Origin of the sequence: Streptomyces sp. Ag109_G2-15, assembly GCF_900215565.1 — a bacterium.
GTDB lineage: Bacteria > Actinomycetota > Actinomycetes > Streptomycetales > Streptomycetaceae > Streptomyces > Streptomyces diastatochromogenes.
In genome coordinates this window covers 3830724-3943879 of record NZ_OCNI01000001.1, presented here as the reverse complement: position 1 = coordinate 3943879, position 113156 = coordinate 3830724, and the positions used below count along the sequence as shown (strand labels likewise).

General features: G+C 71.3%; 103 protein-coding genes, 2 tRNA genes and 1 riboswitch (2 of these 106 cut by a window edge). Of the genes, 44 read left to right on the top strand and 61 right to left on the bottom strand.

Annotation, left to right across the window (positions count from 1 at the left end; all coding sequences use genetic code 11):
* Positions 1 to 319: the 3' portion of a GtrA family protein gene (locus CRP49_RS17720; protein WP_094216570.1), read on the top strand. It extends 185 nt beyond the left edge of the window; 319 of the gene's 504 nt are visible here — the last part of the coding sequence; the start codon falls outside the window, past its left edge; the stop codon is at positions 317 to 319.
* Between the two features lie 16 nt (positions 320 to 335).
* Here CRP49_RS17720 and CRP49_RS17715 read toward each other — a convergent pair whose 3' ends face one another.
* Both CRP49_RS17715 and CRP49_RS17710 read right to left on the bottom strand, forming a co-directional pair.
* Positions 336 to 1607 carry an ATP-binding protein gene (locus CRP49_RS17715; RefSeq protein ID WP_097254245.1) on the bottom strand — a complete coding sequence of 424 codons (1272 nt, stop codon included), beginning with the start codon at positions 1605 to 1607 and terminating at the stop codon, positions 336 to 338.
* Between the two features lie 41 nt (positions 1608 to 1648).
* Positions 1649 to 2326 (bottom strand): response regulator transcription factor, encoded by a 678-nt coding sequence (locus CRP49_RS17710; RefSeq protein ID WP_020940464.1) that lies wholly within the window; start codon positions 2324 to 2326, stop codon positions 1649 to 1651.
* A 493-nt stretch (positions 2327 to 2819) separates the two neighbouring features.
* Between CRP49_RS17710 and CRP49_RS17705 the strand changes: the two genes are divergently transcribed.
* Positions 2820 to 4325, top strand: coding sequence for an oligopeptide:H+ symporter (locus CRP49_RS17705; protein WP_097254244.1), 1506 nt, complete (start codon positions 2820 to 2822; stop codon positions 4323 to 4325).
* A gap of 71 nt (positions 4326 to 4396) precedes the next feature.
* Here CRP49_RS17705 and CRP49_RS17700 read toward each other — a convergent pair whose 3' ends face one another.
* The 6 genes from CRP49_RS17700 to CRP49_RS17675 all read right to left on the bottom strand — a co-directional run bounded on the left by CRP49_RS17700 (position 4397) and on the right by CRP49_RS17675 (position 9637).
* Entirely contained in the window at positions 4397 to 5659 is a 1263-nt protein-coding gene (locus CRP49_RS17700; protein ID WP_097254243.1) for a hypothetical protein, read from the bottom strand.
* 2 nt (positions 5660 to 5661) lie between these two features.
* Positions 5662 to 6735: a hypothetical protein gene (locus CRP49_RS17695; protein WP_097254242.1), complete on the bottom strand. Its 1074-nt coding sequence runs from the start codon at positions 6733 to 6735 to the stop codon at positions 5662 to 5664.
* The gene (locus CRP49_RS17690) at positions 6732 to 7577 is read right to left on the bottom strand and encodes a hypothetical protein (RefSeq protein ID WP_097257420.1); all 846 of its coding nucleotides are present in this window, start codon (positions 7575 to 7577) and stop codon (positions 6732 to 6734) included. The genes CRP49_RS17695 and CRP49_RS17690 overlap by 4 nt, the downstream gene beginning before the upstream one ends.
* 47 nt (positions 7578 to 7624) lie before the next feature.
* Positions 7625 to 8311 carry an LPXTG cell wall anchor domain-containing protein gene (locus CRP49_RS17685; protein WP_097254241.1) on the bottom strand — a complete coding sequence of 229 codons (687 nt, stop codon included), beginning with the start codon at positions 8309 to 8311 and terminating at the stop codon, positions 7625 to 7627.
* A 165-nt stretch (positions 8312 to 8476) separates the two neighbouring features.
* Positions 8477 to 9037, bottom strand: a complete 561-nt coding sequence (locus CRP49_RS17680; protein WP_097254240.1) for an ATP-binding protein — start codon at positions 9035 to 9037, stop codon at positions 8477 to 8479.
* Positions 9038 to 9259: 222 nt separating this feature from the next.
* Complete coding sequence (locus CRP49_RS17675) at positions 9260 to 9637, bottom strand: STAS domain-containing protein (protein ID WP_094216577.1); 378 nt, start codon at positions 9635 to 9637, stop codon at positions 9260 to 9262.
* 247 nt (positions 9638 to 9884) lie between these two features.
* Between CRP49_RS17675 and CRP49_RS17670 the strand changes: the two genes are divergently transcribed.
* On the top strand, positions 9885 to 10790 hold the full coding sequence (locus CRP49_RS17670; RefSeq protein WP_097254239.1) for a SigB/SigF/SigG family RNA polymerase sigma factor: 906 nt from the start codon (positions 9885 to 9887) through the stop codon (positions 10788 to 10790).
* A 207-nt stretch (positions 10791 to 10997) separates the two neighbouring features.
* The gene (locus tag CRP49_RS17665) at positions 10998 to 12530 is read left to right on the top strand and encodes an RICIN domain-containing protein (RefSeq protein WP_097254238.1); all 1533 of its coding nucleotides are present in this window, start codon (positions 10998 to 11000) and stop codon (positions 12528 to 12530) included.
* 21 nt (positions 12531 to 12551) lie between these two features.
* Here CRP49_RS17665 and hutI read toward each other — a convergent pair whose 3' ends face one another.
* Genes hutI through hutU form a run of 4 tightly spaced genes read right to left on the bottom strand, consistent with a single transcriptional unit; the run spans position 12552 to position 18011 of the window.
* Positions 12552 to 13727 (bottom strand): imidazolonepropionase, encoded by a 1176-nt coding sequence (hutI, locus tag CRP49_RS17660; protein ID WP_097254237.1) that lies wholly within the window; start codon positions 13725 to 13727, stop codon positions 12552 to 12554.
* Between the two features lie 47 nt (positions 13728 to 13774).
* Positions 13775 to 15136 carry a formimidoylglutamate deiminase gene (locus tag CRP49_RS17655; RefSeq protein ID WP_097254236.1) on the bottom strand — a complete coding sequence of 454 codons (1362 nt, stop codon included), beginning with the start codon at positions 15134 to 15136 and terminating at the stop codon, positions 13775 to 13777.
* Positions 15133 to 16350 (bottom strand): allantoate amidohydrolase, encoded by a 1218-nt coding sequence (locus CRP49_RS17650; protein ID WP_097254235.1) that lies wholly within the window; start codon positions 16348 to 16350, stop codon positions 15133 to 15135. Before CRP49_RS17650 ends, CRP49_RS17655 begins: the two co-directional genes overlap by 4 nt.
* Positions 16347 to 18011 carry a urocanate hydratase gene (hutU, locus tag CRP49_RS17645; RefSeq protein ID WP_094216583.1) on the bottom strand — a complete coding sequence of 555 codons (1665 nt, stop codon included), beginning with the start codon at positions 18009 to 18011 and terminating at the stop codon, positions 16347 to 16349. Before hutU ends, CRP49_RS17650 begins: the two co-directional genes overlap by 4 nt.
* Before the next feature lie 44 nt (positions 18012 to 18055).
* Here hutU and CRP49_RS17640 point away from each other — a divergent pair, with 44 nt between their 5' ends.
* The 5 genes from CRP49_RS17640 to CRP49_RS17620 all read left to right on the top strand — a co-directional run bounded on the left by CRP49_RS17640 (position 18056) and on the right by CRP49_RS17620 (position 21830).
* Positions 18056 to 19534, top strand: coding sequence for a diaminopimelate decarboxylase (locus CRP49_RS17640; RefSeq protein ID WP_373560393.1), 1479 nt, complete (start codon positions 18056 to 18058; stop codon positions 19532 to 19534).
* Positions 19535 to 19713: 179 nt separating this feature from the next.
* Complete coding sequence (locus CRP49_RS17635; protein ID WP_097254233.1) at positions 19714 to 20103, top strand: hypothetical protein; 390 nt, start codon at positions 19714 to 19716, stop codon at positions 20101 to 20103.
* Positions 20100 to 20918, top strand: a complete 819-nt coding sequence (locus tag CRP49_RS17630; RefSeq protein WP_097254232.1) for a hypothetical protein — start codon at positions 20100 to 20102, stop codon at positions 20916 to 20918. Before CRP49_RS17635 ends, CRP49_RS17630 begins: the two co-directional genes overlap by 4 nt.
* A 31-nt stretch (positions 20919 to 20949) precedes the next feature.
* Complete coding sequence (locus CRP49_RS17625; protein ID WP_097254231.1) at positions 20950 to 21444, top strand: roadblock/LC7 domain-containing protein; 495 nt, start codon at positions 20950 to 20952, stop codon at positions 21442 to 21444.
* Between the two features lie 11 nt (positions 21445 to 21455).
* Entirely contained in the window at positions 21456 to 21830 is a 375-nt protein-coding gene (locus CRP49_RS17620) for a hypothetical protein (RefSeq protein WP_097254230.1), read from the top strand.
* Here CRP49_RS17620 and CRP49_RS17615 read toward each other — a convergent pair.
* From CRP49_RS17615 to CRP49_RS17605, 3 genes are all read right to left on the bottom strand, one after another.
* Positions 21827 to 22411: a hypothetical protein gene (locus tag CRP49_RS17615; RefSeq protein ID WP_179851658.1), complete on the bottom strand. Its 585-nt coding sequence runs from the start codon at positions 22409 to 22411 to the stop codon at positions 21827 to 21829. The two genes, CRP49_RS17620 and CRP49_RS17615, sit on opposite strands and share 4 nt — an antisense overlap.
* Before the next feature lie 82 nt (positions 22412 to 22493).
* Positions 22494 to 23426, bottom strand: a complete 933-nt coding sequence (locus CRP49_RS17610; RefSeq protein ID WP_373560354.1) for a MurR/RpiR family transcriptional regulator — start codon at positions 23424 to 23426, stop codon at positions 22494 to 22496.
* Positions 23423 to 24931, bottom strand: coding sequence for an aromatic amino acid ammonia-lyase (locus CRP49_RS17605; protein WP_097254229.1), 1509 nt, complete (start codon positions 24929 to 24931; stop codon positions 23423 to 23425). The genes CRP49_RS17610 and CRP49_RS17605 overlap by 4 nt, the downstream gene beginning before the upstream one ends.
* A 141-nt stretch (positions 24932 to 25072) precedes the next feature.
* Here CRP49_RS17605 and CRP49_RS17600 point away from each other — a divergent pair, with 141 nt between their 5' ends.
* The 7 genes from CRP49_RS17600 (at position 25073) to CRP49_RS17570 (ending at position 31394) form a co-directional block, all read left to right on the top strand.
* Positions 25073 to 26107, top strand: a complete 1035-nt coding sequence (locus CRP49_RS17600; RefSeq protein WP_097254228.1) for an ABC transporter ATP-binding protein — start codon at positions 25073 to 25075, stop codon at positions 26105 to 26107.
* Entirely contained in the window at positions 26104 to 26745 is a 642-nt protein-coding gene (locus CRP49_RS17595; protein WP_094216591.1) for an ABC transporter permease, read from the top strand. Before CRP49_RS17600 ends, CRP49_RS17595 begins: the two co-directional genes overlap by 4 nt.
* Position 26746: 1 nt before the next feature.
* Positions 26747 to 27445, top strand: coding sequence for an ABC transporter permease (locus tag CRP49_RS17590; protein WP_097254227.1), 699 nt, complete (start codon positions 26747 to 26749; stop codon positions 27443 to 27445).
* Positions 27446 to 27455: 10 nt separating this feature from the next.
* Entirely contained in the window at positions 27456 to 28388 is a 933-nt protein-coding gene (locus CRP49_RS17585) for an ABC transporter substrate-binding protein (RefSeq protein WP_097254226.1), read from the top strand.
* Between the two features lie 151 nt (positions 28389 to 28539).
* Complete coding sequence (locus CRP49_RS17580; protein WP_097254225.1) at positions 28540 to 29214, top strand: carbonic anhydrase; 675 nt, start codon at positions 28540 to 28542, stop codon at positions 29212 to 29214.
* A gap of 133 nt (positions 29215 to 29347) precedes the next feature.
* Positions 29348 to 30964, top strand: a complete 1617-nt coding sequence (locus CRP49_RS17575) for a SulP family inorganic anion transporter (protein WP_097254224.1) — start codon at positions 29348 to 29350, stop codon at positions 30962 to 30964.
* A gap of 10 nt (positions 30965 to 30974) precedes the next feature.
* Positions 30975 to 31394: a hypothetical protein gene (locus CRP49_RS17570; RefSeq protein ID WP_097257417.1), complete on the top strand. Its 420-nt coding sequence runs from the start codon at positions 30975 to 30977 to the stop codon at positions 31392 to 31394.
* A 4-nt stretch (positions 31395 to 31398) separates the two neighbouring features.
* Here the strand turns inward: CRP49_RS17570 and CRP49_RS17565 are convergent, their stop codons facing one another.
* Positions 31399 to 32160: an SDR family oxidoreductase gene (locus tag CRP49_RS17565; RefSeq protein ID WP_097254223.1), complete on the bottom strand. Its 762-nt coding sequence runs from the start codon at positions 32158 to 32160 to the stop codon at positions 31399 to 31401.
* 146 nt (positions 32161 to 32306) lie between these two features.
* On the opposite strand from CRP49_RS17565, the gene CRP49_RS17560 reads away from it, so the two are divergent.
* Positions 32307 to 33152, top strand: coding sequence for a helix-turn-helix transcriptional regulator (locus CRP49_RS17560; RefSeq protein WP_097254222.1), 846 nt, complete (start codon positions 32307 to 32309; stop codon positions 33150 to 33152).
* Between the two features lie 327 nt (positions 33153 to 33479).
* Here CRP49_RS17560 and CRP49_RS17555 read toward each other — a convergent pair whose 3' ends face one another.
* On the bottom strand, positions 33480 to 34871 hold the full coding sequence (locus CRP49_RS17555; protein ID WP_094216598.1) for a cystathionine beta-synthase: 1392 nt from the start codon (positions 34869 to 34871) through the stop codon (positions 33480 to 33482).
* Between the two features lie 160 nt (positions 34872 to 35031).
* On the opposite strand from CRP49_RS17555, the gene CRP49_RS17550 reads away from it, so the two are divergent.
* From CRP49_RS17550 to CRP49_RS17540, 3 genes are all read left to right on the top strand, one after another.
* Positions 35032 to 36051 (top strand): SGNH/GDSL hydrolase family protein, encoded by a 1020-nt coding sequence (locus tag CRP49_RS17550; RefSeq protein ID WP_179851657.1) that lies wholly within the window; start codon positions 35032 to 35034, stop codon positions 36049 to 36051.
* A 174-nt stretch (positions 36052 to 36225) separates the two neighbouring features.
* Complete coding sequence (locus CRP49_RS17545; protein WP_097254220.1) at positions 36226 to 37446, top strand: acetyl-CoA C-acetyltransferase; 1221 nt, start codon at positions 36226 to 36228, stop codon at positions 37444 to 37446.
* A gap of 298 nt (positions 37447 to 37744) precedes the next feature.
* Positions 37745 to 38527 carry a hypothetical protein gene (locus CRP49_RS17540; protein WP_179851903.1) on the top strand — a complete coding sequence of 261 codons (783 nt, stop codon included), beginning with the start codon at positions 37745 to 37747 and terminating at the stop codon, positions 38525 to 38527.
* Positions 38528 to 38529: 2 nt separating this feature from the next.
* Here CRP49_RS17540 and CRP49_RS17535 read toward each other — a convergent pair whose 3' ends face one another.
* Positions 38530 to 38841, bottom strand: coding sequence for a hypothetical protein (locus tag CRP49_RS17535; RefSeq protein WP_167444148.1), 312 nt, complete (start codon positions 38839 to 38841; stop codon positions 38530 to 38532).
* Positions 38842 to 38940: 99 nt separating this feature from the next.
* Between CRP49_RS17535 and CRP49_RS17530 the strand changes: the two genes are divergently transcribed.
* The gene (locus CRP49_RS17530; RefSeq protein WP_020940491.1) at positions 38941 to 39171 is read left to right on the top strand and encodes a DUF4287 domain-containing protein; all 231 of its coding nucleotides are present in this window, start codon (positions 38941 to 38943) and stop codon (positions 39169 to 39171) included.
* Between the two features lie 58 nt (positions 39172 to 39229).
* Here the strand turns inward: CRP49_RS17530 and CRP49_RS17525 are convergent, their stop codons facing one another.
* The 3 genes from CRP49_RS17525 to CRP49_RS17515 all read right to left on the bottom strand — a co-directional run bounded on the left by CRP49_RS17525 (position 39230) and on the right by CRP49_RS17515 (position 41656).
* Positions 39230 to 40090 (bottom strand): Bax inhibitor-1/YccA family protein, encoded by an 861-nt coding sequence (locus CRP49_RS17525; protein WP_097254218.1) that lies wholly within the window; start codon positions 40088 to 40090, stop codon positions 39230 to 39232.
* A gap of 147 nt (positions 40091 to 40237) precedes the next feature.
* A complete protein-coding gene (locus CRP49_RS17520; RefSeq protein ID WP_097254217.1) occupies positions 40238 to 41413 on the bottom strand; it encodes a 4-hydroxybenzoate 3-monooxygenase in 1176 nt (391 codons plus the stop codon).
* Between the two features lie 159 nt (positions 41414 to 41572).
* Positions 41573 to 41656: transfer RNA gene (locus CRP49_RS17515), tRNA-Leu, on the bottom strand.
* A gap of 392 nt (positions 41657 to 42048) precedes the next feature.
* On the opposite strand from CRP49_RS17515, the gene CRP49_RS17510 reads away from it, so the two are divergent.
* On the top strand, positions 42049 to 42819 hold the full coding sequence (locus CRP49_RS17510; RefSeq protein WP_094216604.1) for an ABC transporter ATP-binding protein: 771 nt from the start codon (positions 42049 to 42051) through the stop codon (positions 42817 to 42819).
* Entirely contained in the window at positions 42819 to 45347 is a 2529-nt protein-coding gene (locus tag CRP49_RS17505; protein ID WP_097254216.1) for an ABC transporter permease, read from the top strand. The genes CRP49_RS17510 and CRP49_RS17505 overlap by 1 nt, the downstream gene beginning before the upstream one ends.
* A gap of 53 nt (positions 45348 to 45400) precedes the next feature.
* On the opposite strand, the gene CRP49_RS17500 is transcribed toward CRP49_RS17505, so the two are convergent.
* Entirely contained in the window at positions 45401 to 46690 is a 1290-nt protein-coding gene (locus CRP49_RS17500) for a cyclopropane-fatty-acyl-phospholipid synthase family protein (RefSeq protein WP_097254215.1), read from the bottom strand.
* A gap of 262 nt (positions 46691 to 46952) precedes the next feature.
* On the opposite strand from CRP49_RS17500, the gene CRP49_RS17495 reads away from it, so the two are divergent.
* Positions 46953 to 47573 carry a hypothetical protein gene (locus CRP49_RS17495; RefSeq protein WP_097254214.1) on the top strand — a complete coding sequence of 207 codons (621 nt, stop codon included), beginning with the start codon at positions 46953 to 46955 and terminating at the stop codon, positions 47571 to 47573.
* A 31-nt stretch (positions 47574 to 47604) separates the two neighbouring features.
* On the opposite strand, the gene CRP49_RS17490 is transcribed toward CRP49_RS17495, so the two are convergent.
* The 16 genes from CRP49_RS17490 to CRP49_RS17415 form a co-directional block, all read right to left on the bottom strand.
* Entirely contained in the window at positions 47605 to 48258 is a 654-nt protein-coding gene (locus CRP49_RS17490) for a hypothetical protein (protein ID WP_097254213.1), read from the bottom strand.
* Between the two features lie 309 nt (positions 48259 to 48567).
* The gene (locus CRP49_RS17485) at positions 48568 to 49944 is read right to left on the bottom strand and encodes an NAD(P)/FAD-dependent oxidoreductase (protein WP_097254212.1); all 1377 of its coding nucleotides are present in this window, start codon (positions 49942 to 49944) and stop codon (positions 48568 to 48570) included.
* A gap of 444 nt (positions 49945 to 50388) precedes the next feature.
* Positions 50389 to 51330 carry a Ppx/GppA phosphatase family protein gene (locus CRP49_RS17480; protein ID WP_097254211.1) on the bottom strand — a complete coding sequence of 314 codons (942 nt, stop codon included), beginning with the start codon at positions 51328 to 51330 and terminating at the stop codon, positions 50389 to 50391.
* A complete protein-coding gene (locus CRP49_RS17475; protein ID WP_097254210.1) occupies positions 51327 to 51932 on the bottom strand; it encodes a DUF501 domain-containing protein in 606 nt (201 codons plus the stop codon). Before CRP49_RS17475 ends, CRP49_RS17480 begins: the two co-directional genes overlap by 4 nt.
* Before the next feature lie 46 nt (positions 51933 to 51978).
* Positions 51979 to 52455 (bottom strand): septum formation initiator family protein, encoded by a 477-nt coding sequence (locus CRP49_RS17470; RefSeq protein ID WP_094216613.1) that lies wholly within the window; start codon positions 52453 to 52455, stop codon positions 51979 to 51981.
* A gap of 101 nt (positions 52456 to 52556) precedes the next feature.
* Positions 52557 to 53843 carry a phosphopyruvate hydratase gene (gene eno, locus CRP49_RS17465; RefSeq protein ID WP_097254209.1) on the bottom strand — a complete coding sequence of 429 codons (1287 nt, stop codon included), beginning with the start codon at positions 53841 to 53843 and terminating at the stop codon, positions 52557 to 52559.
* A 380-nt stretch (positions 53844 to 54223) separates the two neighbouring features.
* Positions 54224 to 54913: a transglycosylase family protein gene (locus CRP49_RS17460; RefSeq protein ID WP_097254208.1), complete on the bottom strand. Its 690-nt coding sequence runs from the start codon at positions 54911 to 54913 to the stop codon at positions 54224 to 54226.
* A gap of 4 nt (positions 54914 to 54917) precedes the next feature.
* Positions 54918 to 55086, bottom strand: a riboswitch (cyclic di-AMP (ydaO/yuaA leader).
* 182 nt (positions 55087 to 55268) lie between these two features.
* Entirely contained in the window at positions 55269 to 56309 is a 1041-nt protein-coding gene (locus tag CRP49_RS17455) for a transglycosylase family protein (RefSeq protein ID WP_097254207.1), read from the bottom strand.
* A gap of 169 nt (positions 56310 to 56478) precedes the next feature.
* Positions 56479 to 57747 carry a cytochrome P450 gene (locus CRP49_RS17450; protein ID WP_097254206.1) on the bottom strand — a complete coding sequence of 423 codons (1269 nt, stop codon included), beginning with the start codon at positions 57745 to 57747 and terminating at the stop codon, positions 56479 to 56481.
* Positions 57744 to 59450, bottom strand: a complete 1707-nt coding sequence (locus CRP49_RS17445) for a hypothetical protein (protein ID WP_143670004.1) — start codon at positions 59448 to 59450, stop codon at positions 57744 to 57746. The genes CRP49_RS17450 and CRP49_RS17445 overlap by 4 nt, the downstream gene beginning before the upstream one ends.
* Before the next feature lie 91 nt (positions 59451 to 59541).
* Entirely contained in the window at positions 59542 to 60519 is a 978-nt protein-coding gene (locus CRP49_RS17440) for a nucleoside triphosphate pyrophosphohydrolase (protein WP_097254204.1), read from the bottom strand.
* Positions 60520 to 60683: 164 nt separating this feature from the next.
* On the bottom strand, positions 60684 to 61328 hold the full coding sequence (locus CRP49_RS17435; RefSeq protein WP_097254203.1) for a SurA N-terminal domain-containing protein: 645 nt from the start codon (positions 61326 to 61328) through the stop codon (positions 60684 to 60686).
* A gap of 198 nt (positions 61329 to 61526) precedes the next feature.
* Positions 61527 to 62354, bottom strand: a complete 828-nt coding sequence (locus tag CRP49_RS17430; RefSeq protein WP_097254202.1) for a glycoside hydrolase domain-containing protein — start codon at positions 62352 to 62354, stop codon at positions 61527 to 61529.
* 142 nt (positions 62355 to 62496) lie between these two features.
* Positions 62497 to 63990 carry a serine/threonine-protein kinase gene (locus CRP49_RS17425; protein WP_257033673.1) on the bottom strand — a complete coding sequence of 498 codons (1494 nt, stop codon included), beginning with the start codon at positions 63988 to 63990 and terminating at the stop codon, positions 62497 to 62499.
* A gap of 38 nt (positions 63991 to 64028) precedes the next feature.
* Positions 64029 to 64682, bottom strand: coding sequence for a hypothetical protein (locus tag CRP49_RS17420; protein WP_097254200.1), 654 nt, complete (start codon positions 64680 to 64682; stop codon positions 64029 to 64031).
* Between the two features lie 151 nt (positions 64683 to 64833).
* Positions 64834 to 67173: an N-6 DNA methylase gene (locus tag CRP49_RS17415; RefSeq protein WP_097254199.1), complete on the bottom strand. Its 2340-nt coding sequence runs from the start codon at positions 67171 to 67173 to the stop codon at positions 64834 to 64836.
* Between the two features lie 191 nt (positions 67174 to 67364).
* On the opposite strand from CRP49_RS17415, the gene CRP49_RS17410 reads away from it, so the two are divergent.
* Together CRP49_RS17410 and CRP49_RS17405 are read left to right on the top strand one after the other, a co-directional pair.
* Positions 67365 to 68054: a hypothetical protein gene (locus tag CRP49_RS17410; protein ID WP_097254198.1), complete on the top strand. Its 690-nt coding sequence runs from the start codon at positions 67365 to 67367 to the stop codon at positions 68052 to 68054.
* A gap of 209 nt (positions 68055 to 68263) precedes the next feature.
* Complete coding sequence (locus CRP49_RS17405; RefSeq protein WP_097254197.1) at positions 68264 to 68980, top strand: hypothetical protein; 717 nt, start codon at positions 68264 to 68266, stop codon at positions 68978 to 68980.
* A gap of 193 nt (positions 68981 to 69173) precedes the next feature.
* Here the strand turns inward: CRP49_RS17405 and CRP49_RS17400 are convergent, their stop codons facing one another.
* The 5 genes from CRP49_RS17400 to CRP49_RS17380 form a co-directional block, all read right to left on the bottom strand.
* A complete protein-coding gene (locus CRP49_RS17400; protein WP_179851656.1) occupies positions 69174 to 69917 on the bottom strand; it encodes an N-acetyltransferase in 744 nt (247 codons plus the stop codon).
* Between the two features lie 98 nt (positions 69918 to 70015).
* Positions 70016 to 70732, bottom strand: a complete 717-nt coding sequence (locus tag CRP49_RS17395; RefSeq protein WP_257033428.1) for an HNH endonuclease family protein — start codon at positions 70730 to 70732, stop codon at positions 70016 to 70018.
* A 216-nt stretch (positions 70733 to 70948) separates the two neighbouring features.
* Positions 70949 to 74506, bottom strand: coding sequence for a transcription-repair coupling factor (mfd, locus tag CRP49_RS17390; protein ID WP_097254194.1), 3558 nt, complete (start codon positions 74504 to 74506; stop codon positions 70949 to 70951).
* Between the two features lie 254 nt (positions 74507 to 74760).
* Positions 74761 to 77349, bottom strand: coding sequence for an ABC transporter permease (locus tag CRP49_RS17385; protein ID WP_097254193.1), 2589 nt, complete (start codon positions 77347 to 77349; stop codon positions 74761 to 74763).
* Positions 77346 to 78134 carry an ABC transporter ATP-binding protein gene (locus CRP49_RS17380; RefSeq protein ID WP_094216630.1) on the bottom strand — a complete coding sequence of 263 codons (789 nt, stop codon included), beginning with the start codon at positions 78132 to 78134 and terminating at the stop codon, positions 77346 to 77348. The genes CRP49_RS17385 and CRP49_RS17380 overlap by 4 nt, the downstream gene beginning before the upstream one ends.
* A gap of 445 nt (positions 78135 to 78579) precedes the next feature.
* On the opposite strand from CRP49_RS17380, the gene CRP49_RS17375 reads away from it, so the two are divergent.
* From CRP49_RS17375 to CRP49_RS17365, 3 genes are all read left to right on the top strand, one after another.
* On the top strand, positions 78580 to 80076 hold the full coding sequence (locus CRP49_RS17375) for an MFS transporter (protein WP_097254192.1): 1497 nt from the start codon (positions 78580 to 78582) through the stop codon (positions 80074 to 80076).
* 213 nt (positions 80077 to 80289) lie between these two features.
* Complete coding sequence (locus tag CRP49_RS17370) at positions 80290 to 80697, top strand: DUF485 domain-containing protein (protein ID WP_097254191.1); 408 nt, start codon at positions 80290 to 80292, stop codon at positions 80695 to 80697.
* Entirely contained in the window at positions 80694 to 82337 is a 1644-nt protein-coding gene (locus tag CRP49_RS17365; RefSeq protein WP_097254190.1) for a cation acetate symporter, read from the top strand. The genes CRP49_RS17370 and CRP49_RS17365 overlap by 4 nt, the downstream gene beginning before the upstream one ends.
* Before the next feature lie 20 nt (positions 82338 to 82357).
* Here CRP49_RS17365 and CRP49_RS17360 read toward each other — a convergent pair whose 3' ends face one another.
* From CRP49_RS17360 to CRP49_RS17335, 6 genes are all read right to left on the bottom strand, one after another.
* On the bottom strand, positions 82358 to 83245 hold the full coding sequence (locus CRP49_RS17360; RefSeq protein ID WP_257033427.1) for a cellulose-binding protein: 888 nt from the start codon (positions 83243 to 83245) through the stop codon (positions 82358 to 82360).
* 174 nt (positions 83246 to 83419) lie between these two features.
* Positions 83420 to 83737: an EthD family reductase gene (locus tag CRP49_RS17355; RefSeq protein WP_097254188.1), complete on the bottom strand. Its 318-nt coding sequence runs from the start codon at positions 83735 to 83737 to the stop codon at positions 83420 to 83422.
* Positions 83734 to 84291, bottom strand: a complete 558-nt coding sequence (locus tag CRP49_RS17350) for a dihydrofolate reductase family protein (RefSeq protein WP_097254187.1) — start codon at positions 84289 to 84291, stop codon at positions 83734 to 83736. The genes CRP49_RS17355 and CRP49_RS17350 overlap by 4 nt, the downstream gene beginning before the upstream one ends.
* Positions 84292 to 84348: 57 nt before the next feature.
* Complete coding sequence (locus CRP49_RS17345) at positions 84349 to 85335, bottom strand: RNA polymerase subunit sigma-70 (RefSeq protein WP_097254186.1); 987 nt, start codon at positions 85333 to 85335, stop codon at positions 84349 to 84351.
* A 28-nt stretch (positions 85336 to 85363) separates the two neighbouring features.
* On the bottom strand, positions 85364 to 88669 hold the full coding sequence (locus CRP49_RS17340) for an SUKH-4 family immunity protein (protein WP_097254185.1): 3306 nt from the start codon (positions 88667 to 88669) through the stop codon (positions 85364 to 85366).
* Positions 88670 to 88677: 8 nt separating this feature from the next.
* The gene (locus CRP49_RS17335) at positions 88678 to 89667 is read right to left on the bottom strand and encodes an SMI1/KNR4 family protein (protein WP_097254184.1); all 990 of its coding nucleotides are present in this window, start codon (positions 89665 to 89667) and stop codon (positions 88678 to 88680) included.
* A 264-nt stretch (positions 89668 to 89931) separates the two neighbouring features.
* Here CRP49_RS17335 and CRP49_RS17330 point away from each other — a divergent pair, with 264 nt between their 5' ends.
* A complete protein-coding gene (locus CRP49_RS17330) occupies positions 89932 to 90447 on the top strand; it encodes a YwqJ-related putative deaminase (RefSeq protein ID WP_179851654.1) in 516 nt (171 codons plus the stop codon).
* Positions 90448 to 90497: 50 nt separating this feature from the next.
* Positions 90498 to 90992 carry an SUKH-3 domain-containing protein gene (locus CRP49_RS17325; protein WP_097254182.1) on the top strand — a complete coding sequence of 165 codons (495 nt, stop codon included), beginning with the start codon at positions 90498 to 90500 and terminating at the stop codon, positions 90990 to 90992.
* 26 nt (positions 90993 to 91018) lie between these two features.
* Here the strand turns inward: CRP49_RS17325 and CRP49_RS17320 are convergent, their stop codons facing one another.
* Positions 91019 to 92329, bottom strand: coding sequence for a sensor histidine kinase (locus tag CRP49_RS17320; protein WP_097254181.1), 1311 nt, complete (start codon positions 92327 to 92329; stop codon positions 91019 to 91021).
* A 295-nt stretch (positions 92330 to 92624) separates the two neighbouring features.
* Here CRP49_RS17320 and CRP49_RS17315 point away from each other — a divergent pair.
* The 7 genes from CRP49_RS17315 to CRP49_RS17285 all read left to right on the top strand — a co-directional run bounded on the left by CRP49_RS17315 (position 92625) and on the right by CRP49_RS17285 (position 98418).
* Positions 92625 to 92696, top strand: a tRNA-Gln gene (locus tag CRP49_RS17315).
* Positions 92697 to 92820: 124 nt separating this feature from the next.
* Positions 92821 to 94269, top strand: coding sequence for a bifunctional UDP-N-acetylglucosamine diphosphorylase/glucosamine-1-phosphate N-acetyltransferase GlmU (gene glmU, locus CRP49_RS17310; protein ID WP_097254180.1), 1449 nt, complete (start codon positions 92821 to 92823; stop codon positions 94267 to 94269).
* Between the two features lie 155 nt (positions 94270 to 94424).
* Positions 94425 to 95405 carry a ribose-phosphate diphosphokinase gene (locus tag CRP49_RS17305; protein ID WP_097254179.1) on the top strand — a complete coding sequence of 327 codons (981 nt, stop codon included), beginning with the start codon at positions 94425 to 94427 and terminating at the stop codon, positions 95403 to 95405.
* A 219-nt stretch (positions 95406 to 95624) separates the two neighbouring features.
* Positions 95625 to 96218 (top strand): 50S ribosomal protein L25/general stress protein Ctc, encoded by a 594-nt coding sequence (locus CRP49_RS17300; protein ID WP_097254178.1) that lies wholly within the window; start codon positions 95625 to 95627, stop codon positions 96216 to 96218.
* 186 nt (positions 96219 to 96404) lie between these two features.
* Entirely contained in the window at positions 96405 to 97010 is a 606-nt protein-coding gene (gene pth, locus CRP49_RS17295; RefSeq protein WP_097254177.1) for an aminoacyl-tRNA hydrolase, read from the top strand.
* 52 nt (positions 97011 to 97062) lie between these two features.
* Complete coding sequence (locus CRP49_RS17290; protein ID WP_097254176.1) at positions 97063 to 97569, top strand: hypothetical protein; 507 nt, start codon at positions 97063 to 97065, stop codon at positions 97567 to 97569.
* 153 nt (positions 97570 to 97722) lie between these two features.
* Positions 97723 to 98418 (top strand): LPXTG cell wall anchor domain-containing protein, encoded by a 696-nt coding sequence (locus CRP49_RS17285; RefSeq protein ID WP_097254175.1) that lies wholly within the window; start codon positions 97723 to 97725, stop codon positions 98416 to 98418.
* Between the two features lie 82 nt (positions 98419 to 98500).
* Here CRP49_RS17285 and ppc read toward each other — a convergent pair whose 3' ends face one another.
* Complete coding sequence (gene ppc, locus CRP49_RS17280; RefSeq protein ID WP_097254174.1) at positions 98501 to 101233, bottom strand: phosphoenolpyruvate carboxylase; 2733 nt, start codon at positions 101231 to 101233, stop codon at positions 98501 to 98503.
* A 307-nt stretch (positions 101234 to 101540) separates the two neighbouring features.
* Here ppc and CRP49_RS17275 point away from each other — a divergent pair, with 307 nt between their 5' ends.
* The 4 genes from CRP49_RS17275 to CRP49_RS17260 all read left to right on the top strand — a co-directional run bounded on the left by CRP49_RS17275 (position 101541) and on the right by CRP49_RS17260 (position 103778).
* A complete protein-coding gene (locus CRP49_RS17275) occupies positions 101541 to 102548 on the top strand; it encodes a fatty acid desaturase (RefSeq protein WP_097254173.1) in 1008 nt (335 codons plus the stop codon).
* Positions 102545 to 103219 carry a TetR/AcrR family transcriptional regulator gene (locus CRP49_RS17270; protein WP_094222674.1) on the top strand — a complete coding sequence of 225 codons (675 nt, stop codon included), beginning with the start codon at positions 102545 to 102547 and terminating at the stop codon, positions 103217 to 103219. Before CRP49_RS17275 ends, CRP49_RS17270 begins: the two co-directional genes overlap by 4 nt.
* A 62-nt stretch (positions 103220 to 103281) precedes the next feature.
* Positions 103282 to 103533, top strand: coding sequence for a type II toxin-antitoxin system Phd/YefM family antitoxin (locus CRP49_RS17265; protein ID WP_097254172.1), 252 nt, complete (start codon positions 103282 to 103284; stop codon positions 103531 to 103533).
* Positions 103530 to 103778, top strand: a complete 249-nt coding sequence (locus tag CRP49_RS17260) for a type II toxin-antitoxin system RelE/ParE family toxin (protein WP_097254171.1) — start codon at positions 103530 to 103532, stop codon at positions 103776 to 103778. The genes CRP49_RS17265 and CRP49_RS17260 overlap by 4 nt, the downstream gene beginning before the upstream one ends.
* On the opposite strand, the gene CRP49_RS17255 is transcribed toward CRP49_RS17260, so the two are convergent.
* Together CRP49_RS17255 and CRP49_RS17250 are read right to left on the bottom strand one after the other, a co-directional pair.
* A complete protein-coding gene (locus CRP49_RS17255; protein WP_097254170.1) occupies positions 103753 to 104133 on the bottom strand; it encodes a VOC family protein in 381 nt (126 codons plus the stop codon). The genes CRP49_RS17260 and CRP49_RS17255 overlap by 26 nt on opposite strands.
* A 2-nt stretch (positions 104134 to 104135) precedes the next feature.
* A complete protein-coding gene (locus CRP49_RS17250; RefSeq protein WP_097254169.1) occupies positions 104136 to 104948 on the bottom strand; it encodes a trans-aconitate 2-methyltransferase in 813 nt (270 codons plus the stop codon).
* An 89-nt stretch (positions 104949 to 105037) separates the two neighbouring features.
* Between CRP49_RS17250 and tamR the strand changes: the two genes are divergently transcribed.
* Positions 105038 to 105535: a MarR family transcriptional regulator TamR gene (gene tamR, locus CRP49_RS17245; protein WP_053661755.1), complete on the top strand. Its 498-nt coding sequence runs from the start codon at positions 105038 to 105040 to the stop codon at positions 105533 to 105535.
* Here tamR and CRP49_RS17240 read toward each other — a convergent pair.
* Positions 105494 to 106261 (bottom strand): response regulator transcription factor, encoded by a 768-nt coding sequence (locus CRP49_RS17240; RefSeq protein WP_097254168.1) that lies wholly within the window; start codon positions 106259 to 106261, stop codon positions 105494 to 105496. The two genes, tamR and CRP49_RS17240, sit on opposite strands and share 42 nt — an antisense overlap.
* 262 nt (positions 106262 to 106523) lie before the next feature.
* Between CRP49_RS17240 and CRP49_RS17235 the strand changes: the two genes are divergently transcribed.
* Positions 106524 to 106979 (top strand): N-acetyltransferase, encoded by a 456-nt coding sequence (locus tag CRP49_RS17235; protein ID WP_179851653.1) that lies wholly within the window; start codon positions 106524 to 106526, stop codon positions 106977 to 106979.
* 7 nt (positions 106980 to 106986) lie between these two features.
* On the opposite strand, the gene CRP49_RS17230 is transcribed toward CRP49_RS17235, so the two are convergent.
* The 7 genes from CRP49_RS17230 to galT form a co-directional block, all read right to left on the bottom strand.
* On the bottom strand, positions 106987 to 107487 hold the full coding sequence (locus CRP49_RS17230) for a hypothetical protein (RefSeq protein WP_097254167.1): 501 nt from the start codon (positions 107485 to 107487) through the stop codon (positions 106987 to 106989).
* Entirely contained in the window at positions 107487 to 108074 is a 588-nt protein-coding gene (locus CRP49_RS17225; RefSeq protein ID WP_143670002.1) for a hypothetical protein, read from the bottom strand. Before CRP49_RS17225 ends, CRP49_RS17230 begins: the two co-directional genes overlap by 1 nt.
* A 47-nt stretch (positions 108075 to 108121) precedes the next feature.
* Positions 108122 to 110299, bottom strand: a complete 2178-nt coding sequence (locus tag CRP49_RS17220) for a hypothetical protein (protein WP_097254165.1) — start codon at positions 110297 to 110299, stop codon at positions 108122 to 108124.
* 5 nt (positions 110300 to 110304) lie between these two features.
* Positions 110305 to 110751, bottom strand: a complete 447-nt coding sequence (locus CRP49_RS17215) for a hypothetical protein (protein WP_094217396.1) — start codon at positions 110749 to 110751, stop codon at positions 110305 to 110307.
* Between the two features lie 186 nt (positions 110752 to 110937).
* The gene (gene galK / locus CRP49_RS17210) at positions 110938 to 112092 is read right to left on the bottom strand and encodes a galactokinase (protein ID WP_097254164.1); all 1155 of its coding nucleotides are present in this window, start codon (positions 112090 to 112092) and stop codon (positions 110938 to 110940) included.
* The gene (gene galE, locus CRP49_RS17205; RefSeq protein ID WP_097254163.1) at positions 112092 to 113063 is read right to left on the bottom strand and encodes a UDP-glucose 4-epimerase GalE; all 972 of its coding nucleotides are present in this window, start codon (positions 113061 to 113063) and stop codon (positions 112092 to 112094) included. The genes galK and galE overlap by 1 nt, the downstream gene beginning before the upstream one ends.
* Positions 113060 to 113156, bottom strand: partial view of a galactose-1-phosphate uridylyltransferase gene (galT, locus tag CRP49_RS17200; RefSeq protein ID WP_097254162.1) — the 3' end only. Its footprint extends 965 nt past the window's final position; 97 of the gene's 1062 nt are visible here — the last part of the coding sequence; the start codon falls outside the window, past its right edge — the gene reads right to left on this strand; it ends in the stop codon at positions 113060 to 113062. The genes galE and galT overlap by 4 nt, the downstream gene beginning before the upstream one ends.

The following is a 113156-nucleotide window of genomic DNA, read 5'->3' as shown; positions in this document are numbered from 1 at the left end:
TTTCCGTTACTGGACGTACCGGGACCGTGAGAAGAGCGGCCGCACCAAGGAACTCACGCTGTTCCTGATCTTCAGCGCGATCGGCCTGGTGATCGAGAACGGCGTGCTCTACCTGGCGACGTACGGCTTCGGCTGGGACAGCCCGCTGCAGAGCAACGTCTTCAAGTTCCTCGGCATCGGCGTCGCCACCCTGTTCCGGTTCTGGTCGTACCGCACCTGGGTGTTCCGGGCACTGCCCGCCCGGGAGACGGTGGCGAGCGCGGAATCGATCCTGGAGCAGGAGTCGAAGAGGCCCGCGCCGCAGCAGCGCGTCCCGTAGGGGCCTGCCAGGGCCGTCAGCGGACGGTCGGCTGGTCCTCGTCCGGCTTGCGGGACGGGGCCGTGCGGGACAGGAACAGGCCGAACACCGGTGGCTGGGTCTGGAGCAGCTCCAGACGTCCGCCGTCGGCCTCCGCGAGGTCGCGGGCGACGGCCAGCCCGATCCCCGTCGAGTTGCGCCCGCTGATCGTGCGCTCGAAGATCCGGGCGCCCAGGTCGCCGGGGACGCCCGGCCCCTCGTCGGTGACCTCGACCACGGCCTGGTTGCCGGTGACCCGGGTGCGCAGGGCGACCGTGCCGCCGCCGTGCATCAGCGAGTTCTCGATCAGCGCGGCCAGCACCTGCGCGACCGCGCCGGGCGTGCCGACGGCCCGCAGATGCCGCTTTCCGGAGCTGACGATGGCCCGGCCCGCGCTGCGGTAGGCGGGCCGCCACTCGGCGAGCTGCTGCTGGATGACCTCGTCCAGGTCGAAGGAGACGGCGGAGCCGGTGCGCGGGTCGCGCGAGTTGGTCAGCAGCCGCTCCACCACGTCCGTCAGCCGCTCCACCTGCGCCAGCGCGATCGTCGCCTCCTCCTTCACCGTGTCCGGGTCGTCGGTGAGGGTGATCTCCTCGAGCCGCATGGACAGCGCGGTCAGGGGCGTACGGAGCTGATGGGAGGCGTCGGCGGCGAGGCGCCGTTCCGCGGTGAGCATCCGGCCGATGCGCTCGGCGGAGGAGTCGAGCACGTCGGCGACCCGGTCCAGCTCGGGGACGCCGTAGCGCTTGTGCCGGGGGCGCGGATCGCCCGAGCCGAGGCGTTCGGCGGTCTCGGCGAGGTCGGTCAGCGGGGAGGCGAGCCGGTTGGCCTGGCGCACGGCGAGCAGTACGGCGGCGACCACCGCCAGCAGCGCCACCAGACCGATGATCAGCAGGGTCCGGCCGACCTCGCGGGTCACCGCGGAGCGGGGCTCCTCGACGGTGACCGTCTCGCCCTCCTCACCCTTCTGGGTGGAGCGGATGACGTCGCCCTCGGGCTTGGTGCCGATCTCGATCGGCGGCCGGCCCGGGACCCGGATCTCGGCGTACTGCTCCTTGCTGACCGGGTTGCGCAGGACCTCGGCGTTGACGTTCTCCGCCGCGAGGATGCGGCTGTCCACGATGCTGGCCAGCCGCACCGCCTCGGACTCCACCCGCTCCTGGGCGCTGTTGCTGATCGTCCGTGTCTCGACGATGACGAGGGACACGCCGAAGACGGCGATCACCACGAGGACTACGGCGAGGGTGGACTGGATGAGACGTCGACGCATGTTCCGTTACCTGAAGGGAGTGCTGAACCCCTGGGAGGAGTTCAGCTCTTCTCGAACCGGAAGCCCACGCCACGCACGGTGGCGATGTACCGGGGGTTCGCCGCGTCGTCACCGAGCTTCTTGCGGAGCCAGGAGATGTGCATGTCGAGGGTCTTGGTGGACGACCACCACGTCGTGTCCCAGACCTCGCGCATCAGCTGGTCCCGCGTGACGACCCGGCCGGCGTCCCGCACGAGCACGCGCAGCAGGTCGAACTCCTTTGCCGTCAGCTGGAGTTCCTCGTCGCCCATCCACGCGCGGTGCGACTCGACGTCGATCCGCACGCCGTGCGTGGCCGGCGGCTGCTGCGGCTCAGCGGCGCCGCGGCGCAGCAGGGCCCGTACCCGGGCGAGCAGTTCGGCGAGGCGGAAGGGCTTGGTGACGTAGTCGTCGGCGCCCGCGTCCAGACCGACGACGGTGTCCACCTCGTCGGCCCGCGCGGTCAGGATGAGGATCGGCACGGTGTGGCCGTCGGCGCGCAGTCGGCGGGCGACCTCCAGGCCGTCCATGCCGGGCAGGCCGAGGTCCAGCACGACCAGATCGACGCCGCCCTGCATCCCGGCGTCGAGCGCGGTGGGTCCGTCCTCACGCACCTCGACCTCGTAACCTTCCCGGCGCAGGGCGCGGGCCAGCGGCTCCGAGATGGACGCGTCGTCCTCGGCGAGCAGTACACGGGTCATGAGGTGATGGTAGACCGCCCGCGCGCAGTGCTGGAGTGTGATCGGTTCGAGGAGTTCTTACCTTCCCGAGCCCGTGGTACGAACCATTGCCTGGGAGGTGCGATCGTAGATAACGCCTTCGAAACAGGTCCCGCGGTTCCCTCGACACCTGTGATCCGCGTCTCAAGTCCTTCCATATCCGGCGCTGTCCTGCCGTATGGTGACCTGAACGCCTCTAGCACACCGGGGACCTTTGGCGGGCACTTGACGCTGAAGGTCTCTTTTGTGTGCGGGCTGACGAAGATCAGCCTTGACAGGAATGACCTCTGGCCGGGCTCCGGACGCACTGACGCGTCCAGGGCGTGGATCCCGGTGGTCGCCGTCCGCCACTCCGTGATCCGGAGCGGACTCCCCCTGGGCGTGGGGGTGGACGACCGACCCCGCCGGTGCCGGCCGCACCCCCACCGGGCGCGCAACGCTCCAGCCGCCGCGTCCCGACCAGCAAGGAACGACCATGGCGTCCAGCCTGACGAAGGACTCGGTCCGCCCGGGCACCCCCGGTTCCGAGAAGACCTTCTTCGGCCACCCCCGCGGACTGGCCACTCTCTTCATGACCGAGATGTGGGAGCGATTCTCCTACTACGGCATGAGGGCCCTGCTCCCGCTGTACCTGGTCGCCCCGGGCGGCCTGCACCTGAGCGCGGGCTCGGCGACCGCGATCTACTCGGTGTACGTGTCGCTCGTGTACCTGCTCGCCCTGCCCGGCGGCTGGTTCGCGGACCGCGTCCTCGGTCCCCGCAAGACGGTCGCCGTCTCCGGCCTGATCATCATGCTCGGCCACCTGTGCCTGGCGCTGCCGGTCGCGGCCAGCTTCTTCGTCGGCCTCGGCCTCGTCGCCATCGGCTCGGGTCTGCTGAAGGCCAACATCTCCACGATGGTCGGTCACCTCTACAAGGGTGCGGACGACCCGCGCCGTGACGGTGGCTTCACGCTCTTCTACATCGGCATCAACCTGGGCGCCTTCGCCGCGCCGCTGATCATCGGCACCGTCGGCGAGAACTACAACTGGCACCTCGGCTTCGCGCTGGCCGCGCTCGGCATGGCGCTGGGTCTGGCCCAGTACCTGCTCGGCAGCCGTCACCTGAGCGAGAAGAGCAGCGTCGTCCCCACGCCGCTGTCCGCCGAGGAGAAGTCCGCCACGCTGCGCAAGGGCCTGACCTGGCTGGCGATCGCCGCGGTCTTCTACGCCGCCGTCGGCTTCTCCGGCCACTTCACGCTGAACTGGGCGCTGATCCCGCTGACCATCATCGGTCTGATCGTGCCGATCTTCGTCATCACCCGCATCCTGCGGGACAAGGACCTGGACCGTGCCGAGCGTTCGAAGGTGTCGGCCTACGTCTGGTTCTTCGTGGCCGCCGCCGTCTTCTGGATGATCTACGACCAGGGTGGTTCGACCCTGTCGATCTTCGCCGACGGCAAGGCCGAGAACACCATCTTCGGCTGGGAGTTCCCGGTCTCCTGGTACCAGTCGGTCAACCCGGTCATGATCATGGCCCTGGCGCCGGTCTTCGCCTGGGCGTGGCTGTGGCTGAACCGGCGCGGCAAGGAGCCGAGCACGATCGTGAAGTTCGCCTCCGGTCTGGTGCTGATCGGTGCGTCGTTCTTCCTCTTCCTCGCCCCGCTGTCGATCGCCGAGGGCGGTCACAAGGCCGCGGCGATGTGGCTGGTCGCGATCTACTTCGTCCAGACGATCGGTGAGCTGACGCTGTCTCCGGTGGGTCTGTCCGTGACGACGAAGATGGCGCCGAAGAAGTACGCCTCGCAGATGATGGGCGTCTGGTTCCTCGCGGTCACCGCGGGCGACTCGATCACCGCCCTGCTGTCCAACCCGGCCATCGGCGGGGTGAACCTCGACCGGACGGGCTTCGTCACCCTGGAGGCCGTGCTCGCCGTGGTCGCCGGTGTCGCGGTGTGGATGTACCGCAAGAAGGTGAACCAGCTGATGGGCGACGTCCACTGACGTAGTCCCCGGCTCCGAGGAGGGCCACCGCACCCCTGACGGTGCGGTGGCCCTCTTCTGTTGTCCGGGACCTACCGCGTCCTGCGCTTCGGCATGAACGTGAACACCGCCGCGCCCAGCAGGATCGCCGTGCCCGCCACCAACCCCAGGGCCTTCAGGGCGCCGTGGTCGCCGGAGCCGGTCTCGGCGAGGCCGCCCGCGCCGCTGGTGCTGCTGCCGCCCGTGGACGACGAGCCTCCGGAGGTCGACGTGCCGCCCGAGGCGCCGCCCGGCTGCTGGGCGGTGTCCAGGGTGAGGGAGACCAGCGACTTTTCCGGCGTGCAGGTCGTCGTCGTACCCAGGGCCTTGACGGTGAGGACGCCCGGCGCCAGGGTCGAGGTGCCGCTCGCGCCCGGCTTGTAGGTGCCGGTGAGGTCCGGGATCTCGATCGGGTCGCCGGACTTGATGGGCTGCGCGTTCGTCGGCCCCTCCACATGCACGGTGCCCTTGTCCGCGCCGCCCAGCACCACCTCCATCGACGGCTTCACGGAGTCCTTCGGGATGTCGGCGGGGCTGTTCATCACGGACTTCTTGAACTGCACGGTGAGGTCGTAATCGCCGCCGTTCTTCTTGGCGTTGATCTGCACCGGCGAGGTCGCGTTCTTGTCGCCGATCGGCGTCTTGCAGGCGTAGGGGACCTGGACCTCCTTGCCCGGGAAGTCGGTCTGCCCCGTGCCGCCGGTCGGGGTCGCGCTCTTCGTGGGCGTGGCCGACTGCGTCGGCGACGAGCTGGACGTGCCCCCGCTCCCCGGCGTCACCTGGATCGTCGCCGCCTTCTGCACGGTCTCCTTCGGCGTGCACTTGGTGTCCGTCGACATCGCGTTGACCGTGTACGCGTCCGGCGTCAGCGTCACCTCGCCGGCCGTCGTCAGCTTCAGGGTGCCCTTCATGTCGGACAGCACCATGTCGCCGCCCTTGGGGATCGCCGGGTTCTCCCGCGGGCCCTGCATGGCGATGTCGGCGGCCTGCGCCCCGGCCGCCTTGAGCACCCCGGACGGCTGCACCGAGTTGGCGGGCAGGTCGATGATGTCCGGGTTCTTGGACGCGGCCTGGACGAACTTCCACACGATGTCGACCGTGTCGCCCACCTTGGCCGTGGCCGGCGCGGTGATCTCGACCTTCGTGGTGCCGTCGACCGGGTCGATGCCCGCGGGCGGCACGCAGTGGGTGGCGAACGACACCTCGGCCGCCTGCGCGGGCGTGGCCGCCACGCCCAGCAGCACGCCTGCCGAGCAGAGCACCAGTGCGGCGCCGACGGCGCCCGTCCTGCGGGCCGGGGTGACTCTCCTTCGCATGCTCACGTGGGTCCCTTCGTGGTGGGAGTCGTAGGACTCGTCGGGCTGTCGTCGTGCGGTGCGGAGAGCCGGCCGGCCGGGCCGCCCGGAGCGGAGTCCGGGGTGAACCACGGCAGGGTCGGAGTCGGGTCGGGCTCGGGCCCGGGAGTGCGGGAGCGGGGCGGCCCCAGCGCGGGCCGGGCGAGCCGCCGGTGGCGGACACCGCCCGGCCGGCGCGGCCGTACCCGGTCCACGACGGCCATCCCGACGCGGAAGACCGCGGCCGGGACGACCAGGCAGAGCAGGATCCAGAACAGCGTCACGCCCCAGGGGCGGCCCACGCCCCACGGCTGCTCGGCGAGGACCTTGCCGTCGTACCGGAGGGAGACGGTGTAGTCGCCGTGCGCCCCGGCCGACAGCTCCACGGGCAGCTTGATCTGCGCCTTCTTGCCGGGCGCGAGGGTGCCGCGCCACTGCTGCTCGTCCCACTGGGGCGCGAAGACGCCGTGTGCGGTGCCGACCCGGAAGACCGGGTTCTTGATCGCGGTGGAGCCGATGTTGCCCGCGGTGAAGACCAGGGTGCGGCTCGGTGGCGCCCCGAACCAGGTCAGCACGCCGCTGGAGCCGGTCAGCCGGGTGTCGGAGAGGATCGACAGCCGGCCGCCGGACGGCTCGGCGGGCAGCGGGGCGACGGGATGTCCGGCGACCTCGAGGACGGCGTCCGCCTCGGCCTTCGCGCCGGTCACCGTGGCGACGTGCACCACGCAGGGGCACGGCACGGGCGGCTCGGCGACCGGCAGCTTCTTGGCGAAGGACCCGCCGGCGTCGGTGGTGACGGCCCGGCCGTCGCCGTTGGCGCAGGAGTTGGTGCCGCCGATGACGCCCCGGGACGGGGTGGACCGGCCGCAGATCAGCATCATCAGCAGCGTGTGCGGCCGCCAGCCGCTGCCGCTGACGGTGACCGAACCGCCCGTACCCGCCTGGGACGTGGACAGCTTCACGACGGGCCCGGCCGCCGCGGCCGCGGGAACGGAGAGCGGCAGCAGGAGCAGTGCGAGTACCACCGCCAGCACGGGTGTCCGGGCCTTGCCGCTCACGTCACCGCTCCCGTCAACTCGACTTCCGTAGCCGTGTGTTCGTCGTCCTCGGCCGTACTCCTACGACGCCTGCCGCGCCGTACGGCCGGCAACGCGGCCGCCGCGACGAGTGCCCCGAGGCCAGCGGTCACCGCCCCCCAGGGCACGAACCGGGCCGAGGTGTGCGTGGTGTCGTGGGCACCGCCCGCCGCGGTCACCGTCAGCCGTACGTCGACGTCGTCCAGGGCGGGCCGGTCGGGCCACGGCTCGCTGAGGGTCCGGCGGGATGCCGGGGGCAGGTGGACCGGCAGGGTGCGCGCGGGGCGGTCCAGGACCGGGCCGAAGACGCCGTCCGCGTGCACCGCGAGTTTCGGTACGAGGGTGGTCGTACCGCGGTTGACCAGCTCGTACGTGATCCGGTCGCCGCGCACCGCGACATGTTCGACGGTCAGCGCGGACAGGGCCGGGCCGCCCACGCGCAGCCGGAGCGCGACGGCCGCCGTACGGCCGTCCGCGTCCCGGGCGGTGATCGTGCCGGAGCGGTCGCCGGGTGCGGCACCGGTCGGCACGGTCACCGTGAACGGCACCTCGGCACGGGTGCGCGCGGGGACGCGCAGGCCGGTTCGGGCGAACGCGATCCGCACGCCGGTGCCGCGCAGGTGCACGGTGAGCGGCTTGCGGCTGCGGTTGGTCACGGACACCGTGTCCTGAAGGACCGTTCCCGGGGCGCCCTCGGCGTAGAAGGAGGGGCGTCCGGCGCCGGCGGGCGCGAGGGACCAGCCTGCCGCGGCCTCCGCGTGCGGTGCGGAGGCCAGCAGCAGGAACAGGGTGAGACCGAGGACACGGGCGGCGGCGGACGGCATGGGCGGCTCCAGCGGTCGGAGGCTGCGGTTGAGCGGCGTGCGGCTGGTCAGCGGCGTGCGGCCGGGTTCCGCCGGGTCAGCCACAGCGCGCCCGCCGCGCCCGCGAGGAGAACCGTTCCGCCAAGCGTGCCGAGGGCGACGGCGGAGTCCTCGGGGCCGGTCTGCGGGAGCGGCCCGCCGGAGCCGCCCGACGAGGAGGAAGAGGAGGACGACGACGATCCGCCGGCCGCCGTCACGTCCAGCGTCAGGGACGGCTTGGGGCTGTTGGTCGGGGTGCAGGTGGTCGTCGTACCGAGCGCCTTGATGGTGAGCGTGCCCGGCGTGAAGGTGACCTTGCCGGTCTTCTCCGGGGTGTAGGTGCCGCTCAAGTCGCTGATCTTGATGGGGGTGTTGGCGGGTATCGCGGCCGCGTTGGCCGGGCCGGTGACGGGGAGGGTGCCGCGGTCGGCGCCACCGAGGTTGATGGTGGCGCTCGGCTTCATCGCGCCCTTGCCCAGCTCGACCGGGCTGGAGGAGACGCCCTTCTGCCAGGACATGGTGATCGTGTAGCGGTTGCCGCTCTTGACCCCCTTGATGTCGATGGGCGAGACGGCGCTCTTGTCGCCGATCGGCGTCTTGCAGTGGTAGTTGACGTCGACCACGTCGGCGTGGGCCGCCGGCGCGGCCAGCAGCACCGCCGAGCCGGCCAGGGCCGCGGCGGACACGAGCGCGGCGGTTCGTTGCGGGTACGACACGGTCGGTCCACCCCATTCATTCCTGACGGCATATCAGATTCGGCCGTCAAGGTACGCCCGGGGTCGTGAGGAGGGAAGACGCGGCACACGCCGGAGTTGTGTCGATCCGGCGTGTACGAGAAGGGATTCGAGTGGAGACGGGGGCCCAGGTGACCGTCGGAATACTCAGAGTGGAACGCCGAGTTCGGCCCATACCGTCTTGCCCGAGCGCCCCGGGGTGCGGACGACCCCCCAGTCCAGGCACAGCCGCTGCACGATGAACATGCCGTGGCCGCCGGGGCGGCCGGCGCGGTGCGGGGTGCGGGGGGCCGGCTGGCCGGCGCCGCGGTCGGAGACCTCCACCCGGATCACCTTGTCGTCGCAGGCGAGGAACAGCTCCTCCGGGCCCTCGGCGTGCAGGCAGGCGTTGGTGACCAGCTCGGACACGACGAGCAGCACGTCCTCGGCGGCGGCCCGCCGGTCGGCGGAGGCGGCGGGCAGCCAGCCCCACGCGTACAGCGCCTGACGGGCGAAGTCGCGCGCGAGCGGGACGACCCCGCTCTCGCCGTCCAGACGCAGCCTGCGGACCTCTCGCCCCGGAGTCTCCCGTACACCCTCGGACGGCACGGACGGCGCGGCTGCCCCCGTGGACGCGCCGTCCTCCGGCGCACCCCCCTCGGACGCCCCGGAAACGCCGCTGGGCTCCGGGCCGCGGTCGCCCGGCGAGTAAGGCCGGGTGGTGCTCATCAGCGCTTCACCTCACCGATTCACCAGTACACGATTCAAAAGCACACGGCTTAAATGCTCACACGTCACGCCCGGGCCGGTCACCGGTCCCCCGGGGACACGGCGCCCGACGGCCGACGCGTTCAGCATTCTCCTGCCCGGCCGATCCGGGGGAACACCCCCTAATGACCCGTGCCACGCGCGGACTACGCGGCCAGACACGGGACGGCCGGGGCGCGGGTCTCAGTCGGCCTCGCCGGCCAGCGCCGCCTCCAGGGAGTCATGGACGGTGAAGACCGCTCCCGCTCCCGTGATCTCGAACACCCGGGCGACCACCGGGAGCATTCCGGCCAGATGCACTCCGCCACCGGCGGCCTCGGCCTTCAGCCGGGCCCCCAGCAGCACGTTCAGGCCGGTGGAGTCACAGAACTCCAGCCGTGAGCAGTCCACCACGAGGCGTGAGAACCCTTTGCCCAGGAGGTCGTCGAGCGGCTCGCGCAGAAGATCGGCGGTGTGGTGATCCAGCTCACCCGCCGGTGTCACTACGGCGCTGGAGCCCACTTCGCGCACCTCCACCAGAAGCCGGCCCGACTGTGCACTGCCGACCATCCCGTGGTCCATGCCGTCTCTCTCCCGAGGTCGTGGCTGCTGCTGACGCCCAGGAACACTACGCCTTCCTCACACTCTCCGACACCCGAACAACCTCGCATAATCGGACAGATCGCCATAGAACGTACTTGCGATCGACTCACGGAAGCGGGTAGGGCTAGTAGGAACACATTCCTACACGCCGGCTTCGGAGGCGCCGCACACCGCAGTGCACGTACTGGCTTCGGCAGCCATATGCCGAGAACGACGGAGGACACCCATGTCACCCCGGCTCGACGAATCGCCTTCCCGCATCGCGACGTCGACACCCCCACCGGAAAAACTGGATCACCCCCTCGATCCCGTCGACCTCCACGACCCCCTCGCGGGGCTCCCGGAGATCCCCCCCTTCGACGAGGTCGACCCCGTCGACGCGCGGGCCCTGTCCAAGACCCTCTTCGAGCGGCTGACGTCGCTGGAGGAAGGCACACACGAGTACGCGTACGTCCGCAACACGCTCGTCGAACTGAACCTCGCGCTCGTCAAGTTCGCCGCCTCCCGCTTCCGCTCCCGCAGCGAGCCGATGGAGGACATCGTCCAGGTCGGCACCATCGGCCTGATCAAGGCGATCGACCGCTTCGAACTCACCCGCGGTGTGGAATTCCCCACCTTCGCGATGCCGACCATCATCGGCGAGATCAAGCGCTTCTTCCGCGACACCTCGTGGTCCGTGCGCGTACCGCGCCGACTGCAGGAGTTGCGCCTCGACCTGGCCAAGGCAGGGGACGAGCTGGCCCAGAAACTGGACCGCGCGCCCACTGTCGCGGAACTCGCCGAGCGGCTCGGCATCTCCAACGACGAGGTCGTCGAGGGCATGGCCGCCTCGAACGCGTACACCGCCTCCTCCCTGGACGCCCAGCCCGAGGAGGACGACTCCGAGGGCGCGCTCTCGGACCGCATCGGGTACGAGGACCACGGGCTGGAAGGCATCGAGTACGTCGAGTCGTTGAAGCCACTGATCGCCGAACTCCCGCCCCGGGACCGGAAGATCCTCTCCCTGCGCTTCGTCGCGGGCATGACCCAGTCGGAGATCGGCGAGGAGCTGGGCATCTCCCAGATGCACGTCTCCCGGCTGCTGTCCCGGACCCTGGTGCGGCTGCGCAAGGGGCTGACCCTGGAGGAGTGACGTCCTCGGAGTGACCTCGGAGGAGTGACCCTCCGTCACCCGTGGGAAGCGGCTCGGCCGACGGCGCCGGGCCGCTTCGCGTGTTCGGGCACCCGAACCGTTATGCGGGTTACCCGGGGAAACGTCTTTCCCGAACCGCACCCCTCCACCACGATGGGCCCCCAACTGACGAGTAGGTTTCAGGCCACGGGGGACGGAGGGTGCGGGATGGCTCAGGGCGGCGGCGACCCGGCCGAGGCGGGAGCGGAACACGCGGACGCACCGGACGCACGGCTGACGGAACTGCTGCGCGCCCCCACCCCGACGGCCTACCCGGCGCTGCAGGAGCTGCGCCGCCGGCACCACCCGGCGGTCCTCGCCTACGCCCGGCTGTGCACCGCGAGCGAGTCCGCCGCCCGCCGGCTGGCGGCGGAGGCCCTCACCACGACGGCCCGTGAGACCGCGCGCGGCCGGGAACCGAACGTCCCGCTGCGCCACCAACTCCTGCTCCTCACCGCGCAACTGGCAGCCTCCTGGGCGACCGACGAACGCTCCGCGGGGGTGGACCCGGCTTTCCTCCTGGTCCTGAACTCCAGCGGCCTGCCCGACGGCCCGACCCCTCCCCTGCTCCCGGCGTTCCAGACGCTCCCGTCCCGCACCCAGGGCCTGATCTGGTACGGCGTCGTCGAGGCGGAACCCGTGGAGCGCACCGCGGCCTTCCTCGGCCTGAGCCGCGCGGACGTGGCCCACGGCACCCAGCCGGCCCTCAAGGCCCTGGCCCAGGCCTGCCTGAGACACCGTCTGGCCGCCTCCGACGACCCGCGCTGCGCCGACTTCCGCCGGCTGATCGAGGAGGCGGTACGACAGGACGGGCCCCGCCGCAGCCCCGACCTGGACGCCCACCGGGCCCACTGCCCGTACTGCGCGGCCGCGTTCGAGGACCTGACCGCACTGCGGGACAGCCCGAGGCAGACCTTGGCGGAGGGCCTGCTGCCGTGGAACGGAACGTCGTACATACGGCCCGACGAGCCGCTCCCCGCACCGAAACCGCCTGTGGACCAGGAAAGTTGGCCACCCCGGCGGCGCTACCTGCTCGCGTCGACGGCCCTGGCCGTGGCCCTGGCCCCGCTGCTGGTGTTCCTGCTGTCCTCACCGGACGCCCCCGCCAAGCAGCCGGTGGCCGCGACGCCCACACCCCCACCGGTGACGGTGACGGCGACGGTCTCCGTGACCCCGTCGCCCTCGCCGACTCCGTCCCGCACGACCAAGTCCCCTTCCCCGACAAGGACTTCGCACCGCCCGACCAGGTCCCCACGCCCCAGCCGCACCCCGAGCCCGTCCCCCACGTTCTCGCCCCCGGGTACCGCCTACGCCCAGGTGGTGAACCTCGCGACAGGCCGCTGCCTCGACATCCGCGACGGCGACTTCTCCCAGGGCAACGACGTCATCACGGCGCCCTGTTCCTCCTCCCCCACCCAGCGCTGGCGGTTCGACACCTACCTGGGCGTCCTCCGCTCGGCCGCCGACTCCGACTTCTGCCTGGACAGCCGGGGCGCGACCGATCGTGGCGTGGGCATCTGGGGCTGCGACTCGGTCTACGGCTCCAACGGCCAGAACCTGCGCTTCACGGTCGACCCCGACGGCACGATCCGCCCGGCGATCGCCATCGAGACGGCGATGACACCGGAGGGCGGGGACGGGGTGGGGCTGGAGCCGTTGAACGGGGGGTCGGGGCAGCGGTGGCGGGCGGGGGCCGCCTGAACACGGCCACCGCCCGCTCACTCACACGACCCGCTCACCCCTGCGCCAGACCCCGCTGACCAGCGGGACGCCCGGCCGGTAGGCCAGGTGGACGTGGCTCGGGGCGTCCAGGAGCGTCAGGTCCGCGTACGCGCCCGGGACGAGCCGGCCGATGTCCGTGCGGCGCAGGGCCGCCGCGCCGCCCGCGGTGGCCGACCAGACCGCCTCGTCGGGGGTCATGCGCATGTCGCGGACGGCCAGGGCGATGCAGAAGGGGACGGAGGAGGTGAAGGACGAGCCCGGGTTGCAGTCCGTGGAGAGGGCGACCGTCACACCCGCGTCCAGGAGGCGGCGGGCGTCGGGCCACTCGGCGCGGGTGGAGAACTCGGCGCCGGGCAGCAGGGTGGCGACCGTGTTGCCGTTCGCGAGGGCGTCGACGTCCGCGTCCGTGAGGTGGGTGCAGTGGTCGGCGCTCGCCGCGTCCAGCTCGACGGCCAGCTGGACGCCGGGGCCGTAGGAGAGCTGGTTGGCGTGGACGCGGGGGTGCAGGCCCCTGGCCTTGCCCGCGGTCAGGATCGTGCGTGCCTGGTCGCCGTCGAAGGCGCCCTTCTCGCAGAAGACGTCGATCCAGCGGGCGTGCGGCGCGCAGGCGTCCAGCATCTCGCCGGTGACCAGGGCGACGTAGGCCGCCGGGTCGTCGGCGTAGTCGGGCGAGACGATGTGGGCGCCGAGGTACGTCACCTCGTCGGTGTGCCGGGCCGCGATGCGCAGGGCGCGGGCCTCGTCCTCGACGGTCAGGCCGTAGCCCGACTTCGTCTCGAAGGTCGTGGTGCCCTGGCGCAGGGCCTCGGCCAGGTAGTGGGTGAGGTTCGCCTCCAGTTCCGCGTCGGTCGCGGCACGGGTGGCCGCGACCGTGGTGCGGATGCCGCCCGCGGTGTAGGAGCGGCCGGACATCCGGGCGTTGAACTCCTGCGTGCGGTCACCGGCGAAGACCAGGTGGGAGTGGGAGTCCACGAAGCCTGGCAGCACCGCCCGGCCGCCCGCGTCGACCCGGTTGTCAGTGGCGGGTGCTTTGCTGGATTCACCGGTCCACGTGACGCGGTCGCCGTCGATGACGACGGCCGCGTCCTGGATCAGACCGAGGGCGGATCCGTCACCGAGGGAGGGGTCGTTGGTGACCAGCGTGGCGATGTTGGTGATGACGGTGCTGCTCATCATGGTGTCCTCAGGGGTGGCCGGGTGGGGTTCGGCGGGTTCGACGGTGGTCAGCCGCGCAGGGCGTCGATCGCTTCCGCCAGTGCTGACGGCACGTCCGGCACCAGGGCATGGACACCGTCTCGTACGACATGGCGGCCGCCCACGACGGTGTGGCGTACGTCTGCGGCGGACGCGGCGAATACGGCTGTCTCGGCGCCGAGTCGCGGGAGCGGCCCCGCTGTCCTGACGGAGTCCATGGCGATCGTCGTGAAGTCGGCGAGCGCACCCGCCTCCAGGCTGCCCGCGTCCTGCCAGCCCAGTGCGGCGTGGCCGTCCGCCGAAGCCGCGCGCAGCAGTGCGGCGGCGGTCCAGTGGCCCCGGGTGCGGGTGCGCAGCCGCTCGTTCAGCTCCATCGCGCGTGCCTCTTCGAGCAGGTCGATGACGGCGTGGCTGTCGGAGCCGAGGGAGAGCGGGGAGCCCGCCCGCTGCAGGGCGACGGCGGGTCCGATGCCGTCCGCCAGGTCGCGCTCGGTCGTCGGGCACATGCAGGTGCCGGTGCCGGAGCCGCCGAGCAGCGCGATGTCCTCGTCGGTGAGATGGGTGTTGTGCACCCCGGTGGTGCGCGGCCCGAGGACGCCGTGGTCGGCGAGCAGCCGGGCGGGGGTGCAGCCGTGTGCGGCCTGGCAGGCGTCGTTCTCCGCCGTCTGCTCGGACAGGTGCACATGCAGCGGGGCCCGCCGCTCCTCCGCCCACCGCGCCACGGTCGCCAACTGGCTCGCGGGCACGGCCCGTACGGAGTGAATCGCCGCCCCGATCCGCGCGTGATCCCGCTCCTTGAGAACTGCACAGCGTTCGGCCCAGGCCTCCGCGCTGCCGTCGGAGAAGCGCAGCTGGTGGATGTTGGGTTCCTCGCCGAAGCCGGAGGAGAGGTAGGCGGTGTCCAGGAGGGTGATGCGGATACCGGCGTCGGCGGCGGCCGCGATCAGCGCCTCGCCCATGGCGTTGGGGTCGGCGTAGGGGGTGCCGCCGGGGGCGTGGTGCACATAGTGGAACTCGCCGACACAGGTGATGCCGGCCAGGGCCATCTCGGCGTACACCGCGCGGGCGAGGGCGTGGTAGGTCTCCGGGGTCAGGTGGTCGGCGACGGAGTACATCACCTCGCGCCAGGTCCAGAAGGTGCCGGAGCCGACCTGGACCGTGCCGCGCAGCGCCCGGTGGAAGGCGTGCGAGTGGGCGTTGGCCAGGCCGGGGAGGGTCAGCCCGCGCAGGATCTCGGCGCCGGGCGGCGGGGTGGGTACGTCGGTGCGGACGGCGGTGATCCGGCCGCCCGAGCCCGCGGCGGAGCCGCTGATCGACACAGTCAGGGCCACGCCCGGCTCGACGTTGGTGTCGAGCCAGGCGTGCTCCAGCCAGTACGTCCGTGTGGTCACGTGCAGGCCAGCCCTTCCAGTACGTCGGCGAGCGCGCTCACCCCGGCCACGCAGTCGTCCTCGGCCGCGAACTCGGCCGGGGAGTGCGAGATGCCGGTGGGGTTGCGCACGAACAGCATGGCGGTCGGAATGCGCCCGGAGAGGATTCCGGCGTCGTGTCCGGCACCGGTCCCCAGGACGGGCACCTTCAGACCGGTGTCCTTGCCCAGGATGCGGCCGAGTTCGTCGCGGAGCGCGTGGTCGAACTCGACCACCGGGGTGAAGGACTCCCGGACCACGTCGAGGTCGATGCCGTGGGCGTCCGCGTACTCCCGTGCGGCCTTCTCGATGCCGCCGACGACCGTGTCCAGGGTCTCCTGGTCGGCGGCGCGGGAGTCGAGCCAGCCGCGCACCAGGGAGGGGATGGCGTTGACGCCGTTCGGCTCGACGGAGATCTTGCCGAAGGTGGCGACGGCACCGGCGAGTTCGGCCTCCCGGCGGGCGGCGAGCACGGTCTCGGCGTACGACAGCATCGGGTCGCGCCGGTCGACCAGCCGGGTGGTGCCGGCGTGGTTGGCCTCGCCGCGGAAGTCGAAGCGCCAGCGGCCGTGCGGCCAGATGGCACTGGCGATGCCGACCCGGTCACCGGACAGGTCCAGCGCGCGGCCCTGCTCGACGTGCAGCTCGACGAAGGCGCCGATCCGGGCCAGGCGCTCCGGGTCGGCCCCGATGCCGTCGGGGTCGTACCCGGCGGCCTCCATGGCCTTCGGGAGGCTGATCCCGTCGCCGTCGGTCAGCCGGTGGGCCTGCTCGACGGTCAGCTCCCCCGCGGTGAGCCGGGACCCGACACAGGCCAGCCCGAACCGGGCCCCTTCCTCGTCCCCGAAGTTGACGATGGCCAGGGGCTTGCTGAACCGCACTCCCCTTCCGCGCAGCTCGTCCAGGGCGGCGAAGGAGGACACGACCCCGAGCGGCCCGTCGAAGGCACCCCCGTCCGGCACCGAGTCCAGATGCGACCCCGTGACAACAGCGTCCCCGGCACCCGGATCCCCGACCCAGGCCCACTGATTCCCGTTCCGGTCGACCTCATAGGTCAGTCCTCGAGCCTCGGCCTGCTCCTTGAACCAGGCCCGGCAGTCGGAGTCGGCACCGGTCCAGGCGTAGCGGCGGTAGCCGCCGGAGGCGGAGCTGCGGCCGATCGGCAGCAGCTCCGCCCACATGCTGTGGAAGGTCACGCCTGGTCACCCTCGCGCATCGGCACCCGAACGCCACGCTCCTGCGCCACCGACTCCGCGATGTCGTACCCCGCGTCCACGTGCCGGATGACACCCATGCCGGGGTCGTTGGTGAGCACGCGCCGGATCTTCTCGCCGGCCAGCTTCGTGCCGTCGGCCACCGTGACCTGGCCGGCGTGGATGGAGCGGCCCATGCCCACGCCGCCGCCGTGGTGGATGGACACCCACGACGCGCCGGAGGCCACGTTGACCATGGCGTTCAGCAGCGGCCAGTCGGCGATCGCGTCGGAGCCGTCGAGCATGGCCTCGGTCTCGCGGTACGGGGAGGCGACGGAGCCGCAGTCCAGGTGGTCGCGGCCGATGGCCAGCGGAGCCGCCAGCTCGCCGGAGGCCACCATGTCGTTGAAGCGCTCGCCGGCCTTGTCGCGCTCGCCGTAGCCGAGCCAGCAGATGCGCGCGGGCAGGCCCTGGAAGTGGACGCGCTCACGGGCCATCTTGATCCAGCGGGCCAGGGACTCGTTCTCCGGGAACAGCTCCAGGATCGCCTTGTCGGTCTTGGCGATGTCGGCCGGGTCGCCGGACAGGGCGGCCCAGCGGAAGGGGCCCTTGCCCTCGCAGAAGAGGGGGCGGATGTAGGCCGGGACGAAGCCGGGGAAGGCGAACGCGCGGTCGTACCCGGCCAGCTGGGCCTCGCCGCGGATGGAGTTGCCGTAGTCGAAGACCTCGGCGCCGGCGTCCATGAAGCCGACCATGGCCTCGACGTGCTTGGCCATCGACTCACGGGCACGCGTCGTGAAGCCGGCCGGGTCCTTGGCGGCGGCGTCGGCCATGTCCTCGAAGGCCACGCCGACCGGCAGGTAGGACAGCGGGTCGTGGGCGGAGGTCTGGTCGGTGACGATGTCGATGGGGGCGTTCATCGCGAGCAGCTGCGGGACCAGCTCGGCCGCGTTGCCGAGGACGCCGATGGAGAGGGGCTTCCGCTGGTCCCGGGCCTCGGTGGCCAGCTGGAGCGCGTGGTCGAGGGAGTCGGCCTTGACGTCCAGGTACCGGTGCTCGATGCGGCGCTCGATGGCGCGCGGGTCGCAGTCGATACAGATGGCGACGCCGTCGTTCATGGTCACGGCGAGGGGCTGGGCGCCGCCCATGCCTCCGAGGCCGGCGGTGAGGGTGATGGTCCCGGCGAGGGTGCCGTTGAACTTCTTCGCGGCGACGGCGGCGAAGGTCTCGTAGGTGCCCTGGAGGATGCCCTGGGTGCCGATGTAGATCCAGGAGCCGGCGGTCATCTGGCCGTACATGGTCAGGCCGAGGGCCTCCAGACGGCGGAACTCCTCCCAGTTGGCCCAGTCGCCGACCAGGTTGGAGTTGGCGATGAGGACACGCGGGGCCCACTCGTGGGTCTGCATGACGCCGACCGGGCGGCCGGACTGGACCAGCATGGTCTCGTCCTGCTTGAGCGTCCTCAGCGTGCGCACCATCGCGTCGAAGGAGCGCCAGTCACGGGCGGCCTTGCCGGTGCCGCCGTAGACGACGAGCTTGTCGGGGTGCTCGGCGACCTCGGGGTCGAGGTTGTTCTGCAGCATCCGCAGGGCGGCTTCCTGCTGCCATCCCAGGGTGCTCAGTTCCGTGCCGCGCGGTGCTCGTACGGGGCGGGGTCCCGACATCGTCTGCCTCCTCCTGTTGCTACGTCTATTCACATCCTGACTTCCTGAATAGAACTAGTCAATACATCGACGGCACCCCGTCCGCGCGTCGCGGGTGTTTGGCTGGAATCACCCGAATACGCGGGCAGGGCGACAGGAGGGGAGAGGTCGTGGACCAGGACACCGACAGCGAGGCCCGGGAGCGGGCCGCCCGGCGGGACGAGGCGGTGCGCGGCGCGGTGGAGCAGGGGCTGCTGGGGCCGGACGCGGCCGTGGTGGGGCTGCTGGACGTCACCGGCATCCGGGAGTCGGCGGCGGCCCTGCGGGCGGCGTTCGACGCGGTCACGGCGCCCGGGACCCCGGTGCTGCACGCCTTCGCGGTGAAGGCGACCCCGTTGGTGCCGGTGCTGCGGCTGCTGCACGAGGAGGGCATCGGCGCGGAGGTGGCGAGCCCGGGCGAGCTGGCGCTGGCGCGGGCGGCGGGGGTCCCGCCGGACCGGACGGTGCTCGACTCGCCCGCCAAGACCCCCGCCGAGCTGCGCGAGGCGCTCGCCCTGGGCATCGCCGTCAACGCGGACAACCCGCAGGAGCTGGACCGGCTGGACGCCCTCGTGGGCTCTGCGCCGAGCCGGTCGCCGCTCGGCATCCGGGTGAACCCGCAGATCGGCGGCGGCACCATCGGGGCGACCTCGACGGCGACACAGACCTCCAAGTTCGGGGTGGCGCTGCGCGACGAGGGGGCCCGGGAGTGGGTCGTCCGGGCGTACGCCGACCGGCCGTGGCTGACCCGGCTGCACGCGCACACCGGTTCGCAGGGCATCCCGCTGCCGCTGCTGGCGCGGGGCGTGGCGGAGACGTACGCGCTCGCGGAGGAGATCAACGCGCGGATCGGACGGCCGCAGATCGACACGCTCGACATCGGCGGCGGGCTGCCGGTCGACTTCGCGGCGGAGGCGACGGCGCCGACGTACGCGCAGTACGCGCGCGTGCTGGCCGAGGAGGTGCCGGGGCTGTTCGACGGGCGGTACGGGCTGGTGACCGAGTTCGGGCGGTCGCTGCTGGCCAGGCACGGCACGGTGGTGGCACGGGTGGAGTACACCAAGACATCCGGCGGGCGGCGGATCGCGGTGACGCACGCGGGCGTGCAGGTGGCCACGCGGACCGTGTACGCGCCCGCGGCGTGGCCGCTGCGGATCGCCGCGTACGACGCCAAGGGGCGGCCGAGGTCGGGCCCGGAGGTGGTGCAGGACGTGGCGGGCCCGGCCTGCTTCTCGGGCGACCTGCTCGCCGAGGGGCGCACGCTGCCCCTGCTGGAGCAGGGCGACTACGCGGCGGCGCTGGACACGGGCGCGTACTACTTCGCCCACCACTACGCCTACAACTCCCTCGCCCGGCCGGGGATCTACGGCTTCGCGCCCAACGGCACGGGAGGCGTGGCCTTCGCGACCGTGCGGGAGCCGCAGACCGTGGCGGAGGTGGTGGCCGAGTCCGGCGGGGCGCACCCGTCCGCGCTCACCACCCTGCGCACGCCCGGGAGCCGTTGACGCACCCCGGGTGCATCTCGAACAACTGGATCAACTGCCGTGAAACAGTCGTCAGTTGACCCACACTAGTACGCCGGACGCATGTTCCACTGGAAAATGCCAAAGCGCTCACCTCTCGCGCACACGTTGCGTAGTGTCCCTGTCACTCAACCGGAGTCACAGGCGGGAGGGGAGCCACGGTGCCCGGAATCGACGAGTGCTTACTGGAAGCGATGCGGTTGCCCGGTGCCCGGGGGGCCGCCCTGGTGGACTGGACGAGCGGACTGGCTCTGGGCACCGTCGGGGACGCCCCCGGCGGTGACCACGAGACCACCGCGGCCGAGGCCGCCGAACTGGCCCGGCTGGCCGCCGAACACGGCGCCTTCGCGGCCGGGGACGGCGAGGACGGCGGCCCGCCCGTCGAGGACGTGATCGTCAGCAACCACGACAGCTACCACCTGCTGCGGTTCGTGGACACGTCCTTCGACAGCAGCGTCTTCCTGCACCTGTGGCTCGGCCGCGAGGAGGGCAACCTCGCCCTCGCCCGGATCCGGCTCGGCGAGATGGCCGCCCGGCTGGTGCTGGGATGACGATGATCGAGACGCCTCCGCCGCTGCCGGTGCGGGACAGGGCCACGGCACAGGACCGTACGGCGGGCGCGCTGTCACCGATGCTCCGGCGGCTCGCCGAGGAGCAGGCCACCGGCGTCCTCGTCCGCGAGCACGGCACCCTGCACCTCGCCGAGGGCCGGGTGGTGCACGCCGAGAGCCCGCACGCCCCCGGTCTCGACGTGCTCCTCACGGCCCACGGCACCCTGGCCACGGCCGCCTGGCAGCGGGCGGCCGGGCAGGCCGAGGGCCCGGCGGACGCGGCCCGGCTGCTGCTGGACGCCCGGCTGCTCCCCGAGGGCGCCCTGGAGCTGTGCCACCTGGACGCGCTGTACGACGCCGGGTACTTCGCGCTGTCGCCGAGCAGCACCCCGGGCCGCTTCCGCTACGCCCGGGCGCCCCGCCTCGGCCCGCTGCCCTCGGTTCCGGTCATCGCGCTGGAGCGCGAGACGCTGCGCCGCCGGCTGCTGCTGCACCGCCTGTGGCCGGACCCGGCGGCCGACAGCGCCCCGCTGATCCGCGCCGACCCGGCCGCCACGGCGCCGGTCACCCCCCGCCAGCGGGCGGTCCTGGACCGGGTGGACGGCGTCCGCTCGGCCCCGGAGATCGCCCGCAACCTGGGCAGGCAGGCGTTCCACACGCTGGTGGACGTACGCCGGCTCGCGGCGGCCGGACTGCTCAGGCCGGTACCCACGGCCCCCGCCCCGCCGCCGGTTGCCCCGGCTCCCCCGCTCACGGTCACCGACCCCGACATCGCGCTGCTGAAGAGGCTCAGGGATGCGCTGGAGGCGCTTTGAACGGCACCAACCCGCCGAGAGGAGAGAGCTGATGGTGTCCGCACACGACCTCGACGCCGTCCTGGACGAGCTGCGCCGGCTGCGGACCCGCGTGCCGCAGCTCACCGGCGCCCTCGCGGCCGGCATCGACGGTCTCGTCGTCGCCCACGACACCCCCGGTGTCGACCCGGAGGGCCTGGCGGCACTCACCGCGGCCTCGCTCGGCGTCGCCGTCCGCGTGGCCGATGCCACCGGGAACGGCGGCTTCCGGGAGCTGCTGGTGCGCGGCGAGGGCGGCTACGTCGCCACCTACGCGGCCGGCCGCACCGCCGTGCTGACCCTGCTCGCCCAGGACCGGGTCAACGTCGGCCGGCTGCACTTGGAGGGCCGCCGCGCGGCCGCCCGCGTCGGGGATGTGCTCGACGCCGCCGAAGCCGCCGCGGAAGCCGCCCGGCCGGCCACCAGGACCACACCCGCACCACGGACCAAACCCACGCGCGCGCCACGCACCACGACCGCCGAAGCGCGCACCGCAACCGACAGCTGAGAGGAACCACCATGGCCAACACCGAGACCGCGCTGAAAGAGGCGCTGACCTCCATCGAGGGCGCCACCGGCGTCGCGCTCGTCGACTACACCAGCGGCATGGCGCTCGGCACGATGGGCGGCAGCAAGAGCTTCGACCTGAACGTGGCCGCCGCCGGCAACACGGACGTCATCCGCTCCAAGATGCGCACGATGGAACACCTGGGCCTCAAGGGCGAGATCGAGGACATCCTGATCACCCTGTCGGACCAGTACCACCTGATCCGGCTGCTCAAGGGCCGCGGCGGCAACGGCCTGTTCCTCTACCTGGTCCTGGACGCGAGCCGGGCCAACCTGGCGATGGCCCGGCACCAGCTGAAGAAGATCGAGGAGGACCTGGAGGTCTAGACGAGGGCGGCGCTACGGCGGCGGGTCCCGCCCGGGGCCGCGTCGCCGGCCGCGAGGCCCGTGCCGCGCAGGCCCTTCACGGCCCGGCCCGCCGGGCTCCCGCCCCGCCGGTCGAGCCAGTCGACCCGCACCCACAGCAGGGTGCCCTCGGCCCGCTCGCGCCGCCCGAGCCAGGCGGCCTTCAGCCGCAGCCCGGTGCCGGCCCCGGCAAGCAGCATGCCCCCGGCCGCGGGCACCGCGAAGGAGCTGCCGAACGCGACGGCGAAAGCGAGCAGCAGCCACCAGCGGTGCCCCCGGCGCCAGGTCCGCACGGTCACCGCCCGGTCCTGCAGCACGTCGTACTTGCCCGCGCGGGCGGCCCCGCGGCCGAGGGCGGCGTACCGCTTGCGCCGCACCAGCGTCACGACGGCCGCGGTGATCAGGAACAGCGCGGCCCCCGCGAGCACGCCGATCCGGCGCCCGGTCAACCCGGGCACCAGGACCCCGATCCCCGCGGCGAACACCCCGAACCACCACAGCGGTGCGGCCCCGGACCGTACGACGACGGCCACCCGGGCCAGTCCCTGTCCTCCGCGCGCCACGTCGGCCTCCCGTGTCACGTTCCTGTGTTTCCGCAGGACGCTAGTGGGCGAACGTGAGACGAGTCTGAGAGCGCGCGCCAGGTCACTCCACGAAGAGTCCGCGGGCAGCCGCGTTCGCGTCGAACTCCTCCAGCCGGGCCTGGGCGTCCGGCAGGTCGTCGCAGACCGCCTCCAGCAGCACCCGCCCGAGCAGCATGGGCGCGCACGCGGTGTCGAAGGCGAGCCCGGTGCCGACGGCGGCGGGCAGCAGCAGGTCGGAGTACCTGGCTACGGGCGCGAAGGCGGAGTCGGCGACCGTGACGACGGTCAGGCCCGCCTCCTTTGCGTAGGCGAGGGTGTCGACGACCTCGCGCGGATGCCGGGGCAGCGCGAAGCACAGCAGGGCGGAGGCGCCCGCGCGGACGGCCGCGTCGATGCGGTCGTGGATCATCGTGCCGCCCTCGTTGAGCAGCCGGACGTCCGGGTGGACCTTGGCGGCGAAGTACGCGAAGCCGTACGCCTGGGAGGCGGCGGCGCGCAGCCCGAGCACGGGCAGCGGGCGGGAGGCGGCCAGCACCCGGCCGGCCCGCTGGACCGGGCGGGGGTCGGCGAGCAGCTCCGCGAGGTGCTTCAGGTTCTCGATCTCGGCCTCGACGGCCTGCTGGTACTCGTTGTAGGAGCCCGCCTCCGCGGCCGGTTCGGCGGGCACGACCTCGCGCAGGTGCTTGCGCAGCGCGGGGTAGCCGTCGAAGCCGAGGGCGACCGCGAACCGGGTCACCGAGGGCTGGCTGACCCCGGCCAGCTCGGCCAGCTCCACGCTGGACAGGAAGGGCACGTCGGCGGCCCGCCGCACCATGCTGTGCGCGATACGGCGCTGGGTGGGCGTGAGCCGGTGCCCCTCGAAGAGCGCCTGCAGCCGGGTGGCCGGGCTGTCCGTCACCCCGGACGGCACCCCGGACGGCACCCCGGACGGCACGCCGGCCGTCGCCTCCGACGGCACACCGGACGTCACGCCAGTACTCCTGTCCACGCTCATGCCGTGCTCCCCCTCCAGATGTCCGTGAACCGGTCGAGCAGATGGGCCGCAGCCGTCACGTCGTCCGTGAGCGGCCGGTCGGCCTGGTCGTCGTCGAGGACCGACTCGGCGAGCGCGAACGCCTGTCCGGCCGCGAGCCCCGGGTCGGGTCTCAGGTCGCGCTGGCGCAGCGCCCGGACGGCGGCGACGAGTTCGCAGCCGACCACCAGACGGTACGCACCGCACGCGCGCAGGGTCTGCCGCGCGGCGAGCGAGGCGAAACTCGCCTGTTCCTCGACGCCCCGGGAGAGTACAGCGTGCCCGAGCGACGCGGGGGCCGAGAAGGCCCGCAGATCGCCGAGGGCCGCTCCGGCCGCGTACTCCAGGATCATCACACCGGAGGAGGCCGGCTCGTGGTCGGCGAGGAAGGGGCGCAGCCGGGTGTAGGCGGGCTCGTTGAGCGTGGACAGGCGGGACGTGGACAGCCGGGCCACCTGGGTCAGGGCGAGCCTGAAGTGGTCCAGGGCGAGGGCGAGTTGGGCCTGGTAGAAGCCGCCGTGGTGGTAGGCGGCCAGGTCCTCGGGGGCGATCAGCGGGTTCTCGGCGGCCGCGTTGATCTCCACGGCCAGGACCTGCTCCAGGGCGTCGGCCGCGTCGTGCGCGGGGCCGTGGATCTGGGGCAGGCAGCGGAAGCCGTACGGGTCCTGGATCCGGCCCAGCGGCGGGGTCGGCCGGTCGGCGGCGCCGATCAGCTCGCGCATCCGCCGGGCCACCTCGGCGCTGCCGCGGTGCGGGCGGGCGGCGTGCACGGGGGCGGCGTAGGCCTCGTGGGAGCCGTCGACGGCGAGCAGGGACAGGGCCCCGACGACCTGGGTGGCACCGATCAGCCCGCGCAGCTCGTGCAGGGCGAGCGCGGACTGGCCGAGGGTGAGGGCGTTGCTGCTGATCAGGGCGAGGGCGTCGTTGTTGTCGAGCGGCTGCGGCTCGGGCGCCCCCGCACCCCGCCACGGGTGCTCCCCGGCCAGCGCGAGACCCACCTGGGCCAGCGCCGCGATGTCGCCGGTGCCGACGGAGCCGAACTCGTTGACGACCGGATACGCGCCCGTCTCCAGCGCCTCGCACAGGGCCGTGATCACGCCGGGTCGCAGCCCGGCACCGCCTGCCAGCAGCTGGTTGGCCCGGACGGCGAGCATCGCGCGCACCTGCCGGGCGGGGAGTTCCTCACCTATCGCGCCGGCGTGGCTGCGCAGCAGACGCAGCCCGTGTCCGACGGCGGCCTCGGTGGGCACGTCCTCGTTCCGGTTGGCGCCCACGCCGGTGGAGCGGCCGTACACGCGACCGGTGGCCGCGATCTGCCGGGCGGCGTTCCAGGACTCCTCCGCCCGCCCCAGCGCGTCGGCCGCGGGCACCGGCCGCGCCACCCCGTCGGCGAGCCGCACGACGTCCTCGACGCCGAGTCCGCCGCCGTCGAGGACCACTGCTGCGGACCGCATGGACTCCGGCGCGTCCATGATGCGAGACGACATCACGCCCAAACTCCCCTCAATCCGGACATCTGATCTTGCTCTGCGGTCATCGGTTACCTCGGATTAACACCGGACCATTGACAACCTATTCAGACACCAAGAACTCTGCATGACGTTATACAGCCGGGCAAGGGACATCTCATGATCCAGTTCGACGCGGTCCACAAGCGCTTCCCCAACGGCACGACAGCAGTCCACGATCTCTCCCTGCGGATGCCGGAGGGCGGCATCACCGTCCTGGTCGGATCCTCCGGTTGCGGCAAGACGACCACCCTGCGGATGATCAACCGGATGGTCGAGCCGACCTCCGGCACCATCCGCGTCGGCGGCAAGGACGTCACGCGGCAGGACGCGGCGGAGCTGCGCCGCTCCATCGGCTACGTCATCCAGCAGGCCGGACTCTTCCCGCACCGCACGGTGCTGGACAACATCGCCACCGTCCCGCTGCTGCTCGGCTGGAACCGCAGGAAGGCCCGGGCCCGCGCCGCGGAGCTGCTGGAGACCGTCGGCCTCGCCGCCGACGCCGGCAAGCGGTACCCGCACCAGCTCTCCGGCGGCCAGCAGCAGCGCGTCGGCGTCGCCCGCGCCCTGGCCGCCGACCCGCCCGTCCTGCTCATGGACGAGCCCTTCGGCGCGGTCGACCCGGTCGTGCGCACCCAGCTCCAGGACGAACTGCTCAGGCTCCAGAAGGAGTTGAGCAAGACCATCGTCTTCGTCACGCACGACGTCGACGAGGCCGTACGGCTCGGCGACCGGATCGCGATCTTCCGCACCGGCGGCCACCTGGTCCAGTGCGCCCCGCCCGCCGAACTCCTGGCCCGCCCCGCCGACGACTTCGTGGCCGACTTCCTCGGCGCGGAGCGCGGACTGAAGCTGCTGTCGCTGAAGACCCTCGCGGACGTCCCGCAGGGCCCGGCGCCGGAAGGCGGCACCTGGACCCTCGTACGCGACGCCCAGGGCAGGCCCCTGCACTGGGCGTCGAAGGACGCCGAACTCCCCGTACGCCCGCTCGGGGACACCGACTCCCTGCTGTCGGCCCTCAACGAGTCGGTCGCCTCCCCCACCGGCCTGGTCGCCCGCGTCGACGCCGACGGCGTCCTCACCGGCGTCTCCTCCCGGGACGACATCCACCAGCACGCCGGCCGGGCCCACACCGAAGCACGGGTGGCGGCATGACCATCGACTGGTCGTGGATAGGCGACCACACCGACGACCTCACCACCCTCACGATCTCCCACCTCCAGGCCGCGCTGACCGCCGTCTTCCTCGGCCTGCTGATCTCCCTCCCGCTCGCGGTGGTCGCCCACCGGATCCGCCCCCTGCGCGGCTTTCTGCTCGGCGCCTCGAACGTCCTGTTCACGATCCCGTCGATCGCGATCTTCGTGCTCCTGCTGCCGGTGAGCGGCCTGACCCGCACCACCACCGTGACCGGCCTGACGGTCTACACACTGGTCGTCCTGCTGCGGAACACGGTCGAGGGCCTCGACTCCGTCCCCGTGAAGGTGAAGGAGGCCGCGAAGGCGATGGGCACGCGCCCCCTGCGCACCCTGCTCACCGTGGAGATCCCGCTCGCCCTGCCCGTGATCATGGCGGGCGTGCGCATCGCCACGGTCATGTCGATCTCCCTCGTGTCCGTCGCGACCTACATCGGCGACGGCGGCCTCGGCCAGCTCTTCACCGACGGCTTCCAGCGCAACTTCCCGACCCCGGTGATCGCCGGAGTGGTCCTCACCCTCCTGCTCGCCGTCGTGGCGGACGCGGCCCTGGTCGCCCTCCAGTACGTCCTCACCCCGTGGAAGAGGCGGCGAGCCTGAGATGTACGAACTCCTCAAGAACCTCGGCCACTGGCTGGTCAGCGGCTCGCAGTGGTCCGGCTCCGACGGCATCGCCCACCGGCTCGCCGAGCATCTCCAGTACTCCCTGCTGGCCACGCTCATAGCGGCCGCCATCGGCCTTCCGCTCGGCCTGCTGATCGGCCACACCGGCAAGGGCGCGTTCGTCGCGATCAACCTCGCCTCCTTCGGCCGCGCGCTGCCGACCGTCGGCCTGGTCGTGCTGGTCTTCCTGGCCGGCGGCCTGTCGATGCTGCCGGTGTACGTCGCCCTGGTCGCCCTCGCGGTCCCCGCGATCGTCACCAACACCTACGCCGGCATGACCGCCGTGGACCCGGACGTGAAGGACGCGGCGCGCGGGCAGGGCATGCGCGACCACCAGGTCCTGTTCCAGGTCGAGCTCCCGCTGGCGCTCCCCCTGATCATGACGGGCCTGCGGCTGGCCCTGATCCAGGTCGTCGCCACGGCGACCATCGCCGCATACGTCTCCTTCGGCGGCCTCGGCCGCTACGTCTTCGACGGCCTCGCCCAGCGCGACCTCGTCCAGGTGCTCGGCGGCGCGGTGCTGGTCGCCCTGGTCGCCGTGGTCCTCGACGTGGCCCTGGCCGGCCTCCAGCGCATCCTCTTCCTCCCCCGCGCTCGACGACGCTCGCGCGGGGGGACCCCCATCCGCACCGCCTAGGGAACCCGAAATGAATCGTCGTACCGTCCTCGGCGGCCTGTTCGCGGTCGCCTCCGTCCCCGCCCTCTCCGCCTGCGCGAGCGGCATCACCTCCCTCGACGGCTCGGGTGCCTCCTCGGGCGGCGGTGGCTCCAGCAAGGGCGGAGTCACCATCGGCACCGCCAACTTCACCGAGAACCAGATCCTCGGCTACCTCTACGCGGCCGTCCTCACCGCGGCCGGCGTGAAGACCAAGGTCCGCCCCAACCTGGGCACCCGGGAGATCGTGATCCCCGCCCTCAGGAGCGGCGACATCGACCTCCTCCCCGAGTACCAGGGCGCCCTCCTCAACTACCTCGACCCGAAGGCCACGCCCACCGAGCAGGGCGCCATGCAGAACGCCCTCACCCTCGCCCTGCCGGCCGGCCTCCAGGTGCTGCCGTACGGCATGGCCGAGGACTCCGACGCCTTCGTCGTCACCCGCGAGACGGCACAGAGGTACGGCCTCGCCTCGCTCGCCGACCTGCGGAAGCAGAACGGGAAGCTGGTCATCGGGGCCGCGCCCGAGGTGAAGAAGCGCCAGGTCGGCGCGGTCGGGCTGAAGGAGGTGTACGGCGTGGACTTCAAGGAGTTCAAGTCGCTGGACTCCGACGGGCCGCTGGTCAAGGGCGCCCTGAAGAAGGGGGACGTGGACGTGGCGAACCTCTTCACCACCGACACCGACATCAAGGCCAACGACTGGGTGGTGCTGTCCGACCCCGAGCACCTGATCCCCAGCCAGCACATCGTCCCGCTCATCGCCGACCGCAAGGCCGACGACACCGTCCGCAAGGCCCTGGCCCGGCTCGGCAACGTCCTGACCACCGCCCAGCTCACCGAGCTGAACCGCCAGGTGGACAAGGACAAGAAGGACCCGGAGGACGTGGCGAACACGTACGCGAAGCAGCACGGGCTGGTGAAGTAACGGTCCTTCCGCGGCCGCCATCAAGGGGCGGTATCGCCGTGGCGATGATCTGACGACGAATCAGCCAAGTGTCGTTAAACCGACACTCAGGGTGATCGGACGGGTGCTTACGGTGAACGTGCGCTACTGGCACGACACCTGAGGAAGCGTCATGGCCTCCAACCGCAGGGCCTTCCTGACGGCCACCGCCGTCACCGCCCTGACCGCCGCCCCGGCGACGGCCGCCCCCGGTCCCCGTCCCCACCCCGCGCGCGCGGCGCACACCGCGCGCACCGCCCTCGACGAACTCCTCGCGGGAAACCGGCGCTATGCCGCCGGCCACCCCCGCCACCCGCACGACAGCCCCGGCCGGCGGCACCTGCTGGCCGCGGCACAGCACCCGTTCGCGGTGATCGTCGGCTGTATCGACTCCCGGGTGCCGCCGGAGCTGGTCTTCGACCAGGGACTCGGCGACCTGCTGTGCATAAGGACCGCCGGCCAGGTGCTGGACGAGGCCGTGCTCGGCTCCATCCAGTACGGCGTCCAGGAGCTGGAGGTCCCGCTGGTGCTGGTGCTCGGGCACGAGCGGTGCGGGGCCGTCGCCGCCACGCTGGACCATCTGCGCACGGGCACGCCGGTGCCGGGCCATCTGGAACTGCTGGTGGACGAGATCGTCCCCGCCGCCCGGCGCACCCGGGCGCTGCCCGGTGACTGGGCCGAGCACACCATGCGCGCCCACACCGCCTGGGTCCGGGACGCGATCCGCGCCGACCCGGCGTTCGGCTCCGCCCAGGTGGAGGCCGCGCGCTTCGATCTCGACTCGGGGCATGTGAGCTTGCTGCCCTGAGCCTCTCTTCCCTCGCACCCGGCACTGCCGACTGTGCCCACCTTCCCCCACTCTCGGCTTCGCTCGAGCGGGGGGACCCCCATCGCCCTGCGAAACGACCATCCACAGCGGTCTACCCCCGAAAACACCCCCCATGAATCACACCCAGGCCCTCACCCGGGCCCTCTCCGTCCTGCCCTCCCCCGCCGACCTCCGTTCCATGACCCGTGCCCCGCGCCGCGACCTGCTGTGCGGGCTGACCGTCGCCGTCGTCGCCCTGCCCCTGGCCCTCGGCTTCGGGGTCACCTCCGGACTCGGGGCCGCCGCCGGGCTGACCACGGCGGTCGTCGCCGGTGCGCTGGCCGCGCTGTTCGGCGGCAGCGCCCGCCAGGTCAGCGGCCCGACCGGCGCCATGACCGTGGTCCTCGTGCCGATCGTGCACCGCTACGGCGCCGACGGCGTCCTCACCGTCGGCCTGATGGCGGGCGTCCTGCTGCTGCTCCTCGCCTTCGCCCGGGCGGGCGCGGCGATGGCGTACGTCCCCGCGCCCGTGATCGCCGGTTTCACCCTCGGCATCGCCTGTGTGATCGCCCTCCAGCAGGTGCCCGCCGCGCTCGGCGTGCCCACGCCGCACGGCGAGCAGGTCGCCGTCGTGGCGGCGAGGGCGGCCGAGGAGTTCGGCGGCGCTCCGCACTGGCCGGCGCTGCTGCTCGCGGCCGGTGCGGCGGCGATCGTGCTGGCCGGCGCCCGCTGGCGGCCGGCCGTGCCCTTCTCCCTCGTCGCGGTGGCCGCGGTCACCGTCGCGGCCGAGGCGCTGCACCTGTCCGTCACGCGCATCGGCACCCTCCCCGCGTCCCTGCCCGCGCCCTCCCTCTCCTTCCTGGACCTCTCCCGCCTCCCCTCCCTGCTCGCCCCGGCCGCCGCGGTGGCCGCGCTGGCCGCGCTGGAGTCCCTGCTGTCGGCGTCGGTCGCCGACGGGATGCGGCCCGGCGAGCGGCACGACCCGTCCAAGGAACTGTTCGGGCAGGGCATCGCCAACCTCGCGGTCCCGCTGTTCGGCGGGGTCCCGGCGACCGGCGCCATCGCCCGCACGGCGGTCAACGTCCGCACCGGTGCCGCGTCCCGGCTGGCCGCGCTCGCGCACGCGGTGATCCTCGCCGGGATCGTCGCGGTCGCCGCCCCGCTGGTGGGCCGTATCCCGCTGGCCGCGCTGGCCGGGGTGCTGCTGGCGACGGCCGTACGCATGGTGGAGCGGGACGCGGTACGGGCGATGGCCCGGGCCACCCGCGGCGACGCACTGGTGCTGGTCCTCACCGCCGGCGCCACGCTCGCCCTGGACCTGGTGCGGGCGGTGCTGATCGGCCTCGGCGTCTCGGTGCTGCTGGCGCTGCGCGCGGCGATGCGCGGCACCCGGCTCACCCCGGCCGCCGCCGACGAACTGCCGGGCGAGGTGGGCACGGTGACCTACCGGTTCGACGGCCCGCTGCTGTTCGCCGCCGCCCACCGCTTCCGGTGCGGGCTCGCCGACGTGCACGACGGGGTCTCGGCGGTCGACCTGCGGCTGTCCGGTCTCACGGCGGTGGACGCGACCGGCGCGCTGGCGCTGAAGGAGGCGGTCGCCGAGCTGCGCGGGCGGGGCGTCGACGTCCGGATCAGCGGGGTGGACCTGGACCACCGCAGGGTGCTGGAGTCCTGCGGGGTCCTCACGTCCGCCGGCGCCGGTGCGAAGAGGGGGGTTGTCCCCAGTGCGGCCGGCATGACCGCTCCCTAGGGTGGAGCGCATGAGCGCACTGGACGCACGGGACGTCGACCTCAAGAAGGACCTGGACGCCACCGTCCGGGCACGCCGGGAACTGGGCGAGGAGTACGACTCCGCACTCGTCGAGTCCTTCCTGGAGAAGGTCGACCAGCGGATCGACGACGTGGTGGACCGCCGGGTGCGCCGGCACCTGGCCGAGCAGCGGATGGCGGACGCGCGCGGTGCCCGGCGGCCGAAGGGCGCCGGGTCCTGGGCCGAGCGCTACGGCTTCGCCGTCGTCTCACTGGTGCTGGCGATCCCGCTGTCCGCGGTCGGCGGAGTCTTCGCGGGGATGTCCGGGGTGGTGGCCACCTGGGTCGGCATCGTCGGCGTCAACGCGGCCCAGGCGGTGCGGCACAACCCGGAGATCCTCACCGGGCGCCGGGCCTCCCGGGAGGACTGAGGTTTCACGCCTGCCGGGTCGGCAGCACCATGATCTGGCGCAGGTTGACGTGCCGGGGGCGGCTGGTGGCGTAGGCGACGACGTCCGCGACCTCCGCCGGCGCGAGGCTGCCGATCGCGTCGAGCATGCCGTCCAGCTGCCCCGACAGCTCGGAGCTGTCGATGTGTGCCTTCAGCTCGGTCTCCGTGAGCCCCGGCTCCACGTTGGTGACCCGCACGTCCCGCGGCCCGAACTCGGAGCGCAGGGACTGCGAGAGGTAGGTGACGGCGGCCTTCGTGGCCCCGTACACCGCGTAGTTGGGGAAGGTGACGTGGGCGCCGATGGACGACACGTTCACCAGGTCGGCGGTGCGGCCCTCGGCGGCCGCGGCCACCAGGTCGGCGGTGAAGGCGCGGATGACCCGCAGTACGCCGGTCACGTTGGTGTCGAGCATGCGCTGCCACTCGTCGAGCCGGCCGTCGTCGACGGGGTTGGGCAGCATCACGCCGGCGTTGTTGACGACCAGGTCGACGGGACCGTAGGCCGCGTGGACCAGGTCCCGGGCGGCCTCGACGGACGCGTCGTCGGTGACGTCGGCGGCCACCACCAGCGCCTCGCCGCCCTCGGCCCGGATCTTCCCGGCGACGGTCTCCAGCCGGTCCGCGCGCCGGGCGAACAGCGCCACCCGGGCGCCCTGCGCGGCCAGTTGGCGCGCGACGGCCTCGCCGATGCCGCTGGCGGCTCCGGTGACGACGGCGGTACGGCCGGACAGGTTCTCGTACGACATGGGTGTTCCCCCTGGTGAGTGCCGGGGCGTCTCCCCGGCGGCCGACACCACCTTCGCCGGGTCCGGCGGCCGTACCCAGGGATGCGCTTTTCCTGGGTCTGCCAGTACCAGGTTGGCGGCCCGCCGCCGGGCCTACGATCGAGCCCATGAACGGGGACTGGAACGAAGGAGAAGTGGGCGACTTCCTGCGCTCGCGCCGTGCCCGCATCCGGCCCGAGGAGGTGGGGCTGCCAGCGCACGGGCGGCGCCGCGTACCGGGCCTGCGCCGCGAGGAGGTCGCACAGCTCGCGGGTGTGAGCGTGGACTACTACATCCGCCTGGAGCAGGGGCGGGGCCCGAGCGTCTCGGACGCCGTGCTGGACGCGATCGCGCGGGTGCTGCGGCTGGACGAGACCGAGCACGCCTATCTGCGCACGGTGGCCCGCCCGCGCCGGCAGCGGACGAAGCAGCGGAGCGCGCCCCAAGTGCGCCCCGGCATCCGGACGCTGCTGGACGGCATGGAACGCAGCCCGGCCTTCGTGCTGGGCCGCCGGATGGACGTGCTGGCGTGGAACGCGCTCGGCGACGCGGTCAACGGCTTCAGCCGCCTGGCACCGGGCGAGCGGAACGTCCCCCGACAGGTCTTCCTCGACCCCGCGGCCCGGGAGCTGTACCCCGAGTGGGCCGCGGTGGCCGCCCAGACCGTGGCGAACCTGCGCCTCGGCGCGGGCCGTTACGCCGACGATCCCGAGCTGTGCGCGTTGGTCGGCGAACTCTCCCTGAAGAGCGAGGACTTCCGCCGCCTGTGGGCGGACCACCAGGTCAAGGAGTGCGCGTACGGCGTGAAGAAGGTGCTCCACCCGGTGGCGGGCCTGCTGACCCTCCCGTACGAGACCCTGACGGTCCCGGACGACCCGGACCAGACGATCGTGGTGTACACACCGGAACCGGGTTCGGAGACGGCGGAGAGGCTTGCGCTGCTGGCCAGCTGGGAGACGAGTACCGCCCGCTGAAAGAAATAGCGCGGGGACCGCCGCACCCCCGTTACCGGGGGGCGGGACGACGGCGGTCCCCGCGAGGGACGCGGGCCGGGTCAGGGCCGGGCTTGCGCGTCCTAGGCGTCCATGGAGGTCCGGGAGCCGCTCCGGAGGTCCTTGGCGCCGTTCGGCGTCGGCCGGGGCGGGGAGCCGCTCCCGCCCTGCCGACACCCACTAATCTGCCTGACCCGTGTTAAGCGGGTGCTGCGCGCACGTGACACGCTCGTACCACTTCCGGAACGGCTGGATCGGCCGAGGTCACCGCAAGTTCGACGCCGCCACGGGCAGTTCACCGCAGGTTTGCTACTTGTTCCCGCCCTTGGCCAGGAAGGCCAGCAGGTCCTGCCGGCTGACCACTCCGGTCGGCTTGCCCTCGACCAGGACGATCGCCGCGTCCGCCGAACCCAGCACCGACATCAGGTCGCCGACCGGCTCGCCGGAGCCGACCTGGGGCAGCGGGGAGCACATGTGCTTCTCCAGCGGGTCGTCCAGCGAGGCCCGCTTGTTGAACAGGGCGTCCAGCAGCTCCCGCTCCACGACCGACCCGACGACCTCGGCGGCCATCACGTCCGGGTGACCGGCGCCCGGCTTGACGACCGGCATCTGCGAGACGCCGTACTCGCGCAGCACCTCGATGGCCTGACCGACCGTCTCCTCCGGGTGCATGTGCACCAGGGACGGGATGGAGCCGCCCTCCTTGTCGTTGAGGACGTCGGCGACGCGGGCGCTGGGGCCCTCGTCCTCCAGAAAGCCGTAGTCGGCCATCCACTCGTCGTTGAAGATCTTGCTGAGGTAGCCGCGCCCGCTGTCGGGCAGCAGCACGACGACGACGTCGTCCGGGCCCAGCCGCTCGGCGACCTCCAGCGCGGCCACCACGGCCATGCCACAGGAGCCGCCCACCAGCAGGCCCTCCTCCTTGGCAAGGCGCCGGGTCATCTGGAAGGAGTCCTTGTCGGACACGGCGACGATCTCGTCGGCCACGGTCCGGTCGTAGGCGGTGGGCCAGAAGTCCTCACCCACGCCCTCGACGAGGTACGGCCGCCCGGAGCCGCCGGAGTACACGGACCCCTCCGGGTCGGCGCCGATGACCTTCACCTTGCCGTCGCTGGCGTCCTTCAGGTAGCGGCCGGTGCCGGAGATGGTGCCGCCGGTGCCGACGCCCGCCACGAAGTGGGTGATCTTCCCCTCGGTCTGCTCCCACAGCTCGGGGCCGGTCGAGTGATAGTGCGAGAGCGGGTTGTTGGGGTTGGAGTACTGGTCCGGCTTCCAGGCGCCGGGCGTCTCGCGCACCAGCCGGTCGGAGACGTTGTAGTAGGAGTCCGGGTGCTCAGGAGCCACGGCGGTCGGGCAGACCACGACCTCCGCCCCGTACGCCCGCAGCACGTTGATCTTGTCGGTGCTCACCTTGTCGGGGCACACGAAGATGCACTTGTAGCCCTTCTGCTGGGCCACGATGGCGAGACCGACGCCGGTGTTGCCGCTGGTCGGCTCAACAATGGTCCCGCCCGGCTTGAGCTCGCCGCTCTGCTCGGCCGCCTCGATCATGCGCAGGGCGATGCGGTCCTTCACGGAGCCGCCCGGGTTGAAGTACTCCACCTTGGCCAGGACGGTGGCCTGGATGCCCTTGGTCACGCTGTTGAGCTTCACCAGCGGGGTGTTGCCGACGAGGCTGATCATCGAGTCGTGGAATTGCACCGTTGTCTCCGGTTGCTTGCAAAAAGAGTGGTCGTAGTGGTTCCGCCAGCCTAAGGCCCCTGAGTGACGTGGGGCGGGCGTTCACTCCTCGTTGAGATTGGCGCACGGGCTGTACGGGGCAAGGAGTGGGTGTACGGCTACGAGGAGGTGGCGGCGACGCATGACAGGCATGTCGAGGGCGAGGGTGGCCCGGCGTATCGCGGCCGGAGCGGCGTACGGCGGTGGCGGGGTCGGGCTGGTCGGGGCGGCCGCCGTCGGCCTGCTGTTGGCGGAGGTACGGCTGGCCCGGCGCCACGTGGGCAACGGCAGTGGCGGGCGGGTGCCCGTGGCCGAGGGCTTGTACGGCACCTCGTACGACGTCCCCGGTGAACCGCCCCTCAGGCTGAGCATGCTCGGCGACTCGACGGCGGCCGGGCAGGGCGTGCACCGGGCGGGACAGACCCCGGGGGCGCTGCTGGCGTCGGGATTGTCGGCGGTGGCGGAGCGCCCGGTGGAGCTGCGGAACGTGGCGTTGCCGGGGGCGCAGTCGGACGACCTGGACCGCCAGGTGGCGCTGGTGCTCTCGTCCCCTTATCCCCTCCCCGACATCTGCGTGATCATGATCGGCGCGAACGACGTCACGCACCGGATCCCGCCGACGCGCTCGGTACGGCATCTGTCGGCGGCGGTACGACGGCTGCGCACGGCCGGTGCGGAGGTGGTCGTCGGCACGTGTCCCGACCTCGGCACCATCGAGCTGGTGCAGCAGCCGCTGCGGTGGCTGGCCCGCCGGGCCTCGCGGCAGCTGGCGGCGGCGCAGACGATCGGGGTGGTGGAGCAGGGCGGGCGGACGGTGTCGCTGGGTGATCTGCTGGGCCCCGAGTTCGAGGCGAACCCCCGGGAACTGTTCGGGCCGGACAACTACCACCCCTCCGCGGAGGGGTACGCCACGGCGGCGATGGCGATACTGCCCACGGTGTGTGCGGCGCTGGGCCTGTGGCCGGCGGAGGAGGAGCGCCCCGACGTATCCCGCCGCGAAGGCTTCCTCCCGGTCGCCCGAGCTGCGGCCGAGGCCGCGGCGGAGGCAGGCACGGAGGTCACGGCGGCGATGCCTACGGGTCCGCGGGGACCGTGGGCGCTGCTCAAGCGCAGGCGCCGCCGCCGCGTCCCGGAAGCCGAGCCGGCAACCCCGTCGCCGTGACCCCTGGGGGCTCCGCCCCCAGGCGGTGACCTCAGGGCCCACCTCGTCGCGACCAAGCAAGCGCTTAGTAAATTGCGGTCAGTGTCACACCGCGACACCGGTGACCTGGACCATACGTACGGGTAACTTCCCAAGCGGCCCTGCCAAACACCTGCTACGCCCACTGGAGCCGTGATGCCCGAAGCCGTCATCGTCTCGACCGCCCGCTCCCCCATCGGCCGCGCCGGCAAGGGTTCCCTCAAGGACCTGCGCCCCGACGACCTGACCGCGACCATCATCCAGGCGGCGCTCGCCAAGGTCCCCGAGCTGGACCCGAGGGACATCGACGACCTGATGCTCGGCTGCGGCCTCCCCGGCGGCGAGCAGGGCCACAACCTCGGCCGGATCGTCGCCGTACAGATGGGCATGGACCACCTGCCGGGCTGCACGGTCACCCGTTACTGCTCCTCCTCGCTCCAGACCTCCCGCATGGCCCTGCACGCCATCAAGGCCGGCGAGGGCGACGTCTTCATCTCGGCCGGCGTCGAGACGGTGTCCCGCTTCTTCAAGGGCAGCTCCGACGGCCTCCCCGACACGCACAACCCCTTCTTCGCCGAGGCCGAGGCCCGTACCGCCGCCGTCGCCGAGCAGGAGGGCACCACGTGGCACGACCCGCGTGAGGACGGGCTGGTCCCGGACGCGTACATCTCGATGGGCCAGACCGCCGAGAACCTGGCCCGCTGGAAGGGCGTGACCCGCCAGGAGATGGACGAGTTCGGCGTCCGCTCGCAGAACCTCGCCGAAGAGGCCATCAAGAACGGCTTCTGGGAGCGCGAGATCACCCCGGTGGCCCTCCCCGACGGCACGGTGGTCAGCAAGGACGACGGCCCGCGCGCCGGCGTCACCCTGGAGGCCGTCCAGGGCCTCAAGCCGGTCTTCCGCCCGGACGGCCTGGTCACGGCCGGCAACTGCTGCCCGCTCAACGACGGCGCCGCCGCCCTCGTCATCATGAGCGACACCAAGGCCCGCGAGCTGGGCCTCACCCCGCTCGCCCGCATCGTGTCGACCGGTGTCTCCGGCCTCTCCCCGGAGATCATGGGCCTCGGCCCGGTGGAGGCCTCCCAGCAGGCCCTGCGCCGCGCCGGCCTGACCATCGACGACATCGACCTGGTCGAGATCAACGAGGCCTTCGCCGCCCAGGTGATCCCCTCCTACCGTGACCTCGGCATCGACATCGACAAGCTGAACGTCAACGGCGGCGCCATCGCCGTCGGCCACCCCTTCGGCATGACCGGCGCCCGCATCACCGGCACGCTCATCAACTCCCTGCAGTGGCACGACAAGCAGTTCGGCCTGGAGACGATGTGCGTCGGCGGCGGCCAGGGCATGGCCATGGTCATCGAGCGCCTCAGCTGACCTGATCCACCCTCGGTAGCCGAGCGGGTACGCCAAGTCAGGAATCAGCCCAGAACCCGGAAAACCCCCGGGTTCTGGGCCAATTTGTGATCCAATCTCCCCCAGGATGTGACCTATCTCCCTCGCTGGGAGTATCGCTGCAGGTCAGCGCAGGTCAGCGCGATGACAGGCGAAACCACGAGCCGAAAGTCCTGTCCGTTTCGTGACGTTACGCACTGACAGCTGCTTAGTCCGCCCTTCAAGCTGATGTAGGAAGTCGGGGGTCGACTTTGAACCTGGGAGTACGTCAGTGAGCGCCATGCCGATCGCCCTGCTGTTCACCACGGCCGCCACGGGCGCCGTGGGCGTCGCCGTCCTGCGCACCGTGCTGAAGCTGCGCCGTCAGCTCACGGAGCTGCAGTCTCAGCTCGCCGAGAACCAGGCCGCCGCACTGGGCGCGCTGCTGCCCGCCGCCCGCACCACCACCGACACGGACGAGATACGCGCGGCCGTGGCCGAGGCGCTCGCCGAGGAGCGGGAGCGGGAGTTGGCCGAGGCCCGGGCGTTCTGGGCCGCCCAGGAGGCCCGTGACGCCTCCGACGCACCGTCCCTGCTGGGCCTGGCCGACGGCGACCTGTTCCTGCCCCGGCAGACCGACTTCGTGGGCCTGGAGCCGCTGGAGCCGGTCTCCGAGCCGACCACCGAGGCCGACGAGTTCGCCGGGGACTCCCCCGAACTGGCCGCGGCCCGCCGCCGCCACCCCTCGCACCCGGACTTCGTCCCGGTGCAGTCGCCGGCCGTGAACGACCACGAGCGCACGGTGACCACGCTGGAGCAGCTGGCCGCCGACCAGGTCGAGCTGTCCGACGTCCGCCCGGGCCCGCTCGGCACCCTCGACGTCTACGTCTTCGCCGACGGCACCACCCTGTGCATGACCCCCGGCCACCGCGAGACGGCCGAACACCTGGCCGCGGCTCTCCGCGAGGGCGAGACCCCGTACCTCCTCGGCGGCTCGGGCATCTCGGGCGCCTACACCCTGACCTTCGCCTGCGGCAAGGACACGGTCTACATCCTGGCGGACCGGGTCATAGCGTCCCTCTGACGTCAGACCCCCGCCCTCTTCCGCGCCTCCTCCACCAACCCCACCGCTTCGGTGACCTGATCCTCGCTCTCCAGCACCAGAGCCAAGTCGTGCGCGGCCACCAAGATTTGGTCGGCGGCCGCGAACATCCCCGCATCCGGCATCTCCCGAGGCTCGACCCCCGGCTCCTCAACACTCTGCGTCCACCGGGCCAACTGTCTTGCCAGCGCCAGCGCCTCCGCCGCAGCACCCCGCTGGAGTCTGCTCTGCGGCGCCGCTCTCAACTTGTCGGCGAAGTGATCCACTGCTCGGGTCAAGGGCGTCGTATCAACCACGCGCCGAGCGTAACGCGCCGCACTGTTGCCAATACGCGAACGCTCAGGCACGGTGACGTGAAGGACCGGCTTACATCCCCTTTGCGTTCGGAGGCGCCGATGTCCCAGCTCTTCTCCGAGGAGACCCACCGCAATCTGCTCGCCCGCATCCCCCACTGCACCGGTCGTGAGGTTTCCGACTGGCTGCGCACCGTAGAAGAAGGCCCCGCCCTGTTCCGCTTCGAGGAGAAGGTCAGCTGGCTCCGGCACGAGTACGACCTCGCGTACGGCCACGCGAAGGCGATCGTCCACGAGTACGACCTGAGGAGGGCAGCCCGCAAGCTGCTCTGAGACGCCGAGAGGGCCCCGGGTCGGAACCCGGGGCCCTCTCGCAGAACCGGCGTGTCGGTTAGTCGTTGTTGCTGAAGATCGCCACCAGCCGCAGCATCTCCACGTAGATCCACACCAGGTTCACGGTGAGGCCGAACGCGGCGAGCCAGGACTCGTTGCGCGGGGCGCCGTAGGCGATGCCGTCCTCGATCTGCTTGAAGTCGAGGGTCAGGAAGAACGCGCCGAGCACGATGGCGATGATGCCGACGATCGCGCCGAGCGGGCCCATGCTGCGCAGGCCGCCGTTCTCGGCGACGCCGAACGCGACCAGCAGCAGGTTGACCGCCATGACGAGGACGAAGGCGATGGCGATGGCCGTGCCGATGCGGGCGTAGCGGGCGGTGACGCGGATCCAGCCGGCCTTGTAGACGAGCAGGGTCGCGCCCGCGACCGCCAGGGTGCCGAGCACCGCCTGGAAGGGGGCGCCGCTCCAGCGGCTGTTGTACATCTCGCTGATGACGCCCAGGAAGACGCCCTCGAAGGCGGCGTAGCCCAGGATGAGCGCGGGCGACGGAGTGCGCTTGAAGCTCTGCACCAGGCCCAGGACCATCGCGATGATCGCCGCGCCGAAGGCGAGGCCGTAGCTGGTCGCCGAGACGGGCAGCAACACCCAGGCGAGGACGGCGCCGACGGCGACCGTGCCGAGCGTCAGGGCCGAACGCATGACGACGTCGTCCATCGTCATCCGGTCGGTGGTGGCGGGGGCCTGCGGCGGGGCACCGTACCGCACGTCCTGCTGGGCGTACGGGTTCTGCGCGTAGGGGTTCTGCGCGTACGGGTTGCCCTGTGCGTACCCGGCCTGCGCTGCGGTGTTGAAGCCGGCGTAGCCGTTGTCGCGGCTGAACCCCCGTCGCGAGAAGACCGGGTTGCTGCTCCTCATTTCACTCCTCCATGGCCACCGTGCGTGGCCTTGGCCTCAAGAGTAATGGATTGGCAAAGGATCGACCGTAATACCTGGGGAGGATCTTTCCCTCGCTGTGCTGCGCAACACGCTAAGCGGAAGGCTCATTCCCTGCCAGGGACGAGGTCAGTCCAGAGGGAAGCCGGTGTAGGCCTCGGCGAGGTCGGTCTCGGCCGCGCGAGAGGAGGCGATCCGTTCCAGCCGGGCCAACTGGAGGCGGGCGTCGAAGTCGGTGGCGTCCGGGGCCCGGTGGAGCAGGGTCGTCATGTCGTAGGAGAACCGCTCGGCCTGCCAGACGCGGCGCAGGCAGGTCGCGGAGTAGGCGTCGAGGAGGCCGGGGGAGCCGGTCTCCCGCTCGTGGACGAGCGCCCGGACGAAGGTCATGACGTCCCCGACGGCCAGGTTCAGCCCCTTCGCGCCCGTGGGCGGCACGATGTGGGCGGCGTCGCCGGCGAGGAAGAGCCGGCCGTGGCGCATCGGCTCGTGCACGAAGGACCGCATGGGGGTGACGGACTTCTGGGTGATGGGCCCGCGTTCCAGGGTCCAGTCGTCGTCGGTCTCGAAGCGCCGCTCGAGTTCGGCCCAGATCTCGTCGTCGCTCCACTCCTCGGCCTTGGTCTCCGCGGGCACCTGGAGGTAGAGGCGGGAGATGGACGGGGAGCGCATGGACAGCAGGGCGAAGCCGCGGTCGTGGCGGGCGTAGACCAGTTCGTCGTGCGAGGGGGCGACGTCGGCGAGGATGCCGAGCCAGGCGTAGGGGTACGACCGTTCGAACGCCCGGGAGACGGCCGCCGGGAAGGCCTTCCTGGCCACGCCCCAGAAGCCGTCGCAGCCGACGACGTAGTCGCACTCCAGCACGTCCTCGCGCCCCTGGTGCCGGAAGGGGATCCGCGGCCGGTCGCCCTCCGCGCCCTCGACGGCCAGGGCCTCCGCCTCGAACAGCAGCGGGCCGCCCTCCTCCAGCTGGAGGGCGATTAGGTCCTTGCAGACCTCCGTCTGGGCGTAGACCATCACGGACCGCCCGCCGGTCAGCCCGGGGAAGTCGACGCGATGACGGCGCCGGTCGAAGCGCAGCTCGATCCCGTCGTGCCGGAGCCCCTCGCGGTCCATCCGCTGCCCGGCTCCGGCCGCGCGCAGCACGTCCACCGTGCCCTGTTCCAGGATCCCGGCGCGCTGCCGGTGCTCCACGTAGGCACGGTCGCGGCTCTCCAGGACGACCGAGTCGATACCGGCACGGTGCAGCAGCCGCGCGAGAAGCAGCCCGGCCGGGCCGGCTCCGATGATCCCGACGGTGGTACGCATCGGTCGTTCCCTTCCCTCTGACGGACAGTCTGTCTGACACCCAGTCTGTTCGTCTGGTGAAATTTCCTTCACTCAGTTACGAGCGTGAGTCTCCGACCGCGGACATGCCGCTGTCAACGGTCGTGCTGTCGTTCGAGAGGTGGGGTCGGAGGCGGAAAGTGCCCGGAGCCGGACTTGAACCGGCACGCCCGCGAAGGGGCAGCGAGGTTTAAGCTCGCCGTGTCTGCATTCCACCATCCGGGCAGGCCATGGGCTCCGCAACGAGGGTCCGAGCCTATCGGTGCGTATCCCTCGAACAGCGGAAGGGATGGCCCGATGTTGTCTTATTTTATTGACGTCTGAGGGTGCATCAGCCCACGGAACGCGCCATCCGCACTTGCCAATAGCGTGACGTGGCGTGGGCGCGCGCGTACGCGGAATGACGGAATTTCACCTACCGAACGAGGGCGGTCGTCCGGTTCTGGACACCGCGGGTCTCGGGGTCGCCCGTCCTCCCCAGGTATGACTCGGGCCTGCTCCGTCCGACCGGAGTCGCCCTTCGGAACCGGAACAGCGACTGACTACACGGGCGCCGGCGGCCGGGACGATGAATCAGTCCCCACGAACTGACGTCGTCCCGACAGGAGCACCTTCCCGTGACCACCACACCCACCGCCGGCCGGACCACGGCCGTGGCCGCCCGCGCCACGGAGCTGTCGAAGATCTATGGGCAGGGCGAGACCCGGGTGGTCGCCCTGGACCGGGTCTCCGTCGACTTCCGGCAGGCCGAGTTCACCGCGATCATGGGCCCGTCCGGTTCCGGCAAGTCCACGCTGATGCACTGCGTGGCGGGCCTGGACAGCTTCTCCTCGGGGTCCGTGCGGATCGGCGAGACCGAGCTGGGCTCCCTGAAGGACAAGCAGCTCACCAAGTTGCGCCGGGACAAGATCGGCTTCATCTTCCAGGCCTTCAACCTGCTGCCCACGCTGACCGCGCTGGAGAACATCACCCTCCCGATGGACATCGCGGGCCGGAAGGCCGACAAGGCCTGGCTGGACCAGGTCATCCAGATGGTCGGGCTCTCCGGACGGCTCAGCCACCGGCCCTCGCAGCTGTCCGGCGGCCAGCAGCAGCGGGTCGCGGTCGCCCGCGCGCTCGCCTCCAGGCCCGAGATCATCTTCGGTGACGAGCCGACCGGAAACCTCGACTCCCGCTCCGGCGCCGAGGTGCTGGGCTTCCTGCGCAACTCCGTGCGCGAGCTGGGCCAGACGGTGGTCATGGTGACCCACGACCCGGTGGCCGCGGCCTACGCGGACCGCGTGATCTTCCTCGCGGACGGGCGGATCGTGGACGAGATCTACGGCCCCACGGCCGACTCCGTGCTCGACCTGATGAAGCAGTTCGACGCGAAGGGCCGTACCAGCTGATGTTCCGCACCGCCCTGCGCAACGTACTCGCGCACAAGGCCCGGCTCCTGATGACCGTGCTCGCCGTCATGCTCGGCGTGGCGTTCGTGTCCGGGACGCTGGTCTTCACCAACACCATCTCCGACGCCTACCAGAACAGCTCCGCCAAGGGCTTCGACCAGGTCGACGTCGCCGTCACCGCCAAGTACCAGGACTCCAAGGGCAACCGGGTCGGCAAGACCCCCGAGCTGACCCAGGCGCTGCTCGACAAGGCCGCGAAGGTCCCGGGCGCCGCCTCCGCCACCGGTGTCGTCACCGGCTTCACCGCGATCGCCGACAAGGACGGCAAGCTGCTCGGCGGCGGCTGGCAGTCCGAGGGCGGCAACTACTGGGGCGCCAAGGACGCCCGCTACCCGCTGGTCAGCGGCCACGCGCCCAGCGGCAGGGACGAGGTCCTGATCGACTCCAAGACCGCCGAGCGGGCCGGCTACAAGGTCGGCGACACCGTGCGCATCTCGGTCGACGGCCCGGTGCTCACCCCGCGCGTCAGCGGCGTCTTCACCACCGACGACGGCAACGTGGCCGCGGGCGGCAGCCTCGCCCTGTTCGACACGCCGACCGCGCAGGCGCTGTTCGGCAAGAAGGGCGCGTACGACGAGATCGACGTGAAGGCGGCGACCGGAACCAGCCAGACCGCGCTCCAGGCCGCGCTGGACAAGGCGCTGCCGTCGAAGCTGGTGGAGACCAGCACCGGAAAGCAGCTCGCCGACGACCAGGCCCAGCAGATCTCCTCCTCGATGAGCGGCCTGAAGCAGGGCCTGCTGGTCTTCGCCGGCATCTCCCTGTTCGTCGGCACGTTCATCATCGCCAACACCTTCACCATGCTGGTCGCCCAGCGCACCAGGGAACTGGCCCTGATGCGGGCCGTCGGCGCCTCCCGCCGACAGGTCACCCGCTCGGTGCTGATCGAGGCGTTCGTGGTCGGCACGGTCGCCGGTGTGACCGGTCTGGTCGCCGGCATCGGCATCGGCGCGGGGCTGCGGAGCCTGCTGGGCTCCTTCGGCGCGAGCATGCCGGACGGGCCGCTGGTGGTCACGCCGGGCACCGTGGTGACCGCCCTCGCGGTCGGCGTCGTCATCACCGTGCTGGCCGCCTGGCTGCCGGGCCGCCGGGCCGCGAAGATCCCGCCGGTGGCGGCGATGAGCAGCGTGCACGCCAAGGCGACCACCAAGTCGCTGGTGCTGCGCAACACGCTCGGCGCGCTGTTCTCGGCGGCCGGTGTCGCGGTGGTCCTCGCGGCCACCTCGATGGACGGCTCCGACGGCCAGGCCCCGATGGGCATCGGCGCGGTCCTGCTCATCATCGGCGTGTTCATCCTGACCCCGCTGCTGTCCCGCCCGCTGATCGCGGCCGCCGCCCCGGTGCTGCGCGTGTTCGGTGTCTCGGGCAAGCTGGCCCGCCAGAACTCGGTGCGCAACCCGCGCCGTACGGCGGCCACGGCGTCCGCGCTGATGATCGGCCTCACCCTGATCACCGGCATGACGGTCATGGCGGGCAGCCTGCAGACGTCCATCGACAAGATGGCCAGCTCGGCGATCCGCGCCGACTACGTCGTCTCGATGGCCAACCGCAGCCCGCTCTCCCCCGGCGTGGCGAAGAAGATCGCCGCCGACCCCGACGTCACCGCGAGCAGCCCGCTGCGCAACGCCGAGTCCCGTATCGACGGCCGGACCGAGTTCCTGACCGGCGTCAACGGCTCGGTCATCGGCGAGCTGACGGACCTCAAGGTGGACGACGGCACCTTCAAGGTCGGCGGCTCCCAGGTCGTCGTGGACCAGGACCGGGCCAAGGACTACGGCTGGAAGGCCGGTTCGCGGTTCACCGTGCACTACGAGGACGGCAAGGCGCAGCAGCTGACCGTCGCCGGGGTCTACGAGGGCAACGACATGCTCAACGGGATCATGATCGACAACAAGGTCCTCACGCCGCACCTGAGCGACGCCTCCGACATGCAGGTCATGGTCAAGACGGCGGACGGCGTCTCCACCTCGGCCAAGGACGGGCTGGAGAAGGTGCTCGGCACCAACCCGGCGATCAAGGTCCAGGACAAGCAGGACATCTCCGACGACATCGCGCAGATGTTCACGCTGATGCTGAACATGGTCTACGGCCTGCTCGGCATGGCGGTGATCGTCGCGGTCCTCGGTGTCATCAACACCCTGGCCATGTCGGTCTTCGAGCGCTCCCAGGAGATCGGCATGCTGCGCGCGATCGGCCTGGACCGGACCGCCGTCAAGCGGATGGTCCGCCTGGAGTCCCTGGTGATCTCCCTGTTCGGCGGCGTGCTGGGCATCGGTCTGGGCGTGTTCTTCGGCTGGGCGGCCGGAGAGCTGCTGGGCACGAAGATGCCGACGTACGAACTGGTCCTGCCCTGGGGCCGGATGACGGTCTTCCTGCTGCTGGCGGCGGTGGTCGGCATCCTGGCCGCGCTGTGGCCGGCCCGGCGCGCGGCCCGGCTGAACATGCTGACGGCGATCAAGGCCGAGTAGCCGTACGACAGGCCGAGGGCCCCGCTCCATCACGGAGCGGGGCCCTCGCCGTGTCAGGAGTTCCAGGTGCGGGTGCGCAGCGGCAGGCCGGACCCGCCGGACTCCGGGGTGCGGACCGCCAGGACCTGGTTGACGCCGATGCGGTTGCGTTCGAAGGCGAGCGCGCAGGCGGCCATGTACAGGCGCCAGACCCGGGCGCGGCCGGGGCTGGTGAGGCGGACCGCGCGGTCCCAGTCGGCCTCCAGGCGCGCGACCCACTCGCGCAGCGTGCGGGCGTAGTGCTCGCGGATCGACTCCACGTCCCGCACCTCGAAGCCGGCCCGCTCCAGCTGGGTGACGGTGGTGCCGATCGGGGCGAGTTCGCCGTCCGGGAAGACGTAGGCGTCGATGAACCGGTCGGTCTCGTACGCCGTTTCGTCGCGCTGCGGGCGGCGGGCGATCTGGTGGTTGAGCAGCCGTCCGCCGGGCTTCAGCAAGGCGTACAGGTTGCCCGCGTACTCCAGGTACCGTTCGGCGCCGACGTGCTCGGCCATGCCGATGGAGGAGATGGCGTCGTAGGGGCCGTCGACGACGTCCCGGTAGTCCTGGACCCTGATCTCCACCCGGTCGGCCAGCCCCTCGTCGGCGACGCGTTTACGGGCGTACGCGGCCTGCTCCTGCGACAGCGTGACCCCGACGACGCTCACGCCGTGCTCCCGGGCCGCGTGGATGGCCATCGAGCCCCAGCCGCAGCCGACGTCCAGCAGCCGCTGACCCTCCTTCAGGCCGAGCTTGGCGCAGACGAGTTCGAGCTTGTCGCGCTGGGCGGACTCCAGGGAACCCCCGTCCTCCCAGTAGGCGCACGAGTAGACCATCGACGGCCCGAGGACGATCTCGTAGAAGTCGTTGCCGACGTCGTAGTGGTGGCTGATGGCCTGTTTGTCGCTGCGCCGCGTGTGCAGATGACGGCGCCTGCGGACCTCCTCGCGCGGCGGGGCGGGCGGGATCGGCGGTCCCACGAGCTTCAGCAACTCGCGCCCGGCCGCCCGTACCTCGGGGTCGCGCAGCGCCTGGGCGAGGGTTCGGGAGTCCTCCCCGCGCTCCCACACCAGTCCGGCCATGGCGTCGAGGACGGTGTACAGGTCGCCCTCGATGTCCAGGTCTCCGGCGACCCAGGCGCGGGCGAGGCCCAGTTCGCCCGGTTTGAACAGCATGCGGCGCAGGGCGCGGCGGTTGCGCACGACGAGCGTCGGCGCGTCCGGCGGCCCCGCCTCCGATCCGTCCCAGGTCCGTAGCCGCACCGGGAGCGGTACTCCCAGCAGCTGCTCGGCAAGACTCCTCAGCCGCGACGCGGCTTCGGCCATGGCGCACCTCCGGTGAAAGGAATCGGCCCGCTGGATCGTCTCCATCCGGCTGCAGGGAAACGACCCGGCACGCCGACGTCATTCCCCTCCACACGCTCCTGCCGACAGGTTGGCCGAACCGTCACACTCCCGCGTTACCGCCGGGGTCCCCGTTCGGTCAAGTCCCGAGATCCAGGGTCATGCCCTGTTCGACCCGAGAAGTCCTAATGGAGGCAGAACGTTCCGTTCGACTCCCCCCACCATGTTTTGGATGTGAACTCCCATGACCCGTCTTTCCAAGATCCAGCGCCTGTCCCTGCTCGCCGCTTCGACCACCGTGATCACCGGCGGGGTGCTGTTCCCGGTCACCGCGTTCGCCGCCCCGGCACCGCAGACGGCCACCGTGGCCACGGCCGACGCCGCCACGCACTGGACGGCGACCACCGACAAACTGAGCGGCATCACGGCCGAGCTTCCCGGACACCCCCAGGTGCAGAAGTACTCCGAGAACGGCGTCGAGGCCCGGGTCTATCTGGTGCCGACCGACTACGGAACCGTCGGCTTCGTGGTCTACGACACGCCGAATACCGGCCAGAAGGACCTCAAGGGCTGTCTTCAGGCCTGGCTGGACGGCTACAACCAGGACTCCCGGTCAGCCGACACCGCACTCGCCAGTAAGGATCCTCAGGAGGGCACCACGGCCGACGGCCAGCCCGCCCTCGACTCGGCTCTCTCCGCCGGTGACGGCACGGTCGGCCACGTCCGTTTCGTCGACCTCGGGGACCACATGATCCAGGTGGTGGCCCTCGGCGACAAGGGCAGTCAGCAGGACGTGGACGCGGACTACCTGCAGCTCCTCAACGGCGTCCAGCTGCCGAGCGACGGCAGCACCCAGTCCTACTGACCCGACGGGACCCCACGGACCCGACAGCCCGCTACAGGCGGCTCAGCATGAGCGAGAGGGCGTTCGCCGCCTCCTCCCGGTTCTGCCCCCGGCCGCCCGAGCGGGCCACGGTCGCCTGCACCACGACCTGGCCTTTGCGGCCGGTGAGCTGCGTGTAGTAGATGTCCACCTTCTGGCCCGCCTTGTCGGCGACCTGGTGGCCCTCCTCGCCCGACAGCTCGTCGAAGCCCTTCAGCGCCGGAACGTCGACCGCGTGGACGTCCTCCCACTTCTGCTTGGTCGCGGCGTCGTACTCCGTCCGGCATCGCCGTGTGTCCGAGCGGAACCGGGCGATGTCCGCCGTGGCCGAGCCGGTGTCCCGGTGCACGACGACCGTCGACGTGTCGGCCACCGTGCGATCCGATTTCTGGGCATTGCGCTCCAGAGCGGCCAGCTCGTTCGCCGGTGGCTGCACCACGAGGGTGCAGCTGTCGTCGGCGACGGACTGCACGACCTGGTCCGTCTCGTAGGGATCGCTCCGCACATAGCCGGAACCCCAGTCCGCGGGGGTCAGGGCCACACGTTTCGCGAGGTCCCGGGCCTGCGCGGCGCTCCGGACACGTTCATGTCCCTGGTCGCGGCCACTGAGAGCGATCGCGAGCCCCACCGCGACCGCGACCACGGCGGCGGCAGCGCCGATGAGCACGGGGGGCCTGCGCCACCAGGGGCGCCGAGGAGGCCGGGCGGCCTGTATCCCGTGGAGAGGGCCGTGCGGCGGGCCGCCTGGAGGGCCGGGCGGCGGGCCGGGCGGCGGCCCGGCTGGAGGGCCGGGCGGCGGTTGCGTGCTCACCTGGCTCGTGTACCACCCGCGCTCGGGGTGCCGTGGCGCCGCCCGCAGAGATCACCTGTCTGATGGCGGAACCGGCCGCCCTGGACGGCCCGCGCACACGGCGAAGGGGCCGCCCGCACCACGGATGGCGGGCGGCCCCTTCGGGCTGATCCAGGTGACCTGAGGTCAGGAGGCCTTGGCCTTCTCCTCGGTCTTGGCGGCGACCGGCGCCGGCTTGGCGGCCTCGTAGAACTCCTCGCGGGGGTTCTCCATGGCGCCGAGGGAGACGACCTCACGCTTGAGGAACACGGCGAGGGTCCAGTCGGCGAAGACGCGGATCTTGCGGTTCCAGGTCGGCATCGCCAGACCGTGGTAGCCACGGTGCATGTACCAGGCGAGGCGGCCCTTGAGCTTGATCTTCACCTTGCCCATGACGATCATCGCCACACCCTTGTGCAGGCCGAGACCGGCCACCGCACCCTTGTTGGCGTGCTCGTACTCCTTCTGCGGGAAGCCCCGCATACCGGAGATCACGTTGTCGCCGAGGGTGCGCGCCTGACGCAGCGCGTGCTGGGCGTTCGGCGGGCACCAGGCGTTCTCGTTGCCCGCCTTGCGGCCGACGAGGTCCGGGACCTGTGCGTTGTCACCGGCGGCCCAGATGTAGTCCGTGCCCTTGACCTGGAGGGTCGGCTCGCAGTCGACGTGGCCGCGGGGGCCGAGGGGCAGGCCGAAGCGGGCGAGGGCCGGGTTCGGCTTGACGCCGGCGGTCCAGACGATCGTGTTGGAGTCGACCTCGAGGCCGTTCTTCAGCACCACGTGGCCGTCGACGCAGGAGTCCATGGAGGTGGAGAGGTAGATCTCCACGCCCCGGCTCTCCAGGTGCTCCTTGCCGTACTGGCCGAGCTTGGGGCCGACCTCGGGAAGGATCTTGTCCGCGGCGTCGACGAGAACGAAGCGCATGTCCTCACGGGACACGTTCTTGTAGTACTTGGCCGCGTCCCGGGCCATGTCCTCGACCTCGCCGATGGTCTCCGCACCCGCGAAGCCACCGCCGATGAAGACGAAGGTGAGCGCCTTGCGGCGGATCTCCTCGTCGGTCGTGGAGTCGGCCTTGTCCAGCTGCTCGAGGACGTGGTTGCGCAGGCCGATGGACTCCTCGATGCCCTTCATGCCTATGCCCTGCTCGGCGAGGCCGGGGATCGGGAAGGTGCGGGAGACCGCGCCCATCGCGATGACCAGGTAGTCGAAGGGCAGCTCGTACGCCTCGCCCACCAGCGGGGCGATCGTGGCGACCTTGCGGTCCTGGTCGATGGTGGTGACCCGGCCGGTGAGGACCTCCGCCTTCGGCAGCACGCGTCGCAGCGGGACGACGACGTGCCGAGGGGAGATGCTGCCGGCGGCGGCTTCGGGGAGGAAGGGCTGGTAGGTCATGTACGACCGGGGGTCGACGACCGTGACGGTCGCCTCTCCGTAGCGCATCTTCTTGAGAATGCGCCGAGCTGCGTACAGGCCTACGTACCCACCGCCTACTACGAGGATCCTGGGACGCTCCGTGGTGCTCATGGCATCGAGTATCCACCCGCCCCAGGAGGGGTGCTCGTGCGCCCCTTCACAAGGTCTGACAGGCCCTGTGCTAAACTCCGCGACCCGCGTGACGCAGGTCATGGCGCCGAGCGGGAACCCCTGGGCGGTCTGACCCGTTGTCAAGGCCGCGTGAGCTGCCCCTCTGGGCGGCCGGGGTGGTGGTGAGCACCTCGCAACACCCCTGCGGCACCCCCTTCCGGGCCCCTCCCGCACCCACCATCTGAACATGTTCAAACGGCTCAGGCACCCCCGGAAGGGCCAACCGGCCCCTTTTCCGGGTTCCGCAAGGCGGAATTCCTTGTGAAGAACTTCACGAAGTTTTCCGATCGACCGTCACCGAGGGGCCCTTGAGGGCCCCTCAGTCCCGCTCAGACGTTATCCGACCTGCTCAGCCGATGACTACTAGTCGGTAACAAAAGAGAGTTACGCCACCGACCACGCGATGCCGTCGAGGATGTCGTGCTCGCTGACGACGACCTCCTCGGCCCCGATCCGCTCCATGATCGCGAGCAGCACCAGGGCGCCCGCGCCGATGACGTCGACCCGGCCCGGGTGCATGGACGGGATCGCCGCGCGCTCGGCGTGCGTGGAGCGCAGCAGCCACTCGGTGATCTCCCGGACGCGGTCGTGGGAGATGCGGGAGTGGTGGATGCGCGCGGAGTCGTACGCGGGCAGGTCCTGGGCGATCGCGGACACGGTGGTGACCGAGCCGGCCAGACCGACCAGGGTGTGCGCCTCGCGCAGCGGGACCGTCTCCTCGGCGAGGTCCAGGGCGGCCTCGATGTCGGCCCGTATGCCGGCGATCTGCTCCTCGGTGGGCGGGTCGCTCACCTTGCCGTCGTGCACCAGGTGCCGCTCCGTCATCCGTACGCAGCCGACGTCCACGGACCGCGCGGCCCGCACATGGTCGTCGCCGACGACGAACTCGGTGGAGCCGCCGCCGATGTCCACCACCAGGTAGGGCTTGGTGAGGTCGTCCCGGCCCTTCAGCTCCTTCGTGGCACCGGTGAAGGAGAACTCGGCCTCCTGGTCACCGGTGATGACCTCGGGCTCGACACCGAGGATGTCGAGGACGCCCCGCACGAAGTCGTCCCGGTTCTCCGCGTCCCGGGAGGCGGAGGTGGCGACGAAGCGGAGCTTCTCGGCGCCGTACTCCTTGATGATCCCGGCGTATTCGCGGCAGGCGGCGAAGGTCCGCTCCAGGGCCTCGGGGGCGAGCCGGCCGGTGCGGTCGACGCCCTGGCCGAGCCGCACGATGGTCATCCGGCGGTCCAGGTCGACGAGTTCACCCGTCTCGGGATTCGCGTCCGCGACCAGCAGACGGATGGAGTTCGTACCGCAGTCGATGGCGGCCACACGGGTCACTGGTCGTCCTCCTCGACGGGCTTGGCGGCGAACCACCCCGACCCGTCCTCCGTCGTCTCCACCTGCCACCCCTCACCGGACGGCGGCCCGGGCAGCGTCACGCACGGCCCCTTGCTCCACCACTCCGGCAGCATGGCGATCGCCTCGTCGCCGAGCGGGTTCACACCCGGGCCGGCGGCCAGCGAGTGGGCGACGAGGACGTGCAGGCACTTCACCCGGTCCGGCATGCCGCCCGCGCTCGGGAAGCCCGCCAGGACCTCGATCTCGTCCCGGCGCCGGATGTAGTCCTCGTGCGCGGCCCGGTAGGCGGCGGCCAGCTCCGGGTCGCTCTGCAGCCGCTCCGTCATCTCCTTCATGACGCCGTTCGCCTCCAGCGTGCCGATCGCCGAGGCGGCGCGCGGGCACGTCAGGTAGTACGTCGTCGGGAAGGGCGTGCCGTCGGGCAGGCGGGGTGCCGTCTCCACGACGTCCGGCTGACCGCAGGGGCAGCGGTGCGCGATGGCCCTGAGGCCCCGCGGCGGGCGCCCGAGCTGCTGCTTGAAGGCCTCTACGTCCGCGTCGGTGGGCTCGGTGCGCGGAGTGGGCGGCGGAGGCGTTTCCATGACTGCTTTCAGGGTGGCTTTCTGTCGGTTACCGGCCGGGGGCCGGTTACTGGTCGGAGGCGTCGGACTTGTCGACGCCGTCCCAGACGTTCGCGTACCAGGGCCGGTGGGCGGCCCCGAGCTCGGCGCGGGACTGCTTGGCCGCGCCCGGGTCGATCACGACGTACCCGGTCTCCCCGGGCATCACATAGTGCAGCCTGCGCCGGATCTGCTGCTCGGCATAGGCGTCGTCCTGCCAGCGCGCCTTGAGGTCACGCAGCTGTTCGACGCGCTTGCGGGCCTGCTCCTGCTGCCGCTGCTGGTCGGCGATCTCGGCGCGCTGGGAGACGTACTGCCGCATCGGGTAGGCGAGCGCGACGATCAGCGAGCACAGCACGAGCGCCAGCAGCGCGGCGCGGCCGGTGAGGCGGGAGCGGCGGGCCTGCCGCTTGGTCTGGGAGCGGTAGACGCGGGCCGCCGTCTGCTCGCCGAGCAGCTTGAGCCTGGTCGCGGTGGAGAACCGGTCCCGGTCCTTCACGGCCATGTTCCCCGCCTCCCGTTCACACGCGCGTACGTCCCCGCACACGGTACGGGACCGAGTACGGGGACGTACGTACGACTGGCTGAGGCTTAGCCGAGATGCCGTCAGCCCTTGAAGCGCGGGAACGCGCTGCGGCCGGCGTACACCGCGGCGTCGTCGAGGATCTCCTCGATGCGCAGCAGCTGGTTGTACTTGGCGACGCGCTCGGAGCGGGCCGGGGCGCCGGTCTTGATCTGGCCGCAGTTGGTGGCGACGGCCAGGTCGGCGATGGTGACGTCCTCGGTCTCGCCGGAGCGGTGGGACATCATGCACTTGAAGCCGTTGCGCTGGGCCAGCTCGACGGCGTCCAGGGTCTCGGTCAGCGAACCGATCTGGTTGACCTTGACGAGCAGGGCGTTGGCGGTGCCCTCCTCGATGCCGCGGGCCAGGCGCTCCGGGTTGGTGACGAACAGGTCGTCGCCGACCAGCTGGACCTTGTCGCCGAGCTTGTCGGTGATGACCTTCCAGCCGGCCCAGTCGTCCTCGAACAGCGGGTCCTCGATGGAGACGAGCGGGTAGGCCGCGACCAGCTCCTCGTAGTACTCCGTCATCTCGGCGGCGGAGCGCTCCTTGCCCTCGAAGAGGTACTTGCCGTCCTTGTAGAACTCGGAGGCGGCGACGTCGAGCGCGAGGGCGATCTGCGAACCGGGGGCGTAACCGGCTTCCTTGATGGCCTCGAGGATGAGGTCGAGGGCCTCGCGGTTGGAGCCGAGGTTCGGGGCGAAGCCGCCCTCGTCGCCGAGGCCGGTGGACAGGCCGCGGCCCTTCAGCACCTTCTTGAGGGTGTGGTAGACCTCGGTGCCCCAGCGCAGGGCCTCGGAGAAGGACTCCGCGCCGATCGGGGCGATCATGAACTCCTGGATGTCCACGTTGGAGTCGGCGTGCGAGCCGCCGTTCAGGATGTTCATCATCGGCACCGGCAGCAGGTGCGCGTTCGGGCCGCCCAGGTAGCGGAAGAGGGGGAGGTCGCTGGCCTCGGAGGCGGCGTGGGCGACGGCGAGGGAGACGCCGAGGATGGCGTTGGCGCCGAGGGAGCCCTTGTTGTCGGTGGCGTCCAGGTCGAACATGGCCTGGTCGATCAGGCGCTGCTCGGTGGCGTCGTAGCCGACCAGCTCCGGGCCGATCTGCTCGATGACGGCGAGGACGGCCTTCTCGACACCCTTGCCCTGGTAGCGGTTCGGGTCACCGTCGCGCAGCTCGATGGCCTCGAAGGCACCGGTGGAGGCGCCGGACGGGACGGCGGCACGACCCGTGCTGCCGTCGTCGAGGCCGACCTCGACCTCGACCGTGGGGTTGCCTCGGGAGTCCAGGATTTCCCGGGCTACGACGACGTCGATGGACGGCACGAGCATCTCCTTCGTGGATGTGACGCTGGTTGTGCGCGGCTGGTGTGCCTTGCGACTAGAGCCTAACCGTCCCGGGGGCGTCGGCCACCGACCGACCGTCCCGTGGACAGGGAGACGGTACCTATTGTTCACGTTCGGAACAAAGGGGCTCATGGGTGAGGCCCGGCTGAAGAGTGGGGAAACGGAGGGAACACCGGGGCGGGGCCCGGCAGGGAGCGGGGCGGCCGCACAGGGCGGGGTGGGTACAAACAACCCCGCCCCGGCGCGTACGGGGGAACACGCGCCGGGGCGGGGAGCCCGTGGGGACGGGGGGAAAGTCCCTCACGAGGCCTTCAGTGTGGGGGCCGGCCTTGTGAGGGCGCTGTGGTTCTGGTGGGGACCAGGTGTCACTTCAGGTGCAGCTGCTGGCCCGGGTAGATGAGGTTCGCGTCCTCGACGATGTCCTTGTTCAGCTGGAACAGCTTCTGCCAGCCGCCCTTGACCTTGTGCTGCTCGGCGATCGTGCTGAGGGTGTCGCCCTTGACGACCTTGTACTCGCCGTCGCCCTTCTTGACCTTCTTGCCGGTCGGGGTGGTGACGGTCTGGCTCGCGGCCGGGCGCTCGGCGGAGCGGGAGGCGGCCTGCTGGTCGGTGGAGCGGGTGGCCGTCGTGGTGCTCTTCGAGGAGCTGCTCGTCGACGGAGCCGCCGCGGTGCCGCTGTACGGGGTGCTCGACAGGCCCGTGCCGCAGACCGGCCAGGCGCCCTTGCCCTGGGAGGCGAGGACCTTCTCGGCGACGGTGATCTGCTGCTGCTTGCCGGCCAGGTCGGCGCGGGCGGCGTAGGCCGTGCCGCCGTAGGCGGCCCAGGTGGAGGCGGAGAACTGGAGACCGCCGTAGTAGCCGTTCCCGGTGTTGATGGACCAGTTGCCGCCGGACTCGCACTGGGCGACCGCGTCCCACTCGGAGGCGGTGGCGGCGGAGGCGTTGCCGGCCGCCATCAGCGGGGCGGCGACGGCGGCGCCGGTGACACCGGCGAGTGCGATGACACGGGTGGCCTTGGACGGACGACGGTGCTTGCCCTTGCCGGAGAACAGCATGGATCGATCCCCTCACCGACGCCTGCGAGGTGAGCTGTCGGGTTCGGGCCGGTTGAGTTGCCCGGCCGCGGCCCTTTCGGGACGCGGCTTCACCCCAAGCCGGTGCCGGCATCAACTGCCGGTCCCGGCGCTTACCTTGGGTCCCCCGCTCCTGCCTACGGCGCTTGACGCGACGACTGTTCCCGGGCAACCGCTGGCAGGACTCGGCGTTGCGGAAGCCGGGGCTCGTGGTGACGAGCGGCCTTGACCGTAGACAGGCGATCGGCGGAATTTCAAAGACGATCAGGGCTTCTGAGACTCATCCCACACTTTCGCCAAAACGGACATTAAGCGTGAAGTGGGGCGTCAACTCCCGCTACTTATCGCCCGTTTCGATACCGACTTCGAGGGTCTGACCGGCACTGATGTGGTTCGGGTCGGCCCCGATGGCCTTCTTGTTCTCGGCGTAGAGCGCATGCCATCCGCCGTCGACGTCAAGGGAGTCGGCGATGGAGGCGAGGGTGTCGCCCTCGCGGACGGTGTAGGTGCTCGCGTCGCGGCTGGCGTGACGGCCGGACGCGGTGCCGTTCTGACCGTTTGTCACGCTTTCGTCCGCACTGCCACCGCGGTGGCGTCCGCCACCACTGAGGGCGCCGGTGTCGACCAGGCTCGAAGAGCTGTCGGTCTGCCACGAATTGTCCGACTCATCCGTCGCGGGATCCGTAGTGGCGGACTCGCTCCCCTGCGCACTCCCGGTGCCGGGCGATGCGGATTTGTCGGACTTGGGGGTGTCCGCACCCTTCTCGTCGCCCTTGGCGTCGGCGTCCTTGCTCGCGCTCGGGGACGGCTTGGCCGTCGCATCCGAGGAGGAGTCGGACGAGGAAGACGAATCCGGCAGGCCGGACGAGTCAGACGTGTCGGACGTATCGGTGGAGTTGGACGGGTCCGTGGACGCGGAGGAGTCGCCGGAGTGTGCCGAGCCGGAGCCGGAGTCGGACGAACCGGAGCCCGAGACGCCCGTGTCGACGTCCACGGAGCCGGAGTCCGAGGTCATGCCGGCCAGCAGGGCGCAGGTGGCCCAGGGGGTGGTGCCCTGGTCGGCGAGGATCTTCTCGGCGACGGCGATCTGCTGCGAACGGCTGGCCTCGTCGGCGCTGGAGGCGTACTTCGTGCCGCCGTACTTGGCCCAGTCGCCCTGGGATATCTGCAGGCCGCCGTAGTAACCGTTACCGGTGTCGGCGCTCCAGGAGCCACCGCTCTCGCACTCGGCCACCTTGTCCCACGTGGTGCCGTCGGCCGCGTTGGCGCTCGCCGCGCCGAGCAGCGGGATGGCGATGGCGGAGCCGGTCACGCCGGCCGCGACGAGGAGGGCCGGAGCCTGACGGGGGCGACGGTGACGACCGTTCCCGGTGAGCATGCGGAAGCCTTTCGTGCGACAGCAGGACCGGCGCGGCCGGTGGAACTCGGGGGCCACGCTGATGGGTGAACGTATAGGCAGACGATCACTTGTCACAAGTTAATGCCGCGCAGATCACGTGAAGATCACAGAGTTGAACGTCTGTCATGTTCCGTTGTACGGGCTGTGCTCACCGGGCGGGCGTGAACTCCACGGGGAGGGTGCGCAGGCCGCGCATGATGAGCCCGCCGCGCCAGCGCAGCTCGGCCGGATCCGCCGCGAGCCGCAGGTCGGGGAGGCGGGTGAGGAGGGTGGCCAGCGCGGTCTGGCCCTCCAGACGGGCGAGCGGGGCGCCGAGGCAGTAGTGGATGCCGTGGCCGTAGCCGAGGTGCTGGTTGTCCCTGCGGGACAGGTCCAGGACGTCCGGGTCGGCGAACCGTTCCGGATCCCGGTCGGCGGCGGCGAGTACGACCAGCACCGGGTCCCCGGCGGCGATGTCCTGCCCGCCGATGGTGAGCGGCCGGGTGGCGAACCGCCAGGTGGCCAGCTCCACCGGGCCGTCGTAGCGCAGGAGTTCCTCGACTCCGGTCTCCAGCAGGTCCCTTTCCCCGGCGGCCAGGGAGCGCTGCAGGCGGTGGCGCTCCTCGGGGTGGGTGAGCAGGGCGTAGGTGCCGTTGCCGATCAGGTTCACGGTGGTCTCGAACCCGGCGAACAACAGGATGAAGGCCATCGCGGCGGCCTCGTTCTCGGTGAGGTGCTCACCGTGGTCCGAGGCGCGGATGAGGCCGGAGATCAGATCCTCGCCGGGTGCCGGCTCGGCGGGCAGCGCCTCGCGCTTGCGGTGGATCAGCTCCGCGAGATACCCGCGCATCTTCTTCACCGACCGGGCGACCCCGCCCCGCGGCCCACCCCCGTGCCGGATCATCATCCCCGCCCAGTCCCGGAAGTCGTCCTGGTCCTCGCGCGGGACGCCGAGCAGGTCGCAGATGGCGTAGATGGGGAGCGGGAAGGCGAACTCGTGGATGAGATCGGCCGAGCCCTGCTTCGCGAACCGGTCGATGAGGTGGTCGGTCAGCTCCTGCACCCGGGGCGCGAACTCGGCGACCCGGCGGGGCGTGAACGCCTTGCTGACCAGCCGGCGCAGACGGGTGTGGTCCGGCGGGTCGATGTTCAGCAGGTGCGTCATCAACTCGGCCTTGCGCTCGCCCGGAATGCCGGTCTTGCCCTTGGCGTGCGCGGGCTCGTCGTGATGCTCCGGGTTCTTGGAGAGGCGCTGGTCGGCGAGGGCCTGTTTGGCGTCCTGGTAGCGGGTGACCAGCCAGGCTTCCACGCCGCTGGGGAGCGTGGTCCTGTGGACGGGCGCGTGCTCGCGGAGCCAGGCGTAAGCGGGGTAGGGGTTGGTGGCGAACTCCCAGGTGAAGAGGTCGGGGGTGGTGCTGGTGGTCGGCTGGTCGGTCACTCTTTGACGGTATCCGGATTCGTCGGGAAGGCCTTGCGGAGGGATGCGAGCTGGACGGCCGCGCGTTCGGAGCCGTTTGCGGCGGCCATGGCGAGCCAGTGTTCGGCTTGGGTGAGGAGGACGGGGCCGAGGACCCGAACCGCCCCGGCGCTACCAGCCTCAGCCGCCCTCGCCAGGTAGCAGATGGCTTCGGTGTACTCGCCCTGTCCGAGGAGGTACTCACCGAAATGCTGGCCCAACCTTGGGTCCCGCTCCACCAGCCTCCGGTACCAGAGTCTGGCGTCGGCGTCGTCCCCGGCCAGAGCCGCGAGGTCGGCGAGCGACCATACGGCGGATACGTCGTCCGCCTCTGCCCACACGCGCACAGCCGCCCGGCCCGCGTGCACCACTGCGTCGAAGTCGGCCGGACTGTACTCCCTTGCCATCTCGGCCGCGTACCGCCACACATCAGGCTCCGCAGGCCGCAGATCCGGTGCCCGCATGGCAGCTGCGACCAAGGGCCCGCTGGCCCGCCAGGTCGCGGCTTCCCCGCCCGGGACGAGGAGGCCGATGACACCGAGCCTGTGCCGGGCGGCCCACTCCAGATCGGCCTGCGTAAAGGACTGGAGCACCTGATGCTCGAACGCCTCGACCGGCACTGCCGCCGTGACGCCGCATCGAGCCAGCTCCACAGCGATCCGCACCAGCAGGTGTCCGTGCGGCCGACCGGACGGGCGGCGTGCCCGCCACCACTCCTCCCACAGCTCCGGTCCCACCGCGAGGAACTGGGTGACCCCCAGATCACCGCGCCAGCGCACAGCGTCCACGAGCAGCGGATCGTCCGCCTCCGCGAGACGCGCCAGTTCCGCCTCGCTCCAGCGGCAGGTGAGCTCGAGGGTGCGGGCCACGCTGAGAACACGCGCGGCCGGTCGGTCTCCGAAACGGTGGGTGTCGTACGCCTCGTCGCGCATCGTGGCGAGGACGACCACGCCTCTGTGGGTGAGCTGGGCCAGGAGGCCTGCCGTCAGGCCCTGTTCGCCGAGATGCCCCTCAAGATCGTCCAGCCACACCACATAGGTGCCGCCGGGGTCGCGGCCGTGCAGTGCGGCGGGAAGGCCCCGCAGGTCGTCCCCGGGATGGGCCCTGTAGAGGCGGGTGTCCTCGGGCACGCCGCGATTCAGCGCGGCCCACGCCGTGCTCGTCTTGCCGGACAGCGGCTCGCCGGTGACAACGACCAGGCCGCCCGTCTCCAGGACGTGCGCGAGCATCCTGTCGAGTTCGGCGTCGCGGTCCCGCGGCACGTACGGTGGCAGGGTCGGCTCACCGCCGTGACTCTGCGTGGGGCGTACGCCGAGGGCGAGACGCCGGACGTCGATGAACCGGGGCCAGCCGTCGGCGGCCGCAGGACCTGTGAGGCCCGGTGACGCGGGGCCGTAGTTGTTCTGGACACCGATGACGGGAGCATGGAAGGTGCTCTGGCTGAAGTCGACGTGATCGCGGACGGCGTGCTGGATGCCGGAGCCGAGGATCGTGCCGACTCGGAGCGCGTCGCCTGACGGGCCCCCGGACGTCGGCTTCTCGGCATACGGCGGCTCTGCGGGCGGGGTCGGCGGAGCATCTGGGACGTTGGACAGGAGTCGGCCGCACACGCTGCAGGCGGCGGCGATCCTGGGCGAGTAGGTGTCGCAGTCGGGGCAGCGGACATCCCTCGGCCGATTCTCCAACTCCCGCTCCATGCAAGCCCCCACGCCCCGAAACCAGCCCGGAGACCAACCGTACTAGGGCTCTGTGGCCGGGCCGACGGGGCTGCCGACGCTAGTCCCCCACCCCCTCAGCAGCCCGCACCGCATGCCGGTACGCCCGGGCCGCCGCCCGCAGCGCCGCCTCCGGGTCCACACCCTCCGCCTCGGCCCCTACCGCCATGGCCAGCAGGTCGTAGCCGATGCCCTCGGACGTCGGCAGTGGCACCTCCAGCCCCGCCGTCCGCACCCGCGACGCCAGCTTCGACGCGAGGGCGAGGCCCGGCTGGCCAAGGGGTATTCCGTCGGTCACCGACTCGCGCTGCTTCTCGATCGCCTTGGTGCGCAGCCAGTGCTCCTTGACGTCCTCCGGTGTCTCGGCCTTCTCGTCGCCGAAGACGTGGGGGTGGCGGTGGATGAGTTTGGCGACGATGCCGCCCGCCACGTCGTCGATGGAGAAGGGGGCGTCCGGGTCCTCCTCGGCGATGCGGGAGTGGAAGACGACCTGGAGCAGGACGTCGCCCAGTTCCTCGCGCAGCTCGTCGCGGTCGCCGGCCTCGATCGCCTCGACCAGTTCGTACGCCTCCTCGATGCCGTACTTCGCCAGGCCCATGTGGGTCTGCCGGGACGACCAGGGGCATTCGGCGCGGATGCGGTCCATGACCTGGACGAGGTCGAGGAGGCGGGCGCCCGGCAGGTCGTAGGAGGCGGGGAGGAGTTCCAGTTCGGGCATGTGCACGCGTCCGGAGCCGGCCAGGCGGGCCAGTCCGTCGGTGAGGGCGGGCTCTCCCTCACCCGTGGCCACGACCACCACCGTCCGCCCGCCGGCGCAGGCGTCGACCAGCTCCTGGGCGGTGGGGGACGACTCCGCCACGGATATCCCGGCCTCCCGCAGATACGGCAGCTGCGGGTGCGCGCCGTCCGCGCACAGCACGGCGTCGGCGGCGCGCAGGGCCTGCCAGGCGGGCCAGGACAGCAGGCCGGGCGCGACACGGTGGCTGGTGGTGAGCAGGACGATGCGGCCGGGGGCGGCTTCGGGGCTGGTTGCGTTCACGATCCGAACGTAACTCACCGCGAAGAGGGACGGGATCGGTTGTCCACAGGGGTGGAGGTGTCGTGTGATCGTATGACTGGTAGTTGTTGCCGAGCGCCATCGACCGTCATCTACCGCTGTCGACCGCTGCCGTACCGTTACGGCACCCGGAACCGGACCGCCCGCTACGTCGTCTGCTGCTGCGCTCCCGCCGTCACCTCTCGTACCCACGGCGTCTTCGCGTCCACCCGGCTGCTCTTCTGCACGTCCCAGGAGCCGTAGCGCGGGTTGAGGTCGACGTGGAGTTCCTCGGAGGCCTGGGACAGGGCCTTCCAGAAGGCGGGCTGGGAGGTGTCCGTGCCGAGCCTCGCGGCGAGTTTCTGTGCCTCCAGCTGGAGGCGGAGGTTGTCGTCCAGCTGCTCGGGCGCGATGCCGTACTTCTGCAACCAGGCCGTTTCGAGTCCCTTGGCGCCGCCGGCCTGCTGCTCCAGGCCGGTGCGCATCTGCAGGACCTCCTTGCGGGTGACCGTGATCCCCTCGTCCTGCGCGGCGCGGTGCAGCACCCGGTCGAGGACCATGTTGTGCAGGGTGTCGCGGGTCAGGCCGCTGGTGGAGGCGAGGACCTGCTGGTACTGGGTCTCGTCCGGCACCGCGGCCCGCTGTGCCTTGCGTACCTCGTTGACCCGGTTCTCCAGCTGGGCGACGGTGATCCGCTGCCCTCCCACGACGGCGGCCGCGCCGGGGTGCGCATCGCTTCCGCAGGCGGCCAGGAGGGGGGCCGCGGCGGCGATCGCGGCGGAAAGGACGAGCGCGGTGCGACGGCGGTGCAAGGAAACCTCCCGAGGAGATTGCAATGACAGGTGCGGCGCGCCAGCGCCTCCGCCAGGGGTGGTGGTCGGGCGACGGGCGGGCGCACAAAGTCTTGCGGTGATCGATGGTAGGCAGTGGGCAGGCTGCGGCCAACCCATTCGACCAACGATTCGCGCGCGCTTCGGGCACCGCCGCGCGCACCGGCGACGGTGCCGTCGTCAGCCGGTGATGGCCACCGGCGCGTCCCACGCGTCACGGTCGACGGTGAGCGGGACGCCGCCGTGCGTCTCCTTGCTGTTGACCATGTACTGGTGGGCGCGGCTGTGGTCGGTGAACTGGGTGGCGCCCCACGGCCAGTCCGCGGTGGTCGTGTTCTGCTTGTCCCACAGCGCGTACCAGAGGTTGCCCGGCAGGTCGGTCTTGTCGGTGGCGGTCGCGACGGCCTTGGCGCTGGAGCTGGTGAAGCCGTAGTAGCCGGTGCGGTAGGTCTTGGCGCGCAGGCCCTTGTCGAAGGCGCGCACGTAGGTCAGCACGGCGTCGTTGCACGCCTTGTTCGTGCTGTCGTACGCCTCCATGTCGAGGTAGATCGGGCTGCCCGCCTTCATGCCGAGCGCGGACGCCTTGGCGACGGCGTCCGTCGCGTCCGAGGCGCCGAGGGAGGCGGCCGTGGTGGCGGTCAGCTTCTCCGGGTTGGAGCCGGACTGGCAGGGCGGCTGGGCGCCGACGTAGAGCGGTATGAGCTTCCAGCCCATGGCGGTGACGTTCTTGACCCAGGTGGACGTGAGGTTGGGCTGGTTGCAGCCGCGGTTCTTGCCGCCCACGTAGACGGCGGCGGCGCCGTAGAAGCCGGTGTGCCAGGCCTTCATCGTGCCTTCGGAGGGCGCGGTGCAGGTGTCGAAGGCGCGGCCGGTGAACGTCTTCTGCGCGGGCCAGGTGGTGGCGGCCATGGAGGTCTGCGCGGCGATGCCGGCGCCGGCCAGGACGGCCGTCCCGGCCACCGCCCACGTGACGTACCTGCGCTTCTTCGACTGCCGATGGCCGGCCATGAAACCCCACCCCTGCTCGTGCGTGCTGGCGAAAAACGTGTGTCCTGGCGAAAAACGAAGCGCAACCTATACGGCTGCGCCCCTGGCTTCGGGAAACGCGATCCCCTGAAGATCACAAGAATCCCTCAGGGAACAGCAAAATCTAGCCGCGCACCTGTCCCAGCCACTGCAGGGTGCGGCGGATCTCCGCGGCCAGCGGGTGACCCGGGCCCTGGAAGCGTTCGACGTCCATCAGCAGCCGCGCGAGGGTGTCGTGGGCGGCCGGGCGGTCGCCGAGCGCGAGCAGCAGGTGGCCGATGCGGCGCCGCACGTCGTGGGCGAGCTGCGGGTCGCCGGAGACGTACTGGTTCTCGTAGTACGGCAGCAGCGCGCGGTACTCCGCGAGCGCCGCCGCCGGTTCGCCGAGCTGCTCCAGGCACTGCGCGGCCTCGTAGCGGAAGCGCAGGGACTGCGGGTCGGCCTGGCCGGCCTCGGCGGCACGTTCGTCGGCGAGGCGGCGCAGTTCGGGCAGTGCGCGCCGGTACTGGCCGTCGTCCATGAGGGTGGCCGCGTACTGCTTGCGCAGGGTGCGCACGACCGGGGAGTGCTCGCCGTGCTGCTCGGCCGCGGCGGGCAGGATCGCGCCGAGTATGTCCACGGCCTGGGTGATGCGGCCCTCCCCTAGGAGCCGTTTGACCTCGTCCACGGCCGCTGCGACATCGGGCTTCTCGGTCACCGCGGGCGCGGGTGCGACGGAGGCGGGCTGGGGCGCGGGCGTCCGCGCGCGGTCCGGCCAGGGGGCGTGCGGGCGCAGGAAGGGGCGCGTAGGGTCCAACGGCGCCCCGGTGGGTATCCCGCGCGCGGGAAGGAGCAGCGCCAGGTGCTCGTACACCTCCTGCGCGGAGGCCGGCCGGTGCTGCGGATCCTTGGCGAGCAGCCGCAGGACCAGCGCTTCGAGCGCCTCGGGGACCTCGGGGCGGATGCGGCGCACGGGCAGCGGGGGCTCGTACAGGTGCCGGTGCAGCACACCGAGCGCCGTGGAGCCCGCGAACGGCACATCGCCGCTGAGCAGTTCGTGCATCAGCACACCGAGCGCGTACAGGTCGGTGTACGGGCCGACCGCGCCGCCCATCGCCTGCTCGGGCGCCATGTAGGCGGGCGAGCCGATCGGCGAGCCGGTGTGGGTGAGGCGGGTGGTGTCGGTGTCCATGACCGAGGCCACGCCCAGATCGAGGACGGTGACCGTGCCGTCCTGCTTCACCATCACGTTGCGCGGCTTGAGGTCGCGGTGCACGATCGGCACGGCGTGCACGGCGCTCAGCACGGCGCACAGCTGCGCGGCCACCGCGACCGCCCACTGCCACGGGTACGGGTCGTGCTCGGCGAGGTGGTCGGAGAGGTCGGCGCCGTCGACGTACTGCATGACGAGGAACAGCTCCTCGCCCTCGCTGCCCGCGTCGTGCACGGTGACCAGGCCCGGGTGGTCCACCTGTGCGGTGACCCGGCACTCGCGCACGAAGCGGCGGCGCAGCTCGTCCGCCTCCTGCCCGGCCACCTTGTCGGGGCGCAGCAGCTTCACCGCCACACGCCGGTCCAGCCGCTGGTCGTACGCCGTCCAGACCTGGCCCATGCCGCCCTGCCCGATGAGCGTGGACAGCTCGTACCGGCCGGCGACGACACGTCCTGTCGCCACGGTCACCGTCCGCCCTCGTGGCCGGCGTCCTGCCTGCCGTCGTCACGGCCGTCCTGGTGGCCGTCGTGCTTGCGCAGGTAGTCGCTCAGCTCGTCCAGTTCGGCCCGCACCTGGTCGATCCGGGCGGGCGCCGGGCGCTGGGGCGGCGGGGTGGTCAACGGGGGCCCAGGTATGGGCGTGTGCGCCATCGGGGGCGTGCCGGGCGGGGACTGCACGGGCACGGGGGTCTGCCCCCCGATCGTCGCCGTGAACGGCGCCGAAGGCTGCGGATAACCGTAGCCGGACAGCGCCCGGCCGCCCGCGTACGCCTGCTGGAGCTTCTGGAAGTGCCGGCTGTCCGCCACGAGGTAGTACACGAGCACGAGGGGCAGGAGGCCGAGAATCAGGGCCAACCCCAGGTAGCCACCCGGGGTGTGGATCTCGTCGCCGGGCTCGCTGCCCAGCAGCACGATGGCGAGGATGTCGGCCGCCAGCACCGCCACGAACAGGCCCCAGTCCAGCGACTTGCGCGTGACCGCGGCCAGCCGCAGCAGGATCGCCCAGGTCAGGAAGCCGAGACTGAGGACCCCGACCGCCACGAACAGCACCCGCATGAAGACCAGCCACCCGGTGTGGGGCGGCTGCTTCACCGGCCGTGCGTAGCCGTGGCCTTGCATGACTGCTCCTGATGCCTGAAATGGGTGCACGCGTCCGCCACGTGCGCTCGGCCGGGCGGACAACACCACTCGTGCGATGGTCGCTTCGAGCATATGGCCCGACACGGACAAGCGGTCCGTGTTGTACCGAACCGTTGTCCGGGCACCGCGGTCAATCGGGCGCGACGGTGCCGTCCGTGAGCCCGTCGTACATCCCGCGCACGAGCTGCTCCCCCAGCCGGCTCGCGTGGCGCAGCGCTCGCTCGAACTCGTCGAGTGCGCGGAAGCGTGCTCCGTAGCGGCGTTGTTCGTCGAGCGGGAGCCGGGGCAGCTGGAGGCGGCGCACGTCCAGGCGCGTGGCCGTGGACGCGTAGCTGCTGGCCTGGCGGTGGTTGGCCGTACCGCGCAGGAAACCGGCGAGGAACCAGGGGTCGAGTGCCGTGGGATCGGGGCGCAGCAGCACGAGGCTGCGCCCCAGGGCGGCGCCCCCCGTCGCGTCGTCGATCACGCGCGCCACCGAACCACCGCCGAGCACCGGTACGACGACGTCGCCCGGCTCGGTCAGCACGGCCTCCTCGTCGCTCTCCGGAAGCGTCCCGGAGGGTGCCGTTCCGGCGAGCACGTCATGGTCGGTGAGCACCGGCCCGCGCGCGTGGCCGCCGTTTCCGCCGGTGCGCAGCACCAGCGCGCCCCCGCGCGCGAGTTCGCCGACGGTGGTGAGCGGCCAGCGCGCGGGCGGCACCGGATCGGCGGGCGGCGGGGTGAGGTCGGCGGTCAGCCGCAGGGTCGCGCCGAGGCGTTCGCGCACCGCGGCGAGCGCCTCCGCGCCGTCGGCCACGGCCGGGGGCGGCAGATGGCGGGCGGGGGCGAGGTCCACGTCGTCGTCGAGCAGCTCGATGACCGGCACGGAACGCGCCAGCCCCGGCCGCTCCGCCAACCGCCCCGCGCGCTCGAAGGTGCGCCAGGCCTCCAGCACGGCGTCCCGGACCGCCTGCCAGTCCGGTCCGCCCCGCGCCTCGCCCGCGAACCGGCCGGTGTCGGCGAGCAGCACCTCGGGCGCCGCGGGCGTCCGGTCGGGCCGGCGCAGCACCCACACATGGAGCGGGATGTTGTACGGCGGCGCCGCCCCGACCGGCAACGCGACCACGGCCCGCAGCGCACCCCGGCGCAGCAGGTCGGCGCGGATCCGGCGGCCGGAACGGCGGGAGGCGGCGGCCGGCGGCATCAGCAGGACCGCGGTGCCGCCGTCGGCCAGCCGGGCCAGCGCGTGCTGCACCCAGGCCAGCTCGGACTCGGTGCGCGCGGGGAAGCCGTACTCCCAGCGGGGGTCGTAGGCCAGCTCGTCGTGACCCCAGTTGCGCTCGTTGAACGGCGGATGGCACAGGACGGCGTCGGCGCGCAGCTGCGGGTGGGCGTCGGCGCGCAGGGTGTCCCCGACGGCGCCGCGCACGGTGGCCCGGGTACCCAGCGCGAGCCGCAGCGCGGTCAGCGCGGCGAGGTCGGGCGCGCTGTCCTGGGCGTACAGCTCCTGGTCGGGGCGGGCGTCCACGGCACGCAGCAGGGCGCCGGTGCCGCAGGCCGGGTCCAGGACGGTGCGGGCGGGACCGGCGAGGTCGGCCATGAGGCCGGCGAGTTCGGCCGGGGTGAGCGTGTACTGGCGCGGGTTCGCGTCCAGATGCCGGCCCAGCAGGAACTCGAACGTCTGCCGGGCCCCCATCTCGGCGGCCAGCTCGGCGGCGCCGCGGAGGAGGGGGGTGGAGGGGAGGAGTTGGGGGCCGGTCGGGGTGTGGAGGGGGGGTGTGCTGGGGGTGGCGGGTGTGCCGTGGGTGGCAGGCACGCCGTGGGTGCCGGGTGCGGCATGGGCCGTCGGCGGGCCGTTCACGGTGGGCGGGGTGTTCACAGCGGGCGGGGTGTTCACAGCGCCCCCACTGTGTGCGGGGAGCTGGGTGTGAGCTGCCGGACCCGTGTTCACAGGTAGCGAGACGTTCACAGCACCCGGGGCTCGGGAGCCGGCCTCGTTGTGAGCCACCGTACCGGTGTTCACAGGAAGCGGACCGTTCACAGCCGATGAGGCGCCCGCGGCCCGGCCGCTGTGAACACCGCGGCCGTGTCCGGCGGCGCCGAAGCGCGGGGCCAGGACCTGGTCCAGCGCGCCGGGCAGCATCGCGGCCAGTCGCTCGTCGGAGCCGGCGCTCACGTCCAGCCAGACGGTGGGGCGCTCATGGATGAGCAGCAGGGCGCACCCCGCGTGCACCAGTGCGGTGACCGGCCCTTCGGGATGGCCGGCGAGCTGTTGCCAGACCCGCTCACGCAACGGGACCTCGGCCAGCTTGCCCTGCTTGCGCAGCCAGGCCTCCACCTCGGCCAGCGCGAAGGACGGGCTGGTCTCGGTGCCGCCGACCGGCTTGGGGAAGTCGGCGTGCCGACGGCGCCAGTTGCTGACGGCGGCCCGGCCCACCCCGGCGAGCCGCGCGATACCGGCCGCGGTCACCTCTGTCGCGTTGTCCTGCACCGGCCCCGCTCCCCTCGTCCCGTGTGTGCGCCGAGCATACCGACGTACACAAGATCCCTGCATTCACGAGCGTGTACATAACCAAGCCTGTGAACCGTGTTGACTCGGTTCACAGGCTCTGGTCTTATTGACCCAGCGAACGAGCGGCCAGCCGGAGGGGGCGGTCGCCACGCCAGGGGAGGGGTCCCGTCATGGGCATGAAGGGCAAGATCGCGCTCGGCGCCGTCGTGGGGGTCGTCGTCATCGGTACCGTGTCCGCGAACGCCGGCAACGGCGGCAAGGACGCCGGTTCCGGCAGCAGCGGCAAGGACTCTTCGGCCTCTGCCACGCACCAGCCCGGCGGAAAGAAAGACTCGGGGGGCGCCGAGGCGGCCGAGAAGAAGAAGGCCGCCTTCGACGGGGACGGCGACTACCAGGTCGGCTCCGACATCAAGCCCGGCACCTACCGCACCACCGGCAACACCGACGGCATGTGCTACTGGGAGCGCGCCAAGGACGCCTCGGGCGAGACGGACTCGGTGCTGGCCAACGACAACGTCACCGGCACGAGTTACGTCACCGTCAAGCCCGGCGACAAGCTGTTCAAGTCGACCGGCTGCAACGACTGGGAAGCCGTGGCCCCGAAGGCGAAGGGCACGCCCGCCTCCTCGATGGACGGCGACGGCGGCATGTTCAAGGTCGGCACGGACATCGCGCCCGGCACCTACAAGTCCTCCGGAAACACCGACGACTCCTGCTACTGGGAGCGCGCCAAGGACGCCGAGCAGGGGCTCGACTCGGTCATCGCCAACAACAACGTGACCGGCACGGCTGTCGTCACCATCAGCTCCACGGACGCCTACTTCAAGACGACCGGCTGCGGCGTCTGGAAGAAGGCATGACCCGACCGACCCGGCCACCGGTGCGCAGCCGAGCGCCGGGCACCGGCCGGCCCCACGACCCCCCTTGCCCTCCGCGCCTCCCACTCGTCCGGCCGTCGCGTCATCGGCGCCCGGCCGTGGCCCAGCGTCCGACGGTGCACCCCGCCCCGGACGCCGTACGGAATGCCGTACACACGTCCCCGTTTCACCTCTCTTCTTGAAGGACTGTCATGCGTCTCCCGTCCCGTGTCGTCACTCTGCTCGCCGTCGCGGCACTCCCCCTGGCCCTGTCCGCCTGCTCCTCGGGGTCCTCCTCCGACACCGGCGCGAGCGCCAAGCCGGCCAAGGAGCAGAACCCCAACGCCGGTCTGCTCACCGGTACTCAGCTGAAGAAGGTCCTGGCGCCCGCGTCGGCCTTCCCGTCCGGGTTCACCCGCGCTGCGGACGGCGCCTCGGACAGCGGGAGCCAGTTCCTCTCCCCGTCCAGCAGGAAGACCGCGAAGCCGGACTGCACCAGGCTGGAGGGCACGGCCTGGATCCAGGTGACCGGCTTCGAGGGAGGCGTGTCCTTCGCGCAGGACGACTATGTGAACCAGGACAAGACCGAGGAAATCACCCAGGAGATCGACGAGTTCCAGGGCACCACGGCGAAGACGGTGATGAAGGAACTGCAGTCCGTCGCCACCGAGTGCGCCACGTTCACGGACACGGACACCCACGCCAAGGTGAAGGTCATGGGCCGGTCCACGGCCGGGCTCGGTGACGAGGCGTACACGATGACGCTGACGAGCGGCGCCTGGGAGACCGGCACCACGCTCGTCGCGGCCCGTTCCGGCAACACCGTGATCACCGTGCTGTCCACGGCGGGCAGCGACAACGGTGCCGCGGCCGCCAAGAAGTTGACCACCCGGGTCGTGGGGTCCTTGAAGGACAAGAAGACCGCGTGATCCGCGCGGCAGGCGGGACCGCCTGATCCATGGGCCGGGCCGGCGGACGCACCCGCCGGCCCGGCCGCACGACGACCACGACCGCCGACGGCTCACCGGCCGGCGGTCACGCCGTACGGGCGTCATCGGCTTCATCGGCGTCATCAGCCTGAACGTGCCGGGCGGCCGACGCTGGGCCGGGCCCGGCGCGAGGTCACAGCGGGTGCCGCATCCATACGTTGGGCTCGACGTACACCGCGTACCCGCGCTCCGGTTCGCAGCGGACCGGGACCAGTGCGCCGGGCACCTCGACGTCCCCCGGGGTGTCGAAGGGCAGCCCGGTCCAGCGGCGCCAATCCTCCAGCGAGGCGCTCACGGTCATGGAGGCCGGGGCGATGGAGTCGATGGTGGCGCCGGCCCGGGCGTGGACGCGCAGCCAGGGGTCTTCGGGCAGGCCGTCGGGGCGGACCCGGTGGGCGTACTCGGTGATCGGGGTGTGCGGTTCGCGGTGCTTGGCGTTCGGGCGGACGGGGGCGACGACCTCACGGAAGCCGTGGGCGCGGGCGTTGTCCCGCATCGCCGAGAGCATGACGCCGGACAGGCCGTGGCCCTGGGCGTGCGGGGCGATGACGACGGAGATCGCGCTGACCGTGTCCGGGCGGGTGCCGCGGCGCAGGTCGGCGAAGGCCCACAGCAGCGTCTGGTCCCAGCCCCGGGCGGGCAGGGCGCCCCGGCCCTCGGCGGCGAGGGAGAAGGGCACGCTGTAGGCGTGGGCCACGACCTCGCCCCGCTCGTCCTCGGCGAACAGCGCGTACTGCGGCAGTTCGGTGGGGATGCGGCCGTAATGGGCGTTGCCCACCGGGTCGTTGGTCACGAACTCGGGCCATGTGTCGGCCATCGCGAGCACCGCCGGCAGCCGGTCGGGCCGCTCGGCGAGGGTGCTTACCTTTACGTCCATGCCGGTCACCGTAAACGGCGCGTGCCCGGCGGGACAGCGAATTCGGCCGCCCACCAGCGCGTCACCGGATACCGCCGGCGGACGTGCCCCGCCCCGGCTCACCGCGCCCGGAACCGCTCCGGGGCCTTCGTCGGGTTGCCACCCGTGGGGAGTTTCTGGTCCGGGCAGGTGGCGAGGACCTTCTTCATCGCGGCCTTCTCGGCGGCGGTGACCCACAGGCCGTACTTCTTCTTGACGGCCACCTGGGCGGCCACATAGGTGCAGCGGTAGGCCTGGTTGGGCGGGATCCAGGTGGCGGTGTCCCCGTCACCCTTGCCGCGGTTGGTGCTCGCGTCGACCGCGAGCAGGTTGAGCGGGTCGTTGGCCAGGGCTATGCGCTTGCTGGGGGCCCAGTACTTCGCGCCCTTCTGCCAGGCGTCCGAGAGGGCGACGACATGGTCGATGTCGACCTGGCTGCGGCCGCGCCGGTAGGTGATGTCCTTGCCGGAGTACGGGTCGGGCTCCAGCAGGCCGTAGGTGACCTTGCAGGTGCCGCCGGTGACCTTCACGGCCTTCAGGTCGCGCTTGAGTATGTCGTCGCGGGTGTCGCAGGAGTTGGAGTCGGTGTCGGCCCAAGCGGTGCCGAACCGGGCCCGGGAGTAACCGGTCTTCGGGGCGCGGCCCTTGACGGGCAGCGACTCGGCGGCGGCCAGGGCAGCGCCCCCGCCTCCCGTCCGCTCGGGCCCGGAGGCCCCCTTGCCGTGCTCGGCCTTGCAGCCCGCCACCGCGACCATCACGACCGCAGCGGTGACCGCCCCACCCCTCAGACGCCTCACGCGCGTCCCCCCTGGCTCGCCCTGGTCCGCCCTCATATGCGGGGCGGATCGTTCCGCCTACCACCGTAACGGCCGTACGACGTCCCTCCGATGGGGGCCGGCGAGGAGATTTCGTGCGACCGGTGGTGCGGGGGCATGTGGCGCCCGGAACCGAGCGCGGGGCGGCAGGGTCGCACGCCCCCTCAAGGCCTACGACCCCGGAATCCGCCCCGCCGCCTACGACCCCAGGATCGAGGCGAGGAACTCCCCGACCCAGCCCAGCAGTTCGCGGCCGACCAGCGGCTTGCCGCCCACCTTCGCGGTCTTCGGGCGCGGTACCAGCACCTGGTGGACGGCCGGCTTGATGACCGTGCCCGGGTACAGGCGCTTGACCCGCAGCTCCTGCGACTCGCGCAGCTCCACGGGCGCGAAGCGGATGTTGGTGCCCTGCAGGACGATCTCGCCGACGCCGCACGCGCGCGCGAGCATCCGCAGCCCGGCCACCAGCAGCAGGTTCTCCACCGGTTCGGGCAGTTTGCCGTAGCGGTCGGTGAGTTCCTCGCGGACGGCCTTGATGTCCTCCTCGGAGTTGGCGGAGGCGATGGCCCGGTAGGCCTGCAGGCGCAGCCGCTCGCCGGGCGCGTAGTCGTGCGGGACGTGGGCGTCGACGGGCAGCTCGATCTTGACCTCGAGCGGCGGCTCCTCCTCGATCTCGCCGGTCTCCAGCTGGCGCCGGTAGTCGGCGACGGCCTCGCCGACCATGCGCACGTACAGGTCGAAGCCGACGCCGGCGATGTGCCCGGACTGCTCGCCGCCGAGGAGGTTTCCGGCTCCTCGGATCTCCAGGTCCTTCATCGCCACGTACATGCCCGCGCCCATCTCGGTGTGCTGGGCGATCGTCGCCAGACGCTCGTGCGCGGTCTCCGTGAGCGGCTTCTCCGGCGGGTAGAGGAAGTAGGCGTAGCCGCGTTCCCTGCCTCGTCCGACGCGGCCGCGCAGCTGGTGCAGCTGGGAGAGGCCGAAGGTGTCGCCGCGCTCCACGATCAGTGTGTTGGCATTGGAGATGTCGATGCCGGACTCGACGATCGTCGTGGAGACGAGCACGTCGAACTTCTTCTCCCAGAAGTCGACGACGACCTGCTCCAGGGCCGACTCGGACATCTGGCCGTGGGCGGTGGCGATGCGCGCCTCGGGGACGATGTCGCGCAGTCGCGCCGCGGCGCGGTCGATGGACTCGACCCGGTTGTGGATGTAGAAGACCTGGCCCTCGCGCAGCAGTTCGCGGCGGATGGCCGCGCCGATCTGCTTCTCCTCGTACGGCCCGACGAAGGTGAGGACGGGGTGGCGCTCCTCGGGCGGGGTGGTGATCGTGGACATCTCGCGGATGCCGGTGACCGCCATCTCCAGGGTGCGCGGGATCGGGGTCGCGGACATGGTCAGTACGTCGACGTTGGCGCGGAGCTTCTTCAGCTGCTCCTTGTGCTCGACGCCGAAGCGCTGCTCCTCGTCGACGATGACCAGGCCGAGGTCCTTGAACCTGGTCTCGGAGGAGAACAGGCGGTGGGTGCCGATGACGACGTCGACCGCACCGTCCTTGAGGCCCTCCAGGACGGCCTTGGCCTCGGTGTCGGTCTGGAAGCGGGAGAGCGCCCGCACGTTCACCGGGAACTGCGAGTACCGGTCGGAGAACGTGCCGAAGTGCTGCTGCACCAGCAGGGTCGTGGGGACGAGGACGGCGACCTGCTTGCCGTCCTGTACGGCCTTGAAGGCGGCGCGGACCGCGATCTCGGTCTTGCCGTAGCCGACGTCGCCGCAGACCAGGCGGTCCATGGGGACGGACTTCTCCATGTCCTCCTTGACCTCGGCGATGGTGGTGAGCTGGTCGGGGGTCTCCGCGTACGGGAAGGCGTCCTCCAGCTCGCGCTGCCAGGGGGTGTCCGCCCCGAAGGTGTGGCCGGGGGCGGCCATACGGGCGCTGTAGAGCTTGATCAGGTCGGCGGCGATCTCCTTGACCGCCTTCTTCGCGCGCGCCTTGGTCTTCGTCCAGTCGGCGCCGCCGAGGCGGTGCAGGGTGGGGGCCTCGCCGCCGACGTACTTGGTGATCTGCTCCAGCTGGTCGGTGGGGATGTAGAGGCGGTCGCCCGGCTGGCCGCGCTTGGCGGGGGCGTACTCCACGACCAGGTACTCGCGGGTGGCGCCCTGCACGGTGCGCTGCACCATCTCGATGTAGCGGCCGACGCCGTGCTGTTCGTGGACGATGTAGTCGCCCGGCTCCAGGGTGAGCGGGTCGATGGTCTTGCGGCGGCGGGCCGGCATGCGGGCGCCGTCCTTGCCGGCGGCCTTCTGGCCGGACAGGTCGGTCTCGGTGAGGACGGCGAGCCGGAGCGCCGGGTCCACGAAGCCGAAGTCGATCGAGCCGCAGGAGACGTGCACCAGGGCGGGGTTCAGCTCGCCGAGGTCGGCGTCGAGGCGGGCGGCGATGCCCTCGCCGCCGAGCACCTCCACGGTGCGGGCGGCCGGGCCGTGGGCCTCGGTGACGAAGACCGTGCGCCAGCCGTCGGCGAGCCAGCCCTTGGTGTCGGCGAGGGCCTTGGCGGTGTCGCCGCGGTAGGTCTCGGGGGCGTGCATGCCCACCTTGAGGGTGTCCCCCGCCGCGTCAGCGGCAAATGGATCCGTCAGCTCTTCGTCGGCGGCGAAGGGCGAGACGGACCACCACATCATGTCCAGTTCGCGGGCGCGGGCGCGGACGTCGGCGATGGACCACAGGGAGGCCGCGCCGACGTCGATGGGAGCCTCGCCGCCGCCTGCCGTGGCCGCCCAGGAGGCCTGCAGGAACTCCTGGCTCGTCGCCACCAGGTCCGCGGCGCGCGTGCGGACCCGCTCCGGGTCGCAGACGACGGCCATGGCGCCCTTGGGCAGGACGTCGAGCAGCAGCTCCATGTCGTCCACCAGGACCGGGGCCAGGGACTCCATGCCCTCGACCGCGATGCCCTCGGCGATCTTGTTGAGCAGCTCCCCCAGCTCGGGGTGTTCCTCGGCGAGGGCACGCGCGCGTGCCCGTACGTCGTCCGTGAGCAGCAGTTCGCGGCAGGGCGGGGCCCACAGGCCGTGCTCGGCGACTTCGAGGGAGCGCTGGTCGGCGACCTTGAAGTAGCGGATCTCCTCGACGTCGTCGCCCCAGAACTCGATGCGCAGGGGGTGTTCCTCGGTGGGCGGGAACACGTCCAGGATGCCGCCGCGTACGGCGAACTCGCCGCGCTTCTCGACCAGCTCCACGCGCGCGTAGGCGGCGGCCGCGAGGGCTTCCACGACCTCGTTCAGGTCGGCCGTCTGCCCCGTCCTCAAGGCCACCGGCTCCAGGTCGCCGAGGCCCTTGACCTGCGGCTGGAGCACGGACCGTACGGGTGCCACGACCACGGAGACCGGGCCGGTCTCGGGGTCGTCGGGGCGGGGGTGGGCGAGGCGGCGCAGGACGGCGAGGCGGCGGCCGACGGTGTCGCTGCGCGGGCTGAGGCGCTCGTGCGGGAGGGTCTCCCAGGAGGGGTACTCCACGACGCCCTCCGGGGGCAGCAGCGAGCGCAGGGCCGCCGCCAGGTCCTCGGCCTCGCGGCCCGTCGCCGTCACCGCGAGCACCGGGCGGGCGGCCTCGCGGGCGAGGGCGGCGACCGCGAAGGGGCGGGCGGCGGGTGGGCCGACGAGGTCGATGTGCATGCGGTTGCCGTCCGCGGCCGCCGTGATCGCTTCCGCGAGGGCGGGGTCCTTGACTACGGCGTCGAGCAGACCGTGCAGGCTCATGGAGGAGGCTTTCCGTCCGGGTGTGGGCAACGCGAATAACCCGACTCGTGTGAGGGGCCGGGGGTCTCCAGCGTACGACGCTGCGCTCGCGGGTGCGGGGGCTGTGGATAACCGTCAGGGGGGACAGTGAAAAACCCGGTGCCGGGAAGTCCCCCAGGACTTCCCGGCACCGGGTCCATCCCCCGCAACCCCCGTATGCGGTGGCTGTCGGCCTCGGGCGCCCCCGTGTGCGGCCCTCGGCCCTGCCTGCGCGGCTAGTCCGTCGCGATGGCGTTCAGTACGTTCATCCGGCCCGCCCGGAACGCCGGGATCAGGGCGGCGAACAGGCCCACGAAGGCCGAGCCGACGAAGACGGCGGTGATCGTCGGCCAGGGGATCTCCAGGACCTTCAGGCCTTCCAGCGCGAGGAGCTTCTGGGCGGTCGCGCCCCAGCCCATGCCGAGGCCGAGGCCCAGCAGGGCGCCGAAGACGGCGATCACCACGGACTCCAGGCGGATCATGCGGCGCAGCTGGCGGCGGGAGAGGCCGATCGCCCGCATCAGGCCGATCTCGCGGGTGCGCTCGACCACGGACAGGGCCAGCGTGTTCACCACACCGAGGATCGCGACGATGATCGCGAGGGCCAGGAGGCCGTAGATCATGTTCAGCAGCTGCCCGATCTGGTCCTTCAGCGCCTGCTTGTAGTCGGTCTGGTCACGTACGGTCAACTCCGGGTGGCCGTCGTGCAGGGCCGCCTTCAGCGCCTTGTAGGCGGCCGCCTGCTGCCCGTCCTTGGCGGTGGCGAAGACCAGCGCGTCGAGCGGCATCCCGTCGGCGGGCACGTACTTCTCGAGCGTGGCGAGGGAGGTGTACTTGGCGCCCTGGTCGATCACCTCGTCGCTGCTGGTGATCGCGCGGACCGTCAGGTGAGCGGTGGCGCCCTCCTTGAAGGCGACGGTGATCTTCGAGCCGAGGTGGATGCCGTGGGCCTTGGCGAACTTCTCGTGGACGGACATCGAGTCGGGCAGGTAGGCGTCCTTGAGGTTCCCGGCGACGGTCTTCTTGCGCAGGTCGGTCGCGTACGTCGGGTCGGCCGCCGTGATGTCGGTGTCCCTGAGCGTCTGGCCGTCCGGGGTGGTGAAGTCGGCCAGGGCCGGCCGGTACTCGGTGACCCGTGTGAGGCCCGGGGTGTCCTTGATGGCCTTGACCGCCTGGGGTGCGATGAGACCGTTCTGCGGGTTGTCCGGCGCGATGATGAAGTCCGTACCGACCGTCTTGTCGAGCTGGTCGGTGGCGGAGGCCACCATGGAGGAGCCGACCACCGACAGGCAGGCCACCAGGGCCAGGCCGATCATCAGGGCCGCGCCGGTGGCGCCGGTGCGGCGCGGGTTGCGCAGCGCGTTGCGCTCGGCCATCCGGCCGACGGGGCCGAAGATCCGCAGCATGACCGCGCCGAGGACGCGGACCAGGCCGCCGGCGAGCAGCGGGCCGATGACGACGAAGCCGATCAGGGTCAGCACCACGCCCAGGCCCAGCATGCCCGAGCCGCTCTTGGCCTTGTCGGCGGTGGCGGCGGCGTACAGGCTCGCGACGCCTGCGCCGGTGAGGAACAGGCCGATCAGGGCCCGTACGAGCCCGGCCTTGGCGTCGGCCGGGGCGCCCGCGTCGCGCAGTGCGGCCATCGGGGAGACCTTGCCGGCGCGGCGGGCGGGCAGGTAGGCGGCGAGGACGGTGACGATCACGCCGAGGAGCAGGCCGACGGTGGGGGTCGTCCAGGCCACGGTCAGGTCGTCGGTGGACAGGTGCATGCCCATGGTGCCCATGAGCTTCATCAGGCCGACCGCGATGCCCACGCCCGCGCCGACGCCGAGCACGGAGCCGATCACGCCGAGCAGCAGCGCCTCGACCAGCACGGACCGGTTGACCTGGCTGCGGGAGGAGCCGATGGCGCGCATCAGGCCGATCTCCCGGGTGCGCTGGGCGACCAGCATCGAGAAGGTGTTGATGATCAGGAAGATGCCGACCAGGAAGGCGATCCCGGCGAAGCCGAGCATCGCGTACTTCATGACGTTCAGGATGCTCTCGACGTTCTTCTGGTTGGCCTTGGCGACCTCCTTGGCGGTCTGCACCTTGTAGCCGTGGCCGAGTGCGGCGGTCACGTTCTTCTTCAGCTGTGCGTCGGTGACGCCCTGGGCGGCGGTGACGTTGACGTTGGTGTACACGCCGGTCCGGCCGACCAGGTTCTGCTGGGCGGTCTTCGTGTCCAGGTAGAAGATCGCCGCGCCGGGGTTGGTGACGGTGAAGGTGGCGATGCCGGACACGCGCGCGTGGTGCGTGCCGAGGACGTTGATCATGCCGATGTCGTCGCCGAGCCTGAGGTGGTGCTTGTCGGCGGTGTCCGCGTCGACCATGACCTGGCCGGGGCCCTTGGGCGCCGTACCGGAGGTGATCTTCATGGTGCGGGCGTCGTTGCCGTTCCAGCTGCCGACGATGGTGGGCGCGCCGCTGCTGGGCGACAGCTTGTCCTTGTCGGCGTCGACCACGGTGACCGAGGTGGAGAACACCGTGCCCTCGGCCGCCTTGACGCCCTGGGCCGTGCGGATCTCGCCGAGCACGGAGGCCGGCATGACCGGCGGCTTGCCGGTGCGGGAGGTGGTCTCGCCGGTGTCGGAGGAGCCCTTGGCGGTGACCGTGACGTCCGACGAGGTCGCCTGGAAGAGGTTGTCGAAGGTGGTGTTCATCGTGTCGGTGAACACCAGGGTGCCGCAGACGAAGGCCACCGACAGCAGTACCGCGATCGCCGACAGCGCCATGCGGCCCTTGTGCGCGAAGAAGTTGCGCATCGAGGTCTTCAGGACGGTCATGACGTACGCCCCCGGGCGTCGAAGTCCTTCATGCGGTCCAGGACCTGATCGGCCGTCGGCTGGTACATCTCGTCGACGATCCTGCCGTCGGCGAGGTAGAGCACGCGGTCCGCGTAGGAGGCGGCGACCGGGTCGTGGGTGACCATCACGATGGTCTGGCCCAGTTCGTCCACCGAGCGGCGCAGGAAGCCCAGAACCTCCGCTCCCGCGCGCGAGTCGAGGTTTCCGGTCGGCTCGTCACCGAAGATGATCTCCGGGCGGGCGGCGAGCGCACGGGCCACGGCGACGCGCTGCTGCTGGCCGCCGGAGAGCTGGGTGGGCCGGTGCTTGAGCCGTCCGGCGAGCCCCACGGTCTCCACGACCCGGTCGAGCCAGGCGCGGTCCGGCTTGCGCCCCGCTATGTCCATGGGCAGCGTGATGTTCTCGAGCGCGTTGAGCGTCGGCAGCAGGTTGAACGCCTGGAAGATGAACCCGATCCGGTCCCGGCGCAGCTGGGTGAGCTTCTTGTCCTTCAGGCCGGTGATCTCGGTCTCGTCCAGGTAGATCTGACCGCTGGTCACCGTGTCGAGGCCGGCGAGGCAGTGCATCAGGGTGGACTTGCCGGACCCCGAGGGGCCCATGATCGCGGTGAACTGGCCGCGGGCGATGTCCACGTCGACGTGGTCCAGGGCGACGACACGGGTCTCGCCGGACCCGTACGCCTTCACGACCTGCCGCGCCCGCGCGGCAACGGCCGTACGCCCTCCAGTTCCCCCGTGCCTGGTAGTGGTCACAGCCGATGTCACGGTATGTCTCCTAAGTCGGTCGGCAGGTGTGTCGTCGCGCCCCGGTGTGCCGGTGCGTCGTCGTGGGTACGGCGTCGAGTCTCGCGTGCGGCGGGCATGCCCCGCGCTGGTGCGAAGCCCCCTCTTGTGCGGGGGAAAACCCCACCCCCGTCGGTTCGGTCAACCGCCCCCCGGCGGCGTAAAGCCAGGTTAAGGACAGCACCGGGTCCGTCTCCTCCTCCGGCGGTACGAACCCTCCCCGGGCCGTAGTGCGGAGAGACCCCTAGGGGTGGTCCACCGCCGGGTGGAGTCCTTCTCGGGGTCGACTCCACCCTCCGGCCCAGAAAGCCTCCACCCTCTCGTCGCGTCAGGGTCAAGTTGCGGGTGCCGTGGGAAGCTGTCGTACCGGAGATAGATGCAGGGGACACGGGACGGGTCCGGGTGGGGACCCAGGGGAGGGGATCCGGTGGGGAGTACGACACCCGCGATACGCGGCGGCGCCACGACAGGGCAGGGCACCCGCAGGAGAGGCGCGGTGGTCGCCGCGCTGATGCTGTCGATGGCGCTGGCCGCGCTGGACGCCACGATCGTCTCCACCGCCGTACCGCAGATCGTCGGCGACCTCGGCGGGTTCTCCGTCTTCTCCTGGCTGTTCTCCGGCTATCTGCTCGCCGTCACCGTCACCCTGCCCGTCTACGGCAAGCTGTCCGACACCTTCGGCCGCAAGCCGGTCCTGGTCGCGGGCGCCGCCGTGTTCCTGCTGGGCTCGCTGCTGTGCGCCGGCGCGTGGAACATGGCGGCGCTGATCGCGTTCCGGGTCGTGCAGGGGCTGGGCGGCGGCGCGTTGCAGGGGACGGTGCAGACGCTGGCCGCCGACCTGTACCCGCTGGCGGAGCGCCCGAAGATCCAGGCCAGGCTGTCCACGGTGTGGGCGGTGTCGGCGGTGGCCGGGCCGGGCCTTGGCGGGGCGCTGGCCGCGTACGCCGACTGGCGGTGGATCTTCCTCGTCAACCTGCCGATCGGCGCGGCCGCGTTGTGGCTGATCGTCCGTCATCTGCACGAGCCCGAGCGGGAAAAGGCCGCCCGCGCGCGCGTGGACTGGGCGGGCGCGCTCGCGGTGTTCGCGTGCGGCGGGGTGCTGCTGACCGCGCTGGTGCAGGGCGGGGTGGCCTGGGCGTGGCTGTCGGCGCCCTCGCTCGCGCTGTTCGGCACCGGGCTCGCCCTGGTGGGCGTGGTGGTGTGGGTGGAGCGGCGGGCGGCGGAGCCGATCATCCCGGGGTGGGTGTGGCGGCGCCGTACGATCGCGGCCGTCAATCTGGCGTTCGGCGCGCTGGGGCTGCTGATGGTGGCGCCGTCGGTGTTCCTGCCGACGTACGCCCAGTCGGTGCTCGGACTCGGCCCCGCGGCGGCCGGCCTCGTGCTGTGTGTGTGGACGCTGACCTGGTCGGGGTCGGCGGCGGTCAGCCAGCACGTGTACCGGCGCATCGGCTTCCGTGACACCGCGCTGCTCGGCATCGGCGCGGGCGCGCTGATCCTGCTCGCGTTCCCGTTCCTGCCGTATCCCGGTTCCTGGTGGCAGCCGATGCTGCTGATGCTGGCGCTGGGCGGGGTGCTGGGGCTGTTCCAGCTGCCGCTGATCATCGGGGTGCAGTCGACGGTGGGCTGGTCGGAGCGGGGGACGACGACCGCGTCGGTGCTGTTCTGCCGGCAGACCGGGCAGACCGTGGGCGCCTCCCTGTTCGGTGCCGTCGCCAACGCGGTGCTGGCCGCGCGGCTGGGCGGGGCGGGCGACCTGGAGTCCGTCACGCGCGCGTGGGACGGCGGTACGGCTCCGGAGGCGACGCGGCGGGCGATCGCCGCGGCGGTGCACGCGGTGTACTTCGGCGCGGCATGCGCGGCGGCACTGGCCTTCCTGGTGCTGCTGGTGGTGGCGCCACGGAAGTTTCCGGTGCGGCAGGAATAGGCGCGCGGGGAGGCCGGGGCATGGCCCTGCCCCCTGGTTAACGCGGGTAACACCCGAGGTCAGACCCGTTTTCGCGAAGTAAGCGCATACCGACCGGCCAGTTCGTCGAAAACCCCGCGCGGCCCCGGACCGGCGAGTAGCGTGCGTGACTCCGCTCCCCCCACCTCCCTGCGGTCCGCCGCCACGGACCCGAGCCACGCAAGGAGCCCCGGGATGTCCTACGACCCGCCGCGCCCGCCCCCGGACCTCACCTACCCCTGGCAGCCCCCGCCCCCCGAACCGCCCCGGCCGCGCCGCACCCCGCCCCGCGAACCCCTCGGACACCACAGCGACCTGCGCGTGCTGCGCGGCGCCTACCGCTGGCAGCGCCGCACCGCCGCCCTCACCGCGCTCGGCTACTTCACCCTCTTCCTCGTCCTGTCCGCGTTCGCGCCGCACGTCATGACGACGACGGTCACCGACGGCATCCCGGCCGGCCTGCTGCTCGCCCTGCTCCAACTCCCGGTCACCTGGCTGGCGATCGCCCTGTACGAGCACACCGCGCGCCGCCATGTCGACCCGCTCGCGGACCGCATCCGCAAGGAGGCCGAACTGAACGCGCGGCGAGGAGCGGCCCGATGACCACCAGCGCCTCCCCGGACCTCTCCGGCTTCACCGGTTTCAGCCACTCGGCGCAGACCATGTCGCTGGTCGCCTTCTCCTCCGTCGCCACGCTGACCCTGCTGCTGTGCGTGATGGCCGGCCCGGACCGCGACGACCTCGACGAGTTCTACACCGGCTACGGCTCCCTGTCCCCGCTGCGCAACGGCCTGGCCATCGCCGGCGACTACATCTCCGCCGCCACCGTCCTCGGCACCGGCGGGGTGATCGCCCTGTGCGGCTACGACGGTGTCGTGCTCGCCCTCAGTACGGCGCTGTCGCTGATGCTGCTGATGTTCCTGCTGGCCGAACCGCTGCGCAACGCGGGCCGGTTCACCATGGGTGACGCGCTGGCCCGCCGGATGCCGGGCCGCTGTGTGCGGATCACGGCCTGCGCGGTGACGATCGCCTCGCTGCTGCCGATGATGCTGGTCCAACTCGCCGGCACCGGGCAGCTGATGGCGTTCATCCTGGGCTTCACGAACGAGTCGCTGAAGACCGGCTGTGTCGTCGGACTCGGCGCGCTGATGATCAGCTACGCGGCGATCGGCGGCATGAAGGGCACCGCGCTCATCCAGATCCTGAAGATCGTGATGCTGGTCGGATCGGGCGCCGTGGTCGCCGTACTGATCCTGCGCCGCTTCGACTGGGACCCGGGCGCCCTGTTCGGCGCGGCGGCACGGCAGAGCGGGGCCGGGCCGGCCTTCCTGCACTCCGGGCTGCAGTTCGCCGGGCATCCGCGCGCCCGCCTGGACATGATCACCTCGGAGCTGACCATCGTGCTCGGCGGCGCCTGCCTGCCGCACATCACCATGCGCATGTACACCGCCTCCAGCGCCCGCCAGGTGCGCCGCTCACTGTCCTGGGCGGTGTCGATCGTGGCGCTGTTCGTGCTGGTCATCACGGTGGTCGGGTTCGGCGCCACGGCCCTGGTCGGCCGCAGCGCGATCGCGGCGGCCGACCCGCAGGGCAACACGGCCTATCTGCTGGGCTCACGGGCGGCGTTCGGCGCCGACGTGTCGACGACTGAGACCTTCCTGTTCACCATGGTCACCACGGCGATCTTCCTGACCCTGCTCGCCTCGGTGGCCGGGATGATCCTCGCCTGCGCCAACTCCCTGGCCCACGACGTGTTCGCCGCCCGCGTCCAGGAGATGCCGGCCCGCCGCGAGATGGCCCTGGCCCGCCTCTCGGCGCTGGCCATAGGCGTCCCGACGATCCTGCTGGCCACCCTGGTGCAGCACCACAGCCTGCAGCCCCTGGCGACCCTCTCCTTCTGCCTGGGCGCCTCCGCCCTCGCGCCCGCCCTGGTGTACGGCCTCTTCTGGCGCCGCTACACCCGAAGCGGGCTGATGGGCACGCTGCTCGGGGGCTCACTGACCGTGCTGCTACTCATGCCGGGCACCAACCTCGTCTCCGGCTCGCCCGTCTCGGCCTTCCCGCACGCCGACTTCAACTGGTTCCCGTTCACCACGACCGGCATCGTCTCCATCCCGGCCGGCTTCTTCTTCGGCTGGCTGGGAACGGTCGTCTCGGGCCGCCGCAAGGCGGAGGAACAGCGGCGCCAGTACGAGGCCGTGGAGGGGTGGATCCTCGCCGGGGCGGTACGCAGAGGCGGTTGAGGACGCCCGCGCGGGGGGCGCTACTCCAGGGTCGCTCTGCCCGTCAGCGAGATGAGGCTGCTGCGCACGTAGTCCATGTGCGCCTGGACGTCGTCCCAGGTCTCGCTGTGCTCGCGCAGCACCTGTTCGGTTTCCAGGGCGATGTCCTCCTCGCGCTCGTGTGCCTCGGCGACGATGTCGGCGGCCCGCACGTGCGCCTCCTCCTGGCAGCGGCGTGCGTACTCCTCGGCCTCGCCGAGGGCGCGTTTCGCCTCGGACAGGGCGGCCTCGGCGCGGGCGACCCGCTCGGCGTCGCGGGCCTCGAGCGCGGCCGCCCGTTCGGCGTCCTCGCGCTCGGCGGCCTCCCACCGCTCGGCGTGCTCGCGGGTCTGCTCGGCGAGCATGCCGGTGGTGCGCTGGCGTACCTCGCGCAGCGCGGCGAGCGCCTCCCCACGCGCCTCCTTCACTTCGAGCCGGGCGCCGATGCGCAGGTCGTCGGCCTCGGCGTGGGCCGCGAGGAGGCACAGGCGGGCGCGTTCGTCGGCGTCCGCGCGGAGCGCGTCCGCCGCTTCCTGCGCCTCCTGGCATGTACTGAGAGCGTGCGCTTCGGCCTGCGCGACCTGCTCGTGCGCCGCACGCCGCGCGCGGTCGGGGACGTCCGCCGCCTCCTGCAACGCGAGCTGGTAGAGACGCCGCGCCTGCTCCCCGAGGCTCTCGTAGGTCTGCGGGGCGAGCTGCGCCACCGCCTCGCGCAGCCGCGCGGCCTCCGCGCCCATGTCCTTGGCGAGCACCGTCAGCCGCGCGGCACGCTCCCACGCGGCGTCCCGGTCCAGCGACAGCGCCTCCAGGTACGCGTCGACCCGATCGGGGCGGTAGGCGCGCCCTCGGACGATCCGGAAGCCGTGCGGCGTCATCGATGCGCTGCTCACCCTGGGAACCCCTCTCCACCGGACATACACGACAGGATGATGTGGCGCACATCTTGATGGATCGGACGTAAGCGGGCATAACACGACACTCCGCAGACATGTCACGGTCGAAATCTCTCGCCGCATGGCGCACTTCTCGATCCGCGCGTCGGTCCGGGGCCACGGGCGGCCCGTCTAGACCAGGTCCTCCTCCAGGGTGACGATCATGCTCCGGACGGACGCGAGCTGCTGGAGGTGCGCCGCGTCGGCGGCGGTCGCCCGCCCCTCGGGGGAGGCGAACGCGGCGCGCAGGTCGTCCGACGAGTCCCACTCCAGCGCCGCGACCAGGTAGTACGGCTCGCCGCCTCGGACAGGAGCGAGGTCGCGGCCGACCGTGTAGCGGCGCAGGCCGGGCAGGCGGCGGGCGAGCGGGACGTGGATCTCGCGGTAGTGCCGGTCGAACGCCTCCGGGTCGGCCGGCCTCTCGTACAGGGCGAGGAAGCGGACGGTCATCGCGCCACCCTCCCGTACCGCGTGAGGACGGCGGCGCCGACCCGTTCGGCCGACAGGCACTCCAGGTCGGCGGGCGGACCTCCGGCAGGAAACAGCCGCCGCCCCTCGCCCAGGACCACCGGGAAGGTCATCAGCCGGTACTCGTCGACCAGATCGGCGGCCCTCAGCGCGTGAACGACCGCCAGGCTGCCGGTGACGATCACGTCCCGCCGCTCGGCCCGTACGGCCTCCGGCAGATCGCCCTCCAAGAGGCGCGAGTGGGACCACGCGGACACGTCGGGCGCGGTGCGGGAGGCGACCAGCTTCGGCACGGCGTTCAGCCGCGCGGCGAACGGGTCGTCCCGCCCGGGCCACAGCCGTGCGAACAGCTCCCAGGTGGTACGGCCCAGCAGCATGACCCCCTCGTCCAGGACGCCGCCGAGGCGGAACTTGTCCCCGGCGACCGCCTCGGGGCCGTGCCGGAAGGCCCAGCCTCCGTAGGGGGTTCCCGCGGACCCGTCCGGGTCGGACACGACCCCGTCCAGGGTGATGAACTCGATGACGATCACGCTCACGGCGCCTGTCCCTTCGCTCGGGTGCTCACCGGTACCTACCGGCGCCGCCCACGGAACTCATCGCCCCGAAGAGAACTCCTCCGAAGGGAGCCGCGGGGCGGGCGGCGCGAACGCCGCCAACACGCGCGGGTCGGCGAACACCACGTTGCGCGCGACCCGGCCGCCGGTGACCGTCAGGACCTGCACGGTGTGCAGCGCGTGGCCGCCCTCGGGCGCCGGCGCGTACGCCGCGAGCGCCGGTTGTCCGTTGGCCGCCACCCGCCGCACGCGCCAGCCCGTGCCGCGCAGCGCGAACAGCCGCTCCATGAACCGGCCGTAGTCCCGCCCGCCCCGGTACCACAGCGGCACCGGCGGCATCTCCAGGACCGCGTCCTCGGTGAGCAGCCGGACGAGCGCCGGCACGTCGGCGGCCTCGAAGGCGCGCACATACCGCTGCACCACCGCCCGCACCTCCGGGTCGTCCGGCTCGCTGACCTCGCCCGCCCCGCCCGTGTGCGCGAGGGTGGCGCGCGCCCGTTGCAGTGCGCTGTTGACGGCGGCAACGGACGTCCCCAGCTGGCCGGCGACCTCGGCGGCGGAGAACTCCAGCACCTCACGCAGCACCAGGACGGCCCGCTGCCGAGGCCGCAGCAGCTGCAACGCGGCCACCAGCGCGAGCCTGAGATCCGCGCGCGCCTCCACGTCGAACCGCGCCTCGGGAAACGGCTCCAGCCAGGGGATGTCGAGCGCCGGCGTGAGCGGCGCACCCGGATCCTCGCTCGGCGCCCCGAGCCCCGACGGCAGCGGGCGGCGGGCCCGGCCCGCGAGGGCGCTCAGACAGGCGTTGGTCGCGATCCGGTACAGCCACGTCCGCACGGACGCGCGCGCGGGGTCGTACCGGTCCCGGGCCTTCCAGGCCCGCAGCATCGTCTCCTGCGTCAGATCCTCGGCCTCGTGGAACGAGCCCAGCATGCGGTAGCAGTACGCCACCAGCTCACCCCGGAACGGCTCCAAGTCCACCCGCCCATCATGCCCTTCACGCGCGCGTGAAGGGCATGATGCGATCGGGCTCCGGGAGCGGGGACAGCGCGGCCTACAGCAGCCCGTCCCACATCTGCTCCAGCAGCACCGACCACCAGCTCTCCGGCGAACCGAGCGCCGCCGGGTCCAGAGAGGCCAGCTGGGCCTGGAAGTCGACGGTCCAGCGGCCCGCCTGCTCCTGGTTCAGCCCGAACCTGAGCCGCCACATCCGGCCCAGCAGCGCCAGGCAGCGCGCGAACTCCGGCAGCCCGCTGTTCACGAACTGCGGCGGCACCGGCGCACCGCCCGGGCCCGCCTCCACCGGCACCGCGACGATGTTCGCCGTCCCGTACTGCACACAGATCGCCCGGCCGAAGTCCGTGCCCATCACGAGGTACGACCCCGCGTCCGAAGCCGGCTGCACCCCACGCTCGGCCGCCAGCTCCGCCAGCGTCGGCACCGGACGGCCCGGCTGGGCCTGCGCCCAGAAGAACGGGGCCATGTCCACCGGCAGCCCGGCCACCACCAGCGTGTGCGCCACGATCGGCGGCACACCCTGCCGCGACACCGCCTGCTGCTCGAACCGGAAGACCCCCGGCCCGAACGCCGCCGCCAGCTCCTGCGCGATCCCCTCCGGCGGGATCGGCGGCACGGCCTGCACCGGCGGCAGCGGCGCCCGCACCGGCGCCGGCCGCGCGGGACCGTCCGCCACCTGGTGCAACTCGCCCTGGTGCGCCAGCAACTGCTGCATGCCCTGCTGCCGGCTCGCGTGATCCGTGCCGTACGGCGCGATGCTCGTGATCCGCGCCTGCGGCCACTGCTCCCGGATCATCCGCGCGCAGTACGCACCCGGCAGCTCGCACGACTCCAGCTCCGTGTGCAGCTCCAGCACCTGGTCCGCCGGCACGTTCATCGCCCGCAGCTCGTGGAAGATCTGCCACTCCGGGTGCGGCGTACCCGGCGCCGAACGCCGGATCAGCTGCTGCTCCGAACCGTCCTGCGCGCGGTAGCGCAGCACGGCCTGGTAGCCGGGGCCCACCGTCGGCTGCCCGGTGGGCTGCTGCGGATAGCCGTACGCCGGAGGCTGCCCCGGGACAGGCCCGCCCGGCGGCGGCATCGCACCCGGAGACATCGGCTGCGGGGCGCCGGGGACACCGGGCGCCATCGGCTGGGGGGCGCCTGGGCCGGCGGGCGGCATACCGGGGGCGCCCGGCGCGCCGGGCATGCCCGGGGCGGGCGGCGGCGGGGGCGCGCCCGGGCCGCCCACGGGAGGCGCGGCCAGCACGGTCTCCGCGTGGTGCACGGCGCCGCGAGCACCGCCGGGAGCACCGGGGACGCCAGGCGCGGCGGGCATGCCCGGGGCGCCGGGCATGCCAGGGGCGCCAGGGGGCTGGGGTGCGCCAGGGGTTCCTGCGGGGTGGGGTGCGGCAGGGGCGGGAGGCATGCCAGGGGCGCCAGGGGGCTGGGGTGCGCCGGGGGCTCCTGCGGGGTAGGGGGCGCCGGGAGCGGGAGGCATGCCCGGGGCGCCGGGAGCACCCTGCGCGCCCTGAATGCCCGGGGTGCCCGGGGTGCCCGGAGGCTGCGGTGCGCCCCCTCCCCTCTGGTTCGGGTCGGCCAGCATCGTGGCCGCGTGGTGCACGTTGCCCGGAGGCGTGCCACCGGGAGCGCCCGGCGCACCTGGCGGGTTGGGGGCGCCCGGCGCGTTCGGGGCAGCGCCCGGCGCCTGCGCGGCATCCATGCCCACCGGCCCACCGGGAACCCCCGGAACACCCTGGCCCTCAGGCCCCTCGGGCCCGAGCGCCGACACGAGCTGTGTCGGCACATACCCACCCGCAGGCGCACCCGGTGCACCCGGCGCGGGCGGCGGAGGCGTACCCACCGGGCGTGCGCCCGGAGCACCAGGAGCGCCCGGCGGAGGAGGCGGCGTGCCCAGGCCTGCGCGCCCCTTGCGCGGCGGCGGTGCGGCCTTGCTCGTCGCGGCGTCCGCGATGTCCCCGGCATTCGGCGCGAGCGGACGCCCCTGGGCGCCAGGGCCCGCCGGCGGCTGCGGCCCGTTCGGGGCGGCACCCGGCGCCTGCGGATAGCCGTACCCGGGAACACCCTGCGGACCACCGGGGGCGCCCGGCGCGCCCGGGCCCTGCGGGTAGCCGTACTGCTGGGCGCCCGGAGGCGGCGGCGGAGGCGTGCTGCCCTGCGGAGCACCCGGCGCACCAGGCGCCGGAGAGTAGGCAGGCGCGCCCGGCTGGGCCGCGCCCGGCGCCTGCGGATAGCCGTACGACGGCGCACCCGGAGGCGGCGGAGGCGTGCTGCCCTGCGGAGCACCCGGCGCACCAGGCCCCGCAGGGGGCGCAGGCGGCGCACCAGGCGCCGGAGAGTAGGCGGGCGCACCCGGCTGGGCCGCGCCCGGCGCCTGCGGATAGCCGTACGACGGCGCACCCGGAGGCGGCGTAGGCATGCTGCCCTGCGGCGCGCCCGGCGCACCGCCCTGCGCTCCCGGCGGGAAGTTCTGCGCTCCCGGCGCGTCCGACGCGTCGAGCGCCGGCGCGACCGCCGTCGGCGGCAGCTGGCTGCCACCCGACATCAGAGCCGTCTTCGCGTCCGGCGCCACCACCGGCGGCCGCGGCGCCTCGACGTCCGCGTCACTCAACGGCGGCGCGAACACCGTCGCGGGCAACGGCACCGAACGGTCCTCACCGGCATCCGCGTTGGTGTCCGTACCGGCCCACGGCGTAGCCCCGTCAGGCACCTGCGGGGCACCCGGCACACCCGGCGCTCCCACACCCGGCGCACCGGCATCGGCACCGCCCGCCGCCCCGGCAGCCGGCCACGACGCACCGCTCCCGGACCCACCGGCCGTACCCGCACCATCGGTTCCAGGCCGCGCGTCAGCAGCCGCAGGCACCCCGGCCTGCGTCTCGGCAAGCGCCCCGCCCCCGGCGGAACCCCCACCCACAGAAGCGGCCGCAGCGCCCGCGTCCTCCCCCGAGCCCGCCCGCCGATCCGGAATCCCCAGCTTGTCCGCCGCCTCCTGCAACCACTCCGGCGGACTCAGCAGGAACGACGTCTGATTCAAGTCCACCCGAGCAGCAGCCGGCGCCGGCACCGCGTCCTCGACCTCGGCACGGCCGTACTCCTCCTCGTACCGGCGGATCACCTCACCCACCGGCAACGCCGGCCACAACGTGGCCTCACCGCTGTCCCGGGCGATCACCAGCCGCTGCGCGCCCGCGTCCGAACGCGGACCCTCCGCACGGTCCTCGCCCCACACCACGAAGCCCAGCTCGAACTCCCGCACCCGCACCTCACGATGCTGGTACGCGGGCACATCCCCGTTGATCCACTCCTCGGCGCGCTCCTGCGCCTGCGCGAACGTCACCATCGCGAAGCTCACTCCCCCGCCGCAGAGACCGGAACGGCACGCGCGAAACCGCCGTCCACCATCAGGTTCGCCACCGTCTCCAACTCCGGCGGATTCCCAGCCAACCGCGACAGGAAGACGTCGAAATCGTCACCGCACGGCAGCAACAACCGCTCCACCCGCTCAGCCGGCGACCACGACGGATCCACATCCCGCGCATCGTCGTACGCACAGAACCACACCGAACCGACCCGCTCGCCCTTCACCTTCACCGCGAGCAGACCACCCTGCACAAAACCGACGCCCAGGTAATCCTTCGTCAGATGGTCACGCAGGCACTTGTTGACGTACACCAGGTCATTGACCGCCGCCTCGTCCCGCACCGTGAAGAACGGCTGATCCAGCAACAGCCCCAGCTCGGCATCGAGCGCCGCACCCACCGGCGCCGCACCACCCGCCGCCTTCAGGAACGAACGGTAGGCACCCGGCAACCGGTAGCCCAGGTCCTCCTCCACACCCTGAACCTGCGACTCCGACACCGCCACACCCGACTTCGGCAGCCCGAAGTGCGCCGGACGCGTCTCCTGCAACGGCCGCGTGCCCCGCTTGCCCTGGTCCACCCGAGCCGTCGCCACCCCACCGTGATGCCGCAGCAACGCCTTCACCTCGACCGGAACCAACTCCAGCCGCCGCGAACCCACCACGTGATGCCACGTCCAGCCGTGCGGCGTCGCCACCGCAGGCACCGTGTCCCACAACTCGTGCCCCGACGCCGCGAGCGCCGCGTTCGCCGACACATAGTCCGTCAGCCGCAACTCGTCGACGCCGAAACCCTCCGGCGGATCGGCGATCTCCGCCGCCGCGCGCGCGTACGGCGAGAAATCCGGGTAACCGCGCTCGTCGATCCGTACCCCTCTCGGGTGACGTGCCGCCCGGACCGGATCCGGGAAGTGCACGACCTGCCCGGCGTAGGCCGCGTTCGGCGGCGCGGCTTGCTGCCCGAGCCGACCTGTCGTCATGGCGGTTGCCCCCTGCGGCGTTCTCTCTGGCCTGAACGGCGGTGTCGATCGCGGATGGCGACAGCCTATGCGGTACACGAACCCCGGTCACCGGCCCACCACCCCACCCCCGCACTTCCCGCCTCCGCTTTCGTGACCAGCCGTCACCTCACCGTGACAGCCCGCCCAAACCCGGGCGTGTCGCACCGCCCCAGCTTCCGCACCAGCCACGGCATTTGGCACTCTGTGTCCTTCGGGGGGATGCCCGGGGAGGGGACGACGATCATGAATACCTTGCAGACCGGAGGTAACGAGGTGCGGGCAGGCGACCCCCGCATCGGCTGGAGCGGCACCGACACACCCCCCACGCCCACCCTCCTCCACCGCCGCGACGGCATCCTCCCCACCGTCGCCGCCGCCCTCTCCGTACGCGGCTCCACCCTCACCGGCACCGCCGCCCGCGGCGACCAGCCCCCGCCCCTGCACCCCCTCGTCCAGGACTTCCTCGACACCCTCACCAGCACCCAACGCGACCGCTTCACCGGCCGCTGCGCCGAAACCATCCTCATCTCCCGGCACATCGCCGCCGCCGACGCCACCCGCAGCAAACGCGCCGCCCGCAAACCCATGACCAACAGCGAAGCCCGCAGAGCCCTCAAACAGGCCAAACTCACCGCCCGCCGCATACGCGAGGACGGCGACCCCCTGCACGGCAGCTTCGCCGCCCCCTGCCGCGCCTGCACCGCCCTCAGCGCCCACTTCGGCGTCCGCATCGTCGATCCCACCGCAACCGACGACTGACCCCAGACGTCCTCCAGAACCACCCCGCACGCACGACGATCGAAGGGCCGATGCACCCCGACCGCACCTCCAGCACGCGCTTCCCCGTACCCGTCGACGCCGCCCTGCGCACCGCCGGCTGGCAACCCGGACGCTGGGACATAAAGCAGGCAGAGATCTGGGCCGACGCCCTGCGCGAACACACCTCACCCGCCGGACACCGGCACACCGTCTTCCCCGCCGCCGTCGAAGCCTGGGCCGAATTCGGCGGACTCCACATCAAACCCACCGGCCCCGGCCGCCAGGTCGCCCCCGCCACCCTCCACCTCGACCCCCTGCACGGCCTCCACCTCGCCCGCACCCTCGGCGACCTCGGCCGCGCCCTCGGCACCGAGGTCAGCCCCCTCGGCGAGGAAACCGACACCGCGGCCCTCCTCGCCATCGACGCCGAAGGCCGCGTCTACACCCTCGACCACACCGGCGACTGGTACGTCGGCCCCGACATCGACCACGCCCTGGCCGCCCTCGTCGCCGGCACCCAACCCGCACGCCTCACCGTCGCCTGACCCAGCCGCCAGAGAGCCGCGCCGGTCTACACCGCCGGAATCACCGCCGACACCCGGAAACCCCCCGCATCCGTCGGCCCCGAAACAAACACACCACCCAGCGCGACGACCCGCTCCCGCATCCCCAGCAGACCATTGCCACCCGACGGCAACCCCGCAGCCGACGCCGACCCCGGCTCCGGCGGCTCGTTCTCCACCTGCATCGCGATCTCCGCCCCCCGATGCGCCAGCCGCACATACGTCTTCGCACCCGCCGCATGCTTGTGGACGTTCGTCAACGCCTCCTGCACCACCCGGTACGCCGTCTGCTCGACCTCCGCCGCATACACCCGCACCTCCCCCTCGACCGACAGATCCACCACCATCCCGGCCGCCGCCGACTGCCCGACCAACTCCTCCAACTCAGACAGACACGGCCCGTCCACAGCCGCCTCCTCGGCGACCGCCTTCGACGCCGCCTCCGCAACCGCCACCCCCACCGCGGCCAACGGCACCGACGCCGCACGCCGCCCCACACCGTCACCGGCCCGCAGCACCCCGAGCATCTCCCGCAACTCGGTCAACGCCTGCCGCCCCATGTCCCCCACCAGCGCCGCATTCCGCACCGCCTTCTCGGGATCCTTACGCGCAACCGCCTGCAACGCCGCCGCATGCACCACCATCAGGCTCACCCGATGGGCAACCACGTCATGCATCTCCCGAGCGATCCGCGTCCGCTCCTCGTTACGCGCCCACTCGGCCCGCTCCTCCGCCCGCTCCGCGAGCAACTGAAGCTCCCGCTCCAGACTGTCCGCCCGCTCCCGCAAGCTCTCCATCAACCGGCGCCGCGCCCCCACGTACAACCCGAGCAACACCGGCGGAGCCGTCAGCCCCAACGACGTCGTGATCGACGCGAACGGAACGAACCAGTCCCCCAGGGTCAGATCCCCCCGGGCCATGTCCTGCCGCACCCGCACGAACGTCACGATCATCGTTCCCAGCAAGGACATCCCCGCCAACGCCACGATGATCCGGCGCGGCAACTCACACGCCGCCAGCGTGTACAGGCCGACGATGCCCATCAGGAAACCCATCTGGGCCGGCGTGATCGCGATCGCGACCAGCACGACGGCGATCGGCCACTTCCTGCGCACCAACAGGACCGAACCGGCGATCAGACCGAACACGATCCCCGCGGACACCGGGATCCCCGCATCCCGGGCGAACGGAATCCCCTCCGCGCCGCACTCCACGGCGGACACCAGCGCGAGACTCCCGTCGAGCACCGCACTACGCCGCCTGGTCCACCACCATGGGCCGGTCAGGGCCCTGGCATGCTCTTCCCCCGTCGCGGTCATGCCTCCAGCCTACGGGCGCGAGCCACGGCATTTCCGGTGACTTTCGCCTACCGGAGCGGACCACACTCCGTAATCGAAAGACATCGAAACCCGCCGGTATCCCTCGAACTACTGAACGTCACCCGTTCCCCAAGACGGTCCGCAAGAACGTCGGCGAAACCTATCGAGGGTGTCTGGTGATCAAAGTCCTGAAGGGTGCCGACTTGTACCGTCGCATCGAAGGCTGGTGGTACGGCATAGTAGGTGCCGCAGCCTCAACGGATTGATCAAATGTCCGTTTAGGCCGTATACGCCATCCCCTGTGGTGTAATTGGCAACACGGGTCACTTTGGATGATTTGTTCCAGGTTCGAGTCCTGGCAGGGGAGCACATGCTCAGTTCGGGTCCTGACCGGTAACTACACCGTCAGGGCCCACTCTCATATCCCCCCAACCTCACCCCGGTATCCTGCGGCTGTCACCCACACCCATCCAGAGCCGAAGGGCAACCCCGTGAGCGCCATTCGCCCGGCAGCCGTCGTCGTTCTCGCAGCGGGTGAGGGCACCCGTATGAAGTCGGCCACACCGAAGGTCCTGCACCAGATCTGCGGCCGTTCCCTGGTCGGTCATGTGCTGGCCGCCGCCCGCGAGTTGGACCCCGCGCACCTGGTGGTCGTCGTGGGCCACGCCCGTGAGCAGGTCTCCGCGCACCTGACCGAGATCGACCCCGGTGTCCGTACGGCGGTGCAGGCGCAGCAGAACGGCACGGGCCATGCCGTACGGATGGCGCTGGAGGAGCTGGGCGGGGCCGTGGACGGGACCGTCGTGGTCGTGTGCGGGGACACCCCCCTCCTCACCGCCGACACCCTGCAGCAGCTCGCCGCCACGCACCACGCGGACGGCAACGCCGTGACCGTGCTGACGGCCGAGGTCCCGGACGCGACCGGCTACGGCCGTATCGTGCGCGAGGACGCGTCGGGTGCCGTTACGGCGATCGTGGAGCACAAGGACGCCTCCGAGACCCAGCGGGCGATCCGGGAGATCAACAGTGGGGTGTTCGCGTTCGACGGGCAGTTGCTGGCGGACGCGCTGAAGAAGGTGCGGACGGACAACTCTCAGGGTGAGGAGTACCTGACGGACGTGCTCGGGATTCTGCGGGAGGCCGGGCATCGGGTCGGGGCGTCGGTCGCCGCCGATCACCGGGAGATCGCCGGGATCAACAACCGGGTGCAGCTCGCCGAGGCTCGTCGGATTCTCAACGACCGGTTGGTGACGCGGGCGATGCTCGACGGTGTGACCATCGTCGATCCGGTGACGACCTGGGTGGACGTGACTGTCACGTTCGAGCAGGACGCCCTCGTGCACCCGAACACGCAGCTCATCGGCTCGACGCACATCGGTGAGGGCGCGGAGGTCGGGCCGAACAGCCGGCTGAAGGACACCCGGGTGGGTGCGGGGGCGCGGGTGGACAACACGGTGTCGGACGGTGCGCGGATCGGTGCGCAGGCGTCGGTGGGGCCGTACGCGTATCTGCGGCCGGGTACTCGTCTCGGGGTCGAGGCCAAGATCGGTACGTATGTGGAGACGAAGAACGCGTCGATCGGTGAGGGGACGAAGGTTCCGCATCTGTCGTACGTCGGTGATGCGACGATCGGTGATTTCACGAACATCGGTGCCGCGAGTGTGTTCGTGAACTACGACGGTGAGAACAAGCACCACACGACGGTCGGGTCGCATTGCAAGACGGGTTCGGACAACATGTTTGTGGCTCCTGTCACGGTCGGGGACGGTGCTTACACCGCTGCCGGGTCCGTGATCACGAAGGATGTGCCGCCCGGTTCGCTGGCCGTGGCCCGTGGTCAGCAGCGGAATATCGCGGGTTGGGTGGCTCGGAAGCGTCCTGGGAGTGCGGCCGCGAAGGCGGCCGAGGCGGCGGTCCGCAAGGGCGAGGGCGAGGACTGACCGGAAACAGGTGCGCCAAACACGGCGTACCGTGATAAGTGCACATCCGCACGAGTGCACACCCGCACCCCTACCAGCTGATACGGCCTCTCACGCCCAGCCGAGAGGTCGTCTGAGCAGCCGGCTGGCTGAGACACCTCTGAGGAGACAGTGCTGTGACCGGGATCAAGACGACCGGCGAGAAGAAGATGATGTTCTTCTCCGGCCGCGCCCACCCCGAGCTTGCCGAGGAGGTCGCCCAGCAGCTGGGTGTCGGGGTTGTCCCGACGAAGGCCTTCGACTTCGCGAACGGCGAGATCTATGTCCGCTACCAGGAGTCGGCTCGTGGTGCGGACTGCTTCGTGATCCAGAGCCACACGGCTCCGATCAACCAGTGGATCATGGAGCAGCTGATCATGATCGACGCGCTGAAGCGTGCGTCGGCGCGGTCCATCACGGTGATTGTGCCGTTCTACGGTTACGCGCGGCAGGACAAGAAGCACCGGGGTCGTGAACCGATCTCGGCGCGTCTGATCGCGGATCTGATGAAGACGGCGGGTGCCGACCGGATTCTGACGGTGGACCTGCACACGGACCAGATCCAGGGCTTCTTCGACGGTCCGGTGGATCACCTGTTCGCGCTGCCGCTGCTGGCGGACTACGTGGGCGAGAAGGTGGACCGGGACAAGCTGACGGTGGTTTCTCCGGACGCGGGTCGGGTGCGGGTCGCGGACCGTTGGTGTGACCGGCTCGGTGCGCCGCTGGCCATCGTGCACAAGCGGCGTGACAAGGACGTGGCGAACCAGGTGACCGTCCACGAGGTCGTGGGTGAGGTCAAGGGCCGGGTGTGTGTGCTGGTGGACGACATGATCGACACCGGTGGCACGATCTGTGCGGCTGCGGACGCGCTGTTCGCGCACGGTGCGGAGGATGTCATCGTGACGGCGACGCACGGTGTGCTGTCGGGTCCGGCTGCGGACCGGCTGAAGAACTCGCGGGTGAGTGAGTTCGTGTTCACGAACACGCTGCCGACGCCGGCGGAGCTGGGCCGGGATCTGGACAAGATCACGGTGCTGTCGATCGCTCCGACGATCGCGAGTGCGGTGCGTGAGGTGTTCGAGGATGGTTCGGTGACGAGCCTCTTCGACGAGCAGTGAGGTTTCTGCACGGCCCTCGGCGCAGCTCGTTCGCGGGCTAGCTGAAGATCCTTTTGGGTGCGGCCTCCCTCCCCGAGTAGACTGCTGCAGTTGCTCGGCGAGGGAGGCCGTGCCTGTTGGTACAGGTATCGGTGGTCCGTTATCGACGCGCTCTTCGTAGCAGGCCGTTCGTGGCCGGGTGACCCAGTCCGTTCGCGATTCCTACGAGGAGTGATCAATATGTCCGAGGTGAAGCTCGCCGCCGAGACCCGTACCGAGTTCGGCAAGGGTGCGGCCCGTCGTATCCGTCGTGACAGCAAGGTTCCCGGTGTGCTGTACGGCCACGGTTCGGACCCGCTGCACCTGACCCTGCCGGGCCACGAGCTGCTGCTGGCGCTGCGTACGCCGAACGTCCTGATCTCCCTGGACATCGACGGCAAGACCAACGAGCTGGCGATCCCGAAGTCCGTGCAGCGTGACCCGATCAAGGGCTTCCTCGAGCACGTCGACCTGCTGCTGGTCAAGCGTGGCGAGAAGGTCACGGTCGAGATCCCGGTGCACGCCGAGGGCGAGCTGGCTGCCGGTGGCAACCTGCTGGAGCACGTCCTGAACGCGCTGCCGGTCGAGGCCGAGGCCACCCACATCCCCGAGGCGCTCACCGTCTCCGTCGAGGGCCTGGAGGCCGGTGCCTCCGTCCTCGCCAAGGACATCAAGCTGCCTTCCGGTGTGACCCTGGCCGTGGACGAGGACGCGGTCGTTCTGCAGGTCCTGCAGGCGCAGGCCGAGGAGGCCGTGGAGGGCGAGGCCGAGGGCGAAGAGGCCGCGGAGGCCTGACCGGCGGTTTGGCCGTAGCAGGGCTGGGAGCCGTTTTCAGGGCACCCGGTGCTGCAGGTTGTGCCCACCTGTTCCGCGCTGCGGAACGACTGCCCACAGCGGTAGCGGTACAGCTGCCCACAGCAGTAGCTGTTCCAGCCGCTGCTTCCCTCGCGGGGAGCAGCGGCTGGCGCGTATCAAGGAGACATGGACGTCGTGACCACCCCCGCCAACGCCCCCTGGCTCGTCGTCGGGCTGGGTAATCCCGGGCCGGAGTACGCCATGAACCGGCACAACGTCGGGTTCATGGTGGTGGATCTGCTCGCGGAGCGGATCGGGGGGAAGTTCAAGCGGGCGGGCAAGGCGCAGGGGCAGGTGGTGGAGGGGCGGATCGGTCCGGTGGGGCCGGCGAACCGGCGGGTGATCCTGGCCAAGCCGATGTCGTTCATGAACCTGTCCGGTGGTCCGGTGAACGCGCTGCGGGACTTCTACAAGGTGCCGGTGGCGAACATCGTCGCGATCCATGACGAGCTGGACATCGACTACGGCACGCTGCGGCTGAAGCTGGGCGGTGGCGACAACGGGCACAACGGTCTGAAGTCGATGACGAAGGCGATGGGGGCGGACTACCACCGGGTGCGGTTCGGGATCGGGCGGCCGCCGGGGCGGATGCAGGTCGCGGACTTCGTGCTGAAGGATTTCTCCTCGGCGGAGCGCAAGGAGCTGGACTACTTCGTGGACCGTGCGGCGGACTCGGTGGAGTGCCTGGTGACCGAGGGGCTGGAGCGGGCGCAGAGCGCGTACAACTCCTGACTTGTCCGGCCTTGCTGCCCGCCTGAGTTGACCGGTCGTAGGGGTATGGCCAATGATCCCGGCCATGCCTGCCTCAGCCGCCACCGCTCGCCAGGCCTCCGTGACCGCGCTGCGGTTCGGGCGGGTCGCCACGATGGGTGCGCTCGCCGCGCTGATCCTGTTCACCGGGGTGTGGGGTTCCTGGGGGACCGCGCAGCACGTGATGCTGACGAAGGGGCGCGAGCGCGGCACGGTCAGGGTGACGAGCTGTACGGGGGACACGTGCCGGGGCCCGTTCACGCCGGTGTCCGAGGGGGCGAGGGCGCGTTCGAGCGTGGAGATCGCGAAGTCGGTCGCGGTGCGCAAGGGGCTGACGTACGACGTCGTCGTGAAGCCGGGGACCGATGAGGTGGTGCGGTCGGGGCCGGCGGGGATTCTGTACGCCTGGGTTCCGCTGGGTGGTGCGCTGCTGCTGGCGTCGGTGGTCGTGGCGGGTGGTCTGCGGCTGGCCCGTCCCGCGTGGGTGCTGGCGGGGTCGGGGATCGCGCTGCTGACGGCTGCTTTCTTCGCGACGCTCTGAGGGTTCGTGACTCTCTGAGGGGTTGGGGCGTTCTTCACGTCTGTGGGGGGCCTGTGTGTTGCCTGTTCGTGATTGACCGGCTGCCTGGCGGGACTGGAAGCTGAACCGCCCCCTCCACATCTTCCCGTTCGCATCTCGAAGATGGACTGCCCTATGCCCTCCCTCCCCCGCGTCGGCGTGCTGACAGCCCTCGCCTCCGCGGCCCTTCTGGCCGCCCCCGCCGCCGCACACGCCACCGCTCCCGGTGACAACGGCACCGTCAAGATCCATGACGCGAAGACCGGCGAGGAACTGCGCCGCAACGAGCCGCACGTGTGCACGTTCTACCTGGACGCCTTCGGCTTCGACCGCGTCCAGCAGGTCGACTGGCACATCGAGGCCTGGGCGCCGACGGCCGCCACCAAGGGCGCCACGGTGAAGTCGGGCGCCCTCACCCTGGACGCGGACGGTCACGGCCGTACCGAGGACCTGTCGCTGCCCGACGGGCACTACAAGCTGTTCTGGAACTTCGTGGGTGAGAAGGGGTCGGCCAAGCACAAGGTCTTCTGGACCGACTGCAAGGGCTCCGAGGCAGGCGGGGGCAAGCCGTCCGGCTCGGCGTCGCCGTCCGCTTCGGCCTCTTCGTCCGCTGCGTCGTCCGGTACGGCCCCGAGCGCGTCGGCGTCCGGATCGCCTGCCTCGGCGGCCTCCTCCGTCCCGTCCTCCGCCCCGTCCGCCCAGGCAGGGGGCGGTGACCTCGCCGAGACCGGCAACGGTGCCCCGGTGGGCCTGCTGTCGGCCGCCGCGGCCGCGCTGGTCGGTGCGGGCGGCTATCTGGTGGCCCGGCGCCGCAAGGCCCGGCAGGGCTGAGGCTCCAGGGCCGAGGCCGCTGAACGCACGGTGCCCCCGAGGTCGTACGGACCTCGGGGGCACCTGCGTTGTGCGGTGGCCGTCAGCCGGTGTTGCGCAGGCCCGCTGCCACGCCGTTGACGGTGAGGAGCAGGGCGCGGGCGAGCAGCGGGTCGGGTTCGGCTCCGGCGGCAGCGGCGTCGCGCTGGCGCTTGAGCAGGGTGACCTGGAGGTAGGAGATCGGGTCCAGGTAGGCGTCGCGGATGGTGAAGGTCTGCCGGAGGGCGGGCTGGGCGTCGAGGAGTTCGTTCTCGCCGGTGACGCGCAGCATCTCGCGGACGGTCAGCTCGTGTTCGGCCTTGATGGTGTCGAAGACGTGCTTGAGGTCGTCCGGGACGAGGGTGTCCACGTAGTGCTGGGCGATCCGCAGGTCGGTCTTGGCGAGGGTCATCTCGACGTTGGAGATGAAGTTGCGGAAGAAGTGCCACTGCTCGTGCATCTCGTCCAGGACGGTGTCCAGGCCGGCCTCGCGCAGGGCCTTGAGGCCGGAGCCGACGCCGAACCAGCCGGGGACGATCTGCCGGGACTGGGTCCAGCCGAACACCCACGGGATGGCGCGCAGGCCGTCGAGTCCGGCGCCGGAGTCGGGGCGGCGCGACGGCCGGGAGCCGAGGTGGAGGTCGGCGAGCTGGTCCACGGGGGTGGAGGCGAAGAAGTAGGCGGGCAGGTCGGGGTCCTCCACGAGCCTGCGGTAGGCGGCGTGGGCGGCGTCCGACACCACGTCCATGGCCGCGTCCCAGCGGGCGAGGGCCTCGTCGGACTGGCGGGGGGCGGTGTGCAGGGCGGAGGCCTGCAGGGTGGCCGCGACCGTCAGTTCGAGGTTCTCCCGGGCCAGGGACGGGATGAGGTACTTGTCGGAGATGACCTCGCCCTGTTCGGTGACCTTGATCTCGCCCTCCAGGGTGCCCCAGGGCTGGGCGAGGATGGCGTCGTGGGAGGGGCCGCCGCCGCGGCCGACGGTGCCGCCGCGGCCGTGGAAGAGGCGGAGGCGGACGCCGTACCGGTGCGCCACGTCACGCAGGCGGCGCTGTGCCCGGTGGATCTCCCACTGGCTGGTGGTGATGCCGCCGAACTTGGAGGAGTCGGAGTAGCCGAGCATGACCTCCTGGACGTCGCCGCGCAGCGCGACCAGGCGCCGGTAGGACGGGTCGGAGAGCATGTCCTCGAGGATGGTGTCGGCGGCGCGCAGCTCGTCGGTGGTCTCCAGGAGCGGCACGATGCCGATCTTGGCCCAGCCGGCGTGCAGGTCGAGGAGGCCGGCCTCACGGGCGAGGACGGCGGCGGCGAAGACGTCGTCGGCGCCCTGGCACATGGAGATGATGTAGGACTCGATGACCTCGGGGCCGAAGACCTCCAGGGCACGCTTGACGGTCTCGAAGACGCCGAGGGTCTTGGCGCCGGCCGCGTCGACGGGGGCCGGGGTCGGGGCCAGCGGCCTCCTGGAGCGCAGCTCCTTGGCGAGGAGCTTGGCCCGGTAGTCGCGGGGCATGTCGGTGTAGCGCCAGGACTCCTCGCCGAGACGGTCGAAGAGCTGGCCGAGGGCGTGGTGGTGGGCGTCGGCGTGTTCGCGTACGTCCATGGTGGCGAGCTGGAGACCGAAGGCGGCCAGGGTGCGGATGGTGCGGCTCATGCGGCCGTCGGCGAAGAGGGCGCCGCGGTGCTCGCGCAGGGAGGTCTGGATGAGCCTGAGGTCGCTCAGCAGTTCGCCGGTGCCGAGGTAGTCGCGACCGTCCTGGTGAGGGGTGCCCTTGGCGAGGCGCTGCTTGGTGTTCTCCAGCTTCTGCCGGATGCAGGTGGCCTTGAGCCGGTAGGGCTCCTCTGCGTTGAGGCGCTTGTAGCGGGGGCTGATCTCGGGCAGCCGCTCCAGGTCGGCGTGGAGGGACTGGAGGAGTTCCTCGGTGGCGCCGGCGTAGCGGATGGAGTTGGAGAGCAGTCCGCGCAGTTCGTCGATCATCTCCAGGGCGTCGTTGATGCCGTGTTCGTGCTGGAGGATGAGGACGTCCCAGGTGACCTGGGGGGTGACGTTGGGGTTGCCGTCGCGGTCGCCGCCGATCCAGGTGCCGAAGGTGAGGGGGCGGGTGTCGTCGGGGAGCTTGACGCCGACGCGCTCCAGTTCGGCCGTCAGATCCTCCAGGACGTCGCCCACCGCGTCGGCGTGCAGTTCGTCGAGGTAGTAGATGGCGTTGCGGGCCTCGTCGGCGGGCTCGGGCCGGACGACGCGCAGTTCGTCCGTCTGCCACACCAGGTCGATGTTCTCGGCGAGGCGGACGTCGTGGCGGCGGCGGTCGGAGTCGAGGACAGGGGTGTCCAGGAGTGCGGCGATGCGCCGGAGCTTGTTGAGGACCGACCGGCGCGCGGCCTCGGTGGGGTGTGCCGTGAACACTGGACGAACGTTGAGGTGCTCGACGCTCTGCCGCAGGTGCTCGGGGTCGGCGTCCTTGAGGCGGTCGGCGGTGCGGGCGAGCAGGCCGCCCTCGGCGGCGCGCCTTTCGCGCAGCTCGCGGCCGCGGTGCACCTGCTCGGTGACGTTGGCCAGGTGGAAGTAGGTGGAGAAGGCGCGGACCAGCTTGGCGGCGGTGTCCAGTTCGGTGCCCCGCAGCAGCTCGGCGGCGGCCTCGCCGTCCTCGCGGGTGAGGCGGCGGACCTTCTCGACGAGGTCGAGGAGTTCGGGGCCTTCCTGCCGTACGAGGGTCTCGCCCAGGAGGTCACCCAGTCGCCTGATGTCGGCGCGCAGCTCGCTGCTGGTCGTGGTGGTCTGGTCGTCGGCACTGCTCACAGGTGCGGCTCCTTGCAGTGTTGAAGCTCGTCTGGGAGGGAACCCGGAGACCGTCCACCATGCGACGGGTGCCGCATACGGGTCGGAACGTCCGGGAAGGAATCAGAGCGGACCGCGCTGTCCGACCGACTCCAAGGATAGGTGTCCATGCGGACGCGCAGGTTCTCGGGCTCTTGCCGCGGCTCGACACGCTGCCATACTTACGTCGCCGTAGGTTACGGAACCGTAGGGAAGGATTGCTGGAGTCCCGTTCGGTCCGGCCGGTCCGGCGCCCTGTCTCGACCCTCGAACCCCACAGGGGACACGCATGACCTCACGTTCCGATGTGATCGAAGAATCCCGTACGGCCGACGACACTCCCATTTCCTCCGCCACGCTGGGCGGCGAGCAGAAGCGTTCGATCGAGCAGATCACGCTGCTCCTGTTCATCACCGTGCCGTTCCTGGCGCTGGTGGCGGCCGTGCCGCTGGCCTGGGGCTGGGGGGTGAGCTGGCTCGATCTGGGCCTGCTGGTGTTCATGTACTACCTGGGGTGCCACGGCATCACGATCGGTTTCCACCGGTACTTCACCCATGGTTCGTTCAAGGCCAGGCGGCCGCTCAGGATCGCGCTGGCGATCATGGGGTCGCTGGCGGTCGAGGGCCCGCTGGTGCGCTGGGTGGCCGATCACCGCAAGCATCACAAGTTCTCCGACGCCGAGGGCGACCCGCACTCGCCGTGGCGGTTCGGGGAGACGGTTCCCGCGCTGATGAAGGGCCTGTGGTGGGCGCACATCGGCTGGATGTTCGACGAGGAGCAGACCCCGCAGGAGAAGTACGCGCCGGATCTGATCAAGGACCCGGCGATCCGGGCGGTCTCCCGTCAGTTCGCCCTGTGGACGGCCGTGTCCCTGCTGGTGCCGCCGCTGGTCGGTGGTCTGGTGACGATGTCCTGGTGGGGCGCGTTCACCGCGTTCTTCTGGGGCTCACTCGTGCGAGTGGCGCTGCTGCACCATGTGACGTGGTCGATCAACTCGATCTGCCACGCGGTGGGCAAGCGGCCGTTCAAGTCGCGGGACCGCTCGGGCAACGTGTGGTGGCTGGCGGTGCTGTCCTGCGGGGAGTCCTGGCACAACCTGCACCACGCCGACCCGACCTCGGCGCGGCACGGCGTGATGCGCGGCCAGATCGACTCCTCCGCGCGGATCATCCGCTGGTTCGAGTTGCTCGGCTGGGCGTACGACGTGCGCTGGCCGTCACGCTCGCGTATCGATTCGCGCCGTAACACCGAGGAAGGCGGCTCTCGGCGCCGGAAGGAAGCCGCGAAGGCGGCATGATTGACGCCGTGGCGACCGACTCCAGCACCCCCAGCACTGACAAGCCGCGGCGAGCGCGCCGGACCCGTATGACCGGTGCGGAGCGCCGCCAGCAGCTGCTGGAGATCGGTCGCACCCTCTTCGCGGCGAAGGGCTTCGAGGGCACCTCGGTGGAGGAGATCGCGGCGAAGGCCGGGGTGTCCAAGCCGGTGGTGTACGAGCACTTCGGCGGCAAGGAGGGGCTGTACGCGGTGGTGGTGGACCGCGAGATGCGGCGCCTGCTGGACATGGTCACCGGCTCCCTGACCGCCGGCCACCCCCGTGAGCTGTGCGAGCAGGCGGCCTTCGCGCTCCTCGACTACATCGAGGAGTACACGGACGGCTTCCGGATCCTGGTCCGCGACTCCCCCATCCCCCAGTCCACGGGCTCCTTCGCCTCCCTCATCTCCGACATCGCCACCCAGGTGGAGGACATCCTGGGCCGCGAGTTCAAGTCCCGCGGCTTCGACCCCAAGCTCGCCCCCCTGTACGCCCAGGCCCTGGTCGGCATGGTCGCCCTGACCGGCCAGTGGTGGCTGGACGTACGCCGCCCGAAGAAGGCGGAGGTCGCGGCCCACCTGGTGAATCTGGCGTGGCACGGCCTGGACGGGCTGGAGCAGAAGCCTCGGTTGATAGGGCACCGGAAGAGCTGAGGTTCACCTCAAGAGGTGACATCGATAGACCACAAGATGCACCTTGTGGAACCATGTAGGGCATGACCGAGATTGCGATCAGCGCCGCCCGTTCCCAGCTCGGAGACCTGGTCCGCCGTGCGGCTCATGGCCGCGAGACCATCGCCCTCACCGACCACGGGCATGTGGCGGCACTTCTCGTCTCGCCGCAGGTGATAGAGGATCTCGAAGACGCCCTGGCCGTCGCCGACTACCAGCGACGCAAGGCTGAGGGCACCTTGGGAGAGGGCATCCCCCATGAGGAGGTCGGACGCCTTCTGGGGCTGCGTCCGTGACCTACCGCATCATCTGGGAGCCGGGCGCCACGGACCAGGCCGTACGGTTCCTCAAGGACGACCCTTCTGGGCTCGCGTCCGTCTATGAAGCCGTCGACGCACTCGCCGAGACACCGCGCCCCGCCAACTCCACCGCTTACGGCCCCAACATCCGGCGCCTGCGCGTGGGCGCGTACCGCGTCCTCTACGTGATCGAAGACGACGTGGTTCGCATCCTCATCACACACCTGGGTCGGACGGCCTGACCTTCTCCAGAAACTCCAGCCGGTTCCCCACTGGATCCTCCGAGTAGAAGCGTAGGTGGCCGGGGAGGTTGTCGTCCCAGGTCACCGGCGCTCCACGTGCGGCCAGCCGGGCAGCGTACGCCTCGATGTCCGTCACTCGGAGTCCCGGATGGGCCTTCTTCGCGGGCCGGAAGTCCTTCTCGATGCCCAGATGGAGCTGGACGGGTCCCGCCTGGAACCAGCAGCCGCCCCGCGCCGCCAGCACAGGCGGCTTCGGGATCTCCGTCATTCCGAGGACGTCGACGTAGTACGCCCGCAGCGTGTCCTCCGACCGGGGCGGAGCCGCCAGCTGGACGTGGTCCACAGCGGCGAGCATCGTCACTCCCCCTTCACGGCCACCGCGAACAGGCGGCGGAAGGGCAACACCGTGCCGTACGGCTCGGTCGGGTAGGCCTCCCGGAGCAGGTCGCGGTACTCGGTGACGAAGGCGTCGCGGGCCTCGGGGTCGTCGGCCAGGGCGGTCAGAGCGGGGCGGAGGCCGGTGCCCTTGACCCAGTCAAGGACCGGGTCCTCGCCCGGAAGGATGTGGAGGTACGTCGTCTGCCACACATCGGTCGCGCAGCCCAGGCGGGCGAGGCGGTCCAGGTAGACGCCGGGCTCGTGGACGGAGTCCTCGTGGCGCAGGACGTCGGCCAGGCGGGACTTCCAGCGGGGTGTGGCGGCCAGTTCGCGCATCAGGGCGTGCAGCGGGGCGTCGATGTTGTCCGGGACCTGGAAGGCGAAGGTGCCGCCGGGCTTGAGGGCGGCGATCCAGTCGGCGAAGCGGTCGGTGTGCCCCGGCACCCAGTGCAGGGTGGCGTTGGAGACGATCAGGTCGTGCGGCTCCTCGGGCGTCCAGACGCGGGCGTCGGCGTGGGCGAAGTCGAGGTGGCCGCCGCCGGCCGTGGCGCCCTCGTGGTCGACGTGGGCCTTGTCGAGCATCTCGGGCGAGTTGTCGTAGCCGGTGATGTGCGCGGTGGGCCAGCGTTCGGCGAGCAGGGCGGTGACGTTGCCGGGGCCGCAGCCGAGGTCGGCGATGCGCGGCCGCTCGTCCGGGAGAGCCGGGACGCGGGCGAGCAGGTCGGCGAAGGGGCGGGAGCGGTGGCCGGCGTGGCGGAGGTACTGGGCGGGGTCCCAGGTGGGCGTCGTCATGTCCTCCACTCTCCCGCCGCACTTATCTTGATGTCAAGAGACTTGAGATCAAGAGACTTCATGTCGACACAACCACTACACTGATCTCCATGGAGGACGAGGTCGATCGGCTGGTCGCAGCGTGGCGCCGGGAGCGTCCGGACCTCGACGTGGAGCCGCTGGAAGTGCTCAGCCGGGTGAGCAGACTGGCCCGGCACCTGGACCGCGCACGCCGGCTCGCCTTTTCCGAGCACCAACTCGAACCCTGGGAGTTCGACGTGCTGACCGCGCTCAGGCGCGCGGGAACGCCGTACCAGCTCTCCCCCGGACAGCTGCTGACCCAGACCCTGGTCACCTCGGGCACGATGACCAACCGGATCGACCGGCTCGCGAAGAAGGGCCTGGTGGAGCGGCTGCCCGACCCGAGCGACCGGCGGGGCGTGCTGGTCCGGCTGACCGACACGGGCCGGGACCGCGCGGACCAGGCGCTCGCGGGCCTGCTGGAACAGGAGCGGGCGATCCTCGCCGAGCTGTCCCGCGCCCAGCGCGCCGAACTCGCCGGCCTGCTACGCCAGCTGACCGCCCCGTTCGACAACATCCCCGGCTAGGTCCACCGGCCCGACTCCGGCCCGCCGGGCGAGCGCGACGGCGGCCAGGGTCGAGTGGACGCCCAGCTTGCCGAGGACGTTCTGCATGTGGGTGCGCACGGTGTGCGGGGAGAGGAACAGCCGTTCGGCGACGGCCTTGCGGCCGAGGCCCGCGACCATGCAGCGCAGCACCTCCCGCTCGCGCGGGGTCAGCGACTCCACCAGCTGCTCGCTCTCGGTGCGGTGCTTGCGCGCGGCCGTCAGCTCCTTGAGGACGCCCGTGAGCAGGGCGGGCGGCAGATGGGTCTCGTCGCGCAGCACACCCCGGATCACCGTCAACAGCCGGGAGAGCGAGCAGTCCTTGGCGACCCAGCCGGAGGCACCCGCCTGCAGCGCGAGGGCCGCGCGCCGGGGGTCGTCCTTCTCGGCGAGCACCACCGTGCGCACTGCGGGCTGCGCCGAGCGGACGCCCGCGACCAGCGAGATCCCGTCGACCAGGCCCTCCTCGTTGCCCTCCCGCACGGGCACGGCCGGGCGGACGCCGGGCAGGTTGCCGCCCAGGTCGGCGTCGACGAGAAGGACGTCGTAGCGGCGGCCCTCGGCGGCCGCGCGCTCCAGGCAGCGCAGCGCGGCCGGGCCGCTGCCGGCGGCGGAGACGTCGACGTCGGGCTCGGCGGCCAGCGCCGCGGCCAGCGACTCGGCGAAGATGCGGTGGTCGTCGACGACCAGGACTCGGATACGAACCACGAAACCCCCTTCCCCAGGCTCCGCACGGAGCAGGGGATACCCAAGGTTCGGAGCACGACGACCCGCGCGGGCACGACACCTGCGGAAGGAACGCCCACCGCACGGCCGCCGCCGTTGCGGAAACTGCTACCCCCACCACAGGCGCCGTACCCGCCTGTCTCGCCCCCTGATAAGCACCGGCCCCCACCGGTACTGCTCCTCAGAGTACGGATGGGAGCACGGAGCGGAAGCCGATTTACAGAACTGGCCGTCCGGCACGTTTATGGTGTGCCGCATGTTTCGTATTGAGGCGGAAGTCGACAAAGCCCGACGTGATCTGCTCCGCTCCCGGCTGCGGGACACCAACACGGCGGCGTCCCCGGTGCTCGCGGCCCTGCGCGGCACACCGGGGGAACGTGAAGTCCCCCTGCACGTCTGGGCGCTGGACCCGGCCGGAGACCTGGCGGGCGGCCTGGTCGGCCACACCTGGACGACCTGGATGCACGTCACCTACCTGTGGGTCGACGCCGCCCACCGCGGTACCGGCCTCGGCTCCCGCCTCCTCACCAAGGCCGAGCGCATCGCCCGCACCAAGCGCGGCTGCACGGCCGCCCGGCTGGAGACGTGGGACTTCCAGGCACCGGAGTTCTACAAGAAGCAGGGGTACGACGTGGTGTGCGTGATCCCCGACTATCCGCCGGGGATCACGGAGTACACGCTGACGAAGCGGCTGGGGTGACGGGGGGTCACTCCGCCGGAGGGGTCGACGGAGGTGGCGAGGGCGGGGGCGGGTAGGGCGGCCGGGGCGGGGGCGGGTAGGGCGGCCGGGGCGGGATCCTGGGCGCCGGCGGGCCCACCGGTGGCGGCGGCTGGGGTTCCAGCGAGCGGCGGGGGCGGGGTGCCGGCGGCCGGGGGGTGAGGGGCGGTGCCGGGGTCGGCGGTGGCGGCGGGGGCAACGGCGGTTCGTCGTCCGACAGCACCGGGCCGCCCGCCCGCAGCCGCTCGATGGTCCGCTCCGCCCGGCGGCGGGCCCGGGGGTCGTCGTCGCGCCGGAAGAGCAGCCGCAGGGTGACGGGGCCGCGATATCCGAGCAGCACATAACCCGCGCCGCGGAGCTGCTCGGTGGAGATCAGCACGTACCCGAGCGCGTGCGCGATCGCCTCGGCCCGAGCCTTCACCGACACGGCGCCCTGGATCTCGACCTGCCCCCGGCCGTCGAACCGGGACCGTATCTCGTCGTCGTTCATCACTGGTCCTTGTAGCGGGGCAGTTCCGCGGGAAAGTCGCGGGGAGCCTTGCACCCGGCCAGTCTGTAGGCGTGCTTGGAAAGTTGGTAGGCGAAGTCGGTCAGAGCCTGCCGCAACGGCACGCCCGTGGCCTTGGCGCTTCCGTAGACCCGGGTCTCACCGATGACCGCGTAGGGCTCGGAGGCGTTGTAGGAAGGGACGGCGGGAGGTACACAGGGCACGTACACCGACGACGTGTCCGTACCGGGATCGATCTGAGCCAGACCTTCTATGTCGCCCACGGAGACGTGGATGACATGCCGGGCTCCGGACTCCCGATAGTTGTCGAGCCATTGCTGCTGGGAGACGGACTGGACCCGTGCTTCGCCGGAGAGGGACACGTCATCGCTGGTGGTGACGTGACACCAGAAAGACAGGTTGTCCCCCGCGCCCTGGCTGTCGGAGCCGCTGTCGGCCGATTGCGCCCGGGGCAGCACCTGCTTGACCATGTCCCGTTTGAGAGTGCCTTCGCACATCTTGTCCGGGAGCAGATAGAGGCCTTTGTTCAGGAAAAGCCACCCAGCGCCGCAGAAGAGTCCGAGAGCCACGAAGAACAGAAGGATGACTTTCGTTCGGCTCGTCTGTGACCTTTCCACTAGGGCCGCTCCTTCGTATTGCTCAAGTACTCACTGCTCTGGTCCCAGCCCAGGTTGACGGAATTGCGGATGAGATCGTCGGCGTCGTCCTTGGGCAGGTTCACATGGTGTCGAGCAAGCGCGTCCTCGGTCGACCACTGTGTCTGCTGGTTGACGGAATCCCGCATCGCATACAGGTCCTTGGCGCTCGCGTACAACCCCTGGTCCTTGGCGCCGTGCATCTCCTGGCCTTCGATCAGACGGTCGACGGCCCCGCCGGCAACGGCACCGGCCGCTCCCCCGACCACGGACCCCATGACCTCTCCGCCCAGATGCTCGGGGAGCTTGAGGCCGGTCAAACCGATGTTGACCCAGGTCTTGGCAGCGTCCCCCTTCTGCTTCAGGGCGTCGTTGTAGTCCGACTCTCCATCGACGGCGGCCTTGACTTCGCCGTCCGCGACGGAATGCCCGACGATGCCCTCGATGATGCCCGCATTCCTGCCGATGTCCTGGAGCACGTGCTCACGGGAGCCGTGGAACAAGGAAGGGTCGGAAAGATGTGATTCGAGGAGGCTGCCGGTGTAGATGCTCTCGCCGTAAATGATCCCGGCCCGGCCCGCCGGGTCGGCGGATGTCGCGGAGAGAAACCGCACCACATCGGGGACGTGCTTTCCCTGGAAAGCACCGGGATCTTCACTGTTCGTAAGGAAAGCGGAGCCCGAGTTGGGACCGGCCAGGGCCTGGCTGATCTCCGGCATATAAGAAGCCGACATGTCCCCGAAGCTCTCGCCCAGCCCCTTGGTCACCAGGTCCGCGCCCCCGTCGGGATCGGCCACCGCCTGCATGATGTTGCCCATGATCTTGACCTGGTCCGCGCTGTGCGGCGGGGCCATGGAGGAGGTGTCGCCGTTGGCGACCCCGGTGACCGCGGCCTCCAGGGCGTGCCCGAGGGACTCTCCGCGGTCCGTGTACTTGGTGGTGCCGAGCATGTGGTCCAGGTCCGACTTGGACTCGAAGGCGTGCTCCGCAGCCTCCGGGTTGTGGGAGAGGCCGTCGAACAGTCCCTCCAGCGGGTCCCGGCCGTTGCCGTCGCCGAAGACGAGGTCCGTCGCGTCGTAGCCCTTGACCCACAGGTCGTCGGTGTTCGACTCTCCCGCTCCCCTGTCCTGCTTGAACAGCTTCTGGCGGTAGTCGTCGAGGAACTCGGTGTCGTACTGGCCCTGGCGCATGAGGCTGCTGATGACCTGGGAGCCGAGGGCGCCGACCGGGCTGGGCGACTTGTCGGCGCGGAAGTTGGTGTTGGTCTCGGCGAGGAGGTCCTTCTTCCAGTCCTTCATCGCGTCCGAGTCCGAGAAGGACGCCGTGGCCAGCGTCATGCTCAGGTTGCTCTGCAGGTCCTTCATCGTGTCGAGTTCCGAGCCCCGCGCGCCGGCGTGGGTGTAGCTCATCTCGGTCCAGAACTGGAGCGTCTTCTTGGGCCCCAGGCGGGTCGCGAACTGCTCGGCGAACAGGGGGTCGTCGTGGTACTGCCCCATCGTGCGGTTGAAGGCGGCGATGTCGTCGAGGCTCATGTCGTCCGGGTTCTCGGCCATCTTCGCCAGCTTCTCCGCGGCGGCGACGGCCTTGGCCGCCTCGTCCCGGTCGGCGTAGGAGGCGTCGGCGAAGCCGTACTTGGCCTGGTCGACGAGGAGCCTCAGGACCTTCGCGGCGCTGGTGTCGCTCTCCGTCGCCTTGGACAGGATGCCCTGGATCTCGTCGCGGAAGGCGTCGACCACCTTCTGGTCCGTCACGCCGGTGTTCCCGCTGGGGTCGGACGCCCAGTCGGGCCGGGTGTTCCCGGCGACGGTGAACGTGCCGCAGCCGGTGTCGACCACGGTCAGGTTCTGCTCCGAGGCCCGCCTGATCGCGTCGTTCAGCTGGGTGCGGTAGCCGATGAGTTCGCCGCGTGTGTCGCTGAGGATCTTGGTGATGGAGTCGGCCTGGGTGTGCGCGTCGGCGAACTCGGCGGCGGTCTTGTCGATGAACTCGCGGCTGACGGTGGCGTTCACCCCCGCCCACTTGGCCGTGTCGGCCTTGGCCTTGAGGTTGTTCTCGGCGTCCTTCCGCAGGTCGGCGAGTTTCCTCGTCATCTGTTCCCAGTCGGTGACCGCTTCACCGAGCTTGGCGAAGTTTCCGTGGCGCAGAGCGTCGAGGTCCATCGGCGTCAGTGGCCCTTCCGGTCGTCGAAGCCCTCGTCGAGCGTGGCGATGCTGCTGACCGTGCCGGCGATGTAGGAGTCGTCGGCCGCGTGCTGGTTCTGGGTGGAGCGGAGGTGGTTGGAGATGTGGGCGCATGCGTCCAGCAGGGTCTTGGTCTGCTCGTTCCAGCGCTGCGTCACATGGTCCAGGGCGTCTCCGAGGGCGAAACCCTCGCCCTTGAGTCCGCCCGCGGCCGCCTCGGAGGCCACGCGCGCGTGGCCGCTGTAGGTCGTGAAGTCGTTGAACAGGTCATGGGCCGCCTTGCCGACCGCCTCCAGGTCCTTGTGCCCTACTACGAGATCTCCCTGGGTGCCGCCGCCTCCCTGGTCGGCCGGGTACTGGTTGAGCTGCATCCGGGTGGAATGCCGGTCGGCCGCCGTGGTCTTCAGCTGTTCCCACTCGTCCCACGCCATAGGTGTTCTCCCCCGTGTCTCCTGGTGCACCGCCGGACGCTGCGGTGATGGCCATGTACATTACCGGCCATTCCCAAGTGCCCTGCGGGGGCTCGGTAGTTCGGCCGAAGCCAGGGAACGACGACACCGGCCCCGTACACGTCGATCGCGTACGAGGCCGGTGTGGGCCGGGGGGGACCGATGCCGTCAGTTCGCCCGCCGCGCCCCCGCCGAAGGCACCGCTTCGAAGACGCGCGGGGCCGTGAAACCGGCCACGGCGAAGGCCTCCTCGACGGCCTTGGTGAGGGTGTCCACGTCGGTGGCCTCCGCGAGGACGATCGCCGAGCCGCCGAAGCCGCCGCCGGTCATACGGGCGCCGAGCGCGCCGTTCGCGAGGGCGGTGTCGACGACCAGGTCCAGCTCCGGGCAGGAGATGCGGAAGTCGTCGCGGAGGGAGGCGTGGCCCTCGGTGAGGACCGGGCCGATGGCGCGGGTCTCGCCGGCGCGGAGGAGGGCCACCACGCGCTCCACCCGCTGGTCCTCGGTGACGACGTGCCGGACCAGGCGGACGACCTCCTCCTCGTCGCCGAGGCGGGCGAGAGCCTCGTCGAGGTCGGCGTAGGCGACGTCGCGCAGGGCGTCCACGCCGAGCAGGGCCGCGCCCTTCTCGCAGCCGGCCCGGCGCTTGCCGTACTCGCCGCCGCTGTGGGCGTGCTTGACCTGCGTGTCGACCACCAGCAGGCGCAGGCCCTCGGCCGCGAGGTCGAAGGGGATCTGCTGCTGGGACAGGTCGCGGGTGTCGAGGAACAGGGCGTGCCCGGACTCGCAGCAGGCCGAGGCCGTCTGGTCCATGATCCCGGTCGGCGCGCCGACGTAGACGTTCTCGGCGCGCTGGCACAGGCGGGCCAGCTGCCAGCGCTGCAGACCGAGGTCGTACAGGTCGCTGAGCGCGAGCGCGATCACGACCTCCAGGGACGCGGAGGAGGACAGGCCGGCGCCGGTCGGGACCGTGGAGGACAGGTGGATGTCCGCGCCGGTGACCTCGTGGCCCGCCTCGCGCAGCGCCCAGACCACGCCCGCCGGGTACGCCGTCCAGTTCTCGTCGCTCTGCGGGGCGAGCGCGTCCAGCCGCAGCTCCACGATCCCGCCCTCGACGTCCGCCGAGTGCAGGCGCAGGACGCCGTCCGTGCGGCGGGAGACCGCCGCGGTGGCCTGGTGCGGCAACGCGAAGGGCATCACGAAGCCGTCGTTGTAGTCGGTGTGCTCGCCGATGAGGTTGACCCGGCCGGGCGCCGCCCAGACGCCCTCCGGCTCGGCGCCGTACAGCTCGGCGAAGCGCTCCCGGACCTGCTGTGCCCCCACTACTGCTCCCTTGCAGACTTCTCGATGTGCCGCGTGAACTCCCACGCGTCCGCGACGATCCCCGCGAGGTCCGCGCGGGACGGGTTCCAGCCCAGCTTCTCGCGGGCCGTGTCCGCCGAGGCGACCAGGACCGCCGGGTCCCCGCCGCGGCGCGGTGCGACCACCTCGGGGATCGGGTGACCGGTGACCTTGCGGACGGTGTCGATGACCTCGCGGACGGAGAAGCCGCTGCCGTTGCCGAGGTTGCAGATCAGGTGCTCGCCCGGCTGCGCGGCCGTCAGGGCCAGCAGGTGGGCCTCCGCCAGGTCCGCGACGTGGATGTAGTCGCGGACGCAGGTGCCGTCGGGGGTCGCGTAGTCGTCGCCGTAGACCGAGATCGCGTCGCGGCGGCCCTGGGCCACCTGGAGGACCAGCGGGATCAGGTGCGACTCGGGGTCGTGGCGCTCGCCGTAGGCCCCGTAGGCGCCGGCCACGTTGAAGTAGCGCAGGGACACCGCGGCCAGGCCGTGGGCGTTCGCCTCGCTGGTGATCATGTGGTCGACGGCGAGCTTGGTGGCGCCGTAGGGGTTGGTCGGCTTCGTCGGGGCGCTCTCCACGATCGGGACCTGCTCCGGCTCGCCGTAGGTGGCCGCCGTGGAGGAGAAGACCAGCTTGCGGACGCCCGCCTCGCGCATGGCGCCGAGCAGGGCCATGGAGCCGGCCACGTTGTTGTCCCAGTACTTCTCCGGCTTCACCACCGACTCGCCGACCTGCGAGGAGGCGGCGAAGTGCAGCACGCCGTCGTAGGAGGCGTCGAGCCACTTGGCGGCGTCGCGGATGTCGCCCTCGACGAAGGCGGCACCGGCGGGCACGCCCTCGCGGAAACCCGTGGAGAGGTTGTCGAGGACGGTGACCTCGTGGCCGGCCTCCAGCAGGTGCTGGGCGACCACGCTGCCGACGTACCCCGCCCCACCCGTCACCAGGTACTTCATGAACTCGCTACCTCTCGCAGTCGCTCGGCCGCGCGCTCCGGCGGCACGTCGTTGATGAACACGCTCATGCCGGACTCGGAACCCGCGAGAAAC

Excerpts from the sequence above, each read along its gene's own strand:
- CRP49_RS17715 (WP_097254245.1), bottom strand. The coding sequence starts at position 1,607 with ATGCGTCGACGTCTCATCCAGTCCACCCTCGCCGTAGTCCTCGTGGTG.
- CRP49_RS17710 (WP_020940464.1), bottom strand. The coding sequence starts at position 2,326 with ATGACCCGTGTACTGCTCGCCGAGGACGACGCGTCCATCTCGGAGCCG.
- CRP49_RS17705 (WP_097254244.1), top strand. The coding sequence starts at position 2,820 with ATGGCGTCCAGCCTGACGAAGGACTCGGTCCGCCCGGGCACCCCCGGT.
- CRP49_RS17700 (WP_097254243.1), bottom strand. The coding sequence starts at position 5,659 with ATGCGAAGGAGAGTCACCCCGGCCCGCAGGACGGGCGCCGTCGGCGCC.
- CRP49_RS17690 (WP_097257420.1), bottom strand. The coding sequence starts at position 7,577 with ATGCCGTCCGCCGCCGCCCGTGTCCTCGGTCTCACCCTGTTCCTGCTG.
- CRP49_RS17680 (WP_097254240.1), bottom strand. The coding sequence starts at position 9,037 with ATGAGCACCACCCGGCCTTACTCGCCGGGCGACCGCGGCCCGGAGCCC.
- CRP49_RS17675 (WP_094216577.1), bottom strand. The coding sequence starts at position 9,637 with ATGGACCACGGGATGGTCGGCAGTGCACAGTCGGGCCGGCTTCTGGTG.
- CRP49_RS17670 (WP_097254239.1), top strand. The coding sequence starts at position 9,885 with ATGTCACCCCGGCTCGACGAATCGCCTTCCCGCATCGCGACGTCGACA.
- CRP49_RS17665 (WP_097254238.1), top strand. The coding sequence starts at position 10,998 with ATGGCTCAGGGCGGCGGCGACCCGGCCGAGGCGGGAGCGGAACACGCG.
- hutI (WP_097254237.1), bottom strand. The coding sequence starts at position 13,727 with ATGATGAGCAGCACCGTCATCACCAACATCGCCACGCTGGTCACCAAC.
- hutU (WP_094216583.1), bottom strand. The coding sequence starts at position 18,011 with ATGTCGGGACCCCGCCCCGTACGAGCACCGCGCGGCACGGAACTGAGC.
- CRP49_RS17630 (WP_097254232.1), top strand. The coding sequence starts at position 20,100 with ATGACGATGATCGAGACGCCTCCGCCGCTGCCGGTGCGGGACAGGGCC.
- CRP49_RS17625 (WP_097254231.1), top strand. The coding sequence starts at position 20,950 with ATGGTGTCCGCACACGACCTCGACGCCGTCCTGGACGAGCTGCGCCGG.
- CRP49_RS17620 (WP_097254230.1), top strand. The coding sequence starts at position 21,456 with ATGGCCAACACCGAGACCGCGCTGAAAGAGGCGCTGACCTCCATCGAG.
- CRP49_RS17610 (WP_373560354.1), bottom strand. The coding sequence starts at position 23,426 with ATGAGCGTGGACAGGAGTACTGGCGTGACGTCCGGTGTGCCGTCGGAG.
- CRP49_RS17605 (WP_097254229.1), bottom strand. The coding sequence starts at position 24,931 with ATGTCGTCTCGCATCATGGACGCGCCGGAGTCCATGCGGTCCGCAGCA.
- CRP49_RS17600 (WP_097254228.1), top strand. The coding sequence starts at position 25,073 with ATGATCCAGTTCGACGCGGTCCACAAGCGCTTCCCCAACGGCACGACA.
- CRP49_RS17595 (WP_094216591.1), top strand. The coding sequence starts at position 26,104 with ATGACCATCGACTGGTCGTGGATAGGCGACCACACCGACGACCTCACC.
- CRP49_RS17590 (WP_097254227.1), top strand. The coding sequence starts at position 26,747 with ATGTACGAACTCCTCAAGAACCTCGGCCACTGGCTGGTCAGCGGCTCG.
- CRP49_RS17585 (WP_097254226.1), top strand. The coding sequence starts at position 27,456 with ATGAATCGTCGTACCGTCCTCGGCGGCCTGTTCGCGGTCGCCTCCGTC.
- CRP49_RS17580 (WP_097254225.1), top strand. The coding sequence starts at position 28,540 with ATGGCCTCCAACCGCAGGGCCTTCCTGACGGCCACCGCCGTCACCGCC.
- CRP49_RS17575 (WP_097254224.1), top strand. The coding sequence starts at position 29,348 with ATGAATCACACCCAGGCCCTCACCCGGGCCCTCTCCGTCCTGCCCTCC.
- CRP49_RS17570 (WP_097257417.1), top strand. The coding sequence starts at position 30,975 with ATGAGCGCACTGGACGCACGGGACGTCGACCTCAAGAAGGACCTGGAC.
- CRP49_RS17565 (WP_097254223.1), bottom strand. The coding sequence starts at position 32,160 with ATGTCGTACGAGAACCTGTCCGGCCGTACCGCCGTCGTCACCGGAGCC.
- CRP49_RS17560 (WP_097254222.1), top strand. The coding sequence starts at position 32,307 with ATGAACGGGGACTGGAACGAAGGAGAAGTGGGCGACTTCCTGCGCTCG.
- CRP49_RS17550 (WP_179851657.1), top strand. The coding sequence starts at position 35,032 with ATGACAGGCATGTCGAGGGCGAGGGTGGCCCGGCGTATCGCGGCCGGA.
- CRP49_RS17545 (WP_097254220.1), top strand. The coding sequence starts at position 36,226 with ATGCCCGAAGCCGTCATCGTCTCGACCGCCCGCTCCCCCATCGGCCGC.
- CRP49_RS17540 (WP_179851903.1), top strand. The coding sequence starts at position 37,745 with ATGCCGATCGCCCTGCTGTTCACCACGGCCGCCACGGGCGCCGTGGGC.
- CRP49_RS17530 (WP_020940491.1), top strand. The coding sequence starts at position 38,941 with ATGTCCCAGCTCTTCTCCGAGGAGACCCACCGCAATCTGCTCGCCCGC.
- CRP49_RS17525 (WP_097254218.1), bottom strand. The coding sequence starts at position 40,090 with ATGAGGAGCAGCAACCCGGTCTTCTCGCGACGGGGGTTCAGCCGCGAC.
- CRP49_RS17520 (WP_097254217.1), bottom strand. The coding sequence starts at position 41,413 with ATGCGTACCACCGTCGGGATCATCGGAGCCGGCCCGGCCGGGCTGCTT.
- CRP49_RS17505 (WP_097254216.1), top strand. The coding sequence starts at position 42,819 with ATGTTCCGCACCGCCCTGCGCAACGTACTCGCGCACAAGGCCCGGCTC.
- CRP49_RS17500 (WP_097254215.1), bottom strand. The coding sequence starts at position 46,690 with ATGGCCGAAGCCGCGTCGCGGCTGAGGAGTCTTGCCGAGCAGCTGCTG.
- CRP49_RS17495 (WP_097254214.1), top strand. The coding sequence starts at position 46,953 with ATGACCCGTCTTTCCAAGATCCAGCGCCTGTCCCTGCTCGCCGCTTCG.
- CRP49_RS17485 (WP_097254212.1), bottom strand. The coding sequence starts at position 49,944 with ATGAGCACCACGGAGCGTCCCAGGATCCTCGTAGTAGGCGGTGGGTAC.
- CRP49_RS17475 (WP_097254210.1), bottom strand. The coding sequence starts at position 51,932 with ATGGAAACGCCTCCGCCGCCCACTCCGCGCACCGAGCCCACCGACGCG.
- CRP49_RS17470 (WP_094216613.1), bottom strand. The coding sequence starts at position 52,455 with ATGGCCGTGAAGGACCGGGACCGGTTCTCCACCGCGACCAGGCTCAAG.
- eno (WP_097254209.1), bottom strand. The coding sequence starts at position 53,843 with ATGCTCGTGCCGTCCATCGACGTCGTCGTAGCCCGGGAAATCCTGGAC.
- CRP49_RS17460 (WP_097254208.1), bottom strand. The coding sequence starts at position 54,913 with ATGCTGTTCTCCGGCAAGGGCAAGCACCGTCGTCCGTCCAAGGCCACC.
- CRP49_RS17455 (WP_097254207.1), bottom strand. The coding sequence starts at position 56,309 with ATGCTCACCGGGAACGGTCGTCACCGTCGCCCCCGTCAGGCTCCGGCC.
- CRP49_RS17430 (WP_097254202.1), bottom strand. The coding sequence starts at position 62,354 with ATGGCCGGCCATCGGCAGTCGAAGAAGCGCAGGTACGTCACGTGGGCG.
- CRP49_RS17420 (WP_097254200.1), bottom strand. The coding sequence starts at position 64,682 with ATGCAAGGCCACGGCTACGCACGGCCGGTGAAGCAGCCGCCCCACACC.
- CRP49_RS17410 (WP_097254198.1), top strand. The coding sequence starts at position 67,365 with ATGGGCATGAAGGGCAAGATCGCGCTCGGCGCCGTCGTGGGGGTCGTC.
- CRP49_RS17405 (WP_097254197.1), top strand. The coding sequence starts at position 68,264 with ATGCGTCTCCCGTCCCGTGTCGTCACTCTGCTCGCCGTCGCGGCACTC.
- CRP49_RS17400 (WP_179851656.1), bottom strand. The coding sequence starts at position 69,917 with ATGGACGTAAAGGTAAGCACCCTCGCCGAGCGGCCCGACCGGCTGCCG.
- mfd (WP_097254194.1), bottom strand. The coding sequence starts at position 74,506 with ATGAGCCTGCACGGTCTGCTCGACGCCGTAGTCAAGGACCCCGCCCTC.
- CRP49_RS17385 (WP_097254193.1), bottom strand. The coding sequence starts at position 77,349 with ATGACCGTCCTGAAGACCTCGATGCGCAACTTCTTCGCGCACAAGGGC.
- CRP49_RS17370 (WP_097254191.1), top strand. The coding sequence starts at position 80,290 with ATGTCCTACGACCCGCCGCGCCCGCCCCCGGACCTCACCTACCCCTGG.
- CRP49_RS17365 (WP_097254190.1), top strand. The coding sequence starts at position 80,694 with ATGACCACCAGCGCCTCCCCGGACCTCTCCGGCTTCACCGGTTTCAGC.
- CRP49_RS17355 (WP_097254188.1), bottom strand. The coding sequence starts at position 83,737 with ATGACCGTCCGCTTCCTCGCCCTGTACGAGAGGCCGGCCGACCCGGAG.
- CRP49_RS17340 (WP_097254185.1), bottom strand. The coding sequence starts at position 88,669 with ATGGTGACGTTCGCGCAGGCGCAGGAGCGCGCCGAGGAGTGGATCAAC.
- CRP49_RS17335 (WP_097254184.1), bottom strand. The coding sequence starts at position 89,667 with ATGACGACAGGTCGGCTCGGGCAGCAAGCCGCGCCGCCGAACGCGGCC.
- CRP49_RS17330 (WP_179851654.1), top strand. The coding sequence starts at position 89,932 with ATGAATACCTTGCAGACCGGAGGTAACGAGGTGCGGGCAGGCGACCCC.
- CRP49_RS17325 (WP_097254182.1), top strand. The coding sequence starts at position 90,498 with ATGCACCCCGACCGCACCTCCAGCACGCGCTTCCCCGTACCCGTCGAC.
- CRP49_RS17320 (WP_097254181.1), bottom strand. The coding sequence starts at position 92,329 with ATGACCGCGACGGGGGAAGAGCATGCCAGGGCCCTGACCGGCCCATGG.
- CRP49_RS17300 (WP_097254178.1), top strand. The coding sequence starts at position 95,625 with ATGTCCGAGGTGAAGCTCGCCGCCGAGACCCGTACCGAGTTCGGCAAG.
- pth (WP_097254177.1), top strand. The coding sequence starts at position 96,405 with ATGGACGTCGTGACCACCCCCGCCAACGCCCCCTGGCTCGTCGTCGGG.
- CRP49_RS17290 (WP_097254176.1), top strand. The coding sequence starts at position 97,063 with ATGATCCCGGCCATGCCTGCCTCAGCCGCCACCGCTCGCCAGGCCTCC.
- CRP49_RS17285 (WP_097254175.1), top strand. The coding sequence starts at position 97,723 with ATGCCCTCCCTCCCCCGCGTCGGCGTGCTGACAGCCCTCGCCTCCGCG.
- CRP49_RS17275 (WP_097254173.1), top strand. The coding sequence starts at position 101,541 with ATGACCTCACGTTCCGATGTGATCGAAGAATCCCGTACGGCCGACGAC.
- CRP49_RS17270 (WP_094222674.1), top strand. The coding sequence starts at position 102,545 with ATGATTGACGCCGTGGCGACCGACTCCAGCACCCCCAGCACTGACAAG.
- CRP49_RS17265 (WP_097254172.1), top strand. The coding sequence starts at position 103,282 with ATGACCGAGATTGCGATCAGCGCCGCCCGTTCCCAGCTCGGAGACCTG.
- CRP49_RS17255 (WP_097254170.1), bottom strand. The coding sequence starts at position 104,133 with ATGCTCGCCGCTGTGGACCACGTCCAGCTGGCGGCTCCGCCCCGGTCG.
- CRP49_RS17250 (WP_097254169.1), bottom strand. The coding sequence starts at position 104,948 with ATGACGACGCCCACCTGGGACCCCGCCCAGTACCTCCGCCACGCCGGC.
- tamR (WP_053661755.1), top strand. The coding sequence starts at position 105,038 with ATGGAGGACGAGGTCGATCGGCTGGTCGCAGCGTGGCGCCGGGAGCGT.
- CRP49_RS17235 (WP_179851653.1), top strand. The coding sequence starts at position 106,524 with ATGGTGTGCCGCATGTTTCGTATTGAGGCGGAAGTCGACAAAGCCCGA.
- CRP49_RS17230 (WP_097254167.1), bottom strand. The coding sequence starts at position 107,487 with ATGAACGACGACGAGATACGGTCCCGGTTCGACGGCCGGGGGCAGGTC.
- CRP49_RS17220 (WP_097254165.1), bottom strand. The coding sequence starts at position 110,299 with ATGGACCTCGACGCTCTGCGCCACGGAAACTTCGCCAAGCTCGGTGAA.
- CRP49_RS17215 (WP_094217396.1), bottom strand. The coding sequence starts at position 110,751 with ATGGCGTGGGACGAGTGGGAACAGCTGAAGACCACGGCGGCCGACCGG.
- galE (WP_097254163.1), bottom strand. The coding sequence starts at position 113,063 with ATGAAGTACCTGGTGACGGGTGGGGCGGGGTACGTCGGCAGCGTGGTC.